The sequence below is a fragment of the Polaribacter marinivivus genome (assembly GCF_042651285.1).
GTDB lineage: Bacteria > Bacteroidota > Bacteroidia > Flavobacteriales > Flavobacteriaceae > Polaribacter > Polaribacter marinivivus.
Window position 1 is genome coordinate 1206231 of the sequence record NZ_JBHSCY010000001.1, and the last position, 115343, is coordinate 1321573.

Sequence of the window (115343 nt, forward strand, 5' to 3'; positions counted from 1 at the left end):
TAAAGAAAAATAGACAACCAAGGGTAAAAGGCAAATAAAAAGAACCGTACTTAAAAAAGGCATAATTTCTAATAAAATAGATTTTTCTGCACTATCTACTAGACTGCCTACTGTAAATGCTACAATAATATCTGTAGGCATAAATGCAATTAAACAAAATCCAATAAAAAATATTTTAGAAAGCGAAGCAGTTTTTATGCCTTGCATCCATTTAGGAGGCTCAGTAATTTTTTTTCTATTTATTATATTTTTAACTATTAGAATAATAAAAAGACATATTAATAGATATTTTAAAACAGGTCTATTACCTACAGTTGTTCTATGTAAATCAATAGAATTTGATAAAAAATTGTATAAAAATATAGTAGCTAAGAGTGTAATTGTTATTGAAAAAGTATAAACTAAAGAACTTTTTACAACATCTTTTCTCGTAATTAACAACATGCTTACTAAGATTTGTGGTCCGAGCATTACAGTTAGTGCTAAAGGTAAAATTGCTATATCACCCATATTTTCTAATAATAAAATAATTTAAAGTAAAATAGTTTTATTTTTTTATTTAATAAATATTGAACTATTTATTAAGCTATTTCACCTCTTTGTGGCTTTAGGGCATCTCTAAATATTTTCATGTCTTTTTCTTCAACTGTAATAAAAGCAGCCACTAACATTGGGTTCTTTTCTTGTATATCAATTTGATGATAGTTTAAGTTTTCTAAAGTTGCGAATTCTTTTAAATGCACAGTATGATGTTTTGCAGTTTCTAAAGCGTCTGGACCTCTAAAATCCCACAATAATTTTATTTTTCTACTCATTTTTAGTTATTTATAAAAACAAACATATTTCCTTTTTTGAAATTTATTTTCACTTTTTTGTCTATGGCTAAATTTCTAGTTCCAATTCTTTTACCAAATTTTAGAGTTTCTTTTTTTAAAGAGTATTTAAGTCCAAAGGTTTCTACTTTTGATGCTTTTGGAAAAGGAATTAATGAAATAATCTTGCCTTTACAATTGCTTAAAACTATTTTTTTTTTGGCTAAAAAATAAGTACCATTATTATCAAAAAAAGTAAGGGATAATTTTTTTTTCCAACGAATTGCTGTGTCTAAATTTCCTAAAAAATGATCCTGTTCTTGTCCACTTGCTCCATAGACATCAATTTTTGTAAATCCTTTATCAAATAATATTTGTAATATTTTATCAAAATCTGTAAAGTCTTGATTTGTAGTCTTAATTACTTCTATTTCTTTAGGAATAGCTTCAAGAGAATCTAAATCACCACTAACAAAATCAGGAACAATTTTATATTTTTCTAAATATTGATAAGCACCATCTGTAGCACAAATTAAATCATAAACAGAGAAATTAGGAACTTCTTTTGGCTTTTCACCATTAAGTAATAAGAAAACTTTTTTGTTTTTCATCACTTACAAAAATACAAACAAAAAAGCATCAGTTCTAAAATTTAGAAAAGATGCTTTTACAAATTAACATGAAATATTTATTACTGTTTTTTCCAAGTAAGAATTATGGAAAATAATTTTCCAATTAAAAAAATAACCATTCCAAAAGTTGGTGATAATAAACCTACTTTTAAACCTCCTGCTAATATTTGAGGAGCAATATCTCCTTGCATTGCTGATAATGATTCTAATGCACTAACAAGGCCAATGACAAAACCCAATACTCCAAAAACAAAAGAGAATAGACTAAGAGAATTAATTAAATAGCTGTTTTTTTCTGTATTGTCCTTTAAACCCTTTGCAAATAAAACTGCAATAACAATAAGTAAGATTAATAAAGGAACCATAAATATTGGTCCACCTTCCATAATAAAATTCATAATATCATTTTTTAAAATTATATAGCAAATGTATTTGGTAAACTTAGTTAAAAATTTAAAATGCGATGAATTACCAATTAAATACTGTTTTTTACAAATTTGACTAATAATCGAGAAACAGACTAAAATTGGTAGAAAAGGACATTAATTGTAGAATTCATCTATTTTTATGCAAACAAAAATGTAAAAACTGTTACTTTGTAAAATGAAGAAAAAAGCAATTAATGCATTAAAAAAATCACCTTTACATTTTTTGTTTTGGTTAATTGTTTGGTTTTTTTTCTTCTCTTTTTTTAGTGTTGGTACTCAAAATATAGATTTTATTTTTTGGTTTTCTACTTTATTAAGTCTCATAACTATTGTTTCAACATACCAGTTTATTTATCAATTAATTCCTAATTATTTAATTCATAAAAAATATAAACTCTTTGCACTATATACATTCTATTCTTTAGTTTTTATAGTTTGTGCAGTTTTAGTAACTGTGGTTTTTGGGTTTGTTTTTTTCTATAATTTAGAATTTAAAAATATGCCAGCATTAACAAAAAATTCTGGTGTTATTTTAATTTGTGTTCTGTTAATTATAGCATTAGCAAGTAGCTTTAAAATTTTAAAATATAATTATCAATCATTAGAGGAGAAAAAAACTTTAGAAAATAAATTTTTACAAACACAATTGCAGTTAAAAGAACAAGAATTGAAGTTTCTTAAAATGCAAATTCATCCACATTTTTTATTTAACACATTAAATACCTTGTATGGTTTTGCTTTAAAAAAAGCAGATGAAACTCCAGAAATGATATTAAAACTATCAGATCTATTAGACTATATTTTATATCAAGTAGATAAACCTAACGTTTTTTTAGTAGATGAAATTAAACACATTAAAAATTATATAGCTCTAGAAAAAAGTAGATTTCAAGAAAGTCTACAAGTAGACTTTTCTGTAAATTTAGAAGATATTGAAATTCAAATTCCGCCAATGTTATTATTGCCATTTGTAGAAAATGCATTTAAACATGGTGCACAAATTGATAATATTTTAAAAATAAAAATTAACTTAGAAGTAAAAGATAGGTATCTTGTTTTTGAGGTAAATAATTACGTAAATAAAAGTAATAAATCTAGATCAGGAATAGGTTTAGATAATATAAAGAAAAGATTAAACATGCTTTATGGTCTAAAAAGCAGTTTAATAATTAAAGAAACTGAAAAATCTTTTACCACTTATTTAAAAGTACCTTTATAAAATGAAGCATAAATTAAAATGTGTTATTGTAGATGATGAGCCAATAGCTCTAGAAATCTTGACTTCATATATTGATAAAACAAGTCAATTAGAACTTATTAAAAGTTGTAAAAATGCATCAGAAGCACTTGTTTTTATGCAAGAAAATACTGCAGATTTATATTTTTTAGATATAAATATGCCAGAAATAACTGGTCTTAGTTTGGCAAAAATCATAGATAAAAAAGCTAAAGTAATTTTTACTACTGCATATAGAGAATATGCTGTAGATGGTTTTAATTTACAAGCTGTAGATTATTTGTTAAAACCTATTTCCTATGATCGATTTTTGCAAGCTATTCAAAAAATAATACCTTCAAAAACTGCTGAAAATAAGGTTGATTTTATGTTTGTTAGATCAGAAAGAAAAATGGTTAAAATAAATTTTGATACTATTTTATATATCGAAAGTTTAAGTGACTATGTTAAAATAATTACACCTCAAAAGACAATAGTTACAAGAGAAAATATAAGTAGTTTAGAAGAAAAACTGGCTCATGATAATTTTATTAGAATTCATAGATCTTATATTGTATCTATTAATAAAATGACTTCTTACACAAACGAATTTATAGAGATTGAAAACAAAGCATTACCTATAAGCAGGAGTTATAAAGAATCCGTTTTGCAAAAATTAGCAGAAGTCTAGGGTAAACTTTATCTTTGTTTCAAAATTTTTTACATCTTGAACACAGATCAATTTTTAGTAAAATCAGCAGTTAATTATATAAACTCATCAAGTTATACTTGGCAAACACCAAGTAATATTGCATTGGTAAAATATTGGGGTAAAAGTAATCCTCAAATCCCAAAAAATGCCTCAATTAGTTTCACCTTAAATAACTGTCATACAATTACTACAATTGATTTTACAAAAAAAGAAAAATCACAAAGTGTAGATTTTGATTTATTTTTTGAAGGCAAGCAAAAAGATGAATTTAAACCAAAAATTGCTGAATTTTTTAATAGAATACAAGAGTATTGTCCTTACATATTTCATTATAAAATGACAATTAATTCAGAAAATTCTTTTCCTCATTCAAGTGGAATTGCTTCGTCTGCAAGCGGTTTAAGTGCAATTGCTATGTGTTTAATGAGTCTTGAGCAAGAATTAGTTGCTGGCTTAACATCAGAATATATAGCAAAAAAAGCCTCATTTTTAGCAAGATTAGGTTCTGGATCTGCAAGTAGAAGTATAGAGGGGCCATTAGTTGTATGGGGTAAACACCCAGAAATAGATGGAAGTTCAGATTTATTTGGAGTAAAATTTTCAGAAAAAGTACATCCTATTTTTTCTAATTATCAAGATGTTATTTTATTAGTAGATAAAGGTGAAAAGCAAGTTTCTAGTACAGTAGGTCACAATTTAATGCATAACCATCCTTTTGCTGAAAATAGGTTTCAACAAGCCAATGAGAATTTGACAAAAATGTCTAAAATTCTTCAAAATGGCGATATCAAAAGTTTTATAAATTTAGTGGAAAGTGAGGCACTTACCTTACATGCAATGATGCTAACTAGTAATCCTTATTTCATTTTAATGAAACCAAATACATTAGAAATTATAAATAAAATATGGCAATTTAGAGAAACAACTAATAGTAATATTTGTTTTACTTTAGATGCAGGTGCTAATGTACATGTATTGTTTCCTGAAAACGAAAAAAATGATGTATTGAATTTTATAGAAAACGAGCTATCTAAATTCTGTCAAAAAAATCATTATATTTGTGATTATACAGGTCTAGGAGCCCAAAAAATCTAAGTTTGAATTTACTTCTTAAACATAAAATAAACTACAAGTTATCTTTATTTCTTGTTTTAATTTTTTTAGTTTTTACTGGTTTTAAAACTCAAGAAACCATTTGGTTAGACAAAGATTTAAATAGAACTTCTCAAAATAAAGCAACTTACTACAGGGTTGGAGAAAATCTAAAAGGTAAGGTTACTTATTTTTACAAAAACAGAACAGTTTACAGAGCAGTTTCCTATAAAGAAGGTAAATTACAAGGTAAATTTTTAGAATACTATAGTACAGGAGAACTTAGAGAAGTTGGTTTTTATAAAAATGGTTTACGAGAAGGTAATTGGAAAACATTCTATAAAACTGGTAAGATAAAAGAAAAAGGTAAATACGATAAAGGTGAAAAAGTTGGGGTTTGGAAAACGTTTTATAAAAATGTTTATTAATTTCTTAACTTTAGAATTCGTATTTTTGTATTGTTAATTAAAAAGAAAAATGAAAGGTCCACTGTTTTACGCTAAAATTCTTCTATTTGGAGAATATGGAATTATAAAAGATTCTAAAGGTTTAGCAATACCATTTAACGCTTATAGAGGTGCTTTAAAGACTTCTGTAAACTTAACAGGACAAGCAAAAAAATCTAATGAAAGCCTATTTAGATTTTATACTTATTTATCTAACCTAAAAACAGACCTAGTTTCTTTTAATTTAGAAGATTTTAAAAAAGATTTAGAAAAAGGGATGTATTTTGATTCTTCTATTCCACAAGGTTATGGAGTTGGAAGTTCAGGAGCATTAGTTGCATCTATTTACGATAATTACGCTTTTGATAAAATCACAATTCTAGAAAATTTAACCAGAGATAAATTACTTAAGCTAAAAGAAATATTCTCTGTAATGGAATCTTTTTTTCATGGTAAAAGTTCAGGTTTAGACCCATTAAATTCTTACTTAAGTTTACCTATACTAATCAATTCTAAAGAAAATATAGAACCAGCAGGTATTCCTTCTCAAAAAGAAGGCAAAGGAGCTGTTTTCTTATTAGATTCAGAACAAGTAGGAGAAACAGAACCTATGGTAAACATCTTTATGAATAAGATGAAAAACGAAGGTTTTAGAAAAATGATAAGCGATGAATTTGCATTACACACTGATGCATGTATAGATGATTTTTTAAGTGGTAATGTTACATCTCTTTTTAGTAATGTAAAAAAGTTATCTAAAGTTGTTTTAAAGAACTTTAAACCAATGATACCTGATGCATTTCATAAAGTTTGGGCAAATGGTTTAAAATCTAATGACTACTATTTAAAACTTTGTGGTTCTGGTGGTGGAGGTTACATTTTAGGTTTTACTGAAGATTTTGAAAAAGCTAAAAAAAGCCTACAAGACTATAAATTAGAATTAGTTTATAGGTTCTAGAAACAATACTTCACAATGAGTTCTTCAAAAAAGAAGACTTTTCTAAAAAAAATTGTAAGCTTACTTTCTGTAGTAAGAGGTTACAATGTTTTAGTATTAGTTATTGCTCAGTATTTAGCGTCTATCTTTATTTTTTCTCCAGAAAAATCATTAAGAGTTGTCTTATTTGATATTCATCTACATTTTTTAATACTTTCAACTATTTGTGTAGTGTCTGCAGGATATATTATCAATAATTTTTACGATATAAAAGTTGATAAAATTAATAGACCTATTAAAACAGGTATAGATAATTATATAAGACAAGAAACTAGACTTACATTGTATTTTGTATTAAATTTTATAGGATGTCTATTTGGTTTATTAGTTTCTTTTAGAGCGGCTGTTTTTTTTGCTGTGTATATTTTTGCTATATGGATATATTCACATAAACTAAAAAAATATCCATTTATTGGTTTACTTTCTGCAACCATAATTACTATTCTTCCTTTTTTTGTAGTTTTTATTCATTTTAAAAATTTTTCAAAAATCATTTTTGTACATGCAATATTTTTGTTTTTAGTATTAATGGTAAGAGAATTAATTAAAGATTTAGAAAATTTAAAAGGAGCAATTGCAAATAACTACAATACATTTTCTGTTGCTTATGGAGAAAAGTATACTAAAAATGTTTGTTTAGTTTTATTAGTGTTTACTATTGTACCTGTAATATTCTTATTTAATTACCCTGGCATAGATGATATGCGATATTACTTTTATTTTGCAGGATTAATGCTTGTTTTTGTTGCATTTTATTTAATGAAGTCTAATTCAGTTAAAGAGTATAGAAGATTGCATAATCTTTTAAAAATACTATTATTGTTGGGTGTTTTTTCGTTGGTGTTTTTAGATACTTCTTTATTATTAGAAAAAGTAATAGGCTCATTAAATTAGTCAACAATTTAAGTACCTTTGCATAAAATTTATAAATAATGAATGCAAATAAAAACTCGTCGCGAAGACGACAAGAAGGTAAAGGCAGTAAACCTCAAAATAGAAAAAACTTCAAAAAAAAACCGAGTGCACCTCAAAATAAAAATACTTCAGAAGGTGTTAGATTAAATAAATATATAGCTAATTCTGGTATTTGCTCAAGAAGAGAGGCAGACACTTATATAGAACATGGTAGTGTAGAAGTAAATGGTAAATTGGTTACAGAAATGGGCTATAAAGTTCAAGCTACAGATGTTGTGAAATTTGATGGAACAACCATTTCACCAGAACAAAAAAGATATATTCTTTTAAATAAACCTAAAAATTACATTACTACTATGGATGATGATAGAGGTAGAAAAACAGTAATGGAATTAATAGCAAATGCATCTAAAGAACGTATCTATCCTGTTGGAAGATTAGATAGAAATACAACAGGATTATTATTGTTTACTAATGATGGCGATTTAGCAAAAAAATTAACTCATCCAAAACATAACGTTCGTAAATTATATCATGCATCTTTAGATAGAAAATTAGATTTAAAAGATTTACAGAAATTAAGAGGAGAAGTAATTATTGAGGGAAGAAAAGTGTTTATTGATGCTGTTTCTTATATAGATAATGAACCAAAGACAGAAATTGGCATCGAAATTCATTCAGGTAGAAATAGAATTGTTCGTAAGATTTTTGAGCATGTAGGTTATAAGGTAATTAAATTAGACAGAGTAATTTTTGCTGAACTAACTAAGAAAAATTTACCTAGAGGTAGATGGAGAACTTTAACAGACTTAGAAATTAATAACTTAAAAGCTATGAAATAAGTTTTTTATCATAAAAAAATAGAGTCTAATATTAGACTCTATTTTTTTTTAACTTTTCATTTAAACTATTTAATAATTTAAATTGATTTTTGGCTCTATCTAAATTATGCTCTAAATATTCTGTTTTATAGTAAACATCATTATTTAGGTAATCTGTTAAAAATCGAAGACCTATTATAAAAATCATAGTTTTTGCAGCAAGAGGCAATTTTTCTAATTCAATAGGGGTTAATGAATCTTTTGTTTTTTCTATAAACCCTTTTTTGTAGGCTTTATAATACGCTAAGTTAAATTCGACTTTAGATAAATCTTTCTCGTCTTCTGCAGCAGTATTACAAATTGTTCTAATGGCATCTCCAAAATCGTAATGTATAATACCTGGCATTACAGTATCTGTATCTATCATACAAATCCCTTTATTTTCTTTATTAAAAAGTGAGTTAGAGATTTTTGTATCATTATGAGTTACTCTAACTGGAATTTTTCCAGATTCTTTTAAATTTTGAAGAATATGCATTTCTTCTTTTAATTGAGAAATCATATTTACATACTTATTGGCTTTTTTTAGTCTATCTGAAGTAGCTGATTTTAAAGATGATTCATATTGTTGATAGCGAAATGACATATCATGAAAGTTCGGAAGTACATTAACTAATAAGTTGCTATCAAAATCTGAAGTTAATTTTAAAAAATCACCAAGTAATTTACCAGCTTCATATGCAATTTCTTCATCTTTAACAATTTCAAAAGTTTTACTATTTTCTATAAAAATCATAGCGTTCCAAAAGTTACCCTTTTCATTAATGTAGTAATTGTTAGATTTTTTTGCTTTTACAAAACTTAATACTTTTTGGTTAAGTTCTTCTCCATAAATTGATGAATATTTATTTTTTAAATGATTGCTTACAAGCACTTTGTTATTGATTAAGCCAGATACATTTTTAAAGATATTATGGTTTATTCTTTGAATTATATAATTTGTAACACCATCTGTTTTTACAAAAAAAGTATCGTTTATATGGCCTGAATGTATTTCTGAATGACTTACATAATTATGAAGATGTTCAAATTGTTCAAATATGTTTTGTATTTTATTTATCATTATTTAATTCCATAAATTTATTGGATAAACTCCAGCTTCTTTTAATTTTTTTATTTCTTTCTCAACGTTTTCTTTATCATCATTATAAGTAACTCCAAACCATTTTGCTTTTGATTTTAAGACTTTAACTGAGGCTTTTTTAGAAGCTAATAAAGAGTTTACAATAAAAGGTAAATAAAATTCGGCTTTTAAATTTTCTTTATTTTTTTCTAAAAAATCTAAAAAAAGCTTTTCTCCATATTCAAAATAATTTGTGGTAAACCCCCAAATATTCATAGAAACAGTAGTTTCTTTATCAATTGAAACCATTTTACCTTTTTCGTCTTCAAACTTTAAATATCCATCAATTGTTTCTATTCTAGTTCTTTCTATAACATTTGTTAAGTAACCTTCTTTATTAACAAAGCACTCACCTCTAGATACATAACCATTTTCTGAAATGGTATTTTTTAAAGCATAACCAATCATACAAAACTCAAAACTATTTTCTTTTGTTTTGATTAATTGTTTAGCAATATCATTAAAAGCATCTCTACCATAAAAATCATCTGCATTTATGATTGCAAAATTTTCGTTTACAACATTTTTTGTCATTAATACAGCATGACCTGTTCCCCATGGTTTTTCTCTTTTCGAGTTTTTGTATTTTTCAGGTACATTATTTACTTCTTGAAAAACATATTCAACTTCTGCTTTATTTTTTAGTTTATTGTCAATTGTTGCTCTAAAGTCTTTTTCAATTGATTTTCTAATTACAAATACAAATTTTTGAAAACCAGCTTGAAGGGCATCATATATAGAGAAATCGATAATAGTATCACCTTGTGAAGTAAAGGTGTCCATTTGCTTTAAACCTCCATATCTACTACCCATTCCTGCAGCTAAAACAACTAAAGTTAATTTTTTCATTAGAATAATTTATATAAACTATGTAAATATATAAATCTAAAAATAGTAGATATTAAAATAAAACTTATTTAATTTAAATTCAGAAAATCTTTAAGGTTTTAAAAGGTTTAGTAAGTTGTAAACAAAAAAAACCCAAACAATTAAGTTTGGGTTTTTATGGTGGTGCCTCCAGGAATCGAACCAGGGACACAAGGATTTTCAGTCCTTTGCTCTACCAACTGAGCTAAGGCACCATCGCATTAGCGGATGCAAATATAAAATGTTTTTTCACATCTACTAAATAAAAATTAAAAAAATGTATTGTATTTTTGATTTTTATCAGAATTAGAAACATGAACCTGATTATAGATATTGGCAATTCTAGAATTAAAATTGCTCTTTTTGAGAAAGATATGCTTTCTGAAATCTTTTTAGAAACAGATAAAACTGTTTTAAAAAAAATTAAAAAACTTTTTAAGTTACATCTAATTTCATCCTCAATTATTTCTACTGTAAAAGATGTTTCAAATGAAATCACGAATTATTTGCAAGAAAACTCAATTTTTATTTTAGTAAACCATAAGTTTAGTTTTCCTTTTAAAAATCTATATAAAACTCCAAAAACTGTTGGTGTAGATAGATTAGTACTTTCATCAGCTGCTGTTATGTTATTTCCAAAAACAAATGTTTTAATAATAGATGCAGGTACTTGTATTACTTATGACTTTGTTTCTAAAGATTCAGAATATTTTGGAGGAGCCATTTCACCAGGACTTAAAATTAGATACAAATCTTTAAACGATTATACATCTAAATTACCTTTATTAGATGTAAAACAGCCAAAATCATTCATTGGTAATACTACAGAAGAAAGTATTCATTCAGGAGTTGTTAATGGTACTTTGCAAGAAATCGATGGTGTAATTAATCAATATAAAAACAAATTTTCTCATTTAACAATAGTTTTAACAGGTGGAGACGCAAAATTCTTGTCAAAACAATTAAAAAGTAGCATATTTGCCAATCAAAATTTTCTCCTAGAAGGATTAAATAAATTATTGATTTTTAACGATAACAAATGATTAGAAATATTCTAGTTGCTCTTTTTTTGTCTATGTCATGTTTTATGGTTGGGCAAAGAACAAGTTCTTCTCCATACTCTTACTTTGGAATTGGTGATGAATTTAGTAGTAGAACAGTAGAGCAAAATGCAATGGGAGGTATAGGAGTTGCGTTTAGCCACTACAAATATTTAAACTTTACAAACCCAGCAGCTTATGCTAACTTAAGATATACAACTTATAGTTTGGGTGCATTAAATAACGATTTAAAGGTTAAATCTAGTACGTCTACACAATCTTCAACTTCTACAAGTTTATCATATGTAGCTTTTGGTTTTCCTATTGGTCAAAAAGCAGGTTTTGCAGTTGGGTTACAACCAATATCTACTGTTGGTTATTCTTTAACGAACTCTCTAGAAGATGCATCTGGTACCTTAACCCAAATTACTTTATTTGAAGGTAATGGAGGTGTAAATAGAATTTATGGTGCTTTTGGTATTCAAGCTTTTAGAGGACTTTCTTTAGGTTTAGAAGCTGATTTTAGTTTTGGTAATGTAGAAAACAGCGTTTTAACTCAAAGAAGAGGTGTAGCATTAGCTACTAGGTATAATGAAAATACTAATGTAAGAGGGGGTTCAGTAAAATTGGGTGCTTTATATGAAAAAGTTTTAAAAAATAATTTAAAAGTTTCTGCTGGGGCTTCATTAAAGTTAGCAAATGACTTAAGAGTTTCAGGAGACGATTATTTTTATTCTTTAGCAATTACTGCATCAGGTTCTGAAAGTCCTAGAGATACGCTATCTTCATCGAGAATTAATGGTAGATTTAATTTACCACTACAATCTACTCTTGGTGTTGGATTAGGTAAAATAGATAAATGGTATGTTGGGTTGGAATACGAAATGCAAGATGCTTTAACAACTTCTGGAATATTAGCAAATACAACTGGTGCTTATAGATATGATAATTCTAATAGAATTTCTTTAGGTGGTTATTATTTACCTAAAATAAATTCAATATCAAGCTATTGGGATAGAATAACTTATAGAGCTGGTGTTAGATTTGAGAAAACAGGTTTATCAATAGATGGTTCTGGTACAAATACAAATTTCACAGCAATAAACGACTTTGGCATATCTTTTGGTTTAGGTTTTCCATTGAAACGATTATCTACTGTAAACCTTGGATTTGAGTTTGGAAAAAGAGGTACAACAGAGAATAATTTGATAGAAGAAAATTATTTTAATCTTAGATTAAGTTTATCTTTGACAGACATTAATTGGTTCAAAAAAAGGAAAATAGATTAATAAAAATTATTAAAATGAAGAAAATTACGTTTTTATTAGCAGTTTTTATGCTTTTAGCAACTGCAAAAACAAATGGGCAAGAAAATCAAGAATGTATTATAAAATATAATCTTTTTAAAGGAGACTATTTATCAAAAAAATACAATGAGTCTTTTGACAACTGGATGTATTTAATGGATAATTGTAAAGACTTATCTGTAAACATTTACAAGTATGGATCTACTCTTGCAGAAGATGTTAAAAAAAGTCCTGCTTTAGCTAAAAGAGTTTATGAGCAAAGATTACAGTATTTTCCTGATAAAGATCCTGCAAAAGTACATAGTGATTATGCTACATATTTAATTAAAAATAAATTAGCTTCTGATGATGAAATATTTGAGCTTTTAGAAAAAGCGTATAAAATATCTCCTCAAGACATGGGTGCTAAAAATATCTATAGATACTTTCAAGGGGTTACAGATAAATATAAAGATGTAAACCCACAAAAGGTTTTTGATACATATGATGATGTATTAGAATCTGTTGGAGAAAAGTTAGATGATTATACTAAGAAAATTAATGACTTAACTAAAGACTCTACAAAGACTTTAAGTAACAAAGAAAAAAGATATTTAAGAATATATACTGTAAACTCTAAAGCTTTAGGACAAATTGAAGGTGGTTTAGACGCAATGATTTCTGAAATCGCAACTTGTGAAAGATTAATTCCTATTTATACTAGAGATTTCGAAACTTTTAAGAATGATGCAGTTTGGTTAAGAAGAGCAGTTTCTAGAATGTTTAATAAAGGTTGTCAAGAAGATCCTTTATTTGAAAAATTAGCTAAGGCATATGCAGAGGCTACACCTTCTCCAGATTCTTATTCTTTCTATGCAGGTATCTTAGAAAAAAATGGAGATTCTAAAGGAGCTGCAGATATGAGAGAAAAAGCTTTTCAATTAGAAACAGACCCATTAAAGAAAGCAAAATACAAATTACAGTTTGCAGAAGCAGCTTTAAAAAGAGGTCAATTAAGTAAAGCTAGAAGTTTAGCAAGAGAATCTTTATCTTTTAACCCTAATTATGGTAAAGCATATTTATTAATTGGTAGAGCTTACCAAACTAGTGTTAATAATTGTGGAGATGATGAGTTTGAGAAAAGAATGGTTTATGCTGCAGCTTTAAGACAAGCACAAAAAGCTTATTCTGTAGACCCAAGTGTATCTACTGTTGCACCTAAGTACATAAGAAACTATAGAGCTAATTTACCAAGTAAAAAAGTAATTTTTACAGCAGGTAAATCAGAAGGTCAAAGTCATACAATAAAATGTTGGATTGGAGAGACTGTAAAAATTCAGTCTAGTGGAAAATAATGAAATTTAATTTCAATATAAAAAGTAAAAGCATTTCTGTAATTTTAATTTCAGGAATGCTTTTTTCTTGTGTTAATAATTCAAAAAAAGTTAGAGATTTTTTAGTCGATAAAAATCTACCAGTAGGTAAAGCAAAAGATGTATATCATGTTTATAAAGATTCTGGTAAAATAACTTCAAAATTAATTACACCTTTAATGTTAGATTTTTCTAACAGAAAAGAACATCCTTACAGTAAGTTTCCTGAAGGGATAAAAATTGTTAACTTCGAAAATCAAATAGATTCTGTAACAATAATTGGTGATTTTGCATTAAATTATCCTAAAACATCTATTTCAGAAATTAGGGGTAATGTTGTTGTGTTAAATCATACAGACAATTCAAGATTAGAAACTGAACAGCTTTTTTGGGATGAAAAAAATAATTATTTTATATCTGAAAAAGCATTTAAATTAATTAAAGTTAATGATACAATTTATGGAGTAGGCTTTGAGTCTAAAGATGATTTAACTAAACATTTGGCAAAAAAAACTACTGGTAAATTAGAAACAACAGAAGATTAAAATGATGAACAAACTTTGGAAATTTTTTCAGTACGGATATTTAATGGTGGCTTTTATTTGTGTTGTAGAAGGTATTGTTAGATGGAACTCAGATAGAGAAAGAGCTTACTTTTTTCTAGGTTTTGCTATCTTTATTACTATTGTGTTTTTCTTTAAAAGACATTTTAGAAAAAAGGTTCAGCAAAGAAATAATCAAAAAAAGTAGTATTTTAGTTCTCAATGGAGGTAGAACTTATTATAATTCTTGTATCTATATTATTATCCGCTTTTTTTTCGGGTATGGAAATTGCTTTTGTTTCTGCAAACAAAATGCATATAGAATTAGAGAAAAAAAGAGAGGGCTTTATACCTATTATTCTTACAAAAATAACTCAAAAATCTTCTAAGTTTATTACCACAATGTTAGTGGGTAATAATATATCTCTTGTAATTTATAGTTATTACATGGGGCAATTTATATTAAGATTTTTGCCAGTTAACAATTTAAATGAATTAACTGTTTTATTAATTCAAACAATAATTTCTACACTAATTATATTAGTAACTGCAGAATTTTTACCAAAAGCCATTTTTAGAATTTATTCTAATGAGGTTTTAAAAATATTTGCTTTACCTGTGTATTTTTTCTACAATCTTTTTCACCTTTTTTCAGAATTTATAACTGCTATTTCAGACTTCTTTTTAAAAGTATTTTTTAAGACAGACGCAGAAGAGCAACAAACAGAATTTAGCAAAGAAGAGTTAGGTTATTATATAAATGAGCAATTAGAGACTGGTAATGATGATGATGAATTAGATTCTGAAATACAAATATTTCAGAATGCACTAATATTTCAAAATGTAAAAGCAAGAGAAATAATGGTGCCTAGAACAGAAATTGTTGCATTAGAAATTCATGAAAGTGTTACAAAACTTAAAAAACTATTTATAGATACTGGATTGTCAAAAATACTAGTTTATAAAAATTCTTTAGATGATGTAGTAGGTTATGTTAATGCTTTCGAATTGTTTAAAAAACCGAAAACAGTAAAATCTATTTTACTTCCTTTAGAAATTGTTCCAGAATCTATGATGATTAACGACATTTTAAATACGTTAATGAAAAAACGTAAAAGTGTTGCTGTTGTTGTAGATGAATATGGAGGTACATCTGGTATGATCACTGTAGAAGATATTGTTGAAGAACTATTTGGAGAAATAGAAGATGAACATGACAGTCAAGTTTTTTTAGAAGAAAGAATTAGTGAAAAAGAATTTAATTTTTCTGCAAGATTAGAAATAGACTATTTAAATGAAGAATATAATTTAAATATTCCAAAATCTGAAGCTTATGAAACTTTAGGAGGTTTTATTATAGAACATACAGAAAATATTCCTGAAGAAAATGAAGTTATAGAAATAGAAACTTATAAGTTTAAAATTAAAAAAATAAGTGGTGCAAAAATTGATGAAATATCATTAATTCTTATTGATCCAGAAGATTAATTTTTATTTGTAAAAACTACTTCAAAAACAAATAAAATCAGACAAATAATTCCTAATTAATACATTGGATTTTTCAATCCAAAAATCGTATATTCGCCCACTGAAATAAAATAAAATGAAGTATGGCAGTTTTATCTAAAATTAGAGAACGTTCAATGTTCTTAATTATAATAATTGGTTTAGCACTTTTTGCATTTGTATTAGACCCATCTACACTTGGAGATTTCTTTAACTCAAGCAAAATAAATGAAGTTGGTGAAGTTAATGGTGAGTCTATTTCTAGACAAGAATTTGTTAACGAATTAGAAAGTTACAAACAACAAACAGGAGGTAGAGTTTCTGAAATGCAAGCTGCAAAAACAGTTTGGGATAACTTAATCCGTAAAAAAATATATGCAAATCAATTAGAAGAGGCAGGTATTACTATTGGAGAAGCTGATGTTTGGAATGAAGTTACAAGTGCACAATTTGTTCAAAATAATCCACAATATCAAAATGAGTTAGGAATGTTTGATGAAAATAAATTCAAACAATTTTTAGCAAATGAAAAAGAAAACCAAACACAACTTTGGTCTCAGTGGTCTAATTATATGGGTCAGATTAAAGATAATGCTGAAAGAAATACGTATAATAATCTAGTAACTGCTGGTTTAGGAGCTTCTCTAAAAGAAGGAGAAACACAATACTTTATAGACAACACAAAAATTAATGCACAATTTGTATATGTACCTTATACAACTATTGCAGATAGTTTAGTTAAAATATCTAAATCAGAAGTAGAAGCTTATATAAGTCAAAGAAAAGATCAGTTTCAAGTTGAAGAAACAAGAGATATATCTTATGTAAAGTTTGATATCAATCCTACTGCTGATGATGAAAAAATTATTAAAGACGATGTTGCTGCTTTAATTCCTGAATTAAAATCAGCTGAAAATCCAGCTGTATTTATTGCTGAAAATGGTTCAGATACCAATGTAAATTCGAATTTTCAATATAAAAATTTCATCAATCAAGAAGTTGCTGATAAAATTTATGATGCAAATAAAGGAGATGTAGTTGGTCCATACAAAGACAAAGAGTTCTTCAAAATTTCAAAAGTTACAGAAGTAGCACAAATGCCAGACTCTGTTAGAGCTAGTCATATTTTAATTCCTCATGTTGGAGCACAAAGAGTTGCACCTGAAGTTACAAGAACTGAAGAAGATGCTAAAAAATTAGCAGATAGTTTACTAACAGTAATAAAAAGAAATAGAAACAAATTTTCTGATTTAGCTAAAGAATTTTCTTCAGATAGAGGTTCTGCTGAAAAAGGTGGAGATTTAGATTGGTTTAACTACAATAGAATGACTCCTGAATTTAGAGACTTTTCTTTTACTAATAAAAAAGGAGCAATGGATGTTGTTAAAACACCTTTTGGGTACCATATTATTAGAGTAGACGATCAAAAGAATACTCAGAAAGTAGTAAAATTAGCTACTTTTAGTAGAAAGATTGTTCCATCAGAAGATACAGAAAATACTGTTTTTAGAAATGCAGAGCAATTTGCTTTAGAAGTTTCTAAAGGAGATGACTTCTTTGCTGTAGCAACAGAAAATAAATTAAGTCCTAGACCAGCTGTAGGCTTAAAAGTTTTAGATGAAAATGTACCAGGTTTAGGAAACGAAAGACAAATTGTAAGTTGGGCTTTTAGTAAAGAATCTTCAATAGGTGACTTTAAAAGATTTGATTTAGAAGGTAGTCATGTTGTAGCATATATTACTGCAAAAACTGAAAAAGGATTAATGCCAGTAGCTAAAGCTATTAATAGAGTAAGACCAATTTTAATGAATGAGAAAAAAGCAGAAATGCTTAAAGATAAGTTAGAAGGTAGTACTATAGAAGATATTGCAAAAACTAACAATACAAGTATTAGAACAGCTTCAAATGTAACTTTAAAGAGCCCTACAATTTCAGGAGTAGGGGTTGAGCCTAAAATAGTAGGAGCAATGTACAATGCTGAGTTAAATAAAGTATATACTGCTTTAGAAGGTAATAAAGGAGTATTTAGTTTTAAAGTAACTAATAGAGTTTTACCTACAGCTTTACCTAATTACGATAGTAATAGAAAAAGAATCTCAGAAGCTAGAAAGCGTTTAACTTATAAAATGTTTGAGGCTTTAAAAGAAGCTACAGATATAGAAGATAATAGATCTATAATGTATAGTTCTAATTAAGGATTTAAAATTAACAATAAAAAAAACCATCAAATACTATTTGATGGTTTTTTTTATATATATTATAATGAATTTTATCCATTCATAGAAATTAAAAACTCGTCATTATTTTTAGAGAATTTAATTCTTTCATTAATAAATTCCATTGCTTCTATTGGGTTCATATCAGCTAGATATTTACGTAACACCCACATTCTTTGCACTGTTTTATCATCTAATAATAAATCATCACGTCTTGTAGAAGATTTAATTAAATCAATTGCAGGATAGATTCTTCTATTAGCTATATTACGTTCTAATTGTAGCTCCATGTTTCCAGTTCCTTTAAATTCTTCAAAGATAACTTCATCCATTTTAGAGCCAGTTTCTGTTAATGCTGTTGCAATAATGGTTAAAGAACCACCACCTTCAATATTTCTAGCAGCTCCAAAGAAACGTTTAGGTTTGTGTAAAGCATTTGCATCTATACCACCAGAAAGTATTTTACCTGATGCTGGAGCAACTGTGTTGTATGCTCTAGCTAAACGTGTAATAGAATCTAATAAGATAACAACATCATGTCCACACTCAACTAATCTTTTAGCTTTTTCTAATACTATATTAGCTACTTTAACGTGTTTGTCTGCAGGTTCATCAAAAGTTGAAGCTACAACTTCTCCACGAACACTTCTTTGCATGTCTGTAACCTCTTCAGGTCTTTCATCTATTAATAAAACAATTTGATATACTTCTGGATGATTTGCAGCAATTGCATTAGCTACATCTTTTAGCAACATAGTTTTACCAGTCTTAGGCTGAGCAACAATCATACCTCTTTGCCCTTTTCCAATAGGTGAAAATAAGTCTATGATTCTTGTTGATAAAGAACTACCTTTTTCTGCTAAATTGAACTTTTGTTGAGGAAAAAGTGGTGTTAAGTGTTCAAAAGAAACACGATCTCTAACCACATTAGGGTTAAGTCCGTTTATTTTAGAAACTCTAATTAAAGGAAAATATTTTTCACCTTCTTTAGGAGGCCTAACATTACCTTTTACAGTATCTCCTGTTTTTAAACCAAATAATTTAATTTGTGATTGAGAAACATAAATATCATCTGGAGATGAAAGATAGTTGTAATCAGAAGATCTTAAAAAACCATAACCATCAGGCATCATTTCTAAAACACCCTCACTTTCTATAATACCATCAAACTCAAAATCTGGATCTCTATATCTGTTGCCAGATTTGTTCCTATTATTTTTAGAGTTGTTGTGGTTATTATCTTTTCCTCTATTATTCTTATTATTCTGTTGATTGTTATTCCTTTGCTGATTTTTATGATGATTAGGTTTCTGATTTTTATCAGTACTCTTATCATCAGTATTTTCAGTATCCTTTTTTTCAGGAGACTTCTTAGAAATAGGTTTTTCTTTAGCTTTTACTTTTGAATCAACATTCGAATCAACTTTTGAATCATTTTTTGGTTCAATTTTAGATTCTGTTTTAGGTTTATATTCATCTTGCTTATTTTCTACTTTTTTAACCACTCTTTTTCTTTTTGGTTTTTCAGTAGGTTTATCATTTTCAGACGAATTGGTTTTTGGGTTTGCTGCCTGCGTATCTAAAATTTGATACACCAAATCTAATTTTTTTAATTGGCTAGTTTTTTTTAAACCAATAGATTTTGCAATAACTTGAAGTTCAGCAAGAGTTTTTGCTTTTAGTTCTGAGATTTCGAACATTTATAATATTGTATTAATTAATATAATCTTTTGTAAAGATATTTTTTGAAACTGTTTTGAAATTTTGGTATATATATAGTACTATATAAACCAGTTGTGAGGTTCTTAAAGCAAATATAATCTTTTTTTTTTACAATAAGGTTTTCTCATTAAAAAAGAAGTGTTTATTTTTGACCATTAAAAAAATAAAATGATTCAAAGAATACAAACAGTTTACCTATTATTAACTTCTGTAATAAGTGGAGTTTTAATTTTTGTTTTTAATCTTTGGGAGACTATAAAACAAGAAATATTTGTTGTAGATTTGTTTTCTAGAGAAGCAATTACTTTAAAAGTAATTCCTTTTATGTTCTTTGCGTCTGCGTTGTTAGCTTTAATAGCTATTTTTTTATTTAAAAATAGAAAGCTGCAATTTGTTTTTGGACGTATTATAATTTTGATAAACCTTTTTTTATTAGGATTATTGATTTATTTGTCTCTAAATTTATCTGGAGAAGCTTCGGTTTCAGAGAAGGGTATTGGGATGTTCTTACCGGTTTTAGCTATTTTGTTTATTGTTTTGGCAAATAAAGCTATTAAAAAGGATGAAGATCTTGTAAAATCTGTAGACAGATTGAGGTAATTTTAACAAATAGTATATTTAGTGCGTAAAACCGAGATTATTCTCGGTTTTTTGCTTTTCTAGAATATTTTTAAAGAAAAAAAATATTTCTACTTTTAAAAAATCTATTAAATACGGTTTTTTAAAAAATAGTTAATATATTGATAAACAATTATTTGTGATTTTCTATCTCCCTGTTTTCAGGGAGTGCAATCCCTGAAAACAGGGATGTAAAAATTTCACTGTAAATAGGGATTGTGAGAACTAATTTCCTAACTTAAATTTGTAGTATACCAATGAGTAAAAAGATTTACGTTCACGTAGCTGATGATCATAAGATAGTAATCGAAGGAATCATAGCTGTAATAAATACCGACGATGATATTGAAGTTGTTGATTATTCTTTAACAGGAACTCAAGTAACTAAATGGTTTGATAATAGAAAAAACAAAGCAGATGTTTTAGTTTTAGATATTAATATTCCTGAATTAGATGGTTTTGAAGTTGTAAAGCATCTAAGAAAAAAGGTTAACAAACCTAAAATTATTATAGTTTCTAGTTATAATGATATTCGAATAGTAGAAGAGATGTTAAAACTCGGATGCTCTGGTTATATCACAAAGAATAACGCTGGTGCTCATATCATTAATGCAATAAAGGCAGTAGTTCAAGGAGAACAATACTTTAGTAGTGATGTACAAAAAGATATGTTACAGAAGTATGTTAACAAAAAAGAAGTGCCTCATGGAGATGCCCCTGAGTCATTTTTAATGGAAACTTTAACAGATAGAGAAATTGAAGTTTTAAGATTAATAACCCAAGAACACAATACACCAGAAATTGCAGATAAATTAAATGTAAGTGTTAGTACAATTGAAACACATAGAAAAAGTTTATTAAAAAAATTAAAAGTAAAAAATGCAGTAGGCTTAGCAATGTATGCTATAAAATATAAAATAATATAATCCCCCAATATTATTTTATTAAAAAAACATTTTGGTCGGAATTTTAACTGTTTTACATGGTTAATCCCTAAAAATTTCGACTATATAATTCCCCCAGTAATATTTGTTTTAGTAATACATTGCAAGCCTACTTTTTTAAATTTATAAATTAAATAACCATGAAAAAAACAAACCTTTTAGCTATTTTAGCTTGTATCTCTTTAGTATTTTCTTCTTGTAATACAGAAGATGATATTGCTTTAGATTCACCAAATGCAAAATCATTAAAGTCTTTTGAAATTAAAAAAGATTTATCTGGTAAATATTATTTAGATTTTGATGTAAATGAAGGAACAAAAGTTGATAAGTTTTACAATAAAGAAACTAAAACAAATGAACTATATTTATCATCATCTGATGTTAATGCAAAAAATAATTTTTCTGAAGAATTTGGTTTAAATAATTCTGAGTTAAAAATAGGATTTGTAGATATGGCCTCTACTAATAGTAAATCAATTTCTATTATAGATGACAATATTGTGTTAGCAAAAGGAAAATCTCAAGGATTAAAAAGCTATAGTGTAAAAAGTGTTGAAGATGGTATTTATAAATTAGATTTTAAAGTTTCTAATGGAATAAGTGTAGATTTCACTTACAATGAAGATATAGATACTTATGAAATTCATTTAAACAATGGAAAGTCTAGTAAAAAGAATTTTACGAAAAACTTTGAAAAAGAGGCTGGTAAAGTTTTAAAAATTGATTTTGTAAATCATTATGCAAATAGTTCTTCTAAATCTGAATCATTAGAAGCACCAAGAAAACCTAAAATTATTATTGATACATTTGGAGATAATTTTTAAGATTGAAAATAAGTAAAAAATATTTAATACTGATTTTTGTAATTGGTTTTCAATTAACTAATGCAAAATCATATTATAACAGAGAAGAAGTTTCTAAATTAGAAACTTCTTCTCTGTTATATCAACAAAAGGATAGTGTTTTAGAAAAAAAATATTCAGAAATTAATGAGCTTTTTAATAAAAAATATTATTCTAAAGCTTTAACTGAGTCATTAGATTTTTTAAATAAATTAGAAAAAGATGATTTTGAGTCTCAATATTTAATCAAAAACTTAATAGGTACAATATACTATAATGTTGGAGATGAAGCACTTTCTTTAAAATATCATAAAGAAGCTTTAAAAGAAATTTCTAAAGCAAGATCTTATGATAAAAAAGTATCAAATGTTTTTGATTATAGAGAAGCAAAATCATTTCATATAATAGGTTCTATATATCAAAGGTTTGAAATTAATGATTCTTTGAATTTAAAACCTCATCTTGCTGATAGTGCTAAATATTACTATAAAAAAGTTATACGTTCAGCGTCACTTAATGATCAAATATTAGATTTAAAAGCAAGAACTTATTCTAATTTATCTGGTATGTATGAAATAGATTCAGCATTTACATTGGCTGAAGATTATGCTAGAAAAGCTATTAAAATTCATAGATCTAGAAATAATAAGTTAGGGGAAGCAAGTGCAATGAATAACTTAGGTAATATTTATTTATCTCAAAAGAAATATGAAAAATCTAGACAAATTTATTTTGATGCGATTGAACTTATTAAAAATCAAAATTCTACAAAAGCTATAAACAGAAAAGCTAGTTTATATTATAATTTAGCATGGGCTTTACGTAATTTAGAAGATTATAAAGCTTATGATAATTTAGAAAAATTTATTGAATTCTCTGACCAACTTAGAGATGATAATATGGTCGAAATTATCAAGCAAATTAATGGAGAATATAATGTAAGTAAAGCTAAAGAAGAAGCTGAGAAAAAAAGAATACTACAAGCTCAGAGATTTTGGATTTTTGCTGGTATTTGTGTTTTTATTATACTTTCTTTAACTTTTTATGTTATTTTATATTATCAAAGAAAGAGAACTTTAGCTTTACGACTTGCTAATATAGATTATGAACAAAAACAGAAAATTGATGCTGTAAAATCAGAATCTCAAACCAGAGTTTTAAACGCTACTATAGATGGTAAAGAAACAGAACGTAAAGAAATCGCAGAAACTTTACATGATAATGTAAGTGCATTACTATCTTCTGCAAATCTTCATTTACAAGCATCAAGAAAACATTTTAAAGGTAATATTCCAATAGAAATTTACAAGAGTGAGCAAATAATAAACGAGGCTTCAGAAAAAATTAGAGATTTATCTCACACACTTGTCTCTTCTATACTTTTAAAATTTGGGTTAACTTTTGCAGTAAAAGATATTGTAGATAAATATTCAAATTCATCTTTACAAATTGATGCAGATGTTGATATGCTTAGAAGGTTTGATCAAAAATTTGAGATTAAAACTTTTAACATTATACAAGAAATTTTAAACAATGTTTTAAAACACAGTAAAGCAAGTAATGCTAAAATTAGCATTAAAGAAGATAATGATAAGCTCTTAATTAGAATTACAGATGATGGTATTGGTTTTGATAAAACTAAAATTAATTTAAAAGATGGTTTAGGAATTAATCAAATAGATGCAAGAATAAGAATGATGAAAGGTGATTTCTTTATAGATTCTAAGAAAGGATTTGGTACTAAAGTAAAAATAGATTTACCAATTCAAGAAAAAGAAACTTCAATTAGCGCTTAGCTAGTTCAATTATTTCTAGATTTTTTATATCGCTCTTATCAACTTCAAAACGAAGCATTGTTCTAATTTTATGAAAACCGTGTTTGCCAGCTGCACCTGGATTTAAATGCAGTAATTCTAGCTTTTTATCATATTGAACCTTTAAGATATGTGAGTGACCAGATATAAAGATTTTTGGAGGATTTTGTTTAATTTCTTCTCTAATACGTAAATTATATTTATTGGGGTAACCACCTATATGAGTCATCCAAACAGTAATATTTTCAATAGTAAATTTTAAGTCTAATGGAAATTCAGCTCTAGCATCTTTATTATCAATATTACCATAAACAGCTCTTAAAGGTTTTATCTTTTTTAAAGTATCTGTAACTTTTAAATCTCCAATATCTCCTGCATGCCAAACTTCATCTGCTTGTTTTACAAACTTTAAGATTTGTTCGTCTATGTAACTATGTGTATCTGATAATAGTAAGATTTTCTTCATAAAAAGTAAGAAAAGTTTAACGTCTTCATCTTTATCAAAAGTAATCATAACAAAATAAATTCCTTAATTTTGGCAGTTATTAAATCACTTATTTTTGAGATATTTTATTGAACTTTCTTATAATGGAAAAAACTATCATGGTTGGCAAATACAGCCAGACGCTATTTCTGTTCAAGAAAAAATAAATAATGCATTAAGTACAGTTTATCAAAAAGATATTCAAATAGTAGGTGCAGGAAGAACAGATACTGGAGTTCATGCTTCTCAAATGTTTGCTCATTTTGATATTGATAAATTAATTGATGATAATTTAGTGTTTAAGTTAAATTCAATTTTACCAAATGATATATTTATTAAGGCTATTTTTTTAGTAGATGATGAAAAACATGCACGTTTTGATGCATTATCTAGAAGCTATGAATATAAAATTTGGTTGGGTAGAAATCCTTTTTTATTAGATTTCTCTTGGCAAATTCACTCTCAAAAGCCAAATATTGCCTTAATGAATGAAGCTGCTAAATTATTATTAGATTATGAAGACTTTGAGTCTTTCTCTAAAGTAAAAACAGATGTACATACTTTTAATTGTAATGTAACTGAAGCTTTTTGGATTCAAAAAGAGAATCAACTAACGTTTCATATATCTGCAAATCGTTTTTTAAGAAATATGGTTAGAGCAATCGTGGGTACTTTATTAGACGTTGGTTTAGAGAAAATTTCAATTTCTGATTTTAAGAATATCATAGAAAGTAAAAATAGAAGTAATGCAGGATTGTCAGTCCCTGCAAAAGGGTTATTTTTAACACAAATTAAATATTAAGTTTTGGCAGAAAAATCTGGAAATGCATTTGACATAGAAATATTTACAAGGCTAATGAGTTTTGCAAAACGCTATAAATTGTATTTTTTTATAGCTTCTTCATCTACGATATTGTTGGCTTTATTTTCTGTTTTATCACCTTATATTTTAATACGCTTAGTAGATAATTATATTCTAACTCAAGATAAAATTGGAGTTGTGAATTACACTGTTTTAATGCTTGGTATTTTATTGATAGAAGTAATGCTGCAATTTACTTTTATCTACTTTGCAAATTGGGTTGGCCAACATATTATTAGAGATATAAGAGCTAAAATATTTAGGCATATTCTTCAATTTAGAATGGCTTATTTTGATAAAAACTCAGTAGGAAGATTAGTAACAAGAGTAGTTTCTGATATTGAGACTATTGCTGCTTTTTTTAGTAATGGAGTATTTACCATTTTAAGTGATATTCTAAAAATGCTTGCTGTTACAATTGTTATGTTTATTCTAAACTGGAGGCTTGCACTAATAACAATTGCAGTTTTACCTATTTTAGTTTATGCTACAAAATTATTTCAGGTAGCTATTAAAGCAACATTTCAAGAAGTAAGAAATCAAGTTGCAAATTTAAATGGCTTTGTGCAAGAACGAGTAACAGGTATGAAAATTGTACAGTTATTTAATCGTGAAAATATAGAATATCAAAATTTTAAAGAAATAAATGATAAACACAAAAAAGCTCATGTAAAGACTATTTGGTATTATTCAGTTTTCTTTCCAATTGCAGAAATTTTATCTTCAATTGGTATTGGTTTAATTGTTTGGTTTGGTGGTGGACAAGCCATTCAAGATTCAGGTATTTCTGTAGGTATGATTATAGGATTTATTCAATATGCTCAAATGTTATTTAGACCTTTACGTCAAATTGCAGATAAATTTAATCAATTACAAATGGGAATTGTTGCTGGTGAACGTGTTTTTAAAGTAATTGATACCAATAGTAGTATTGATAAAAACGGAACTATTGTTGCTGAAAATTTAAAAGGCGATATCAAATTTAAAGACGTAAGATTTAGTTATGTAGCTGATGAAGAAGTTTTAAAAGGAATTAATTTAGAAGTAAAAAGCGGACAAACAATAGCTATAGTTGGAGCAACAGGTGCAGGTAAATCAACCATTATTAATTTAATTAATAGATTTTATGAAATAGATTCAGGATCTATTTATGTAGATGATGTTCCTGTAAATGAGTACACTTTAGAAAGTTTAAGAAATCAAGTTGCTATTGTGTTACAAGACGTGTTTTTATTTTCTGATTCGATTTTAAATAATATTACTTTAAAAGACGAAAGCATTACATTAGAACAAGTAGAAAAAGCAGCCAAACAAATAGGAATTCATGATTTTATTATGACACTTCCTGGAGGTTATCAATACAATGTAAAAGAAAGAGGAGCAATGCTTTCTTCTGGACAAAGACAGTTAATTTCTTTTTTAAGAGCTTATGTAAGTAAACCTAGTATTTTAATTTTAGATGAGGCTACTTCTTCTGTAGATGCACATGCAGAACAAATGATACAACATGCAACTGAAACTATAACAAAAGATAGAACATCTATAGTTATTGCACATAGATTAGCAACTATAAAACAAGCTGATAAAATTATTGTAATGGATAATGGTTTGGTTGTAGAAAAAGGAACTCATACAGAGTTGTTGCAAAAAGAGAATGGCTACTATAAAAATTTATATGATAAGCAGTTTAGTTTAGAAGTAGCTTCTTAATTACATTACATCTTTTTTAATCTTTTCTCCTAACTCATCTTGAGTAGTATATAATACAAACTCGCCATCTTTTATGTAAGAAATTTCGCCTGTTTCTTCAGATACTAATAAACAAACAGCGTCTGTTTTTTCGCTTACTCCAATTGCAGCTCTATGTCTTAAACCAAATCTTGCTGGAATTTTTTTACTATCAGAAATTGGTAAAACAACTCTAGTTGCTACTACATAATTGTCTCTAATAATTGTGGCACCATCGTGTAAAGGGCTGTTTTTATAAAAAATACTTTCTAGTAATACTTCGTTTACTTGTGCGTTCATAGAATCACCAGTATTTATTAAAAAATCTAAGCTGTTAGTTCTTTCTATAACAATTAAGGCACCTGTTTTAGTTTTAGACATATTAGAGCAAGCTCTTAGTATTTTTTCGGTGTCTATTTCAGAATTTATTTCTGTTCTTAAAAACTTAAGTTGATTAAAAAAACTTCTTTTGTTAGAAAAATTAGTTGTACCAATCATTAACAAAAACTTTCTAATTTCTTGCTGAAAAACTATGATTAATGCAATAACACCACCAGAAAGTAAATAGCCTAAAATACCACTAAGCATTTCCATTTTTAAGGCTTGTGTAATTTTCCAGATTAGAAATATAAAAGCAATTCCAATAAAAATATTTATGGCTACAGTTCCTTTTAAAAGTTTATAGATATAATAGAGTAAAATAGCTACCAATAAAATATCTAGTGCATCTAAAACAGAAAATTCAATAAAATCGAACATTAAAAAGAATTCATTTTAGGTAAATGTACAAAATTATAGAACTTGCTCAACAATTTTTACAGCTTCTACAGCTTCTTTTACATCATGAACTCTAAGAATATTAGCTCCGTTTAAAAGTGCAATTGTATTTGCAGAAGTAGTTGCATTTAAGGCTTCTTTAGCAGAAGTATCTAAAGTTTTATATAGCATAGACTTTCTTGAGACTCCAGCTAAAATGGGTGCATCTAAACTTTTAAATAAGCTTAAGTTTTGTAAAAGTTCAAAATTGTGTGCTATGGTTTTTCCAAAACCAAAGCCAACATCTATGATAATATCATTTACTTTTAATTGATGTAATTGAAATATTTTTTCTGCAAAAAAAGAAATCACTTCTTGAGTTACATTTTTGTAAACAGGGTTTTTCTGCATGTTTTTTGGTGTACCTAACATATGCATAACTATATATGGTACATTAAGTTTTGAAATAGTTGAAAACATTTTTTCATCCATATTTCCACCAGAAATATCATTAATTATAGAAGCTCCTCTTTGTACAGTTTCACTAGCAATTTTAGCTCTAAAAGTATCTACAGATATTATAATCTCAGGAAACTCTTTAATCAATAATTCAATTACAGGTAATATCCTATTTAATTCTTCATCTTCAGAAATATGGGCTGCACCTGGTCTAGAAGAATAAGCACCAACATCTATAAATGTAGCTCCTTCAGTAAGCATTTTTTCAGTTTGATGTAATATCTCAGATTCGTTTTTATATTTACCTCCATCATAAAAAGAATCTGGAGTAATATTTAAAATTCCCATTACTTTTGGTGAGGATAAATCTACTAAAGTGCCTTTACAATTTATAGTCATTAGCGAACAACTTTATTAATTATATGAGTAGTTTTTGGAGGTGTATAATTATTCATCTTATCCATTAATTCTGGTATATTATCAGCAACTATAAGCAAAGCTTTATTCTGAGGTTTAAGAAAACCTTCTTCAGCCATTTTATCTAATTGTTGTAGAGTTGCGTCAAAATATCCATTAATGTTTAAAATACCTACAGGTTTTTGTTCTATTTGTAGTTGATTTAAAGTAAGTGCTTCAAATAATTCATCAAGTGTTCCAAAACCTCCTGGTAAAGTAATATAACCGTCTATTAATTTACTCATAATTACTTTTCGATCGCTCATTTTTTTACAAACAATCATTTCTTCAACTCCAGCATGGACTACTTCTTCTTTTTCTAGTAATTTTGGAATTACCCCAATTACTTTTCCTTTTTTAGCTAAAATAGTATCAGCAATTGCTCCCATCATTCCTATTTTTCCACCACCATAAACCAAAACAATACCATGTCTGGCAAAATAATTCCCTAATTCTATGGCTGCTTCTTTATAAATACTATTAAACCCTAAACTAGAACCACAAAAAACTACTATTCTATTCATATCTGGTTGATAAAATCCTTGTAAAAATAAATGAAAAGGGAGTAAGATTTACTACATTTGGAAAAATACTTTACAATTAAAATGCAAGATACCTCAAAACAATATGATGCTGTTATAGAAGAATGTAGGAGTTTATTTATAAAAAAAATGTCTGATTATGGGAGTGCATGGAGAATTTTACGATTACCTTCTTTAACAGATCAAATATTTATAAAGGCACAAAGAATACGTCAGCTTCAAGAAAATGATGTTAGAAAAGTAGACGAAGGTGAAAAATCTGAATTCATTGGTATTATAAATTATTCTATTATGGCCTTAATTCAGTTAGAAAAAGGAGTTGTTGAAAATCCTGATTTATCAACTGAGGATGCTACTTTGTTATACGATAAACATAGTAAAATTACCAAAGATTTAATGCTTAATAAAAATCATGATTATGGTGAAGCTTGGAGAGATATGCGTGTTTCTAGTTTAACAGATTTAATTTTACAAAAATTATTACGTGTAAAACAAATAGAGGATAATAAAGGTAAAACTTTGGTTTCAGAAGGTATTGATGCAAATTATCAAGATATGATTAATTACGCTGTTTTTGCTATGATTCATTTGAACTAATTTATGAATAGAGCTTTACTTGAAATCATTTATTTAGGGCTCTGTTTTATTGCTATAGCAATAGCTTCAATTTTAATCTATAATGGTGTATATGGAACTGTAATTATTTATATTTTAGGGTTCACATTTTTAGCACTGTTGATTTACATAATATTTAAAATACTTAAAAAATGAAAAAAACTAAAAGCAGATTAATAAGTCCTTTAGTTCAAGTAGCTAGAGTAATTGTAGGTGTATTATTTATTTTTTCTGGTGCTGTTAAGTTGGTAGATCCTATAGGATCTCAATACAAATTTGAAGAGTATTTTTCTGAAGGTGTTTTAAATATCGAATTTCTAATTCCATATGCACTAAAATTTGTAATAATTTTAATCATTTTAGAAGTAGCTTTAGGAGTCGCTTTATTGGTAGGTTATAAAAGCAAGTTTACCTTAAATAGTTTAAAAATAATAATTTTATTTTTTCTTTTTCTAACTTGGTATTCAGCATATTATAATAAGGTTACAGACTGTGGTTGTTTTGGTGATGCTATAAAACTTACACCTTGGCAATCTTTTTACAAGGATGTTATTTTAATGGTCCTTATTTTCTTTTTAAGCAGGTACAACAGGTATATAAAACCAATAAAAGAAACACTTTTACCCGGAATTATTATTTTTTGGGCAGTATTAATTTCAGGTGTTATTATGTACATTGCTTTATATCATTTACCTATAATAGATTTTAGAGCTTATAAAGTTGGCACTAATATTCCTGAAGGGATGAAATATCAAGGAGATGGAAAAATACCTCCTATTCACGATTTTATGTTAGAAGATGAACAGAGCGATTTAGCTAATGACATTTTAAAAATGGATAAAGCTATTTTAGTAATTGCTTCAAGTATCGAAAAATCTGAATTTGATGGATTTCCAGAAGTTAAAAAGTTTTCTTTAGAAGCCCAAAGAAAAGGATACAAAGTATATGGTGTAACAGCTTCATTTTCAGAAATAATAGAATTAACACAAAAAAATTATAATTTACCTTTTAAGTTTTTGTTTTGTGATGAAACCACTCTAAAAACTATGATTAGAGCTAATCCTGGAGTTATTATTTTAAATAAGGGTACAATTATAGAAAAGAAAAGCTGGAGAGATCTAGATGATATAGAGCTATAATGAAAAATCTTTTATTTGTATTTATTGGTGGTGGATTTGGAAGTGTTTTGCGTTTTCTTTTAGGCAAATGGCTAAATAATACTGAAAACGGAATTCCTTTTGGAACTTTTATAGCAAATATTTTAGGCAGTCTTTTAATAGGCATTATTTTAGGTTATGCAGCCAAAAGTGATACACTAAATCAAAATCAAACATTATTATTAGCAACAGGTTTTTGTGGAGGTTTTACTACATTTTCTACTTTTGCTTACGAAAACCATATCTTTTTAAAAACAGGAGATTTCACCTCTTTTGCACTCTATACTATTACAAGTTTTGTAGTAGGCTTTTTAGCTGTTTTTGCAGGTATGTATTTAATTAAATTTATGTAAAATGAACAATGTAGTTACTTATCAATCAGAAGAAAATTATGCAATAATTACCATAAATAATGGTAAGGCTAATGCAATATCTCATCAAGTTATTTCAGAATTAAATAAATGTTTAGATAAAGCTGAAGAAGAACAAAAGGTAGTAATTTTAACAGGAACTCCAGGTATATTTTCTGGTGGTTTTGATTTAAAAGTAATGAAAGAGTCTCCTAAATCTGCATTAGAATTAGTTACTAAAGGCTCTAATTTGTCTTTACGAATGTTATCTTTTCCTATGCCAATTATTGCAGCATGTAATGGTCATGCAATTGCTAAAGGAGCCTTTTTGCTTTTATCTACAGACTATAGAATTGGTACAGAAGGTGATTTTAAAATAGGATTAAATGAAGTATTAATTGGTATGACAATGCATTATGCAGGTATAGCCATAGCAAAATCTCGCTTATCTGAAGTTTACCTAAATAGAAGTGTAAATAATGCTGAAATATTTGATCCAAAAAATGCGGTTAAAGCTGGATTTTTAGATACTATTGTGCCACAAGATTTACTCTTACCAACCGCAATTAAGATAGCTAACATGTTTGCTCAAGTAAATAAAAAAGCACATGCTGAAACCAAATTAAAAGTTAGAGAAGTTCATTTAAAATCATTAGAAAAAGCAATAGAATTAGATTTAAAAGGTAGTATTTCTTTAAATCCTTAATTCTTTTTAAACGCTTTAATTCCTGCTTTTATTTCAATATCTAAGTGATTTTTTCTTGGAGTTAATGGGCAAGAATAATCATCATTATAAGCACAATAAGGATTGTAAGTATTGTTAAAATTCAATTCAATTGTGTTATCATCTTTAATATCAGTTATCATAACATCCATATAACGCCCTCCACCATAAGATTCATTTCCAGAGGTGTTATCTGTAAAGGGTAAAAACAGATAGTCTTTGTATTTTTCATCTCTTAAGTCATCTTGACTTTGGTAAATAGTTAATTCTAAATCTTGACCATTTATATTAAATGATAATAAACCATATTCTTTGTAAAGAGGTTTTCTATCTGTTGTAGTTGCCATCTCAAAAACTGGTGCATTTTCTATCCTTGTTAAGTTTGCAGTTACTATAAAATTAGAATCAACAGCAAAAAAATCTAATCCATTAAAATTCTTTAAATCTTTCTTTTTTAAAGGCGAGGTTGTAGCATCTTTATAACTTGCATTTAATTTTTGTTGATATTCAGTTTCTCCTAATAATGGCCTTTTACCATTAGAATTACATGAAATTAATAAGAATATGAATAAAAATGATAAAACGTTTTTCATATAAAAGATTTAAAATCAAAAATACAACTTTCAATTATTTTCTTTAGTTTTATCTCGTCAATTACATAATCATGAAAATAAACACCTTTTATACATCTCAAATTTTGTGTATTAAACACAAATGTTGGTCTGTAAATGTGTTTTGATAATATCTATATAAAATCTAACAATATAAAAAAGTCCAACAATAAAGTTGGACTTTTTATTTTTGTGGTATCAACCAAATTATGAAAAAACTATTTAATAATTACATAAACACTTTTAAAGGTCTCTCTAGAGAAGTTTGGTGGTTATCTTTAATCACTTTAATAAATAGAGCAGGAACTATGGTGATTCCTTTTCTATCACTTTATTTAAATAAAAGTTTAGGTTTTTCAATGCCTGAAGTTGGTATTGTTATGTCTTTCTGGGGTGTTGGATCTTTAATTGGAACTTGGTTAGGAGGTAAATTAACAGATGTTATAGGTTATTATAAAGTAATGTTTGTAAGCCTTTTTTTAACAGGAGTCTTATTTTTCTCTTTACAATATATAACTTCTTTTTACGGTTTCTGTTTTGGTATTTTGCTGGTTATGTTGGCTGCAGATACTTTTAGACCTGCTATGTTTGTGGCATTAAGTGCTTACAGTAAACCAGAAAACAAAACGCGTTCAGTAACTTTAATTCGTTTAGCTATTAACTTAGGTTTTTCAGCTGGTCCTGCAATTGGAGGCTTAATTATTACAGGTATTGGTTATCAATCTCTATTTTGGGTTGATGGTATTACTTGTGTATTAGCAGCAATTCTTTTAGTTCAAGTATTACATCCTAAAAAAGCTAAGACTTTAGATGAGGTAAAAGTAGAGAAGCCTATTTCAGTTTATAAAGACAAATTATTTTGGGTCTTTTTTGTAGCCATGTTTATTTTTGGTTTTACATTTATGCAATACTTTTCTACAATGCCTTTATATTACAAAGACGCTCGTTTTTTGTCTGAATTTGAGATTGGATTATTAATGGGATTTAATGGCTTTTTTATTTTTGTTTTTGAAATGCCATTAATCAATTGGTTAGAAAACAAAAAGAAGTCTAAAATAAAGCTGGTGTTAATTGGGTTGCTGTTATTATCATTTAGTTTTATTGCTATAAATACAACCTCTTGGGTTGGTATACTGGTTGTAGGTATGTTGTTAATGACTATTGGTGAAATGGTTGCATTTCCTTTTTCTAATGCTTTTGCAATTGAACGTGGTAAAAAAGGAAATCAAGGACAATATATGGCTATGTATGCTATATCATTTTCTTTGGCAAATATCTTTTGTCATAATGTTGGTATGTTACTTATTGATGAATATGGATATGCATTTACATGGAGTTTAATGGCCATTTTTGCAATGCTTGGTGTAATAGTACTCTTTATACTTTTATTAATGCTTAAGAAAGAAAAAAGCGCTAGTAATGAAGTTTTACAGCGTTTGGTAAATAAAAAAACCGTAACAAGTTAATAAGATAATACCATCTTTCCAGTTAAGTCTAAGTCCTTTTGGAATAAAAACCAATGGAAGAATTAAAAATGAAATCCCTAACATCCAAAAAATATCATTAGATAATAGTCTTTCATCTACAACTGGTATAGGAGTAATAATTGAAGTTATCCCTAAAACAGCTAATATATTAAAGATATTAGAACCCACTAAATTTCCCAAAGAAATTGCTTTTTCTTTCTTAATAATGGCTATTAACGAGGCTGCTAATTCAGGGATGCTTGTACCTACAGATACTACTGTTACTGCTATAACTCTTTCTGTTACTCCAAAATCTAATGCTAAGTATGTAGCACCCTTTATTAAAAGCTCAGAACCTCCCCATAAACCTAAACCACCAACAACTAAATATGTAAAAATTTTAATACTAGGAAGTAATTCATCGTCTTCAGGCATTTCGTCTATCACTGCTTTTTTCTGAAACTTTAAAAGATATATTAAAAATAAAACCAAAAAAGTAAATAATATAATACCTTCTATTTGGGTGATTACTTTACCACTTTTTAAAAAGAAAAAGAGTAATGATGATGCTATAATCATTATTGGCCAGTCTACTTTGTAAAATCCATGTTGTACTTCAATTTTACCAAAAAGCAGTGTAACTCCAAGAACAAAACCCAAATTTGCAACATTAGACCCTATTACATTTCCTAAAGCTAAATCAGAAGAGTTATTTAATGCAGCATTTATACTTACAATAAGTTCTGGTGCAGAAGTTGCTAAAGAAACCACTGTCATACCAATAATAATTTTTGGAATTTCTAATTTTAAAGATAAAGCAACAGCTGATTTTAATAGCCAATTACCTCCTAAGATTAATAATATTAAACCACCAAAAATTAATAAAAAATTCATAAAAAAAATTTAGTGTAAAGATACAGTTTTAAGATTTTTTAAAAGTCCAAAAAAGATGAAAAGCTAATAAATTGTCTTTTCAAAAATCATTTTTCCTTTGTTTTTAAAAAATAGCGTATTTCTTGCCTTTACTTTATTTCATAATTAAATAATAAGTAGTATATATAGTTATAATTATAAATCTATAATAAGTAGTATTAGTTAAATATTATAATTATTATTATTATTATTTTAGTTATAATAGTTAAATCAATATAATTATTTTGATTTATAAAATTTGGTGGAATAAAAATATTCTTAAATATTGCTGAAACAATTTATTATTAACAAACAAAATATTAACTTTTAAAACTATTAACTATGCTTATTATAGCCTTAAAAATCATGAAATTTATTACAGGAATTCTATACATGATTTTATTTTAAATTTTATTATTTATGGGATAATTGATATAGAAAAAAGAAAAAGAATATTTTCATTAAATTTGATTATAAATCAAAATAAATGAAAAAAGGTTTTTTTAAAGTTTTGGCTAAAGTGAATAAAGTTATTTTGCCATCTTTCACTAAACAAAAACTAGACATTACTAAAGCATCTAAAATGCAATTGGCTATAATTGCATTTAGAGCTTACGTAACAAAACAATCATTAGATTAAAATTATGGAATATTCAAAATTATTTACAGATAATAGTATCATTGTAAAAGGACTTACAAAAATACTAGATGAGGAATCTATTACCTATTTAGTTAAAGATAGGGTTGAATCTTCTAGGTTAGCGGGGTTTGGGTCTCCAGATAATTCAGTTGAAGTACACGTGCATTCATCAGATTTAGACAAAGCCTTAAAAATTATAAAAGCTTATGAGTTAAAAATTAGAGCATAAAATGTTAATCAGATTTCCATTTTAAAAAAAATGAAGTTATATTTGCACCCGCTTTAAGGCCGCGTGGCGCAACTGAATAGCGCATCTGATTACGGCTCAGAAGGTTACAGGTTTGAATCCTGTCGCGGTCACAAAAACTCATCTATATTTTTAGATGAGTTTTTTTTGATTTATATCTTATTTTTTTTCTATTTAATGCCTTATTTTAACTATGTGACACAAATGTTTGTTATAGTTATATTTAATTTTTATTTTTGGTTAAGTTGATTTTCAATCAATTTAGTGTTTTGAATTCCAATTCCCCCAAACTATGGACAGAAAACTTACTAATACTTCAATTTATTCTAACTTTAGAAGATGTCTATTTGTTGTATTAATTTCTAGTTTAGATTTTAATTTAACAATTTGTAACCTAAAATTATACAGCTATGAATAATTTTGGTAGAAACTTATTGGTTAAACTTTCTATTTTAGAAAAAAAACATAAAGTTATTACTTATGCTTCTTTATTACTATTATCAATATCAACATATTTTCTTAGATCTGATAATGAACAATTAAAAATTGGATTTGCAAGTCTTAAAGAAAAAAATATTAGTTTAAAAAAGAACATGCTTATTTTTAATAGTAATTACGAAAATTTTCCACTTCCTGTTTGGCAAAAAGTTAAAAGAGGAAACCAATTTATTATTCAATATGTTAACCCTAAATATGTAAAACTATTTGGACATGATTTTAATTATGATGAATTTGAAATTATGGGGAAAAATAATTTTCAATTATTCCCAAAAAGTATAGCGCAAATTTATTATGAGAATGATGTTGCTGTTTCAGTATTAGGTAGTAAACTAGAAAGTATAGAGAGATTTAAAGACAAATCTGGTAAAAGTCTAGATTTAAAAGTAGTTAAATGGAGAGATATAAAAGATAATAAAGATACTATGGTATATGGTATGGTAAAAGAAATTATACCTATAAATAAATAATTCTAGATATAATGAGAGATATAAAAAAAAGATCTAGAAATTTTTTGTTTATAGTTTCAAACTTAGAAAAAAAACATAAGGTTATTACTTATGTGTCTTTGTTGTTTTTAACTGTTTCTACATATTTTTTAAGAACAGAAAATCAAAAAGTAAAAATTGATTTTGCTACTCTTAAAGAAAGAAATGAAAGCTTAACAAGAAACATGGTTATTTTTAATCGAAATTATGAAAACTTTCCTCAACCTGTTTGGCAAAAAATAAAACAGGGTGATGAATTTATCATGAAATATGTAAATCCAGAATATGTAAATAGAATTGGACATCTTTTTAATTACGATAAGTATGAGCAAATAGGTAAAAATAATTTTGAAAATTTTGGGCCTAGTTATGGGCAAAAGTATCAAGAAAATGATATGTCAGTATCTATATCAGGAAAAGAGTTAGAAACTATAGAAGAAACCACTGATAAAGATGGCAAACTAATATATATTAAGTCTATTAAGTGGCGAGATATAAATGATAATAAAGATACTTTAGTATATGGTATGATTAAAGATTTTATAAAACCTGAGGATATAAATTTTGAAGATAAAAAATCTTTAAATTAAATATTATTGAAAATATTGTTTTAAAATAATTCTGTGTTCTGGCTTACTCTTATCGTAATTATTAACTAGAGTTTCAATAATTTCAGGTTTATTAATACCTATATCTTTTTTAGAAGTATATCTAGTAACATATAAGTTAAATACTTCTTTTTCTTTTTCAAAAATTAAAAAGTGTGTGTCGTTTAAAATGGAATAAGAAATTTCATTTCCACTAAAAATACCAGATTCGTCTTTTTTAAATGCAGAAAACTGGTAGTACTTTAAAATATTTTCCATAAAGATTAAACTAATTCTGCTGACAAACCTAATTGTAAAAGTTTAGAACATCTTGGTTCTAAATCTTTATATTCGCCAGATTTTACAGTACACTTTCCTTTATAATGAACTAAAATAGTACACTGTTCTGCTTGCTCTAATGTGTGGTCGCAAACATTAATTAAAGATTCGATTACAAAATCAAAAGTATTTACATCATCATTATGTAAAACAATTTCATGCTGATGTGTTTCTTGTTCAAGAATATCTAAATCTTCTTGTATTTTCTCTTTTGTACTCATACTACAAAAATAAAGAATATTTTTTATTGTTTTACAAATTTTAAAGACATCCAATTATTTTTAGTAAGCTCACCATTAAGTTTAAGGTTTTGATTTTCAGCTTCTTTATTTATAATCCTAAAATCTTCTTTATAAAAACCACTTAACAAAAGAATTCCTCCACTTGATAAACAATTAGCATAAATTTTTATATCGATAAGTAATATATTTCTGTTGATATTAGCTATGATTACATCATAATTCTTGTTATTTAAAAGAGATGCATCTCCTTCATAAACAGAAATAGAATTGCAATTATTTCTTTCTGCATTTTCTATTGAATTAAGATAACACCAATTGTCAATATCAATAGCATCTATAGGTTTAGCACCTTTCATTTCAGCAAAAATTGCTAAAATACCAGTACCACAACCAATATCTAATACTTTTTTATTTTCTAATTTTAATTGTAAAAGATGCTGAACCATCATATGTGTAGTTTCATGATGACCTGTACCAAAACTCATTTTTGGTTCTATAACAATATCGTATTTTACATTTGGATTGTTATGAAAAGGGGCTCTAATACTTACTAAATCATCAACTATAATGGGATTAAAATTTTTTTCCCATTCTGCATTCCAGTTAGTTTGAGCAATTTCACTATACTCAGCAACAATATTAAATTCTTTAGATTGAAGAATAAAAACTTCGTCTAATATATTAGTATGCCAGTCTTCTTTTTGTATGTATGCTGTTAATCCTTCTTCAGTTTCTACAAAACTTTCGAAGTTTAAGTTACCCAATTCAGCAATTAAGATCTCTGTTGCAGGTTCTTTTGGGTTAATTTTAAATTGATATTCTATATAAATCTTATCCATTAAGATAATCCTTCTTTTTTTCTTTGATTATTAATAAAATCAATTCCACAACTTAATTTTTTTGCTATAGGCATTTTTGTATCAACAACTCTCCAAAAAGGAGTAATTGAGTTTAAGTTGTTAGTTTTTTGATATTTTTCAAAAGCAACTTCAGATACAATGCGTAAAAATATACCTGTTGTTACTGGGCAAGAATTATCTGCTTGATGTTCTATAGCTAAATCTAATCTCATCGTTTTCAAATCAACAGATACACCTTCTGGAATTTCATTTATATAAACATCTATTAGTTTAGGAGATGCAATAAACATTTTTGTGCCTTCTGTTAAATCTGCAAATCTTTTGTCTATTGTTTTTACAATAGGCAGTTTTGATGAGTTAAATTTTTCTTGCCAAGTTTTTGGCATATTAGATTGCTTTTATAATTGCAGAAAAATCTTCTGCTTTTAAAGATGCACCACCAATTAAACCACCATCAACGTCTTTTTTAGAAAAGATTTCTTCAGCATTATTAGGTTTTACACTACCTCCATATAAAATAGAAGTATTTTCAGAAACCTCTTTGCCATATCTTTTTTCTAAAACATTTCTAACAAAAGCATGCATTTCTTGAGCTTGCTCTGGAGATGCTGTTTCACCTGTTCCAATTGCCCAAACTGGTTCATAAGCTAAAATGATATTTTTAAAATCTTCAGCTTTTAATTGAAATAATGAATTTCTTAATTGGCTACCAACTTCTAATAAATGGTTGTCTAATTTTCTTTCTTCTAATTTCTCTCCAAAACAAAAAATGGCTTCCAAACCATTATTTATAGCAGCTTTTAATTTTTCTGCAAGAATTTCATCTGTTTCATTAAATAATGATCTTCTTTCTGAATGACCAATAATAACAGTTTTAATACCTAAACCTTTTAACATATCTGCAGATACTTCACCTGTATAAGCTCCACTTTTTGCTTCATGCATATTTTGTGCAACTACTTCTATAGGTGTGTTTTCTGAAGCTTTTAAAGACGCAGATAAGTTTACAAAAGAAGGTGCAACAATAACTCTTGTATTATCTAGAGATTCACCAGTAATTTGTTCATTTATGCCTTGAATAAGCTGAATAGATTCAGTTTCATTATTATTCATCTTCCAGTTACCAGCTACTATTTTTTTTCTCATGATTAGATTTTTTTAGTTATGTAAAATTAATAAATAGAAAATTAAGTTTAATTACCTAATTAAAAATCTTACTACAACGATTTTTCTACCCTTTTTTTAAGGCTTCAACTATTTTTTTATCTGTTATTTTCGTAGCTTTAAATAAGGTGATTTCTCCTTTTTTGTTGATAACCATATATCTAGGTATCCACCATAAATTTATAAAATCTACAAAAGCTCCATTTTTTTGTCCTTTTGGGAAATTATAATGCTGTCCTTTTAAGTTGTATTTTTCAATAGCTCTTTTCCATGCTGTATTGCCTCTATCAACAGATAAAAAAACGTAATTAACCTCTGGAAAATTTTTCTGCACTTCTTCTAAATCTGGTAAACTAACTATACAATCTTTACACCAAGAAGCCCAGACATCAATTAAAATAGTTTTACCTTTATTTTGATATAAAACCTCTCTAAAAGTCATTTTTTCATTAGTAACAGTAAGTACCATATCTTGTAATGCTTCTTCTGAAAATTCTTTTGGGTTGTTTGTATTACAACTTATAAATAGAATGATTGAAAGGAGGAATATTTTTTTCATAAAAAAACTGTCTATTAAAAATCTAATATCTTACAATGCTTAAAAGTTAAAAGTAGTACTTTTGTGTAACTCGAAGTAAAAGTAATGACAACGCAAGAATTAGTATCACAAATAAATCTAAAAAAAAGTTTTTTATGTATTGGGTTGGATGTTGATCTCCAAAAAATACCTAAGCATCTATTGCAAGAAGAAGACCCTATTTTCGAATTTAATAAAGCCATTATAGATGCTACTCATCATTTATGCGTAGCATATAAACCAAATACAGCTTTTTACGAAGCTTATGGCATAAAAGGATGGAAATCTTTAGAAAAAACAATTAATTATCTAAATGAAAATCATCCAGAGATATTTACAATAGCAGATGCTAAAAGAGGTGATATTGGTAATACATCTACTATGTATGCTAAAGCTTTTTTTGAAGATTTAGCTTTTGATTCTGTAACAGTTGCACCTTATATGGGTAAAGATTCTGTAGAGCCTTTTTTAGCTTTTAAAGATAAACATACTATTATGCTAGCTTTAACTTCAAATGAAGGTGCATTTGATTTTCAAACTAAAAAAGTTGAAAATTTAGAACTTTATAAAACGGTTTTAGAAACTTCTAAAGCATGGCAAAATGCGAATCAGTTAATGTATGTTGTTGGTGCAACAAAAGCTAAGTATTTTGAGGATATTAGAAAAATTATACCAAATTCTTTTTTATTAGTTCCTGGTGTAGGAGCACAAGGTGGAAATTTACAAGAAGTTTGTAAATATGGTTTGTCTAAAAATGTAGGCTTATTAATAAATTCTTCAAGAGGAATTATTTACGCTTCAAAAGATAAAAACTATGCTAAAAAAGCTGCTGAAAAAGCAGAAGAGCTGCAGAAACAAATGGAAGAAATATTAAACAGTAACTTCTCTGTCTAAATATTTTACTTGATTTATTTTTTCAAGTATTTTCATGGCTTTAAATGCAGCCATATCACTTTTACTTTCGTCTTCATATCTGTAATTATTAGATTTTTCTATTAAATCTGCATATCTTTTTCTCAGATGGTTTTTATATATTTTAAATTGAGATCGATAATACATAATTACATTTGGTTATTATTTTTAAAAAAATGGTAAGTAAATATAATTAAAAAAATAATACGAAAATAAAAATATACTGAAATACAGTATTTTAAGTGTTAGCAATACTTAGAACACTTAATGTATCGATTTTATTTTAAAAAACTCTTTTTATCTTGTAAAGCAAAAACCTGTCTTAATAAAATAGAATTTCTATGACATATTTTTGTACGAACTTCTTTTTCTTCAATTTCTATCATAGTATAAATTCCTTCTAATGCTTTGTTAGTTACATAACTAGTTAAATCTGGATTTACCTGTTTAACAAAAGGGATAGCATTATATCTTGTAATTAATTTGCTCCAAATAATATCTGCCTTAACTTTAGAAATTGAATTTTTTACAATAGGTTTAAAACTCTTATGAAGTTGTTTTTGAGTTTTATTCTTTAGGTATTTTGTAGCTTCATTATTTTCTCCTAAAAGAATATTTTTGGGATCATTAAAAGATATTTCTTTAATAGTATTTACAATAATTGGAGTTGCATTTTTTACAGCATCTTCTGCAGCTCTATTTAAAACCTTAACACCTTCATCTGCTAAATTATTTAAACCAATTTCACGTAAACGTTTATCTACATCTTTTAATTCTTTATCTAATGAGATTTTAACTATTTTATTTCTATAAAATCCATCTTCACAAATTAATTTTGGAATTTGTTTTTTTATACCATTAACTAGTGCTTGGTGTATGCCTTTACTTATAAGTTCTTCTGTTAATATATTATCTTTAGGTAAAGTATTAACTACTTTTTGTTGCTGTGCACAATTTGAAAATTGAATAGCAATAAGTAAAACTAAAAACCTTTTTATCATACTATTTTTATTTAAATGAATCTGTTTTTTTATCATAACCATAAGGACAATGTTTACAGCCGCTTTTACAACAATAGCCTCTTTTTAAATGGTACTTTTCTGTAAAAACTTTAAAGCCTTGGTCATTTAAATAAAAATCGTCTTCTTCTAATGGAATTCTTGGTCCAAACATGTTATAAATGAGAATTATCTAAACTCGATGCGCTTATCTCTAACTGAATTTATTCTTAAAACTTTATAATCCAAAATATAGTTTTGGTATAATCTCCAAGGAAACCTGTCTCCTTGTTTTGGTAAAATATCTTTTGCTCTGTGTATATAACCTGAATCTAAATTTATAAGTGGTAATTCACCTAGATTTTCTTCAATAACTTTTGCTTTTATAGATTTCAGTTTGTTCTTCTCCATAAACTTTAATACTCTAGAAATATATTCACTTGTTAAATCACTTTTTAATGTCCAAGAGGCATTTGTATAACCAGCAAAAACAAAAAAGTTAGGTAACTCACTTAGCATTAAGCCTTTGTAAATAAATTGTTTGGTTATATTAAAGGGTTTGTTGTTTAAAGAAATTTTTGCACCACCAAAAGGTAATAATTTTAATCCTGTAGCACTAATAATAATATCTGCCTCTAAAATTTTGCCAGAAGATAGTTTTATACCATTCTCAACAAAAGTATCTATGGTGTCTGTAACTACATTTGCTTTACCTTTTTTTATGGCTTTAAAAAAATCTCCATCTGGTACTAAACAAAAACGTTGATCCCAAGGTCTATAGTTTGGCGAAAAGTGAGGTGCTATAGGAAAATCATTTCCTAATTCTTTTTTAATTCCTTTTAAAATGAATTTCTTCATCATATTTGGGTATTTTCTACAAAGATTATAGAAAATCATATCAGCTAAAATATTTTTTGCTCTAACTATGGTGTGTGCAATTTTACTTGGTAAAATTCGTTTAATAAATTTTGCGATTTTATCTTTATTAGGCAATGCAGCTATATAAGTTGGTGTTCTTTGTAACATGGTTACAGTATCTACATCTTCTGCTATTTTAGGTACTATTGTAACTGCCGTAGCTCCACTTCCAATAACAACAACTTTTTTATTTTTATAATCTAAAGAAGTGTCCCATTTTTGTGGATGTAAAAAAGTTCCTTTAAAATCTTCTAAACCTTTAAATTCTGGAGTATAACCATGGTCGTAATTATAATAACCACTTGCGTTAAAAATAAATTGAGAGGTGTATTCTAATTCTTCTTTTGTTTTAGGATTTATAGTTTTTAGTGTCCATAAATTATTTTCTTCATCAAAATTATAACTAACTACTTTTTGATTGAATTTAATTTTGTCCTTAACATTATATTCTTCTGTAGCTTGATGTAAATACCTTAAAATTGATGGAGCATCTGCAAAAGATTTGTCATCATCCCAAGTTTTAAAAGAATATCCAAAAGTGTACATATCTGAGTCTGAACGAATGCCTGGGTACTTAAATAAACTCCAAGTACCACCAATTTCTTCTCTTGCTTCTAAAATAATATAACTCTTGTTTTTATTTTTACGTTCTAAGTGACATGCTGCTCCAATACCAGATAAACCAGCTCCAATAATTATAATATCTTGGTTCATTCTTTTCATTTATTTCTTATTTCATTTCTTCTCATTGGCATACCATCAATTATTGTAAATAGTTTTTTAGTTGATAATAATGAGGTTTGTTCTAATTTTATACCTCCATCTAAACCAATTAAAACTACTTTAAAGTTTTCTGATTCTGTTTTGTATTTACTCTTTTTTAAAGAAGATAAAAGCCACTTTGAATCAAAATTTATAGAGTATTGATCTTTTACAAATTGATAAATAATGAGTTTTCTTTCTGTTAACCCTTTTTTTTCTTTTAATAAATTACTGATTTGTTTATTAAAAATTTCATCATTTTTTATATGAGTAAATACCAAAAGTACCCTGTTTTCCCATTTGTGTTTTTTAACGTCTTGAGAATAAGACGAAAATACAAAAGAAAAGATGCAAAAAAATATGATTTTTGTCATTTATTTTAAAACTGAAAATTCGATTTTAGAATCTGTAAACACAGTATGAGTCTGTGTTTTAAAGTCTTTTTCATCTGCTTTATAAATATTGTCTACATAAGTTTGAGGATTTAAATCTATCAATGGAAACCAAGTACTTTGAACTTGAATTTGAAGTTTATGCCCTTTTTTAAATGTGTGGAAAACATCTTGTAATTTAATATTTACATCTGTTTTTTTATTAGGTACAAAAGGTTCAGGTTTCTCAAAACTATTTCTAAATCGTCCTCTTAAAACTTCGCTTCTTACCATTAAATGATAGTTACTCATTTTTAAGTGGTCTTGTAAACCTTCATTATTTTCTTCTGCATCAGCAGGATGTACATCTATCACTTTTACAATCCAATCTGCAGCTGTTCCAGTAGTTGCTACTTTTAATTTTGCTAAAATATCACCTGCGAGTGTATAATCTTCAGTCAAAACATCAGTTTCAAAAACCAAAACATCTGGTCTTCTAGCTGCAAAACGTTGATCATCTGTCATGTATTTTCTTGGCGTAAAAACGGTTTTTATATCTTCTGAATAAGGCACAGGACGTTTTACATCACTTATAAAATTAATTTTTGATGATGTTGTTACGTCTTGAGTTAATTTCTGATTTTCAGATAAAAACCAATCTTCTTTAACCACATTTTTAGGAGGCCAAGCATCATACGATTTCCATTCTAGTTTTCCAGAATCAAAAACATAAGCTTCAGGTAAACCTGAATTTTTATCTCCTTCACCTTTTAAGAAATGATTAAAAAATTTGGTTTCTATTTGTGTTTGATAATTCAATGATATAGAATCTCCAAAATAGTAATTACCAACATAATTTTTTACACCAGAACTTGCCCATTTTCCATGATCCCAAGGTCCAAAAACTAAGGTGTTATAATTGTCTTTGCCATGTTTTTCTATGCCTTTATAAGTTTCTAAAGGACCATATAAATCTTCTGCATCAAACCAACCACCAACAATCATAGTAGCTACAGAGCTAGGAACTTTATCCATATGTTGTATAATACCTTTGCTTTTCCAAACTGAGTCGTAATTAGGATGTTCTACGATTTCTTTCCAGAAAAAATCATCAATTTTTTCTTTAGATGTTGTTGCATTGACATCTAATTTATCATATTGAAAAAATTCATTCAGGTTTTTTAAAGGACCTTTGTCTAAGAAAAATTGGTATTGATCTTGTGTTTTCATTTCTGGAAAAGAGTACCATGCAGAATCTGTTGGAGTATCTTTATAAGTTCCAAATAATGAAATTGCTCTAAAATAACTTAATAAAAAAGCTCCATTATGATGAAAATCATCAAAGAAAAAATCACCTATACAAGCTTGTGGAGAAGCTGCTTTTAAAGCTGGGTGAGCATCAATAGTAGAAACTGTAGCATAATGTCCAGGATAAGAAATACCCCAAGTACCTACTTTACCATTATTATTCTCAACATTTTTTACTAGCCAATCAATGGTATCATAAGTATCAGAAACTTCATCACTTTCATTTTCTTTTTTATTTGGTATGTACGCACGCATATTGTCATAAACACCCTCACTCATCCATCTACCTCTAACATCTTGATAAACAATAATATTTCCTTCTTTCATTAAATGCACATTAGGCCCAATTTTAGTTCTCATTTCTTTTCCATAAGGTCTAGAACTATAAGGTGTTCTTTGCATTAGTATTGGGTATTCTTTAGAAGTGTCTTTTGGTGAATAAATGGTAGTGTGTAATTTTATTCCATCTCGCATATCAATGTCTACCTCTTGTTTTGTATAATTATCAATAACATAAGTATCTTTTGTTTCATTTGTTTTTTTACAAGAAGTTAAAGCAAATAAGCTTACAAATAGGATAAAGAAAATTTTTCTCATAATTAAGTTTTGGTAGTTTCCATAAAATTACAAAATATTAAAAAGACTTATCGATTAAGATTGTTAAAATGATTTTGATATTTTTATGTCTTTAATAATAGATTTATGAAAAATGCTTTTCTAATAGTGTTGATTTTAATTTTAGGCTGTCAATCAAAAAAAACAGAAATTAAACATGAAATACTTACCCAAAAAGTTGATAAGTATAAAAACATAGTTTCAGGTAGATTTAATGTTGCTTTTTTAATTATGGATGGAACCTATAATACAGAATTAACTGCACCTTTTGATATTTTTCAGCATACTATTTTTAGAGAAAATATAAAAGCAATGAATGTATTTACTGTTGCAAATACAGATAAGTCCATAACTACTTTTGAAGGGATGAAAATAACTCCTGATTTTAATTATACAAAAGATGTTTTGCCTAAAATTGATATTTTAGTGATACCCTCTGCTGAACATCATTTAGATACAGATTTAGAAGACGAAGTTATGATACGTTTTGTGCAAAAAGTAGATAAAGAAGCGACTTTTATGACTAGTCATTGTGATGGTGCTTTTGTATTAGCGAAAGCTGGATTATTAGAAGGTAAAGTTGCTACTACTTTTCCTTCAGATATTGACAAAATGAGAGTTAGTTTTCCAGATTTAGACATTAGAAAAGATGTTTTATTTGTGCATGATGATAAGTACATTACTTCTGCTGGAGGTGCAAAATCATTTGAAGCAGCTTTGTATTTAACAGAATACTTGTATGGAGTTGATATTGCAAAAAGTTTAGCAAAAGGTTTGGTAATTGATTGGGATTTAGAAGAAATTCCTCATTTAGTTGTTAAATAGTTTTACTTCTCATTTTAAAATGATGTATTTTTGCAAAATATGCAAGAAACAAAAAAACATCAATTAACAGATTGGTTACCAACTACTAAACGTGAAGTAAAAATACGTGGTTGGGAAGAGTTAGATGTTATTTTATTTAGTGGAGATGCTTATGTAGATCATCCTTCTTTTGGACCTGCTGTTATTGGTCGTATTTTAGAAAGTTATGGTTTGCGAGTAGCAATTGTGCCTCAACCCAGTGTAAATGATAATTTGCAGGATTTCGAAAAATTAGGAAAACCAAGATTATTTTTCGCAGCTACAGGTGGTTGTATGGATCCAATGGTTTCTAATTATACAGCAAGCAAAAAAAGAAGAGATAAAGATGCCTATACTCCAAATGGAGATAAAGGGTTTAGACCAGATTATGCAACATCTGTTTACTCAAAAATATTAAAAGAAAAATTTCCAGATGTACCTGTTTTAATTGGTGGTATAGAAGCTTCTTTAAGGCGTGTTACTCATTATGATTATTGGTCAGATAAACTATTGCCAACTATTTTAGAAACCTCTAAAGCAGATATGTTGGTGTATGGAATGGGTGAACAGCCTTTACGTGAAATCGTAGAACTATTACAAAAAGGAGTGCCTTTTTCTTCTTTAAAAAATATTAAACAAACTGCAGTTTTAATCAATGAAAAAGAAGAGAAAATTCCTGTAGTAAAGAATTGGGAAGATGTAGAAATTAACTCTCATGAAGCTTGTTTAGCAGATAAAAAAACGTTTGCCTCTAATTTTAAAGTTATAGAGCAAGAGTCTAATAAATTAAAAGCAAGAAGAATTTTCCAAAAAGTAGGAGACAAGACTTTGGTAATAAATCCTCCTTTTCCAACAATGACAGAAGCAGAAATTGATGGTTCTTTTGATTTACCATATACTAGACTTCCTCATCCAAAATATGACAAAAGAGGTCCTATACCTGCTTTTGAAATGATTAAATTCTCCATTAATATCCATAGAGGATGTTTTGGTGGTTGTAGCTTTTGTACGATTTCTGCACATCAAGGAAAATTTATTGCAAGTAGAAGTCAAGAGTCTATTTTAAAAGAAGTAGATAAAGTTGCAAATATGCCAGATTTTAAAGGCTATTTATCTGATATTGGTGGTCCTTCTGCAAATATGTATCAAATGAAAGGGAAGGTTCAAGAAATTTGTGACAAGTGTGTTGCGCCTTCTTGTATATCACCCGTAATTTGTTCAAACCTAGATACTTCTCATAAACCACTTACAGAGTTATATCAAGCAGTTGATAAGCATCCAAAAGTAAAAAAATCTTTTATTGGAAGTGGGATAAGGCATGATATGTTAGTGCCAGAGTTTAATAAAAATGCTGATGCTAAAGAGTTAGATGCTTATACAGAAGAAGTAATGACCAAACATGTTTCAGGTCGTTTAAAAGTGGCTCCAGAGCATACTTCTGATCCTGTTTTAAAATTAATGCGTAAACCTTCGTTTACTTATTTTCATAAGTTTAAAGAACGTTTTGATAAAATCAACTTAAAAAAGAAACTGAACTTACAGTTGATTCCTTATTTTATATCAAGTCATCCTGCAAGCGAATTAGAAGATATGGCAAATCTAGCTGCAGAAACTAAAGACATGGGCTTTCAGTTAGAACAAGTGCAAGGTTTTACACCTACACCTATGACAGTGGCTACAGTTATTTACTATTCAGGTTATCATCCTTACACTTTAAAAGAAGTAAGAACACCTAAAACACGTCAAGAAAAACTTGATCAACACAAATTTTTCTTTTGGTACAAAAAAGAAAATAGAAAGTGGATTAAAGATAAACTCACAAAAGTTGGACGCTCTGATTTAGTGAATAGATTATTGCCTAATAGTGACACAACTTGGCGAAAGAAAAAAGATTTAAAACCTGTTAAACATACATTTGATGATGCAATACCTTTTAACAGAAGAAAAAATAAAGTAAAAAGAAGTTCTAAAAAAAGAAGATAACATAAAAAAACTCACTAAGTAATTAGTGAGTTTTTTTATGTTATATATTATTCAAAATTATATCATAACTCTCCAACCATAAGGGTCTTCTGTTTTATTTGTTTGAATATCAGTAATTAATTTTTTTAATTGAGATGCATATGGATTTTCTAAAACTGGTAAATCAAAATCATCTTCTTTATAACCAAAACCTGCAATAGGAGAAATAACAGCAGCTGTTCCTGCTCCAAACATTTCTTTTAAGTTTCCGTTTTTTGCAGCTTCTACAACTTCTGTAACAGAAATTTTACGTACTTCTGTTTTAATTCCATTGTCTTCAGCAATTTGTAAAATACTTTTACGAGTAACACCATCTAAGATTCTGTCACTTGTTGGGCTAGTTAGTAAAGTATCATTTATTCTCACAAAAATATTCATAGCACCAGCTTCTTCAATATATTCATGAGTATTATCGTCTGTCCAAATAACTTGGTTATATCCTTTTTCTATTGCTAATTGAGTAGGGTAAAACTGTGCAGCATAATTACCACCAGCTTTAGCAAAACCAACACCACCATTAGCAGCTCTTGCATAATTTTCTTCTATTAAAACTTTTACTTTACCACCAAAATAAGCTCCAGAAGGTGCAGTACAAACAACAAATTTATAGGCATCTGCAGGAGAAGCATGAAAACCATTACCAGTTGCAAACATAAATGGTCTAATGTATAAAGAACTACCTTCGTTAGTAGGTATCCAATCACTATCTAATTCTAATAAAGCTTTTAAGCCATCCATAAAAATATCTTCTGGAATTTCAGGAATAACTAATCTTTTAGCAGATTTGTTTAAGCGTTTCCAGTTCTCTTCAGGTCTAAATAACATAATGTTTTCATCTTTGTCTTTGTAGGCTTTCATTCCTTCAAAAATAGACTGCCCATAATGAAATATTTTAGCAGAAGGCATTAAAGAAATAGGTGCAAAAGGTTCAATTTTTGGTGATTGCCATTTACCATTAACAAAATCACAAGTTAACATGTGATCTGAGTATACACTTCCAAAAGGAAGATTATCGAAATCTACAGATGAGATATTAGATTTTTCTACTCTTTTTATTTCTATACTTGTTGTCATTTTTAGTACTCTTTAAGTGCTACAAATGTACATAATTTATTTATTCAAAACTTAAGAAATAAGCCTATTTAACTGTTAATTTTACTACATTTGTAATGAATTCGTTAAATATTTATGAAATGAAAAAAATAGTTCAAATTGTAGTTTTATCTTTAGTAGTATTATTTGGATGTAAAGATGCTGAAACAAAGAAAGAAACTGAGGTTGTCAAAGAAGAAGTAAATCTTAATTTAAAGGCTTTTGGAGAAAAAATTTCAGAAGAAAATGCATTAACATCTGAAGAAATGTTGGCTAAATTTAATAACATGAATGTTGGTGATACAATTCAAGTTAAATTTGCTTCAAAAATAAACGAAGTTTGTTCTAAAAAAGGATGTTGGATGAAACTTCCTTTAGGAGAAGAAACAGAAACAATGGTTCGTTTTAAGGACTATGGTTTTTTTATGCCATTAGATTCTAAAGATAGAGAAGTAATAGTTGAAGGTATTGCCTTTGTAAAAGAAACACCTGTAGATGAATTAAAGCATTATGCAGAAGATGCTGGTAAAAGTGCAGAAGAAATTGCTAAAATTACTGAACCTAAAAAAGAATACGCTTTTGAAGCACATGGTGTTTTAATGAAAGTTGAATAATTAGATAAAAAAACTCCTAGGCTTTTTTTAAATTTTAGGCTAGGAGTTTTTAATTATGACCAAAAAGCATCTTGAAAAGAGAAATATTAATTACTTCAGATGGTTCTACAACCATACATTTACCAGAATGGAATGAGCAATATCATTCTAAACATGGTGCAATTCAAGAAGCAAATCATGTTTTTATTAAACATGGATTAGCATATTTTATCAATTCTGACTTTTACATTAATAGTCATCAAATTTCAATACTAGAAATTGGTTTTGGCACTGGGTTAAATGCATTTATTACATTTTTAGAAACTATAAAACATAGTTTAACTGTTAATTACGTAGGTGTAGAAGCTTATCCTGTTTTAGCTGAAGAAATTAAAAAATTAAATTATGTTGATGAGTTAAATGCCAATCATTTTCAAGACATTTTTGATAAAATACATGATAGTAGTTTGGAAGAAAAACACCAAATTAAAGAGTACTTTTCACTAACTAAAAGAAAGCAGTTTTTTAAAGATATAAAAGATTTAGAGCAATTTGATATTGTTTATTTTGATGCTTTTGGTGCTAGAGTTCAGCCAGAATTATGGACAGAGGCTATTTTTGAAATTATGTTTAAAGCTTTAAAATCAAAAGGAATTTTAGTAACTTATTCAGCTAAAGGAAGTGTTAGAAGAGCTTTACAATCTGTAGGTTTTACAGTAGAAAGATTACCTGGTCCTCCAGGAAAAAGAGAAATGTTAAGAGCCATAAAAAATATATAAATGAAATTTGAAAGAAAATTTGGTAAACGAAAAAGAACAAAATCTAAAAAAGGTCTGTTCTTAGTTCTGTTATTAGCAATAGCTTTATATTTATGGTTTAATGCAGAAACACTTTTAAAATCTCTTTTTTAAACTAATCTTTGGGTGTAGAAAAAATCATATTAGGTATAGATCCTGGAACAACAATTATGGGTTTTGGACTCATAAAAATTGTAGGTAAAAAAATGGAGTTTATTCAAATGAATGAACTACAACTAAAAAAATATGATGATCATTATCTAAAACTAAAACTCATTTTCGAAAGAACAATTGAGCTTATAGATACTTATAACCCAGACGAAATTGCTATAGAAGCACCATTTTTTGGTAAGAATGTACAATCTATGTTAAAGTTAGGTAGAGCACAAGGTGTTGCTATGGCTGCAGGTTTATCGCGCCAAATTCCTATTACAGAATACTTACCTAAAAAAATAAAAATGGCGATAACTGGTAATGGAAATGCTAGTAAAGAACAAGTGGCTTTAATGTTAAAATCGCTTTTAAATTTAAAAACATTACCTAAAAATTTAGATGCAACAGATGGTTTAGCTGCTGCTGTTTGTCATTTTTACAATTCTGGTAAAGTTGTGGGTGGTAAAAGTTATACTGGTTGGGCTAGTTTTGTTAAACAGAATGAAAAAAGAGTAAAAAAGTGAGTGGTATTTACATTCACATACCATTTTGTAAACAAGCTTGTTTCTATTGCGATTTTCATTTTTCTACTTCTTTAAAAAAGAAAGATGAATTAATTTCTTGTATTATAAAAGAAATCGAACTCCGTAAAAATGAGTTAGATAATGAAACTATAGAAACTATTTATTTTGGAGGTGGTACACCAAGCATTTTATCTTTATCTGAAATAAATGGCATTATAGAAGCTGTTTATAATAATCATAAAGTAGTTGATAATCCAGAAATAACTTTAGAGGCAAATCCTGATGATTTGTCAGAAGAAAAAATTATAACGCTCTCGAAATCTGCTATTAATAGATTAAGTATTGGTATCCAATCTTTTTTTGAGTACGATTTAAAATTGATGAATAGAGCTCATAATGCAACAGAAGCAAAAAAATGTTTAGAAATAGCGACACAATATTTTAAAAACATTTCTTTAGATTTAATTTACGGAATTCCAGATTGTAGCAATGAACAATGGAGAGCAAATATTAAAACAGCTTTAGATTTTGGTGTGCCTCATATTTCTAGTTATGCACTTACAGTTGAACCTAAAACTGCTTTAGCAAATTTTATTCAAAAAGGCATCATTAAAAATGTAGATGATGATAAAGCGCAAGAGCAATTTCATATTTTAATAGAAGAATTAGAGAATGCTAATTTTATACATTATGAAACTTCTAATTTTGGAAAAGAAGGTTTTTTTAGTAAAAACAATTCTTCTTATTGGAAAGGAAAATCGTATTTAGGTATTGGCCCTTCTGCCCATTCTTTTGATGGTAAACAACGAAGTTGGAATGTAAGAAATAATGCAAAATATATAAAAGCAATACAAGAAAATAAATTGCCAATAGAAAGAGAAACACTTACAAAAAGAGATCAATATAATGAATATGTTATGACAGGTTTACGCACAATTTGGGGTGTTTCTTTAAATAAAATAAAGAATGATTATGGTATTAAATATTTAGAATATCTAGAAAATCAGGCAAAAAAATATATTCAAGAAGAATTATTGTATCTTGAAAACGAAACATTAAAAACAACTAAAAAAGGTAAATTTTTATCTGATGGTATTGCATCAGATTTATTTATGTTGAACTTATATTAAAATTATTTAATTGAAAGCAATAATAGAATACAATTCAAGAAAAATTGTGATTGATATATCTAAACCAATCGATATTTCAATTGCTATAGATCCAAAAAAGCAAAGTGTAAATGCTTGGTATATAGATAATCCAAAAATAAAACCAGAAAAATTTGATGATTATGAAGTAAGTGTTGCAAATGGAGCTGTAGTTAATTTTAATGGTATAAGTTTTAACCCACATTCACATATTACCCATACAGAATGTGTGGGGCATATTACTAAAGAAGTCCATTCTATAAATCAAAATTTAAAACACTATTTTCATCTTACAGAAGTAGTTACAATTGCCCCTTTGTTTCATAATGGAGATTTTTTAATAGGAGTAAAACAGCTAAAAACAGCGTTAAGAAATAAAAAAAGAGATGCTATTGTAATTCGAACTTTACCCAATTTAGAGGATAAAAAAAGTATGGATTATTCAAATACAAACCCAACCTATTTATCTGAAAAAGCAGCTATTTATTTAAAAGAAAAAGGGATTAAACATCTACTCATAGATTTACCTTCTGTAGATAAAGAAAAAGATGAAGGTAGACTTTTGTCTCATAATGCTTTTTGGAACACAGATGGTAAACTTAGAATGGATGCTACAATAACAGAATTCATATATGTGCCTAATGATGTAGAAGATGGTGAGTACTTATTAAATTTAATGATAGCTCCTTTTGAAAATGATGCTACACCAAGTAAGCCAATTTTGTATGAAATTATAAAATAAGTGAAGAAATTTAGTATTAAGCAGTTACTTTTATATTTAACATATTTGTTATTTATTCTTTATGGTCCTATTTATAGGGATATATCTGTAGATGAATTAAAAGTAGATTATAGTAATAAATACTCAAAATTTATAAATGTAGATAATCTTCAAGTTCATTATAGAATTGAAGGTGAAGGGACACCTATAGTTTTAATTCATGGTACTGCGTCTTCTTTACACACTTGGGATGCTTGGACAGCTGAGTTAAAGAAAACCAACAAAGTAATTAGAATGGATTTACCAGCCTTTGGATTAACAGGGCCTAATGCAACAGCAGACTATTCTATAAAATCTTACACAAACTTTTTAAATAAATTTTTAACTAAAATAGAAATTGATACTTTCTATTTAGCAGGGAATTCTTTAGGAGGAAATATTGCTTGGAACTTTACAGCAGAACATCCTAATAAAGTAAAAAAACTCATTTTAGTAGATGCAAGTGGCTTGCGAACAAACAAACCACAACCTGCTGTTTTTAAATTGGCAAAAACACCATTATTAAGTGATTTGTTTTTATATATAACTCCTAAGTTTTTTATTAAGAAAAACATGAGAGAAGTCTATGCAGACGATACTAAAATTACAGATGAATTAATAACGCGTTATCATAAAATGGCTTTAAGAGATGGTAATAGACAAGCCTTTATAGACAGAGCTAGAATGGATTTTAAATTAGGCTCTAAAGCAAATCTTGAAAAATTAAAAAGCATAAAAACGCTAACATTATTACTTTGGGGAGCTAAAGACAATTGGATTCCTTTAGATAATGGAAAAAGAATGGATAGTGTAATGCAAAACTCTAAGTTGGTAGTTATAGAAAATTCGGGTCATGTACCTATGGAAGAAAATCCTAAGGAGAGTTTGGTTATTCTAAAAAGTTTTTTGAGTAATGAGTAAAAAAGTCAAAAATATTAGGCTTTTATTCATTTCTATATCTTCATTATACATTTTCTTGTATATGGAATTTTCAGAAAGAATTTATAATGTAATAACTTTATTAACAGAAAGTAATTCTGGAAGTGGGTTTGGAATTTATATATTTATAATTATAATAAAGTACTTAATGTTATGTTTTGCTTTGCTATCTATGGTTTTATATATAAAAACAATTTTTAAAAGAGATGAGTCAAGTTAATTCTAAAACCACTTCTTTCTTTTAAAATACCAAACAGCACCTAAGGTAACAACCACCATAACTCCTAATAAAATAAAGTAACCATATTTATATTTTAATTCGGGTATATTTTCGAAATTCATACCATAAATTCCTGCTAAAAAAGTAAGTGGAATAAATATCACAGACAATATAGTCAACGTTTTCATCACCTCATTTAAACGATGACCTTGTATACTAAATATTAAATTTATTTTGCTTTCTAATTCTTGTAATTCAAAATCTATATTAGAAATTAGGTTATTGGTTTGCTCTTTTAATTCACTAAAATATTTAACATCAAATCCTTCAATCTTAATTTTTTCTAATTTTAAAATAGTGTCTTTTAAACTTATGGTTGCCTTTTTAAAGTTGAATAGTTCTTGTTTTCTTTTTTCAACTTTAGCTGTAAATTCTGGTGTGGGTTTTATGTTTTCTGCTTCTAAAATTGTGGCACTTAATTCCGCATTTTTTTGATAAGTATCTTCATAATTATCTACAATAGATTCTAGAATTAAAAACAATAAATAATCGGCTTTTTTACGTCTTACTATACCTTTATTATTTTCTAATCTTTCACGAATCCAATTAAAGTAATCGCCCTCTTTTTCTTGAATACTCCATAAAAATCCAGAAGAAATAATAAAAAACATTTGTTCAGAATCTAATGTTCTGCTTTCGGTTTTTAGAATTCTTGTACTAATAAAAACTAAATCATTTAATAAAATCACTTTGTTAGAATGTTCTTCATCCATAAATAATTTTATCAAAAAGTCGTCTAAATTATTATTAGCAATAATTTCTCTAAAAATTTCTCTAAAATTTAATCCATAGGTATTAAGCCATTCTGTAGATGGTGTGGAATTTGTAAGAATTACATCAAGAATCGAAGTATAACAAGATTTTTCGAAACTTTTTTTAGAATAACTTATTAAGGATGTGTTTTTTAGAAACTCACTTTTCATATTAAAAAATATTGTAAATTTATAGTATAAAGATACTTTTTAAATATTAATATCAATGCAAATAGATGAACTTAGAAATTTTTGTATTGCAAAAAAAGCAGTAACAGAACATTTTCCTTTTGATGATGTTACTTTGGTTTTTAAAGTATTTAATAAAATGTTTGCTTTGGTTGGTTTAGATGCCTGGGAAGCAGGAGAACAAAAAATAAATTTAAAATGTCTGCCAGAAAAAGCTTTTGAATTAAGAGAAGAATATGAAGGTATTAATCCAGGTTGGCATATGAATAAAAAACATTGGAATACATTAACTATAAATAATAGTGATGTTTCTGATGATTTGGTGAGAGAATTAATTAATCATTCTTACGATCAAGTAATAAAAAGCTTTCCTAAAAAGGTTCAAAGAGAGTTAGAAGATTTATAAGTTTCTAAATGTTAAAGGAGTCATTTTTTTTAATTCTTTAAACCTTCTATTAAAATTAGAAATATTATAAAATCCAGCTTTAAAAGCAACATCTACTATAGCCATATCTTTATTAGATTTTAAAATTTTGCATGCATTTTCTATGCGTAATTCAGTTAAATAATTAATGTACGTTTTATTAGTTCTCTTTTTAAAAAATTTACAAAAAGCATTTTTAGTCATATTTGCAACACTAGCAATTTCATCTAAAGAAATTTTTTGATCTGCATTTTTTAATGTGTAATCGAATACTTTCCGCATTCTTTTTCCTTCGGAATCAGATAGTTTTTTTGCATAGGTGTAATTAGAAAGTAAATTAATATCACTTTCTGATAATAATTTTAAAAGCGCTATTAAAATAATAAACCGTTCTAATTTTGTAGCTTTTTTTAGTTTATTGAATATTTCTTTTATTTCTGTTAGTTGAGATGTTACTTGAAAGCCATGTAAAGAATTGACAAAAAAACTTTCAATTTCTTCAAATTCCTCAAGTTTAAAAAACGAAGTTCCAAAAGATTCTTTTGTAAAAAAAAGCGTCAACATTTTAGAGGTTTCATTCTTAGAAGTATCACTTTTAAAAGCATGAGGTACATTACTGCCAATTACAAATACATTTCCTGTATAATAATTTGTAAAACTATTACCAACTAATAAAGTTCCATTTCCTTTTTCTATATAACTAATTTGTATTTCATCATGTTGATGGAGTTTATCATAAAAAACAACCTCTATATCTTCTTGGTAAATAAGAGCGTTATTGTTCGGTTTAGGAATTTTAAACGGATAGACCTTCATTTAAGATTAATGATTAAAAAATTAAAAATAAGTAAATATTATTCTTTTATAGTTATAAAATTCATTAAATGGATAATATAGTATTAAAATTGATTAATTTACTCCTATTTTAAAAGAATTATGAGTTATAAATTTATATCAAACAAATTATAACCAAATGAAAAGTAATTGGGATGGTGTAATGCCTGCAGTTTTTACATGGCTAAAAGAATCAAAATCAGGCACTCTAGAAATTGACTTTGATGAAACACAGAAACAAGCTGCAGAAATTTTAAAAACTCAAGGAAAGGGTGGAAGTAGAATGAGTGGGCTTGTTGGTTCTGGTACTTTGGGTGAAAATAGTTATTTGAGTAATAAACAACGCATTTCTTTACTTAAGTCACTTTCAGAAGTTGCTAAAGAATACAATGTTCCTTTAATTAGTGGAGCTGCTGCAGAGACTAAAGAAGAACTCGCCAAAATAGTTGAAGGACTTGCAACAGTTGGTGTGGATACAGTTATGGTTATGCCCCCAAAAACGAAGACAGTTCCTTCTGATACAGAAATGTACGAGTATTATGTACTTGCTGAAAAAACGGCAAGAGATGTTGGAGTAACAATTATGCCATATAACAATCCAGATGCAGCTGGTTATCATGCAATTTCAACTGAACTTCTATTAAGACTCTCTCAGTTATCAAATGTAACTGCACTAAAAATATCAACTATAGATGTATCAATCATTGAAACACTGATGCTAAAAAATAAAGATTTAAAAATTTTGGCAGGAGTAGATACAGTCACTGTTCATGCAGGTCTTGCTGGTGCTTGTGGTGGAATTACAGGCGTAGGAAATATTTTTCCAAAAGCAAGTGTAACCATGCAAGAATATGTTTTAAAAGGTCAATGGGACAAAGCAAATAAAATTTCACAGGCTTTAAATTCCTTATCGTATTTGGATGCTCAGCCTTTGCTTTTAGAATACCTAAAGCTTGCAATGGGAATTCATCATAATGATGTTGCTGGAGGTCTGCTTACTTTTGGTAAAAAACTAAATCAACATCAAATTGATGATGTCAAAGCAAGATATATTTTGGCAAAAGAAAGATTAGAAGTTTTAGATTTAGTAAGTTGATACTTAAATTAGAAAAATAAAAATTAAATAAAAATGATTACAGGAAAAAATCAAATTGGAAATACACTTTCAGCTACTGGAACAATAACATTCACCACTTATAATCCTGAATTAGATAGAGAAAATGATGTAGTTTTCACAGAAGCTACTCAAGAAGAAATAGAACAAGCTTTATCCTTAGCAACTGATGCTTTCAAAGAGTTTAGAAATGTTTCTGGTAAAAAGAAAGCTGAGTTTTTAAATGCTATTGCTGATGAAATTTTAGCATTAGATGATACTTTAGTAAAAACCTATTGTTCTGAAACAGGCTTGCCAGAAGGAAGAGCAAAAGGAGAAAGAGGAAGAACAGTTGGTCAATTAAGAAGTTTTGCAAATTTAGTTGAAGAAGGTTCTTGGGTAGAAGCAACCATAGATAAAGCACAACCTAACAGAGAACCAATGCCAAAAGCAGATATAAGAAAAATGAATATTCCATTAGGGCCAGTTGTGGTATTTGGTGCAAGTAATTTTCCTTTAGCATATTCTACTGCAGGAGGAGACACTGCTGCAGCTTTAGCTGCAGGTTGTCCTGTAATAGTAAAATCGCATCCTATGCATGCTGGTACTGGAGAATTAGTAGCTTCTGCAATAATAAAAGCGGCCAAAGAAACTGGTATGCCAAATGGTGTTTTTTCTAACCTAAATTCAAGCGGAATAGAAGTAGGCCAGCAATTGGTAGCTAATTCGAAAGTTAAAGCTGTTGGATTTACAGGAAGTATAAAAGGAGGAAGAGCATTATTAGATTTAGCTGCTAAACGTGAAGAACCTATACCTGTTTTTGCAGAAATGGGAAGTATAAATCCTGTTGTTTTGTTGCCAAAAGCGTTAGAAAATAGAGCTGCTGATATTGCAAAAACCTATGCAGGTTCTATCACTTTAGGAACAGGTCAATTTTGTACAAACCCAGGTTTGTTATTAGGGATAAAAAGCAAGGGTTTAACAGATTTTGTTGAACAATTATCTACAGAAATAATAAAAATAGAACCTTCTTGTATGTTACATCCAAACATCAAAAAAGGATATGAAGCAAATAAATCAAAAATTGTTAATGAAGATAAAGTTGAGATAAAAGCTAACTTTACAAGTGATGTACATAATAATTATGCACAACAAGCTGTGGTTACAGTAGAAGGTAAAACTTTTTTAGAAAATCCAACATTACATTTAGAAGTTTTTGGTCCTTTTTCTATGGTAGTTGAGTGTGATAATGAAACTGAATTAGAAACAGTAATTTCTAATTTAGAAGGCCAATTAACAGGAACAATTATTTCTGATGATAATGAATTATCTAGCTATAATATTTTAGTGGATGCACTACAAAATAGAGTAGGTAGAATTATTTTTAATGGAGTGCCAACTGGTGTTGAGGTTTGTGAATCTATGGTTCATGGAGGTCCTTATCCAGCCTCAACTGATAGCAGATTTACGGCTGTTGGAATCAATTCTATAAATCGTTGGGTAAGACCTTTTAGTTACCAAAGTTGGCCAAATCATTTGTTGCCAAAAGAATTACAAAACGAAAATCCATTAGATATTTTTAGATCTATAGATGGAGAAAGAACTAAAGATAAAATTTAAACTATGAAAATTTATAAAATCCTTTTTATAGCTTTTTTCATATTTGCTTCTTGTAATCATAAAGATGAAAAATGTGGTAAATCATCAACTGAATTAGCCTCTTTAATTAAATCTTATGAAGATAGAAAATCTTATGATAGAGATAAATATCCATTAGGATTGTATACTAGAGCGCATTACAAAGCAGAAGCAGATTATGCAGAAAATCAATTACAAAATTTTGCTTGTATTAAAATGGATGACCTTTCTGAAACAGAACAAATTTCTGCAGAATTATTAAAATTTGTGCTTCAAGATAAAATAGATTTTTACAAGTTTGAACGTTTCCTAAATCCTTTATTATCAGATTCTGGATTTCATAGTAGTTTAAATTACCAAATTAGACCTTTAAATAACTATTGGGCTGTAAAGGAATATTTAAAAAAGTTAAATGCTCTTCCAGAGTTTGTGAATCAGCATTTTTTAAATTTAAGAGAAGGTTTAGATAAAGGAGTTTCGCAACCTAAAGTTATTTTTAAAGGATATGAAACTACCTATAATGATCATATTGTAAGTGACTTTAAAAAGAGTCCTTTTTATAAACCTTTTAATAATTTACCTTCAAGCCTAAGTCAAACTCAAAAAGACTCTGTACTAACTGCTGCTAAAAATGTTATAGAGCAAAAAGTAGTTCCAGAATTTAAAAGAATTAAAACTTTTTTTGAAACGGAATATTTTCCAAAAACGAGAACTACTTTAGGAGTTTCAGAAACGCCTAATGGTGCAGCTTACTATCAAAATAGAATTAATTTTTATACGACAAGCACACAATATTCAGCAGAAGATATTCATCAAATAGGATTAAAAGAAGTTGCAAGAATTAAAGCAGAAATGCAAAAAATTATAAAGGAATTAAACTTTAAAGGTTCTTTTGCAGACTTTTTTAAATTCTTAAGAACAGATGAACAATTTTATGCAAAAACACCTAGAGAAATCTTAATGATTGCTAGAGATATGGCTAAAAGAGCAGATGCTCAATTGCCTAAATTTTTTAAAACCTTACCTAGAAAACCTTATGGTGTAGCTCCTGTTCCAGATGCAATTGCTCCAAAATACACAGGAGGACGTTATATAGGGACTTCAAAAAACAGTACAGAACCTGGTTATTACTGGGTAAACACGTACGATTTACCAAGTAGAACACTGTATACTTTACCAGCTTTAACAGTACATGAAGCAGTTCCTGGTCATCATTTACAGGGAAGCTTAAATAATGAACTTGGAGATTCTATTCCTCAATTTCGTAGAAATTTATATTTATCTGCTTATGGTGAAGGTTGGGGTTTGTATTCAGAATTTTTAGCAGACGAAATGGGTATGTACACAACACCATATGAACAATTTGGGAAATATACATACGAAATGTGGAGGGCATGTAGATTGGTGGTTGATACAGGAATACATGCAAAAGGTTGGACACGTGATCAAGTTGTAAAATATATGTCAGAAAATACAGCACTATCATTACACGAAATAAATACAGAAACAGACAGGTATATTTCTTGGCCTGGACAAGCTTTGTCTTATAAAATAGGAGAAATAAAAATAAGAGAACTTCGTAAAAAGGCAGAAACAGAATTAAATGAAAAGTTTGATATCAGAGATTTTCATGAGGTAATCTTAGAGCAAGGCACTGTTACTTTGTCAATCTTAGAAAAAAGAGTTAATAATTACATCAATAATACTTTAAATGAGTAAACATACTTTTGTCTGTGTTGATGCTCACACTTGTGGAAATCCAGTGAGAGTGATAAAAAGTGGTGGCCCTGAATTAATAGGAGCTACTATGAATGAGAAAAGATTACACTTTCTAAAAGAATTCGATTGGATTCGAAAAGGTTTAATGTTTGAACCTAGAGGTCATGATATGATGTCTGGTAGTATTTTATACCCACCTCATCATCCAGAAAACGATTTTGCTATTTTATTTATAGAAACTTCTGGATGTTTGCCTATGTGTGGTCATGGAACAATTGGTACCATTACTATTGCCATAGAAGAAGGTTTAGTAAAACCAAAAACTCCTGGTAAAATAAAAATGGAAGCTCCTGCTGGTTTAGTAGAAATTGAGTATTCGCAAAAGAATAACAAAGTTGAATGGGTAAAACTCACCAACGTAAAAAGTTATTTAGCAGCAGAAAACTTAACAATAGATTGTCCTGAATTAGGAGAACTTACTTTTGATGTTGCTTATGGGGGTAATTTTTATGCGATAATAGATCCACAAAAAAACTTTAGCGGAATTCAAGATTTTACTGCTGCTAAAATTATTCAATATTCTCAAGTATTAAGAGATAAAATAAATGACAAGTATCCTAATAAATTTATACATCCAGAGAAAGAAAGTATAAAAAATGTATCACATTTACTATGGACAGGTAATACAATTCATCCAAATTCAAATGGTAGAAATGCTGTTTTCTATGGAGATAAAGCTATAGATAGAAGTCCTTGTGGAACAGGAACATCTGCACGTTTAGCACAATTGTATGCCAAAGGAAAATTAAAAGTAGGCGAAGAGTTTATTCACGAAAGTTATATAGGAAGTACTTTTGTTGGGAAGATAGAAGAAGAATCAACACTTGGAGATTTTAAAGCAATTATACCAAGCATTAAAGGTTGGGCTAAAATTTATGGTCAAAATACTATTACTATAGATAAAGAAGATGATCCTTATGCTTATGGATTTAGTGTAATTTAAATAAAAAATATTATGAAAATTAGAGCAATATTGTTAGTGTTATTCAGTGTAATAATGTTTAGCTGTTACAAAGAAAAAAAGATTGATATACAAGCCAAATATGACAATGCTGTAGATTTTCTATATAATAATTACAATAATAAAAAAGTATTTAATTTAAATACAAACGTAAATTGGTTTCAAGATAATTCAGGGATTTGGTTTATAGATTACAGTAAAGAAAAAAAAGAATATAAAACAGTAAATTTTAATGATTACAAAGTAAAGGCACTTTTTGATTATGATAAACTAAAAAATGCAATAAGTAAACTTAATGATAGTTTTACTGAAAGGAATGGATTAAGTTTTAGCAATTTTCAACCTTTAAAAGAAGGTTTATCCTTTATTTATTCTAATGAAAAATACATTGTAGATTTAAAGACTTATAACCTAAAAAAAGTAGAAAAAACAAAACAACAAGAAGAGAATACGAATCAATCTTTATCACCAGATAAAAAATGGTTGGCTTACACTAAAAATTACAACTTATTTATAAAATCTACTTTAACAAATAGAGAATATCAACTAAGTTCATCAGGTAAAAAAGACTTTCAATATGCCTCTTATTATGGCTGGTTTGATAAAATGAAAGGAGAAAATGGAAACAGACCAGATCGTTTTTTTGTGAATTGGTCTAAAGATTCTAAATATATTTCAACAACTATTGTAGATACAAGAAACGCAGAAAAAATGTTTCTTTTGGATTGGAGTAAAGACGAACTTTTTAAACCTGAATTACTCTCTTATTACAGAGGTTCTCCTGGTGATTCTACTATGGTAAAAATCACTCCAGTAATTTATAATATTGACACAAAAAAAGAGGTAAAAACTAAACTGCCAACAACTACTCATATTAATGCTAGTCAGTTACAATGGACTAATACTTCTGGAACGCTTTTGGCAAGAATTACAAAAAGAGGATATAAAGAGGAAGAGCTTATCTTGTTAAATCTTAAAGATAATTCAACTAAAAAATTAATAGAAGAAACTTCTAATACCAATGTAGAAAATTTTGATTATCAATTAATAAATGATCATAAAATTATTTTTTATTCAGAGAGAAGTGGTTGGAGACAATTGTATTTATTAGATATTTCTTCAGGAAAAACAACAAGATTAACAAGCGATGGTTATGTTGTAAATGATATCAGTTTTATAGATAAAGACAAAGAAACTATTTACTATTTAGCTTCAGGCAAAGAAGAAAATAACAATCCTTACCATCAACAATTGTATTGTGTAGACTTTAATGGGAATGAAAAATTATTAACTGCAGAAAATTTACATCATCAAATCAATTTTTCTAAAGATGGAAAGTATTTTGTAGATAATATGTCTACAATTCAAGAAAAAACAAAAACAGTTCTTAGAGTTTCTGAAACAGGAAAAATTGTAGCGGAATTAACAACTGCAAATGTAGATTGGGCAACTCAAAAAGGATGGGAAGCACCAATACCTTTTTCTTTAATTGGCAAAGACAATAAAACCACAATTTATGGGGCTTATTGGAAACCAACTCATTTTAGTGCATCAAAAAAATACCCTATCATAGATGCAACTTACACAGGCCCTCATACTCAAAGATTTCCAAAATCTTTTGATAGGGCTTTTGCAAATCAAGCAATGGCAGAATTAGGTTTTATTGTAGTACAAATAGATGGTTTAGGAACCACAGGTAGATCTAAGGCTTTTAGAGATTTTTCATACAAAAAAATGGGTAATAATTTAGAAGATCATGTAAAAGCTATAAAACATTTAGCAAATGAAAACTCGTTTATAGATGTCGATAAAGTTGGTATTTTTGGGCATTCTGCTGGTGGTTATGATACAGGTAGAGCTTTATTAGCTTTCCCAGATTTTTACAAAGTAGGTGTTGCTAGTTCTGCAGATCACGATTTTAGAATGGAAAAAGCTTGGTGGCCAGAAATGTACCAAGGTTGGCCTGTAGATAGTACTTATCATCAAATATCTAACGTTACCAATGCTAAAAATTTAAAAGGAAAGTTATTGATTACTCATGGTGGTTTAGATGACAATGTAAATCCTTCTGCCACCTTTAAATTAGCTGAGGCATTTATTAAAGCAGATAAAGAATTCGATTTACTAATATTACCTAGCCAAAGACATGGTTATACAGGTATTCATAGAGATTATTTTATTAAAAAAAGATGGAATTATTTTGTAGAACATCTTTTAAACGAAGAACCAATTTGGGATATTACACTAAAAAATGAATAAAGAAGTTGTTATTATTGGAGGTGGCATTATAGGTTTATCTGCAGCTTATTATTTGCAGAAAGAGGGTCATAATGTTACTATTATTGATAAATCTAATTTTTCATCAGGAGCTTCATATGTAAATGCAGGTTATATTACACCTAGTCATATTATTCCATTATCAGCACCAGGAATGATTACAAAAGGTATTAAATGGATGTTTAATTCAGAAAGTCCTTTTTATGTAAAACCAAGATTAGATGCAGATTTTTTAAAATGGTCATGGTTATTTAAAAAATCGGCCACACATCAAAAAGTAACTAAAGCTATACCTGTAATAAAAAATATTAATCTTTTTAGTAGAGAGTTGTATGAAGAATTAAAATCAGCTAAAGAGTTTAATTTTTCTTATGACCACAAAGGTTTGTTGATGTATTATCAAACTGAAAAAGCAGGAGAAGAAGAATGGGACACAGGTAAAAAAGCCATTGCATTAGGTTTGAAAGTAGAAAATTTAACTAAAGATGAAGTTAAAAAGCTTGAACCTAATGTAGATTTAAATATAAAAGGAGCTGTATATTATCATTCAGATGCACACATGACACCAAATAATTTTATGCAAGAGTTAAAAAATTATTTGCAGCAAAATGGTGTAGTAATAAAAACTAATGAAGAGGTTTTAGATGTACATTTTGAAAATAGAATTATAAAATCTTTAACAACAAATAAGCAAGAAATTAAAGCAGATGAATTTGTTTTATCTTCAGGTGCTTGGTCTCAAAATTTTGCAAAAAAGTTAGGAATTACAATACCTGTGCAAGCAGGTAAAGGTTATAGTATTAATACAGAAAAAGAAACCCCTATTACAATACCAGCCATTTTAATGGAGGCTAAAGTTGCAGTAACACCTATGCAAGGTTTTACAAGATTTGCAGGAACTATGGAAATTGGAGGAATTAATCATGAAATTAATCAAAAAAGAGTAAATGCCATTGCAAAAGCTGCTGAATCTTACTATAAAAACATTAGTATTTCTAATACTGAAAAACAAAATGCTAAATGTGGTTTAAGACCTTGTTCTCCTGATGGATTACCTTATATAGGAAAATCTAAAAAATGTAAAAACTTAACTATTGCAACAGGTCATGCAATGATGGGTTGGAGTTTAGGACCTGCAACTGGTAAGTTGGTTACTGAGTTCATTTCAGAACAAAAAACTTCTTTAAATCTAAGTCCGTTTTCTGTAGATCGATTTTCGTAATTTTATTAATAATGGAGAAATCAGATTTAAGAAAAATCTACAAAGAAAAACGACAACAATTATCTAGTAAAGATATAGAGGAGTTACAAGAGAATATCTATCAACAAATTTATGATTTAGAAATTTCTAATATTAAGAATGTTCATGTTTTTCTATCATTAGAAAAGTTTAAAGAGATTAATACAAACCCTATTATCGATTATTTTAGAAGTCAAAACAAAAAAATTGTAGTTTCTAAAAGTGATTTTACAAATAACTCATTAACCCATTTTTATTTAGAAAAAGACACAGCAATAGCATTAAATAAATACGGAATTCCAGAACCTGTAAATGCAGTACAAGTTTCTGAAAGTAAACTAGATTTAGTATTTGTACCACTTTTAATTTCTGATGAGCTACATTACAGAGTAGGATATGGAAAAGGTTTTTACGATCGGTTTTTAGCCTACTGCAGAAAAGATTGCAAAAAAATAGGTTTAAATTTCTTTAAACCTATTCAAAAAATTTCTGATAGTAATGAATTTGATATTGCTTTGGATGAGGTGATTTATCCAAAATAAAATTTACTCATGACAACTACATCTTGGTGTTAAGAAACTATTCGTGTTCATATTTACTGGCACTCCTTGGTTGTAACCATCCATTTCAAAATAAAATTTTGTTCTTTTTTTATCGTAATTACCAATTTCGTTCATGGTATTTATATCATATAAACGTCCATTAACCATCGTATAAATTACTGAATTAGAGTTTTTAATATCTTCTAAAGGATTTTTATCCATGATAATTAAATCCGCTAATTTGCCTTTTTCTAAAGAACCAATTTCATCAGCAGCACCAATATAATCTGCACCATTAATAGTAGCCGCTTTTAAAGCTTCATGATTGCTTAAACCTCCTTGTTGTAACATCCATAACTCCCAATGAGCGCCTAAACCTTGTAATTGTCCATGTGCTCCTAAATTTACTTTAACACCCTCTTTGGCTAAAGCTGTAACTGTTTCAGATGTTAAAACATGTCCGTTTTTATACTCCTCTTCAGGTACCATAGTTCTATGTCTAGAACGAGTATCAACCACATATCTTGGTGTATATTTTAGTAAGGTTTCATTCTCCCAAACATTATATTTTTGATACCACTCAAACTCACCATTCATACCTCCATAATTTACGATCAAAGTAGGAGTATATCCTGTTTTGCTATTTTTCCAAAGCGATAATACATCTTTATATACAGGATTAACTGGGATGTTGTGTTCAACTCCTGTATGTCCATCAAAAATCATAGACATGTTTGAAAAGAAATTAGAACCACCTTCAGGAACTACATTTACTTTTTGTTCTCTTGCTGCCTGCATAATTTGCTGACGTTGTTCTCTTCTAGGCTGGTTATAACTTTTTATTGATTTTGCCCCAAAAGCTTTGGTTCTTGCAATTGCAAAACGTGCATCATCTAGATTGTTAACTACTGCTTTAAAATCGCCTTCTGCACCATATAAAATAAATCCTGTAGAAAACATTCTTGGACCTACTAAATGACCACTTTTCTGTAACTCTTCTAAAGTAAATGCAGCAGCTGTATGAACAGAAGGATCATGAGAAGTGGTAACACCAAATGCTAAATTAGCATAGAATTGCCAGTGTTTTTGAGTACTTAAACCATTTCTAAAAGCTCCTACATGTGCATGTACATCAACAATTCCTGGCATAATGGTTTTGCCATTCATTTTATAAACTTTGGCATCAGAAGGTATAGTAATGCTTCTAGTATTGCCTATTTGTTCAATCTTATTTTGGTTAATAACAATGGTACCATCTTCAATAACTTCATCTCCATTCATAGTAATAATTCTAGCATTTTTAAATGCAATTCTACCTTCAGGAACATCAGATTTTGTTACCAGATTAATGCTGATTGTAGTTTCTGGATTTTCTGCTAAATTGGTTTTAGCAAACGGATTTGTTGTATTATTTACAACAGATTTTTGAATATAATCTCCACCTAAAGTCCAAAATATTTTATCATTACTTGCAGACCAATGTAAATTGATTCCTGCATTTTTAGACAAGCTCTCTACATGAAATGATTTTGTATTATTATCTAAATTTATTTCGCTACCATTCATTATAAAAGGAGCCATATATAATTTATGAAGATGAATAAATGCAACCCATTTATTATCTGGACTTGGCACTAATCTATTAGCTAGTTTAGATGAAAAGTGGCTGCGTTCTTCTTTACCATTTAAATCAATACTTTTTAAATTTTTGGTTAAACCTCCAAAAAAAGCACCTCCAGTTTGAAAGAAAACACGAGAATCATCTGCAGAAAACATTGGAAATTCTCCACTTTTAGAAATTCTTTTAGCATCAGTACCATCTGTATTTGCTATATAGATTCCTGTCTTTTTTGTGTAATCAAAACCTTGGTCTCCATTACCAGATTCTTTTCTGTATACAATTTTTGAGTTATTACTATTAAAAGCTGGTGTTCTATAAATCCCTTTTTCATTAGTAATTTTCTCCAAATTAGAACCATCTAAATTTACTTTGTAAATAGCCCCTAATTCTTCATCATTCCATGTTACAAATAAAACTGAATTTCCATCAGAAGAGAAACTAGGTTCAGCTTCAAAATCTGTTAAGCTTGTTATTCTTGTAGGAGTTCCATCAGGTAAAACTTTTTTATAAATATGACCTAAAGCTGTGAATACTATAGTATTTCCATCAGGTGAAGTTTTTACATCTTTCACCATTTTTGATGCAAATTGGGGTTCAAAAACTTTACGTTTTACACGATGTGTTTTTGCTAATTTAATTTCTTGATCAACTTGAAAAGGAATATTCGTAATCTGTTTCGTATCAATATTAATTCTGTTGATTTTACCTTGTGCCCATAAAACAATGTCTTTGTTATTTGGCATCCAAGCAAAATGCGGATACACACCAAAAACCGCCCAAGCTTCACTTTGGTCTTTGCTTAAATTCTCATAAATTGGGTACTCTTTTCCTGTTTCTAATTCATGAATGTATAAAACTGACTTTGTTCTCACTCTTTTCACAAAAGCTAACAACTTACCATCTCTAGAAACTACAGGTCTTGCAGCACCTCCAGGCCCACCTGTAATTTGATCTATTTCACCAGTTTCAAAATTGTATCTTTTAATTACATAAATCTGTTTATTTGGATCTTTATTGTATTGAAAATAACCTCCTGGATACATGTCTTCTGCATAATATAAATACTTTCCATCAGGTGAAATAGATGGGTCATTTACATCTTGCTGATCATTTTTTCTTTTTGTCAAACGCAGACCAGCAGTTCCAGAAAGTGGGTATTGCCACATTTCTCCTGCACCAACAGAGCGAGTTGAGGTGTAATGTTTTCTAGCGACTACACTTTTTCCATCTGGTGTCCAAACTGCATTATTTAAAAGCCTATATTTTTCTTTGGTAATCGATTTTGCATCTTTACCATCTGCAGTCATCACCCAAATATTATTACCACCTTCAGCATCACTGGTAAACGAAATGTATTTTCCATTTGGGCTAAATCTTGGCTGAACTTCATAGGCTAATCCTGAACGTAAAACAGTAGTTGTTCCCCCAGAAATAGGCATTTTATAAATATTACCTAATAAGTCAAAAACAATCGTTTTTCCATCAGGAGAAACATCTAGATTCATCCAAGTACCTTCATCAGTATTTAACTGAAAAGTATTGTATAACCAGTTTTCATGAGGGTTATTTACATCCCAATTTTTTGGTTTATCTTCTTTTTGTTGCGCAAAAGCTTGACAAGCTATGAATAGCGTAGCTAATAATATTTTCTTGTACATAAGTGATGTTTATTAATAAGTTCTATAAATGTAGTATTTATATTTTAGATAGAGAATCTAGTTTAAACAGCAAATTTGGGTTAGGGCAAATCATTTTCCAAAATTCAAGTTCACTTTCTAACGCAACTCCAGGAAAATCATTTTGATAATCTAATACATCTAACATCACTTGAAAATGCAAGTGAGGTACCCATTCACCATTTTCTTGATAATCTCCTAAAACTCCAATTTGTTCATTTTTTTTGATGATTTCACCAAGCGAAAAATTCGAAATACTTTCTTTAGAAAGATGCCCATATAAGGTGTAAAATTCAACTTCTTTTCCTATATGTTTTAAGATAACAAAACCTCCATAACCTTTATACGAAGTTTGATGAACTGCACAAATTACTTCTCCATCTAAAAGAGCATGAATAGGCGTGTTTTCTGGTAACCAAAAATCTACTCCTAAATGGATATTTCTTTTTTGATTTGAGTTCTCTGCATTATAAATATCTGATGTATATAGAGCACGTTTTTCTAAATAACCTCCAGCAATAATTTTATCTGAATTTTGCTCTTGAATTTCTGCTAATTTCTCGCCAAAATATTTTGGGTTGTTAAATTCTTCTTCGGTTTTTACAGTGTTGTTTTGTATACTTAAATCTATATGAACAGCTTTGTTTTTATGAACTGTTGGAAACAAATTTTCTAGTGAAAAAGTGTTTTTTTTGGTCCAGCTTATAAATTTTTCAAAATGTAGTTTTTCATCCATAATCAAAAATAAATATTCTATTTCTAATTTTAGATATACACTTTTTATTATTTGTAGATTTGTGTAAAAGCACCAAAAAATGATTGTACAAGGAAACATTGTTGATTTACAAAACAAGCGAATTTTTAAAGGAGAAATAGAGATTGAAAATGATAGAATAAAAGAGATTCGTGAAGTAAATCATACTGTAGAACACTATATTTTACCTGGTTTTGTAGATGCGCACATTCATATAGAAAGTTCTATGTTGGTACCCAGTGAGTTTGCAAAAATTGCAGTAACTCATGGAACAGTAGCCACAGTTTCTGATCCTCATGAAATTGCTAATGTTTTAGGTATTAAAGGAGTTGAGTTTATGATTGAAAACGGAAAAAAAGTTCCTTTAAAGTTCAATTTTGGAGCTCCAAGTTGTGTGCCAGCAACTTCTTTTGAAAGTGCAGGAGCTATCATTGATGCTGATGATATAAAAATAATGATGGAAAATCCAGACATTAAATATTTGGCAGAAATGATGAATTATCCAGGAGTATTATTTGATGATGCAGATGTTTTAGCAAAAATTCAGCATGCTAAAAATGCCAATAAACCCATTGATGGTCATGCACCTGGCTTAAGAGGTAATGATGTTTCTAAATATATTGCTGCAGGTATTTCTACAGATCATGAATGTTTTTCTTATGATGAAGCCTTAGAAAAGTTACAAAAGGGAATGAAAATTATCATTAGAGAAGGTTCAGCTGCAAAAAACTTCGAAGCTTTAATAGATTTATTACCAACGCATTTTAAAAATATGATGTTTTGTTCTGATGATAAACATCCAGATGATTTATTATTAGGTCATATTAATCAATTATGTGCAAGAGCTATTGCTAAAGGAATGGATGTTTTTAAAGTATTGCAAGTTGCTTGTGTAAATCCTGTTCAACATTATAATTTAGATGTAGGTTTACTACAAAAAGGAGATTTTGCTGATTTTGTAGTAGTCGATAATTTAAAAGATTTTAATGTTTTAGAAACGTTTATTAATGGAGAATTGGTGGCTAAAAATGGAGAAAGTTTTGTGAAACATGTTGATTTTGAAATCCTGAATAATTTTAATACCGATTTCAAAAAGATTGCTGATTTTGAATATCATTCAGCATCAGATAAAATAAATGTAATTGAGGCTTTAGATGGAGAACTTATCACCAATAAAATAGAAGCTGATTCTTTACTAATTGATGGTTATTTAGTATCAAATATTGAAACTGATATTTTAAAAATGACAGTTGTTAATCGTTATCAAAATACAGAGCCAGCAATTGCTTTCATTAAAAATTTTGGTTTAAAGGAAGGTGCTATAGCAAGTTCTGTTGGGCATGATTCTCATAATATAATAGCTGTTGGTGTTTCTGATGAACAAATTTGTAAAGCTGTAAATCTTATCATTAAAAATAGAGGTGGAGTTTGTGCTGTAAATGAAAATGTAGAAAAAATTGTGCCTTTACCAGTTGCAGGTATCATGTCAGATAAACCAGCAAAAGAAATAGGTAAAGCTTATGCTGAATTAGATAAAATGGCTAAAAAAATGGGAAGTACACTTAGAGCTCCATACATGAGTTTGTCTTTTATGGCTTTATTGGTAATACCATCTTTAAAATTATCTGATAAGGGGTTATTTGATGGGCATAAATTTAAATTTACTTCATTAGAGGTAAAGTAGAAGTAGTATTTTTGCTAGCATCAATCAAAAAACAAAATGAGTTTATTACAAGATTTAGAAAATAGAAGTGGCAATGCTTGTGAATTATGTGCATCAACAAATAATTTAACTATTTACGAAGTAAAACCAGTATCAACAGCTGGTTTTGATGGTAGTATTTTAGCTTGTGAAACATGTGTAAATCAAATAGAAAATACTGAAGAAATAGATGCAAATCATTGGAGATGTTTAAATGATAGTATGTGGAGCCAATTTAAACCTGTAAAAGTTTTAGCTTGGAGAATGTTACATCGTCTAAAAAAGGAAGGTTGGCCTCAAGATTTATTAGATATGATGTATTTAGAAGATGATGAATTGGCCTTTGCTAAAGAAACTGGAGATCATTTAGAAGATAGTGAAAAGGTAATTCACAGAGATTGTAATGGAGCTATTTTACAGTCTGGAGATTCAGTAGTGTTGATTAAAGATTTAAAAGTAAAAGGGTCTAGTATGGTTGCAAAACAAGGTACAGCAGTTCGTAAAATTTCTTTAGATCATGAAAATTCAAAATATATAGAGGGTAAAGTTGGAGCAACACAAATTGTAATCATTACAGATTATGTAAAGAAAATGGCTGAAAAAGAATAGTTTAAAAGAACTCAGCTTTATACTCCCAAAACTTCATAATAAATAAAACAACATAGACTGTTGCTATAGAAAATTTAATAGTAGTTGATGCTAAGAAGCCAACAAAAGCACCAAATGCAGCTTTAGTTGCTCTATTTGTGTCTTTACTATCATAGATCAATTCACCTAGAAAAGCTCCCAAAAAAGCGCCAATTAAAATTCCAAATGGGATAGGAGATAATAAACCAATAATTAACCCAATTGTGGTTCCATACATTCCGTATTTACTGCCTCCAAAACGTTTAGTACCCAAAGCTGGAATGATATAATCTAAAATCCAAATGAAAATTGCTATAGCTAATGTGATGCCTAAAAATGTATAATTCATGGGTACAATTTTAGTGATATGCAATAACAATAAACCAAACCAACCTGTAATTGGTCCAGGTAAAATGGGTAAAAAAGAACCTATAATTCCAACTAGTGTAAGTAAGAATCCTAGAATTAATAAAAAAATATCCATGTTTATATTTAATTATGTGACGATAGTCTCCATTATTTGTTACATTTTTTTAAATTGTAGCAAAAAATATAAATGAAAAAGATTACCCTATTATTACTACTTTTTTTAGCATTTAATAGTAAAGCACAAACTTCAAACTTTTCTTTATCTGATAGTTTATTTGCAAAAGGAAGGTACAAATTGGCTTTAAAAGTATTAGACGAACAACCAAAAAGTTTTGTGAGTCATTTAAAAAAAGCTACCATTTACGAAAGTATAGATGCTTATAAAAAGGCAATACTAAATTATGAAAAAGCGCTAGAAATCAAAAATGATTATACAACCAAACTAAAGTTAGCTAAGAATTATAGAGCTGTAAAACAGTATAAAAAAGCAATCAAAATATATGAAGATATTATAGACAAAGACTCTTTAAACTTGGTCTTAAAATACCAATTGGGTAAGTTGTACATTATTACTAAAAATCCTAAAAAAGCTGAAAGAACTTTTAAAAGTCTTGAAAAAGAAGATAAAACGAATGCTAATTATTCTTATCATTTAGGCTTGTCTTATGCATTGCAAGGTAAAAGAGATCCAATGATAAATAGTTTTATAGATACTTTTGAGAAAGACACACTTCATGTAAAAGCCATAACTAGATTAGCTAATAGCTTTCAAAAGTTAAGAGATAAAGATTCTACTCAGCTTTTTGTAGAAAAAGGATTGGCGATTTCGCCTAATGATTTTGATTTAAATACGCTTAAAATTAATCAACTTTATAAAGATGAAGAATATGAAAAAGCGATTCCGTATTTATTAAATTTAGATACACTTTACAAAAAGGAAACCTACCCAATGTATTTATTAGGAAGAGCTTATTATCATTTAGATAGTTTAGAGAAAGCAAAAAAGTATTTAACAAAATTATCATTTATAGATAAAGAAGATTTTAAAGCAAATACCTATTTGGGTCATATTGCTTTAAAAGAAAAAGATTATAAACGAGCTCAAGTAAATTATTTAATGGCGACTTATAAAGGAAAAAAGAAACGTGATGAAGAATTTTATGGTTTAGGTACAGTTTATTATAAACAAAAGAATCCTAAAATGGCTATAAAAATGTTTGAAAAAGCACATTTTGAAAATAGAAGAAACTACAGGGCATTATATCAATATGCAAAACTATCTGATGATTACTATAAGGAAAAGAAAATAGCTTACAAACTCTACATTCGTTATTTAGAAAGTGTATATGATAAAGATGAAGACATTACCAATTATGTTAAAAAAAGAATTGCTGAAATAAAAAAAGAGTATTTTATGAAGGGTGAAAGTTTAAAGTAAAATTCTTTTATTTTTAGTAAATTCACGCAATATTTATATTCTATTTTATGCGTAATTTTTTTGTAATCTTTTTGATTGTTTTTTGCAGTGCTTGCAATAAATTTTCATTTACAAAAAAAGAGAACTTTCAACAATTAGATACTATTGTCGATTTTACTTCTGTAGATACTTTTCCTTCTTTTACTGTCTGTGATTCTTTAATAGATAAAAACAAAAAATATAATTGCTTTAGAAATACCATTCATCAAAAAATAGGAAAGGAGTTATTAACCTATTCTTTATCTACAAAAGACACAATTAACGAAACTATATTTGTTGATTTAATAATAGATACTAAAGGAAAAGTACATTTAGAGCAATTAAATTCTTCTGAAAAAATTAAAACAGAATTTCCAGAATTAGATAGTTTATTAAAATTATCTGTAGCTAAACTACCTAAAATATATCCTGCAATAAAAAGAGGAATACCTGTTACCTCAAAATATCAATTGCCAATAAAGATTAAATTGGAGAATTAATTTAGCATCTTCCAAAGTTTGTCTTTTAACTCTTGTAAACCTATTTGAGCCACAGAAGAAATAAATAAAGTTTCAATACCTTTTGGTAAATCTTCTTTAATTTCTGCTTTTAACTCATCATCTAACATATCTGTTTTAGAAATAGCTAACAATCTGTCTTTATCTAATAACTCAGGATTGTGTTTTTTGAGTTCGTTTAAAAGAATTTCGTATTCTTTTTTAATGTCATCAGAATCTGCAGGAATTAAAAATAGTAGGGCAGAGTTACGTTCTATATGTCTTAAAAATCGATGACCTAATCCTTTGCCTTCAGCAGCACCTTCTATTATACCAGGAATATCTGCCATTACAAAAGTGGTGTGATTTCTATTTTCTACAATACCTAAATTTGGTTTTAAAGTGGTAAATGCATAATCTGCAATTTTTGGTTTAGCAGCTGTTAAAACAGATAATAAAGTCGATTTTCCAGCATTTGGGAAACCTACTAGACCAACATCAGCTAATATTTTAAGTTCTATTCTAAACCATCCTTCTTTACCTTCTATACCTGGTTGTGCATACCTTGGTGTTTGATTGGTAGAAGATTTAAAATGCCAGTTACCTAAACCACCTTTACCTCCTTCTAAAAGAATTACTTCTTTATCATGTTCAGTAATTTCACAGATTATTTCATCTGTATCCGCATCTCTAATAATTGTACCTAAAGGTACAGGTATGTAGATATCTTCTCCATCTGCACCAGTACTTCTACTTTTACTTCCAGCTCCACCACCTTCAGCTCTAAAATGACGTTTAAATTTTAGATGAAATAATGTCCACATATTTTTATCACCCTTTAAGATGATATGTCCTCCACGTCCTCCATCACCACCATCAGGTCCTCCTTTGGTAATGTATTTTTCTCTGTGTAGATGAGCAGATCCCTGACCACCTTTTCCAGAGGAAGCGTATATTTTTATGTAATCGACAAAATTTCCTTCAGTCATTTTAATGTTTTTAAATATCATTGAGTAAAGTCAAAAGATCTTAGTTTAGAAGATTTTTCGACAGTGTTCTAGATGATATTATTTTTTATAGCTGGTCAAATACTTTTGCTATTCTTTTTGTAATGTCTTCTATAGAACCCACTCCATCTATACCAAAATATTTATTTTGTGCATCAAAATAATCTTTTAAAATAGCTGTTTTAGTGTTGTATTCGTTAAAACGATTTCTAATTTTTACTTCATCTGTATCATCAGTTCTACCACTAGTTTTTCCTCTCTCTAATAAACGAGTTACTAAAATATCTTCTGGTACTTCTAAAGCAATCATAGCATTTATCTGTTCTCCTTTATCGCTTAAAAAAGCATCTAAAGCTTCTGCTTGTGATTGAGTTCTTGGAAAACCATCAAAAATAAAGCCTTGTGCATCAGCATTTTTTTCTACTTCTGCTTTAAGCATATTTATAGTTACTTCATCTGGCACTAAATCGCCTTCATCCATATATTTTTTAGCTAAAAGACCAAGTTCGGTTTGATTTTTAATATTAAATCGAAACACATCTCCTGTAGATATGTGTACCAAATTGTACATATCTTTTAAAAATGCTGCTTGAGTTCCTTTTCCTGCACCTGGAGGGCCAAATAATACAATGTTTTTCATTTTTGGTGTTGTTGTTAATTGGTATATTTCTGGATAATTTCTGCCTAAACCATTATAGTCTAAACCATATCCTACAATAAATTTATCGTCAATACTTTTACCTATATAATCTATTGGTAATTCTTTTCTAAATACATCAGGCTTAAAAAATAAAGTGGCTACTTTAAGTTGTTTTACATTCTGATGCCTAAATATATTATAAATTTCTTGTAGTGTTGTACCTGTATCTATGATATCTTCTAAAATGATTACAGTTCTATCTGTTAAATCTTCATTTATACCTACAAGTTGTTTTACATTTTCTGAAGTTTTAGTTCCCTGATAAGAAGCTAATTTAACAAATGAAACTTCACAATCTCCATTATATTCTCTAATAAAATCTGCTGCAAATAAGAAACAACCATTTAAAATACCGACAAATATTGGCACTTCTCCTTTTGGTAAATCTGCTTTAACTTGCTCTGCTAAATGTTTTACAATTGCTTTAATTTCAACCTTATTAATGTAAGGTTTAAAATATAAATCTTGAAGTCTTATGATGCTCATTTGTTACAAATATAAAAGCTATTAGAGTAATGAAAAAACCGTTTTGAAACTCATTCAAAACGGTTTTTTATTATTTATAAAAAGAATTATTTATTCTTTTCTTCTTTTTTAGAAGTGTCATACATAATTGGTGTTGCTACAAATAAAGAAGAATATGTACCAACTGCTACACCTACAATTAATGCAAACATAAATCCTCTAATTGAGTCTCCACCAAAAGAAAATATTGCTAACATAACTAGTAAAGTTGTAAGAGAAGTATTTATAGTTCTTCCTAATGTAGAACTTAATGCTTTATCTACTACCTCACTATACTGCCATTTTGTATGTATACCAGCAAATTCTCTAATTCTATCGAATATAACCACAGTATCGTTTAATGAGTAACCTACTACTGTAAGAATTGCTGCTATAAACGATTGACCAATCTCCATATCAAAAGGCATTACCTTATAGAAGATAGAGAAAACACCTAATACAATTAATACATCATGGAATACAGCTACTACTGCACCAATAGAGAATGATACTTTTCTAAAACGTAATAAGATGTATAAGAAAACTACTAATAGAGATCCAAATACTGCATATAATGCTGATGTTTTTATGTCATCTGCAATTGTTGGTTCTACTTTAACGTAACTCATTACTCCTGCACCTTCTTTTTCAAATCCTGGCTTAAAGTTTTCGTAAGACAAATCACCTAAGTAAGATTTTAAACCTGTATATAAAGTGTTTTGTACTTCTTCATCAACTTCTACACCTTCTTCATCAATTCTAAATACAGTTGTTATTTTTAATTGATTATCTGTACCATACGTTTTTACTTCTGGAGCTGTACCAAATGCATCTTTTAAAGTACCAGCAACTTCTGTTGCACTCATATCTTGATCAAAACGAACAACATAAGAACGACCACCTTTAAAGTCTACACCTTGTTTTAATCCTATGGTAAAAATAGATATTAACCCTCCAATAATAATAGCACCAGAGATAAAGTATGCAATTTTACGTTTCTTTAAGAATTCTACATTTATATTTTGGAACCATCCTTTAGAAAAAGAGGTGTTAAATGTTAAGTTAGTTCCTTTATTAACTGCACCATCAATTAAAATACGAGTAATAAAAACTGCTGTAAATAATGAAGTTGCAATACCAATCATTAATGTTAATGCAAAACCTTTAATTGGCCCTGTACCAAAAACATAAAGTATAATACCTGTTAATAAAGTAGTAATATTGGCATCAATAATTGCAGATAAAGCTCCTTTTACAGAGAACCCTTCTTCTACAGATTGCTTTAATCCTTTTTTCTTAAATAATCCTTCTTTAATTCTTTCGAAAATAATAACGTTGGCATCCACAGACATACCAATAGTTAAAATTATACCAGCAATACCAGGTAACGTTAATACAGCATTAAATGATGCTAAAATTCCGAAAATAAATAAGATGTTTACAACTAAGGCAACATCTGCATATAAACCTGCTTTACCATAGTATAAAATCATCCAAAGTAAAACTAAAATAATAGCTAAACCAAATGATAAGAAACTCGCGTTAATTGCTTCTTGACCTAAAGATGGTCCTACAACTTCTGCTTGAATAATTCTTGCAGCTGCAGGTAATTTACCCGCTTTTAAAACAGTTGCAATATCTTCTGCTTCTGCAACAGTCATGCTTCCACCAGAAATGGATGTTCTACCTCCAGTAATTGCTTGATTTACAGAAGGAGCAGTGTATACATAATCATCTAAAACAACAGCAACAAATTTACCTACATTATCTGCAGTCATTTTTGCCCATTGTTTAGTACCAGAACTATTCATAGTCATTGAAACTTCTGGCTTGTTTAATTGATCAAATACTTGAGCTGCATCTAAAATTACATCACCTTCAATAGTTGGTTTCCCTTTTCTATTCGATTTTATAGCATATAAACCAATAAATTGCTCTGTATTTTCATCAACATTTTTGTTATCAAAAGGTTTATAATCCCATAAAAACTTAGCATATCTAACTTCTGATGGTAATAAAGCTCTTACTTCTTTTTTAGCTAATAAATCATTAACAGTTGCAGTATCTAAAACTCTTGCTTGAGCAACTAAAGAGCTAACTTGTTGCTGTGATTGAGCAACATTAGGTAATAAATAAGTAAATAAGTTTTTCTGAACTTTAGTAGAATCTGCAGTTTCTCCTAATAAATCATCAATATCATCTTTTTTAACTGAGTCTTTTTCTTTTTCAATTTCAGAATCATCTTTTAATAATTCTGCAACTTTAGCATTTGCAGCAAAGAAAAAGTTTTGCATTTCTGCATTACTATATACTTCCCAAAACTGTAATTCAGCTTTACTTGTAATTAATTTTGTAACACGATCTATATCTTTTGCTCCTGGTAATTCAATCTGAATTCTACCTGAATTTCCAATTCTCTGGATGTTTGGTTGTGTTACACCAAACTTATCAATTCTACTTCTTAATACTTCAAAAGCAGTACCTATAGAACTATTAATTTCTTCTTGTAAAGTTTCTTTTACTGTTGCGTTTTCTTCGTTAAAAGCAATTTTTTCACTTAAAGCTTTTGTTCCAAAAATAGAAGGATCACTTAATTTAGTGTCTCCAGCAATTTTTTCAAATTCTTCAAAAAACAGATTTAAATAAGTATCATTACTGTTTTTTAATCTTTCGTCTGCAGCAGTTAAAGCATTATTAAAAACTTCGTTTTTAGACTCATTAGATAAACTTTTTAAAACCTCTTTTACAGAAACTTGTAAAATAGCATTAATTCCACCTTTTAAGTCAAGACCAAGGTTCATTTCTTTGTCTTTAACATCATTATAAGAATATTGAGCTATTCCTAGGTTTATAATGTCTTTATTTGCTACACTATCAAGATATTTTCTCTCTAGGTTTGCTTTTTTTCTAGCATCGTTATCAGAAACTTTAGATTCTGCATAAACGTTAGCTTCGTCTTCTACTTTATTGGCTAAAAAAGTGAAGGATAATTGATATAAACTTACCAATCCAAAAAGGATTGCAAATACTTTTATAAGTCCTTTATTTTGCATTTTTAAATGATTTGTTTGTCTGTAATTTTTAAAACGAGCAAATATATAGCTTCTTTAAAAACTTGACAATTGTTTTTTATGTTTGTTTTATTTGATGATGAGATGAGTCTCAGTAATTTATAGTGCTTATATGCACCTTTTTTAGTTTTAAGAAAATAAATAAAAAGGCCCAGCTCTTACTTCTGGTTTTGTGCAAGAAGATATTTCTTTAACTAAGAAAATATTTTTATTTACTCTATATTTTGTTTTTACTTGTTGATGAGTTTGATGATCATCAAACGATTTTAGAAGTACTTGATAGTCTGAAGTTATGAATCTATCAGAAATAAATTGATGTTCTAAAACATAACTGTCATTTAAATTAGAACTGTTAATCTCTTTATTTAATTCATAAACGTCTAGGCTATAATCAAAAACAAATTTTTCTTTTTGATTGTTTTTTGAGTCTTGATGAACGATTAAAATATTTTCTTGAAGTACTTTTTTTATAGTAATAACATCAACATTACTAAAATAAGAAATCTTTAAACTACCATTTTTAGCTTTATTAATATTTATGTTGCTTACGCCAGCATTTAAAAGCTTTTCTTTAATGTTAGCAATAGTTATATCTATTGCATTTTTATTAGATTCTACATCAACAAATTCTAAAATAATTTCTTGGTTAGGTGTAGAAACTTCTTCATGAAAAGCTCCAAAAAGTGTAAATAGAAAAAAAAGTGTACTAATGTACCATTTTGCGTTCATGGCCCAAATATATTAAAAAAAGATTGCTTTTACTTTAGAAGTTACATTCTTATTTAACTATGAAAATTAAAATAAGAAACTTAAAAAATGACTATATTTAATTATTCAAATTAATAGTATGAAATATCAATCAGACATAGAAATAGCACAGTCAAAAGAACTGAAACACATTAAAGAAATTGCTCAGAAAATAAATGTAAAAGAAGATGATTTAGAAATGTATGGTAAATACAAAGCTAAGTTACCTTTATCATTAATTGATGATGAACAAATAGCACAAAACAACTTAGTTTTAGTTACTGCTTTAACACCAACTCCTGCAGGAGAGGGAAAAACAACTACATCTATAGGTTTAACAGAAGGATTAAATAAAATAGGAAAACAAGCTACAGTTGTTTTAAGAGAACCATCTTTAGGGCCCGTTTTTGGAATTAAAGGTGGAGCAGCTGGTGGAGGATTTTCACAAGTGGTACCAATGGAAGATATCAACTTACATTTTACTGGCGATTTTAATGCAGTTGAAAAAGCTAATAATTTACTCTCTGCATTAATTGATAATAATATTCAAAGTAAAACCAATAACCTAAATATAGACCCTAGAACAATTCTTTGGAAAAGAGTTATAGATATGAATGATCGTTCTTTACGAGACATCACTATTGGTTTAGGAGGTACAGCTAATGGAGTTCCAAGACAAGATGGTTTTAATATAACACCAGCATCTGAGGTTATGGCTATTTTATGTATGGCATCAGATTTAGAAAATTTAAAAGAACGATTAGGAAATATATTTATAGGATTTACTTACGACAACAAACCCATTTTTGCTAAAGATTTAAAGGCAGAAAATGCTATGGCTATTTTATTAAAAGATGCTATAAAGCCAAACCTAGTGCAAACTTTAGAAGAAAATCCTGCAATTATTCATGGAGGTCCTTTTGCTAATATTGCTCAAGGTACAAATACAATTATAGCTACAAAAATGGGATTATCATTATCTAATTATGTAGTAACTGAAGCTGGTTTTGGTGCAGATTTGGGTGCAGAAAAGTTTTTAAACATTAAATCTCAATTTGCAAAACTAAACCCAAAATGTGTGGTTTTAGTGGCAACAATTAGAGCTTTGCGTCATCATGGAGGAGCAAAATCAGAAGATTACAATACACCAAGTTTAGAAAAGGTTAAAGACGGATTTAAAAATCTTGAAAAACATATAGAAAATATTAGAAAGTTTAATATTGAACCAGTAGTAGCAGTAAATGCTTTTACATCTGATTCTGAAGAAGAAATAGATTTTGTCGTAAAAAAATGTGCTAATTTGGGTGTAACTGCTGTTTTATCTAAAGGTTGGGAAAAAGGTGGAGAAGGTACTACTGAATTAGCAAAAGCTGTTGTAGAAGTTGTTGAACATAAGGCTTCTAATTATAAACCTTTATATGATTGGAAATCTCCAATAAAAGATAAAATAGAGGTAATTGCTAAAGAAATTTATGGAGCCATTAATGTAGAGTATAGTAAACAAGCCCAATTAAATTTAAGAAGAATAGATAGGTTAGGATTTAATGATTTTGCTGTTTGTATGGCAAAAACTCAAAAGTCTTTTTCAGATAATGATGCACTAATTGGAAGACCAGAAAATTTTACAGTTACAGTTCGTGAAATAGAAATTGCATCTGGTGCTCAATTTGTCATTCCTATTTTAGGTAAGATGATGCGTATGCCTGGACTACCAGCAAAACCTGCATCAGAAAATATGAGTATTGATAAAAATGGAGTTATCTCTGGATTAAGTTAATGAATGAAGAAGGATGTAGGAAGTGGGAAGCATAAAAAAATAAAAAATCCAATATTTTTAAAAATATTGGATTTTTATTTTTGTCTAATGTATAAAGTCTAAAGCTCTAATAATCCGTTAGTTTTTGAAACTCCTTCAGCAGATTCTTCTAAATGTGCTTTTTCAGCATCAGATAAATTAATTTCTACAATACTTTCAATACCATCTTTCCCTAAAACAACAGGAACTCCAATACATAAGTCATTTAAACCATATTCACCTTCTAATAAAGTTGAACAAGGGTAAATTTTCTTTTGGTCACAAGCAATGGCTTGCACTAATCCACTTACAGCTGCTCCAGGAGCATACCAAGCAGAAGTACCTAATAATTTAGTTAATGTAGCTCCACCAACTTTAGTATCTTCTTTTACTTGATTTAATCTTTCTTCAGAAATAAATTCAGAAACTGGCACAGAGTTACGAGTAGCTAATCTTGTTAAAGGAACCATGCCTTTATCTGAATGACCACCTATAACCATTCCATCTACATCAGAAATAGGAGCACCTAATGCTTCTGCTAATCTATATTTAAAACGAGCTGAGTCTAAAGCACCACCCATTCCAATAATTCTATTTTTTGGTAATCCTGTTGTTTTATGAACTAAATAAGTCATAGTATCCATAGGATTTGAAACTACAATAATGATAGTGTTTGGAGAATGCTCAATTAAGCTAGAAGAAACTGTTTTTACAATACCTGCATTAATGCCAATTAATTCTTCACGAGTCATTCCTGGTTTTCTTGGAATACCAGAAGTAATTACACAAATATCTGAGTTTGCAGTTTTGCTATAATCACTTGTGCTACCTGTAATTTTTGTGTCAAAACCATTTAAAGAAGCAGTTTGCATTAAGTCCATAGCTTTACCTTCAGCATAGCCTTCTTTAATGTCTAATAAAACCACTTCTGAAGCAAAATCTTTAATTGCAATATATTCTGCACAACTTGCACCTACTGCTCCAGCACCAACAACTGTAATTTTCATCTTATTATATTTTTTTGTTATAAAATTTATTTATTGCAAAAATACGATTTAAAAAATATTTTTTTGTGATATATATCATAAAAAAAGACATCATTTTTAGATGTCTTTTTAGTTTGTATAATATTGTAAATTATCTGATACTAAAAGCAATACCTGCACTATAAGTATTAAATTCTTGTAAAGTGTAACTACCAAATATTTTAAAGAAACCAAGACTTAATCTTGCACCTACAGTTGTAGTAAATCCACTAACATCATAATCTAAGTTTAATGGATCGTTTAATATTCTTGTATAATTTACAAGACCATCTTGGTATTGTAGTTCATATCTACCACTTAAATTTAAAGATGATGAGCCTCCTATATAGCCAAAACCTCCATAAATATTTATTATTGGAAAGTTTAAAGAAGCAATAGCCTGAATTGTATGAGATTTTAAATCTAATTCACCTAAACCATTTGTAATATTTACATCATTTCCTGATGGGTCATCAATTACGCTTGAAACAGTCATATTAGTAAAGGCTGCCATAATTGATATGTGTAAAGGTGTTTTATCTAAAGGTCCAAACCAACTAGTGATTTCTTTTTTAACACCTAAACCAAATAATTTTCCTTTTACATCATCACCAATTTCAGGAGCATAACGTAAACTAGCTTCTAATTTCCAAGGTAAACCAACGTTTACTTGTACTGCAGGTGTTGGGACACCACTCATTGGTAAATCATCTCCAAAACCATCTGGCATTGTAAAGTTTCTTCTTAATTCTGGATGTACTCCTCCATTAATATTTGGATCTGAGTTTGCAGGGATAGTTACTTCAAAAGCATTAGTAACTGCAACTCCACTACCTAAAACTGTTGGTGAGGTTGATGGATTTTGAGTTATCTTACTAGATAGGTTTAAACTATTTACATTAAAGGTCTCCATTGATGATGGTGCTGTAGAAATATTAGCTCCGATGGTAATATCAAATCCTAGTATTTTATGAACTTTGGCAGTATGATACCAACCATTACTCATACCATAAATAAAACCCTCTGATGCTGGTCTTAAATATTCTAATGTTAATTTATTCGCGTCTGAAATATCAGCAAAAAGAATATTTTCTATTCCATCTTGTGCTTTTGAATTGATGCTGAAAGCGAATACAGTTGCAATAATTAAAAGATACTTTTTCATTTTTCTTTAGTTTGATTAATATTATAGTAAAGATAAAAAAAAATACACACTATTTTAAAGTGTGTATTTTTTGTGTGATGATTTATAAGTTTATATGCTTAATATTATGCGTCTATATTTGCATATTTAGCATTACGTTCTATAAAGTCTCTTCTTGGAGGCACTTCATCTCCCATAAGCATAGAAAATACTCTATCTGCTTCAGTTAAACTATCAATAGTTACTTGACGTAAAGTTCTAAACTCTGGGTTCATAGTAGTATCCCAAAGTTGTTCTGCATTCATTTCTCCTAAACCTTTATACCTTTGGATGTTTACTCCACCACCCATTTTTTGAGCTATTAAATCACGTTGGTTATCATCCCAAGCATATTCTCTTTTTTGTCCTTTTTTAACTAAATATAAAGGAGGAGTAGCAATGTAGATGTAACCTTGTTCAATCATTTCTCTCATATATCTAAAGAAGAAAGTTAAGATTAAAGTCGCAATGTGAGAACCATCAACATCGGCATCACACATAATTACTACTTTATGATAACGTACTTTAGAAAGATTTAATGCTCTTGGGTCTTCTTCAGTACCTATAGAAACGCCTAAAGCTGTAAACATGTTTTTGATTTCTTCGTTTTCAAAAACTTTATGTTGCATTGCTTTTTCAACATTTAAGATTTTACCTCTTAATGGAAGAATTGCTTGAAAGTTTCTATCACGTCCTTGTTTTGCAGTACCCCCTGCAGAATCTCCCTCAACTAAAAAAATTTCACATTGAGCAGGATCTGTTTCTGAACAATCTGATAATTTACCAGGTAAACCACCAATACTCATCACAGTTTTACGCTGTACCATTTCTCTGGCTTTACGTGCTGCATGACGTGCTTGAGCTGCTAAAATTACCTTCTGTACAATTGTTTTAGCATCATTTGGGTTTTCTTCCAAATAATTGGTCAACATTTCAGAAACTGCTTGTGAAACAGCAGAACTTACTTCTCTGTTTCCTAATTTCGTTTTTGTTTGACCTTCAAATTGTGGTTCTTGAACTTTTACAGATACAATTGCTGTTAATCCTTCTCTAAAATCATCTCCAGCAATTTCGAATTTTACATTTTTTAATAATCCAGATTCATCTGCATACTTCTTTAAAGTGCTTGTTAGTCCACGTCTAAAACCAGATAAATGTGTACCTCCTTCATGAGTGTTGATGTTGTTTACATAAGAATGTAAATTCTCTGAATAAGAAGTGTTATATACCATTGCAACTTCTACAGGAATGTCATTTTTTTCACCTTCCATAGAAATTACTCCAGCTGTTAGTTGCTCACGAGTAGAATCTAAATATTTTACAAACTCAGATAAACCTTCTGTTGAATGGAAAGTTTCAGAAATGAAGTTGCCTTCATCATCTGTTCTTCTTTTATCAGTTAAAGTAATGGTAATTCCTTTATTTAAATATGATAACTCTCGCATTCTAGTAGCAAGTGTATCATAATTATATTCAGTGGTTTGTTGAAAGATAGATTTGTCTGGTAAAAAAGTAACAATTGTTCCTGTAAAATCAGTTTCACCAACAGTTTTAACAGGATATAAAGTTTTACCACGTTTGTATTCTTGTTGCCAAATTTTACCTTCTTTATGAACAGTAGCTGTTAGATGATCTGATAATGCATTAACACAAGAAACACCAACACCATGTAAACCACCAGAAACTTTATAAGAATCTTTATCGAATTTACCACCAGCACCAATTTTAGTCATTACAACTTGTAATGCAGAAACTCCTTCTTTTTTGTGTATACCAACAGGAATTCCACGCCCATTATCTTTTGTTGTAATTGAATTATCTTCGTTAATGGTAACATCAATTCTATCACAATGACCAGCAAGAGCCTCATCTATAGAGTTATCTACAACTTCATAAACTAAATGGTGTAAACCTCTAATACCAACATCTCCAATATACATTGATGGACGCATTCTTACATGCTCCATTCCTTCTAATGCCTGAATACTGGAAGCATCATATTCTTTTTTTATTTCTTCGCTCATTTTAAAAGTGAATTATTAAGTTTTTGGTTCATAAAAAAAACGTCTTTACATGACGAATTCTATTAACTCAAATTTACAATTTTATAAGATGATTTCAAGAGTTTTTAGCGATTTTGTTTTAAAATTATCAACATTTGTTAAAAACAAAAAAGTGTCTTAAATCGCCTAAAAATAGTTTTATTTTAGATGTTTGTTATTTTTAATAAGTCATTTATTTTAGAAAACTAAAAAATCTCGCAAAAGCGAGATTTTTTAATTATTAAATATGAATTTGAATCAAAAATAAAACTTATCTCATAATTTTTACATTCATTTCTTCTACTTTTTTATCAGATAGAGGAGAAGGAGCATTAAATAATAAGTCTTCTGATGTCCCAGTTTTTGGAAAAGCCATAACTTCTCTAATAGAAGCTTTCTTTTCTAAAATCATCATAAGTCTGTCAACACCCCAAGCAATTCCACCATGAGGAGGTGCTCCATATTGAAAGGCTTTATACATAGTTCCTACACTTTTTATCATTTCTTCTTTATTGTATCCCATATTTCTATACGTTGCTTCTAAAATTTCTGATTTGTGTGCTCTAACAGAACCACCTCCAATTTCGTATCCATTTAATATTAAGTCATATTGTTGGGCAATGATTGTTCCTATTTCGTCATCTTTACCATTCATATGTTTTTCCAAATCATATACTGCTGGCATAGAAAAAGGATTGTGTGTAAACGTCCATCTTCCTTCATCCGTTTTTTCAAACATTGGGAAATCAACAACCCAAGCAGGTCTTAATTCTTTTGGATTAATCAATTTTAAAATACGTCCCATTTCTTGACGAACAGCATCTAAAGCTTTATTTGCAGTTGCATAGTCAGCAGCAGAAAAGAATACAATATCTCCAACTTGTGCACTGGTTGCTTTGATAATATTAGCTGCAATATCTTCACCTAAAAACTTAATAATTGGCGATTGTAAATCATTTTCATTAACGATAATGTAGGCTAAACCTCCTAAACCATGTTGTTGTGCAATTGCTGTTAAATTTTCAATTTGACCTTTAGACATACGTTTGTTGCCTTGCTCTGCAGCAGAAACTTTAATACACTTTACAATTCCACCTTCATCAATAGGTTTGCTAAAAACCTGAAAAGAAGTTTCTTTAACAATTTCTGTAATGTCTTGCATTTCTAAACCAAAGCGTAAATCTGGTCTATCACAACCATATTTATCCATAGCTTCTTTGTAAGTGAGTGTTACAAATGGATGTAAAATCCATTTTTTGCTATAGATTTTTGTAATCACTTCATTAAACATTTTGGTGTTTAATTCAATGATATCTTGCATACTTGCATAGGCTAATTCTATATCTAACTGAGTAAATTCTGGTTGACGATCACCTCTGGAATCTTCATCTCTAAAACAACGCGCAATTTGAAAATACTTTTCAAAACCACCTACCATTAACATTTGCTTAAATTGTTGAGGTGCTTGTGGTAAGGTGTAAAAAGAACCAGCTTGTTTTCTTGTTGGGACAATAAATTCTCTTGCACCTTCATCTGTACCTGCTGTTAAAATAGGTGTTTCAATTTCTAAGAATTCTTCTTTGTCTAAAATATCACGTAATAATTTTATGACTTTATGACGATTAATAATTGCTCTACGAACATCATCATTTCTATGATCTAAAAACTTGTACTGAAAACGTGTGGTTTCATTAGTTTTAGTAGCTCTTTTAATTTCGAAAGGTAACGTTTTAGAAAGGTTTAAGATTTCTAATTCTGAGGTTTCTAATTCAATTTTACCAGTTCTTAAACTTGAGTTATAATCATCTTCTTTTCTTTGAACAATAATGCCTTTAACTGTAATTACAGTTTCTGGTTTTAGCTTTACTAATTCATCTAAATTCGGAAAAGTTTCTCTACTCAATCTAACTTGAAAAACCTCGTTATTAGAACCACGCAAATCAATAAATATTAATTCTCCATGATCACGAACGCTGGCTACCCAACCAGCTAAAGTCACTTCTTCATTAATATTCGATTCTGAAAGTTGAATTATTTTATGGCTTCTATATTGTTCTTTAATTACAATTGGAATTTTAGGTAATTCCTCTTGGTTGATGTTTTTTGGTTGATGTTTGTTGGTTGATGACTTGTTACTTCCAACTTCATTCTTCACACTTCCGTCTTTATCCACAGTAATTTGTGACAAAATCTCTTCACGAATCACTTTCCCAGAAGCACCTTTGCCAATAATTTTTATGACTTTACCAACTAGGATTCCTGCTTTTCCTTGGTTACCCTTTTTAATATCATTTGCAATAGCTTCATTTTCAGAAACTACTTTAGCAACAGCGTCTTTAATTTGACTTTCTGAAATAGTGTTTTCATCAAAATACTTCTTATAGTCAAAAGTTCTATCTTTTAAATAGCTAGTAATTCCATTTTGAACTAAAACAGATGTGATTTTTTCTTCTTTAAATAATTGAAAAATCTCAATTAAGTGAGTAATGCTATGAATATTTGCATACTTATCTGCAGCAATATTATTTACTAAAGTTTTTGCCACAAAAGAAGGATCTTTAATGACATTATTAATAGCAATAAAAGTTTCTGAACGAACAGCATCTGCTGTAAAAAACTTTGCATCTTGAGGTAAAACACCTCCTTTAATTAAGATAGATTCTACTGCAAAAGGTAAAGAGCTTACATCAACATCTATACTTTCAACTACATTTTTAATATTTACAAAAGGCAAATCTGGTTCAGATATAAATCGATAATCTGCTTCAAACTCCTTTTTACGCATTGTTTTGGTCTGCTTTAAATCAGCGTCAAATAATACTGTAGTTTGATCTGGCCTAAACTCTTTGTTTTCTAAATAATAGTTCAGTTGTTTTTCAACTTCTTCTTTTAAAGCTTCAATCATAAACTTAAATGAGTTCAAGTTTTTGATTTCAGTTCTAGGATTTAATTGATACGAATGTTTTTTTCTAAGTGATACAGAAACATCACTTTTAAATTCTCCTTTTTCTAAATTGGCTTCAGAAATTTTTAAGTTTTGTACAATTCTCTGAATGTATTGAGCGTAAATAGATGCATCTTCTATATGACGAATACAAGGTTCTGTAACAATTTCAATTAAAGGAACTCCTGCTTTGTTAAAATCGACTAAAGACACCTTCTTTTCATGCATCAATTTAGCTGCATCTTCTTCTATGTGAACTTGAGTTAAATTTACGGTAAACTGACTTCCATCATTTCTAAAACAAGAAACTTGACCATCAGGAATTATAGGATTGTGAAATTGAGTAATTTGAATATTTTTTGGGTTGTCTGGATATTCATAATGTTTTCTATCCCAAGAAATCACTTCATTTTCGAAAGTAGATTTTACTGCTTTACCAAAATAAATTGCTTTTTTTACTGCAGCTGAATTTACAGCAGGTAAAACACCCATTTGCCCAGTGCAAACAGAACATATATTTGTGTTGGGTTGTTCAGATTCTTGATTTGCACATGAACAAAATAGTTTTGATTTTGTGTTTAAGCGAACGTGGGTTTCTAAACCAATCACTAACTCTAACTCATGCTTTTTTAAAAGCTCATTTAATTTTTCTAACTCCATTATAAAATATCATTTAAAAAGTTAGCGAATTGTAATACTTTTTCATCATTATCTTTAGCTGCTGTAATTTGAATTCCTGTTGATGTGCCTTGTGGTGCTGTTAACGTAGGTAACTGTCCTAAACTAAAACCAACTGTGTAGGCATCAGATAAGTACATAGCTAATGGTTCTTTTAAACTATCTCCAATTATAGGAGGTGTATTTGGTGTAACAGGTGATAAAATGATATCAACCTCTTTAAAGTCGTTTTCAAAATTGGTAGCAATTTGATCTCTTAAATTTAGTCCTTTTAAATAAATTTCATCAGAGAAACCTTGAGATAATACCTGATTTCCACCAACGATTCTGCGTTTGGTTTCTTCAGAAAAATTCTTTGAACGTGTTATGGAATAAGTGTCTTTTAAATTTTCACCTTCAATTCGATTTCCATAATTTGTGCCATCTAATCTAGACAGGTTAGAAGCAGTTTCTGCCATGGCTAAAGTATAATAGGTAGAAACTAAAGTATCAGAATCAAAGAAATCTAGTGCTTTTACCTGAATTCCTTTTTCTTTTATTGTTTCTAAAGTGTTTAAAAAATCTTCTTTAATTTCTGGATTTATGGCATCACTTTCTATGAAGTTTTTAAAATAACCAACAGTTTTAACTTGGTTTTTGGCAATACTACCATCAGTAATTATTTTAGATTCATAAGTAGTTTGATCTTTAATATCTCTTCCACTCATTACATTTACAACAATTCTAATGTCTTCTATTGATTTTGCAATTGGACCTACACAATCTGTTGAAGAGGCATAAGCCATTAATCCAAATCTTGAAATTCTACCATAAGTAGGCTTTAATCCATAGACGTTATTATATCCTGCTGGTTGTCTGATTGAACCACCTGTGTCACCTCCAATAGAAAAAACTGTGTAGTCTTTGGCAACATTTACTGCTGAGCCACCACTAGAACCACCTCCAACTAAATTAGGGTTAATTGCATTCTTAACGGCTCCAAAAATGGTGTTTTCTGATGATGAACCATGACCAAAACTATCGCAGTTTTCTTTTACTAAAGGAATTGCACCTGCATCTAATAATTTTTGAATTGCAGTTGCTGTATATGCAGATTTATAATTTTTTAAAAGTTGAGAACTAGCTGTAGTATACGTTCCTTGAACCATATATACATCTTTAATTCCAAAAGGGATACCTTCTAATAAACCAATTGCTGCCCCAGATTCAATTTTTGCATCTACTCTTTCTGCTAATTCTAAAGCCATTTTATCTAACAAAGAATTTACAGTATTGTGTGTGTTTTCTTTTAAGGCATTTAATTTTTCTTGAATTAAAGACATACATGTAATTTCTTTACTCACCAATTGTTGATGAATTTTGTGTATTTGTGATTCCATATTTATTCCTCTATCACTCTATTTACAACTAAGTATCCTTTCTTTTCTTTTGGAAAGTTCTCTTTGATAATGCTTTTTTCTAATACTGAGCTGTGTATAACAACATCATCCCTCAAATCTTCTAAAGACACAGCACTTTTATTTAAATTGTTGAAGCTATTGTTACTTGTGTTTGCATTCTTAATAGCTTCAAATAATTTACTTACAGCTTTAGATTCTTTTGCTCCTTTAATGCTAGACAAAATGTCAACAGTCATTATTTTACTCATGTTGTACTTTTTTTAAAATGAAAAAACCTTCCAATATTTTGGAAGGTTTTTAATATATTTTAAACAATACAATTCCTTCCCTAAAAATCAGGATTATTGAAATTATTATTGTTATTGTTACGAATCATATATAATATTAATTACTGACAAATATAGATAGATTTGAGTCGTTTGCAAGTTTTTTACACATTTTATTCGATTTTTTTAAAATGAAAACACCAATAATTTAAGAAATAAATTATTGGCGCTGAAATTAATTCAATAAATTCAAATTCAACCACTCATTCTGAATGTAAAATAACAAGTTTTTATACAAATATTTTACATAATGATTAATATTTGTAATAATTTGTAATAAATAAGAAGCAATATTTATAAAAATGAAAGTTCGAAAACGTTTTCTTAAGCTTATAATTTTTCATTTTTAATCTTAACAAAAAACATGAAAGAATTCTTGTACAAATAAAAAAGCCTTTCTAAATTTGCTTCACAATGCAAAAACAACAAAATATATGGTGGTGGAACTCTCTTATTTAAATAAGTGAGAAAAAAACCTATATATATAAATATAATAAAAGGCTTATCTCACGATAAGCCTTTTTCAATTATAAAAAATGAAAAAAATTAATTTTAAAACATTTTCGAAAACTAAGATTGCTGATACAATTACTCCTGTAGGATTGTATTTGAGATTTAGAGATAAATACGCAAATACATTACTGTTAGAAAGTTCAGATTATCATAGTAAAGAAGAAAGTTTTTCTTTTATTGCCATAGAACCTGTAATTACAATTAAAGCAGAAAATCATCATTTAAGTTTTTCGCATAAAGGAATTGAGTTAGAGAATAAAGAAATAGGAAGAAATTTTAATTCAATTTTTGAAACCTATACAAATCAAATTGAATTAGATTGCTCTAATGAATTAAAATCATTTAATGGTTTGTATGGCTATACAACTTATGATTCTGTTCAGTATTTTGAAAACATTACGCTAAATGTTGAAGAAGCCCCGTCTGCAATTCCATTAATGCAATACAGTTTTTACAGATTTATTATTGCTATCAACCATTTTAATGATGAAATGACTTTGATAGAGAATGTTGAAGAAGGTACAGAGTCTCGAATTAAAGAAATTCAAACTATTATTGATGCACAAGCCTTTAATACTCAAAAGTTCGAAATTGTTGGAGATGAAACTTCGAATGTAAAAGGAGAAGAGTTTATTGAATATGTAAAAAAAGCAAAATCACATTGTAAACGAGGAGATGTTTTTCAATTGGTGTTATCACGTCAATTTCAACAAAAATTTAAAGGAGATGAATTTAATGTTTACAGAGCATTACGTTCAATAAATCCATCACCTTATTTGTTCTTTTTTGATTATGGTTCTTTTAAATTAATGGGCTCATCACCAGAAGCGCAGATAAAAATTCAAAAAGGCAAAGCAACTATAAATCCAATTGCAGGAACCTTCAGAAGAACTGGAGATATGGCTAAAGACATTCAGTTAGGTAAAAAATTATCAGCTGATAAAAAAGAAACAGCAGAACATGTAATGTTAGTGGATTTAGCTAGAAACGATCTAAGCAAACATGCAGATGAAGTAACTGTTGAGGTTTTTAAAGAAGTGCAATATTTTAGTCATGTCATTCATTTGGTTTCAACTGTTTCTGGTCAGTTAAAGGGTAATCCAATAGAGATTGTAGGTGATACTTTTCCTGCAGGAACTTTAAGTGGAGCTCCAAAATACAAAGCAATGCAATTAATAGATACATACGAAAATCAATCAAGAGGATTTTATGGAGGTGCTGTTGGTATTATTGGTTTAGATGGTTCTGTAAATTTGGCAATAGCTATTAGAAGTTTTGTGAGTAAAAATAAGACTTTGTATTACCAAGCAGGAGCAGGAATTGTAATACATTCAGACGAAGAAAAAGAATTACAAGAAGTTAATAATAAACTAGCAGCGTTAAAAAAAGCGTTGATTTTAGCAGAAAATATATAATTGGCTGTTTGCTTTTTGCTTTTAGTATTTTGCTAAAAGCCAAGAGCCAAGAGCTAAAAGCTTAATTTATGAAAATATTAATTTTAGACAATTACGACTCGTTTACCTACAATTTGGTTCATATGGTAGAGAAAATTACAGGAAAATTTCCTGCAGTTTTTAGAAATGACGAAATCAGTATTCAAGATGTTGGAAATTTCGACATTATTATGTTGTCTCCAGGACCTGGTATTCCAGATGAAGCAGGAATTTTAAAAGAGGTAATAAAAACCTATGCAGGTAAAAAACCAATTTTCGGAGTGTGTTTGGGTTTACAAGCAATTACAGAAGTTTTTGGAGGTAAAATCATCAATTTAGACGATGTTTTTCATGGAGTAGCTACAGAGATGAAAATTACAGATTCATCAGCAGTTATCTTTAAAAATATTCCAGAAACTTTTATGGCTGCACGTTATCATTCCTGGTCTGCAACTGATGAAGAATTTCCAAAAGAACTAAAAGTTACAGCTAGAGATGAAGATGGTGGAATACAAGCAATAGAACATACAATATACCCAATTTCTGCTGTTCAGTTTCATCCAGAATCTATATTAACAGACGTTGGAGAACAATTGGTTACTAATTTTATAGACGCTTGTAAAGTGTCTAATGCTGAACTTGATTCAGCATCATAACAAAAGATACTGAAATAAATTCAGCATAAATGAAAGCAATTTTAAACAAATTATTTAATCATGAAAGATTGTCAAAATCTGAGGCAAAACAAGTCTTAATTGAAATAGCTTCTGAGCAATATAATGATGCTCATTTAGCTTCATTTATGACGGTTTTTATGATGAGACCAATTACTGTAGATGAACTTTCTGGTTTTAGAAATGCATTAAAAGAATTGGCTATTAAAGTTGATTTTTCTGATTACAATACTATTGATATTGTTGGTACAGGAGGTGATGGAAAAAATACATTTAACATATCTACATTAACATCTTTTATAGTTGCAGGAACAGGTCAAAAAGTAGCAAAACATGGTAATTATTCTGTGTCTTCTCAGTCTGGTTCTTCAGATATGTTAGAGAGTTTTGGTTATAATTTTACAAATGATGAAAGCACTCTAAAAAAGCATTTAGATAAAGCGAATATTTGTTTTTTACACGCACCAAAATTTCATCCTGCCATGAAAGCAGTTGGACCAACAAGAAAAGCTTTAAAATTAAAAACGTTTTTTAATATGTTGGGGCCTTTGGTAAATCCGAGCTCGCCTAAAAATCATATGTTAGGCACTTTTAATTTAGAAGTGGCACGTTTGTATAATTATATCTTACAAGAGGAAAATATTAATTATGGAATCATTCACGCTTTAGATGGTTATGATGAAATCTCATTAACAAGTGGTTTTAAAATATTCACAAAACAAGGAGAACAATTAATTAATCCTGAAGATTTAAGACAAAAAAGAATTCAGCAATCAGAAATTTTTGGAGGTAATAATGTAGCAGAGGCAGCAAAAATTTTTAAAACAATTTTAGATGGTGAAGGAACTGATGCTCAAAATAATGTAGTACTAACTAATGCTGCATTTGCACTTAAAATAGTGGATGAAAACAAAAGTTTTGAATTAGCATTTGAAGAGGCAAAAGATTCTCTTTTTGGTTTAAAAGCTAAAGAAACTTTACAGAAATTAATAAGTATATAAATGGCAAAAAAAAAGAACAATTTAATTTTAATTATACCAGCATTTCTATTGATGGGTGCAGCAATTGGTATTCAAACTAAAACAGTTATTAAACAAACAATTGTGGGTTTAATAGTTGGAATTATTGTTTACTTTTTTTTGATTTACAGAAATAATAGAATAAATAAAAAGTCATAATATGACAATTTTAGATAAAATAATCGCATTTAAAAAGAAGGAAGTTGCAAAAATAAAAGCAGATGTACCTTTAAAAAAATTAGTAGAAAGCCCAAAATTTAAAAGAACACCAATTTCATTAAAAAAGTCTTTATTAGAAGTGGGTTCAACAGGAATTATAGCTGAATTTAAAAGACAGTCTCCTTCTAAAGGTATTATTAATGACAAAGCAACTGTAACTGATGTAACCAATGGTTATTTAGATGCAAATGTAGCAGCGCAATCTATTTTAACAGATACTTCTTTTTTTGGAGGTACTATAGCAGATTTAATGGAAGCAAGAATTGCGAATCAAATTAAACCTATATTAAGAAAAGATTTTGTGGTTGATGGATTTCAAATTGTTGAAGCAAAAGCTATTGGCGCAGATGTAATTTTATTAATTGCTTCTTGTTTAACTTCAACTGAGTTAAAAAACTATGGAAACTTAGCTAAAGATTTAGGTTTAGAAGTATTATATGAAGTTCATACTCAAGAAGATTTAGATAAGATTAATGATTTAGATAATAAAATTATAGGCATTAATAATCGAAATTTAAAAACGTTTGAAGTTGATTTAGAACATTCTATAAAACTAGCAAATCAAATACCTGATACATGTGTTAAAGTATCAGAAAGTGGAATTTCTGATCCAAAAATCATTACAGGTTTAAAAGAGTTTGGTTTTCAAGGATTTTTAATTGGCGAAAGTTTTATGAAAGAAGAAAACCCAGGTGAAGCATGTCAAGACTTTATCAATCAAATAAGATAATATGAAATTAAAAGTTTGTGGAATGAAATTCGTAGAAAATATTCAGCAAGTTGCTGAATTAAACCCTGATTATTTGGGATTTATTTTCTATGATTCATCTAAAAGAAATTTTGAGGGTATTATTCCAGAACTTTCAACTAATATTAAGAAAACAGGAGTTTTTGTAAATGAACTACCAGAAATTTTAGTGTCTATTGTAGAAGAATATCAATTAGATGCTATTCAATTACATGGTGATGAGTCTGTAGACTATATAAAGACTGTAAGAGAACAGTTGGCATTTAGCAGATCTTCTAGAATAGAAGAAAATAAAGGTAGAAAAAAAGTTAAAAAACCTAAATCTTATGACAATTTAGAGATTATAAAAGTCTTCGGAATTAAAGATGAATTTAATTTTGAGGTTTTACAACCTTATTTAGAAGTCGTAGACTATTTTTTATTTGATACTAAAGGCGAGCAGAGAGGAGGAAATGGAATTCATTTTAATTGGTCTGTTTTAACAAAATATCCATATGATAAACCCTTCTTTTTAAGTGGAGGAATTGGACCAAATGATGAAAATAGAATAAAAGAAATACTAAATTTAGATTTACCTATTTATGCACTTGATGTAAATAGTAAGTTTGAAATAGAACCAGGATTAAAAAATACACAAAAGCTACAAAGCTTCAAGAAAAATATAGAGATATGAAATCAAAGTTTCATCCAGATAAAAACGGATATTTTGGACAATTTGGAGGAGCATTTATACCAGAATTGTTATATCCAAATGTAAAAGAATTAGAAGATAATTATATTCAAATTATCGAATCTGATGAATTCCAGAAAGAGTATAAATCGTTATTAAAAGATTATGTTGGACGACCAAGTCCTCTATATTTTGCTAAGAGATTATCAGAAAAATATGGAGCTCATATATATTTAAAAAGAGAAGATTTAAATCATACAGGAGCACACAAAGTAAACAATACAATTGGTCAGATTTTAATTGCTCAAAAACTTGGTAAAACAAATATTATTGCAGAAACTGGTGCAGGGCAACATGGAGTTGCAACAGCTACTGTTTGCGCTTTAATGGGTTTAGATTGTACTGTTTTTATGGGTGAAAAAGATATACAACGTCAAGCACCTAATGTAGCAAGAATGAAAATGTTAGGAGCAAAAGTTGTTGCAGCGACTTCTGGTTCTAAAACTTTAAAAGACGCAACAAACGAGGCTATAAGATATTGGATTCAAAATCCTGAAACATTTTATTTAATTGGTTCTGTGGTGGGTCCACATCCACATCCAGATATGGTTGCTCGTTTACAAGCGGTTATTTCAGAAGAAATGAAATGGCAACTAAAAGAAAAAACAGGTAAAGAAAACCCAGATACTATTATTGCTTGTGTTGGAGGAGGTAGTAATGCTGCTGGTGCATTCTATCATTATTTTGATGATGAAGAAGTAGAATTAATTGCTGTTGAAGCTGCAGGTTTAGGTGTCAATTCTGGTGAAAGTGCTGCAACTTCTCAGTTAGGAGAAGTGGGTATTATTCATGGTTCTAAAACCATTTTAATGCAAGATGATTATGGTCAAATTGTAGAGCCTTATTCTATTTCTGCAGGATTAGATTATCCTGGAGTTGGTCCTTTACATGCGTATTTGTATGAAAGTGGAAGAGCGAAGTTTATGAATGCTACAGACAAAGAAGCATTAACTGCAGCCTATGAATTAACAAAAATAGAAGGTATTATTCCAGCTTTAGAAACAGCCCATGCATTAGCGGTTTTACCTAAAATGAAATTAAATAAAGATCAAGTTGTGGTTATTAATTTATCTGGTAGAGGAGATAAAGATTTAGAAACTTATATTAAACATTTAGAAGAGTAAGTTATGAATTCAGTTCAAAAATTATTTCAACAAAAAGATAAAAATCTTCTTTCAATTTATTTTACTTGTGGTTATCCAGAGCTTACTGATACTACAAAAGTAATAACTGAATTAGAAAAGAGTGGAGTAGATTTTATAGAAGTGGGTTTGCCTTATTCAGACCCTTTAGCAGATGGACCAACTATACAAGATAGTAGTCAAGTTGCTCTGAAAAACGGTGTGAATTTAGATATTGTTTTCGATCAATTAATGACTATTAAAGAGACCAATAAAACACCTTTAGTGTTAATGGGGTATTTAAATCAAATGCTAAAATATGGAGAAGATAAATTTTGCCAAAAAGTTGTTGATTGTGGTATAGATACTGTTATTATTCCTGATTTACCAATGGTTGAATTTGAAAATCATTACCAACAATTATTTGACAAATACGGAATTACAAATGTGTTTTTAATAACACCTCATACATCCCAAGAAAGAATTAAAAAGATAGATAATTACACTAAGGCTTTTATATATGTAGTTGCTTCTGCATCTATAACTGGTGCAAAAGGTGAAATTTCAAATCAGCAAATTGCATATTTTGAAAGAATAAAAACTATGAATTTAAAAAGCAAATTAATTGTAGGTTTTGGTATCTCTGATAAACAAACCTTCAATACTGCTTGTGCTTATGCAAATGGAGCAATTATTGGTTCTGCTTTTATAAAGTTCTTAGGTAGTTCAAATGTAAAATCTATCAATTCATTTATTTCAAAAATAAAGAACTGATAGATTTTATATCTATTTTAGAAAGAGTAAAATATTACTCAATAGATGTTTTAACTTCTATAACTCCAGCAGCACCTCTCATTCCATATACAGCAGTTTCTGGACCTTTTAATACTTTTACTGAAATAATAGTAGTTGGTACAATGTTAGCAAACGTTTCTTCACCTACTTGTACCCCATTTAAAATGTATAATGGTGTATTATTACCATTAATAGAATTGTTACCTCTAATCGTAATAATATTACCTACACTAACATTTACACCAGCAACTTTACCTCTTAGATAATCATAAATATCTCTAAACTGTATAGCACCACCAACTTTAGTGTTTGTAGTACTTGAGACGAAATCTTTATTACCATTAACAAGATTTATAATGATATTATTTTTACCAGAATAAGCTACTTTTTTTACTCCAAAAAGAGGAGAGTATGCAGTGATTTCTTTTGGTGTTTTATCTAGTTTTACTTTAAAATATCCTGCTGAATTTGCAACTCTTTTTTGTTTTACATTGTCAATTAAAATTACAGCTCCAGGTACAGGATTATTATTTACATCTTTTACAGCTATTGTAAGTTTAATGTTTTCTTTTTCTTGAGCAGAAAACGATACTGTAAAAAATAATATTAAGATGGTTAAAAATGTATTTATTTTTTTCATAAATGTTTGATTTTGTTATTGTTATTCTTCATCAAGAATAATGCCAATTGTTTTAAATAAACACATTAAAATTAAACAATTTGTAATGTTTTTTGAATAATATTTTGTTAAAATTAAAATACTTTTTCTCCATTTAAATAGGTAGCAACTGCTTTGGTTTTAGGTATTTTATCACCTTTAACTTCCATAATATTTTGATTTAAAATCACAAAATCAGCAAATTTACCTACCTCAATACTCCCTTTTTCATTTTCTTCGAAATTAGAATAGGCAGCCCAAATAGTCATTCCTTTTAAAGTTTCTTCTCTTGATAATGCATTTTCCATTTGAAAACCATCTTTTGGAAAATTATTTAAATCTTTACGAATAGCAGAAGCATAAAATGTTAAAAACGGATTAACTTGCTCTACAGGAAAATCTGTACCTAATGCTACTTTGCCATATTCTTTTAATAAATCTTTAAATGCATATGCACCTTTCATTCTTTCTGCACCAATTCTATCTTCTGCCCAATACATATCAGATGTTGCATGTGTAGGTTGTATAGAAGGTAAAATGTTATCAAAGTTTTTAAAATCTTCTGCAGATATAATTTGCGCATGTTCAATTCTCCATCTTCTATTTTTAGCATCTTTTAAAACTTCTTTATAGGTTTTAGTTAACCAAGTATTTGCAGAATCTCCAATAGCATGTGTATTCATTTGAAATTCTGAGGCAGCTATTTGTCTAGCAATTTCTTGATATCTTTCTGGGCTATAAATTAAAGCTCCAAAATGATTATCTCTATCTGAATAAGATTCACGCATTGCAGCTCCTCTAGAGCCTAAAGCTCCATCTCCATAAACTTTAAATGAGCGTACATTTAAGTAATCTGTTTTGTAAATTCCTTTGTTAATGTAATAGTCTATTTGTTTTTGTTTATCTCCAGAAACCATTGCATACACTCTCATTTTAAGCTGATTAGCTTTTTGTAGGCTATCTATTAACTCTATGTGTTTTTGATCTAAACCAGCATCATCTACAGTGGTTAAACCGTAAGAAAAACAAATATCTTGTGCATCTAGCAAACCTTGAATCGTTTCTTGTTTTGTAGTTTCTGGAAATTTGATGAAGTCCATAGCAGCATCAATTAAAACGCCAGTCATTTCTCCATTTTTTGTAATTATTTCTCCTCCAGAAACTTTGGTGTTTTTAGTAATACTTGCTAAATCAATTGCAGCTTGATTTACTAATAAAGCATGACCATCAACTCTAGTTAATGCAACAGGAGTATTTGGAAATAATTTATCTAATTTTTCTTTGGTAGGGAATTCTTTTATTTCCCAATCATTTTGATCCCAACCTCTCCCTTTTATAAATGCAGCATTTTTTTCTTTTTGAAAAGCAACTAGTCTCTCCAAAATTTCATCATAACTTTTAGTTCCATTTAAATCAGCAGTTTGTAAACCCGTTCCAAAACGTAAAAAATGACAATGAGCATCTATTAAACCAGGAACAATAGTTTGATTTTTAGCATCAATAATATTGTCTGAATCATATTTATCTTGTATTTCTTTTGTTGAACCAACAGCTACAAATTTGCCTTCTTTTATAGCAAAAGCTTCAGCTTTGTCAAAAGTATTATTTACAGTATATGCATTAGCATTGATTACAATGCTATCTACTTTTTCTTTTTGACAAGAAATTAGAATTAGTAATAAGATTAAAATTGAAAATATTTTTTTCATATTTAAGAGTTTAAATAAATTAAATACGCTCCATACATCAATACAAATTGAAATGGAATTCGAATAAATGCTAATTTTTTTGAACCAATAGCTGGTTTTGGTTTTGTGTAATCCCAAATGTGAATGAACAATAAACCAAATAGTAATATGATGATGCCTATTGCTCCTAATTTGCAATAATTATCTAAAAAAAGCGAAAAACCTAGACCAAATTCTAAGATTCCAACAATATAATTAACCGCTAATTTAGGAAATCCTTTAGGTATAAAACCGTTAAAAAATTTAGGTTTTATAAAATGCATAATGCCTGCAAAACAGAAAAAAGCACCATAAATTATTTTTAAAATGAAAACAGTGGTTTCCATAACTTAAGGTTTTACAGGAGTATCATTATACAAATACTTATCCATTAAATAAATAATACTAGCCATAGAAGCAGAACCTAATTCTAATTCACGTTTATTTACTTTATCAAATGTATCTCTACTAGTATGATGATAATCGAAATAGCGTTGAGAATCTGGTCTATAGCCTACTAAAGTTACATTTTCTGCTCTTAAAGGGCTAATATCTGCACCTGAACCTCCTTTTTCTATATCATGTAATCCATAAGGAGATAGTAGTTTTTTCCAGCTTTGTAAAAGAGTAGTATTTGCAGTATTTGCATCAATAGAAAAACCTCTAGGTGTATGACCACCAGCATCAGATTCTAAACCTCCAATATGATTCTCTTTATTCAGTTTTGCTAATTCTGCATATTTTTTTGCACCTCTAGTTCCATTTTCTTCATTCATAAAAAACACTACTCTAATTGTGTTCTTTGGCTTGATATTATTTTGTTTAAATAAATAAGCAACTTCTAAAGATTGTACAACACCTGTTCCATCATCATGAGCTCCTTCACCTAAATCCCAAGAATCTAAATGACCACCAACAACAAAAATGTTTTCTGGATTTTCAGTTCCTCTAATTTCACCAACCACATTAAAAGATGGTGCATCTGGTAAAGTTTCACAACTTTGTTTAAAATAGAATTTTAAATTAGGGTTTACTTTTAAATCTTTACTTAAATTCTCTGCAGCTAAGCTACTAATTGCAGCTGCAGGAATGTGTTTTTCCTTTGGTAAATCTCCATAACTCATGGTTCCTGTATGAGGAAAATCATCAATAGAATTCGTCATAGAACGAACAATAACACCTTTAGCACCAAACTCACCACAAACAGCAGCTCCTCTTACTCTTTGGTCTACACAACCTCCATAAGCTTTAAAAGTATGAATTAAAGTATTATCAAAAGGACGATTAAAAAATACAATTTTACCTTTCATTTTGGTACCTAAAGCTTTGGCTTCTTCTAAGCTTTTTACTTCAATAACTTCTGCTAAGACACCTTCTTTTGGTGTAGCTACAGAAAAACCTAAAGCACAAATAGCCACATTTTTTTGTTGTCCATTTGTAGTATAAGTTGCTACTTCTTTTTCTCCTCTAACCCAATGAGGAACCATAACAGGTTGAAGCCAAACAGAATCTAAACCAACTTCTTTCATTACTTTTTCTCCCCATTCAACAGCTTTTTGAGCTTCTGGAGAACCAGATAATCTACCTCCAACATTTTGAGTTAAATCTCTTAACCATTCATAAGATTTACCTTCTGTTAAGGCAGAATTAAATATTGTTTTAATTTGAGAAGAATCTATTTTTTCTTCTGTAGATAACGTATTAGATACAGTTTGTTTTTCTGCAGTTTGCTGACAAGAGAAAAGTAAAAAAGTAAAGCTAAAAAGAGTTAAAATTTTTTTCATTGAGTAGTTCGTTTTTTAAAAACATAAAACTACAAAAATGAAACGAGAAACTTATTTTATTTGGAAATGAATATGATCATCATGTCTTACTGCTTTACAACCTTGAAATCTTATTTTTGAATTAAATAAATTTAGTCTTTTTTTTAAATGAGGTTCTATAAAAAGCTTACTAACATCTTTATTTTTTAAAATTATTTCAATAAGTTTTTTTGTTCCTTTTTCTGAAAACAGTAAATTTTTATTGATTTTTCCAAAAGTTAAGTACTTTGTGAAATCATATTGCCAAAAACCTTTTTTTAAACAACTTTTAGTTTGACTTTTTTCTGTTGTTTTTGGGTTTTCAAAAACACCATAACCACTTCTTGAAGTTTTTAAATTTGTAAAACTTCCATTTTTATTTTCATAAATAAAAGATAAATCTATCTTTTTTCCATCATTATGACTTAAATGAGGTAATAAAGGGAATCCATCAAAAAAAGGAAAGTTAGCATCTAAATAAATTATCTTAATAGAAGGGAATTCTTTTTTAAACTTTTTTGAAACATCTATTAGTGTATTATTTAATTCAGGAACTACATAGTTTCTGTTACAAAGTATAGTTAAAAAGTTGTGAGATTCAATTACATTATTATCATTAATTTTTATTCTTCCAAAATAAGTTGCTACAATTGGAACTATTAAAAAAGTTGAAATTGAATAAATTATTATGAAAGTAAATAGTCTTTTAACTCTATAATGTTTCTTGTTATTTTTTATTAATAATATTGAGAATAAATATACTACACCTCCAATTTGAGTTATAATTGTTAATATAATTATTAATGTTAGATGTAGAATTAATTTTATCAAAAATCAAACTTATAAGTTAATCCTCCTAGAATTTGAAATCCTTGAACATTAAAGTTTGCAAAGCGATCATAACTATTATTTAAAATATTATTTACCCTTAGAAATGCTGAGAATTTATCGTTAAAATGATATCCTCCATTTATATTGATATCTACAAATGCGTCTAGAGTTTGTGTACCATTACTTATGGTTGGGTAAATACTTGTATAAACTACATCTTTTCTTTGGCCAACATAAAATATATTGGTTGATGCAAACCATTTTGTGTTTTTATATTCAGCAGTAAAAGATCCTTGTGTGTTAGGTGAATTCCAAGCCTCTAATTGATTTGTAGTTGTATAATTTAGGTATTCAAAATCAGCTTTAAAAGAGATTCTTTTTGAAAACTCATATTCTAATTCTGCTAAAATTGAAGTGGTTTTAACATCATCATAAACTACATCAAAAGAGTTACCATATTCGTACCCTAATAATGCATTTCCGTTTAAAGAAGTGTTTATACCATCAGATTTTGAATTATTTTTAATAAAAAGAGGCTTGTCTTCTTCATCTTTACTACTTGCTGAAATATTAAAAGTTAAATCGTTATTTATAATTCCATTAAATCCTAAAAAAGCATTATACTTTTCTGAAGTTTGTGTGATTAAAAGTGTTGGGGAAACAAAAGGATTATCTTCTGTAAAGCTTCTAAATGTATTAGTTTGTAGGCCTCCTTTAGCACCTGTGTAAATATTAAATTTACCTTTTGCTAACTCTTTTTGAAGAAATACATCTGGATAAATTAAAAAATTGTTGATTTTATTTTCAGTATCAAAAGAAGCAAAAAACTTAGTACCTAATTTTAAAGAAAAACCACTAAATGTTGTTTTGTATTCTGGGTTTACACTTGCTGTAAATAGACTGTAATTTACTCTGTTTTGGTTTGCATAATCTCTTTCAAAACTTCCACTTACATATTCTAAATTAGTGTTTAGGGTTAGATTTTTTAAACTTCTACTTATAAAATCAATAGGTAAATCAAATATGGTGTTTAAATTAAAAAAGAATTCTCTACTTTTAAAATTATCTGAAAAATGAGAAGCATTTAATGTGCTTTTATCTATATACGAATCTAAAAAATCTATTTCTCCAGTGGCTTTTAAATATGTGTAATTCTGTTTTTCTTCTATACTGTTTAGCGTTGAAGTTATAAAGTTAGTATTAGATAAACCATACCAATTATAAGTGTCTAAAGCAGTTTCTACATTTATCTTCCAATCAAAATAACGTTCTTCTTTTTTATAAAAAGCGTTTGCAAAAAAGTTAGAAAAATTACTATCTAATAATGTGTTTTCAATATTGTCTAAAGAAGAATTGTATTTTGCATGAAGTCCAAATTGATCTTCAAAACGTGTGTTGCTATGTAAATAAAGTTCAGCATATGGTGAATTGTAATTACCATAACCTAAAGCAAGATAATTATTATAAATACGTTCTCTTACACCTACATCTATACCTTTTACTACACCACTTTTAGGTACAAATGTAGATGCAACTGGTGCAGAAAATATAGTATATTTTAAAGGTTTCTTTTTATTTTTTTCAGATAATTGAATAACAGGATTTTTATTAATTTTATTAGCGTCTGCAATTTTAGGGTTGTACTTACTAACAACCTCTACAACTTCAGTTTTAACTGTATCTACTTTTTTTGTAGGTACATTTTGTGAAAATTGTTTACAAACAAAAAATAACATAAATAATACAACTAAGCCTTTTTTCATAATTGTTTAGTTTTTTGGTGTTACAGAATTATTAGTTTTGGCTTCGTTGGTTTTTATTAAATCTAGTTCAGCTTGAGCTTCTTTTACAATATCTTCAAACTGAGGAAAGTTTTTAATTATATTTTCTAAAATAAAGGTAGCTTGATAAGCATCTTTTAAATTGTAATAGTTTTTACCCATTATTACGTAACTTTTTACTCCCCAGTATTTGTAATTAGAGTAATCTGCAATTAATTTCTGAATTACTTTATTAGAACCTTCATAATCTTTTTCTATACTTTTAAAATATGCATTGTAGAATAATGTTTCAGCTTTTAGTTCTCCAGTAGCAATACTTTCTAAATTTTCGTAATATTCTTTTGAAGTAGAAAAATCTTCTGTAATAAAACTTATTCTAGCAATTATTTTTTTGGCATCAAACTCTAAATCTTCACTTAGTTTTTTAGTAGATAAAACTTTTTTTGCATAATCTAAGGCTAATTTGTTTTCTTCTGTTTTAGCATAAGATTTCATTAAATTACTTTTTGCAAAAAGTAGATTTTCTGTAGCATAAGCTTCTTTTTCTAATTCTATTAAAACAGGAATTGCACTATTATAATCTTCTTTTTCTAAGTAAATCTGAGAAGTTTTTGCAAGAGCATCTTCTCTAAATTCACTTATTCCAGCCTCTAAAACTTCATTATATTTTTTTAGAGCATCATCATATAGTTTTTCTTTAAAAAGAACATCAGCTAAATAATAAGTAGCTTTTAAACTGTTTTTTCCTTTTGGAAAACTTCGTAAATATTTTTTTAAACTTAAGATTGTTGCATTTGTTTTTCCTTCAAAATATCTTTTTTCAGCAATAGAGAAAGAAGTGTTTTCTAACTCATTATCAGATACTTCAACAAAACTTAAAGTTTTAGTCCAAGCTACATAATCGTCTAAACGATCTTCATCTACATATATATTTTTTGCGTTTCTAACTGCTTGAAGTGCATCTGAAGAATTAGGGAATTTTGTTGCTGCTAATTTAAATTTATTTAAAGCTTGTTTGTTTTGGTTATCATTGTAATACAACAGTCCTTGACGAACTAAAGCTTTTGATAAAAAATTACTATCTGGGTATTTATTAAACAATCTATCATAAGCTTGATGAGCTTTTGTATTATCTTTTATTTTTGTGTAAGTACTTGCTAATTGATAAAGAGCATCATCTTTTAATGAGGAAATTTGATAGTTATTAATCACTTTTTTTAATGCATCAATTTTTGCATTATCATCATTCATAAAACCATAACTCATCCCAATTTGATATTGTGCATAATCTGCTTGAGAAGCTTCGTTACTAATTACATTTTGATAAGCGTTTATAGCACTTTTATATTCTCTGTTGGCATAATAGCTATCACCTAATCTTACAAAAGCATCATATTTAACTTCTTCTTGTATACCTGTATTTTTAGTTGCTTTATTAAATGATGCAGAAGCTTTATCATATTCTTCTAACTTAAAATAAGCATAGCCAACATTATAATCAATTAAAGGGAATGAATTATCTTTTACTAACCTCTTTAATTGGTTAAATTTAAATAAAGCATCTTGATATTTTTCTAATCTATACAAAGTCTCAGCTTCCCAATATTTTGCTTTGTCACTTATATTTTTAATGCCAGATGCAGTACTTTTATTGAAGTAAGGTAATGCTTCTGCTATTTTTTTTTCATTAAATAATTGAATACCCCTGTATAAAGAAACTTCTAAAGAAAGTGCATAGTTATCTTTTGTATTCTTCTTTTTTAAATAATTTAAAGCTCCTTCATAATTTTTATCATGAATATAAGATGAAACTACTAATTCATTAATCTCTTTGTAAGCTTTAGAGTTAGGGTAGTTCTTTAAATAATCTTGTAAAACATCTGCAACATCTTTGTAAGGATTACCAGATTCATAGCTCAATTTAGCATAATTTAGAGCAGCATCTTCTTTAATTTGAAGATTAAAATTCATTTCACTAGCAGCTTTAAATGCATTTAGAGCTTCATTTTTTTTATCTGTATTTAGATAACATTCAGCTAAATGATAGTAGGCGTTTTGTGATACTGCATTTTTTTTATCGATAATTCTGTTAAAAAATCTTATAGCATTTTCAAAATCATTTTGTTTGTAATAGGCATAACCAACTTGATAATAATCTGTGTTATTCCATTTACCCATTTTACCTTTATATTCAAGTAAATAAGGTATAGCTTCATCATATTTTTTTAAATTAAAAAAGCTTTCACCAATAATTTTGGAAATTTCTGAAGCTTCTTTTCTTTTAGCATCTTTTAGTAATTCTTTTCCAACTTCTATACATCTGTCAAACTTACCAGCTTTAAAACTGATATCTAATAAGTAGTAAGAAATTTCAGCTTTATAAGATTCGTTATCAGCAATTTCTTTTAACGTTGACTCTGCAATGCCATAATCTTCTAATTTATAAGCAATAAAACCATAATAATAACGAGAATCATTACCATATTTAGCATCATTAATTAAAGGTAAAAATTTATCTTTTGCTAATGCTAATTTATTGGCAACTAACAAACCATAACCCATTTTAAAATTAAGTTCTTTTTGATTTTCTTTAGATATCAAATCCATATTTACTTTTTGATACCACTTTAAAGCATGTGCAGCTTTTTTATTTGAAAAATAATAGTTGCCTACATTAAAATAAGCTTTATTTTTTTTACTACTAGCTGGGTTTTCTTCAACAAAACGTAATACTTTTTTATCAGCATCAGTTTGATTTAGTTTTATAGCACACATAGCATCAAAATAAGATGCATCTGAATGTAATGATGTGTTTTTATCAGCATCCTGAAGCACTTTTTCGAAGGTTTTTTGTGCAGCAGCATAAGATTTATTATTGTATAATTTTAATGCACTATTAAATTCAGAATTAGTATTTACATCAATATTAGATTGTTGAGCTTTTACATAAAAAGCTGACATAAAAATGATTAAAACTAATAACTTTCTTTTTATAGAAATGGGTTTCATACAATTGATTTTGTGCTCATAGCTAGTAACGAAATTTTTTAGCGATTGTTGGATGTAAATCAAAAAAAACTAAAAATTAGTATATCAAAATTAATAATAATCTCGTTTTATTGTTGAAAAATGAAACGAAAATTTTAAGTTTGTGAAAACTACTTTTTTTATGGAAAATTCAGTTTTACATCTAGAGAATGCAGATATTTATCAAAGAGATAATTTAGTTTTATCTAAAGTAAATTTAAAGATAGATACTGGAGATTTTTACTACTTGATTGGAAAAACAGGAAGTGGAAAAAGTAGTCTTATGAAAACACTTTATGGTGATTTACGTTTGCAAAGAGGTACAGGAACTATTGTTGGTTTTGATTTAAAAAAATTAAAAGAAAAAGACATCCCTTTTTTAAGAAGAAAAATCGGGATTGTATTTCAAGATTTTAAATTGTTAAATGATAGAAACGTTTTTGATAACTTAGAATTTGTTTTAAAAGCTACTGGTTGGAAAAACAAAGAAGAACGTAAAGCAAAAATTAACGAAGTTTTAGAAAAAGTAGGTATGCAAAAGCAGTACTACAAAAAAACTTTTGAACTTTCTGGAGGTGAACAACAAAGAGTCGCAATTGCAAGGGCTTTGTTAAACGATCCTGAGTTAATTTTAGCTGATGAGCCTACAGGAAATTTAGATCCGAAAACTTCTTTAGAAGTTATGCATTTACTGAATGAAATTCATAAAAGTGGGAAAACTATTTTAATGGCAACTCATGATTATCAACTTATCGTAAAATTTAAGCACAAAACCATTAAAGTTGAAGCTGGTGAGTTGTTTGAAGTTGCACAACAAGCAAAGGTATAATGCTTTCTGTACTTATTCCTATCTACAACTATAATGCTCTACCATTAGTAGAGTTACTTCAAAAACAACTTATAAAAGAACAAATTACTTTTGAAATAATTTGTCTAGATGATGCTTCAAATTCTAGTCTTAATCCAATTAATGATAAAATAAATCTGCTTGAAAATTGTAGTTTCTCAGTTTTAAAAGATAATTTAGGAAGAAGTGCTATTCGAAATTTACTTGCAAAAAAAGCAAAATATAGTTGGTTACTCTTTTTAGACGGAGATGTATTACCTGTAAATACAAACTTTATAAAAACCTATATAGACGAAACTAAAAAAAGTAGATTTACTGTTTTTTGTGGTGGAATTAAATATGAAAGAAACCCAAAAACTAAAGGATTGTTACATGTAAAACATGGCTTAAAAAATGAAGAAATATCAGCAAGGTTAAGAAATAAAAAACCTTATAAATACTTTTTTACTTCTAATTTTTTGATTGATAAAGGTATTTTTAAAACCATTAAATTTGAAGAAAAATTGACTAAATATGGTAGAGAAGATTTTTTGTTTGCACTTGCATTAAAAAATGAAAACTTTAAAATTCATCATATTTCTAATGAAATTTATCATCTTGGTTTAGAAAGTGATGAAAGCTTTGTTGCCAAAACAAAACAAGCTATGAAAAACTTATATTTTCTAAATCAAGAAAACTTAATTTCATCTAATGAAACCATTTTATTAAAAATTTTAAAGCTTTTACAAACTTTAAGAATTTCAAACTTTATTGGAAAATTGAATCCTTATTTTGAAGATAAAGCAATTAGGAAGAAATCTTTATTTTATCTAAATTGTTTAAAAGTCTCATATTTGTGTCATCTAAAAGCGAATAATGAAATTTAGAAAAGACATAGCAAATTTAATTTTTGATAAAATTAATATCAATAAAGAGGATTTAAAAAATCAATTTGAAGCCTCAAAAAAAGAGATTGGATTTTTCTTTTTAGATGATTTATTACCTAAAGAATTTGCACTTGAGATTTATAAAAAATTCCCTAGAATAGAAGAGACTGTAAAGAGAAAAAGTTTTAGAGAGTTAAAGCATACAGCTTATCAAATGGATAAATATGATGCTTTATTAGAAGAAGTTATTTATGCTTTTCAAGACATTAGAATTGTAAAATTAGTAGGAGAGATATGTGAAATCGAAGAAATTTCTGCTGATGAAAAATTATATGCAGGAGGTTTGTCTTTAATGGGTAAAGAAAATTTTTTAAATCCTCATTTAGATAATTCTCATGATAAAGATAGAGATAGATGGCGAGTTTTAAATTTGTTGTATTATGTTACTCCAAATTGGGAGTTAGAAAATGGTGGAAATTTAGAGATTTGGCCAAAAGGTATTAAAGATAAACAGACAACAATTGAAAGTAAATTTAATAGATTAGTTGTTATGGCTACTCATCAAAAATCATGGCATTCAGTTAGTAAAGTAGAAGTTGATGCTATAAGATGTTGTGTGTCTAATTATTACTTTTCTTCAACACCATTGTTAAATTCAGATACTTTTCATGTAACTACCTTTAGAGGAAGGCCTTCAGAAAAAATTAAAGATTTTGTACTTCAAATTGATAACAGAATCAGGCAATCTTTAAGAGTTTTATTTAAAAAAGGTGTTAGAGAAAATCCACATCAATACAAAAAATAGTTAAGAAAGATTATTGAATATTGATAATAACTCTTGTTCTTGATTTTCCCAAATTAATTCTTTTCTCGCTTTTTCTAAAGCTATACTATAATCCTTTTCTGACATAGACTCAATTTGTTTAGCAATACTTTTAGGATTTCTATTTATTAAAATCTCACCAACTTTATAATCTTTTATAATTTGTTTCATTTCTGGTAAATTAGAAACTAAAATGGGTACTTCTGCTTGTATATAATCAAATATTTTATTGGGTAGTGCATATCTGTAATTTAATCCTAAGTCTTCTTCAAAGCTAATACCTAAACTTGCAAGTGGAGTTAATTTGTGAAGTTCTCTAGGTTCAATTCTTCCTAAAAATTTCACTTTAGCTTGTAAACTTTTCAATTCAACTAAATTTTGTAATTCTTTAGTTAAATTTCCAGAACCAATAATTATTAATAAGTGGTTATTAAGAAACTTCATAGATTCTATCATTAATTCTAATCCTCTCCCTAAATTTATAGCTCCTTGATAAATAATAATTTTTTTACCTTGAGTATTAAAAGGAAATTTACCTAAATCAATTGTTTTTGAATTTGGTAAATTTTTAATAGTATTAAAATTCGTGTTGTACTTTTCTTTATAATATCTAGCTATACTATCGCAAACTGTATAGTTGTTTTTTAATTTTGGTAAAATATTACTTTCTAAAAATGTCCAAACTTTTTTCACTAAAGGTCTTTTTACTAATTCAGGAACTTCAGGAAACAACTCATGACTATCGTAAACTAATTTTTTGTTTTGAAGCTTACTTACTAAGTAATTTGGTAGTAAAGTGTCTAAGTCATTAGATAGTAGTATATCTTTTTTAGAAAAAAGCAGTAAACTAAAAAGACGAATGTTATATTCAGCATAAAATAAAAAACCGTTGTTAAAAAATAGTTTAAAGCGTTTGGTTTTATAAGCTCTATTTAAAGGCTTACTATTTTTTAAAAGTCTACCAACAAGTAAAATGTTGAATCCATTTTTAACTAAGGTGCTACATACCTTTTCAACTCTTTGATCTGTTGATAAATCATTCGTTACAGAAACTATAATTCTTTGCAATTTCTATCTTCTTTAAATGCAATATAAAAATAAAAAACCCACTCCTAAGTAAGAAGTGGGAAAATTGCTATGAAAAAGAAAGATAAGAATGTTCTTATCTATTTATTAGAACGTATTTTATATTTAAAACTTACATGCTTGACTATATTTAACATATATTTTTGATATTTTTAGAATAGTAGATAAATGCTTTAATAGGTTGATAATTAAATAATTGTTAAAATTTATAATACACATCTAAAAATGTTTAATAAAAACATATATTTGTTAGACAAAATTTAACCAAATGAAATCACTTATCAAAAAAACGCTACTTTCTATTTTTATAATATTTATATCAATAAATTTTTACGGTCAGAGTTTCCAAGGAAAAGCTGTATACAAGTCTAAAACTAAAATGGAGCTTGGAAATTGGGGAGCAAGAATGAGCGAAGGTCAAAAAAAACAAATAGCTGCTAGATTAAAAAATAGATTAGAAAAAACATACATTTTAACTTTTAACATGCAAGAAGCAATGTTTTTAGAAGATGAGAAAATCGATGCTATTTCTGGTGCAACAGATTCTTGGGGTAGTTATTTCTCTAGAGGAGATCAATATAAAAATGTAAAAGAAAATAAATTAATTCAAGCTCAAGAATTTTATGGTAAACGTTTTATAGTAAAAGACGATTTATATAAAATAAATTGGGAAATGGGCTCAGAAACCAAAAAGATTGGTCAATATACTTGTTACAAAGCAAAAGCTTTTGTTCCAAAAAATGAATTAGAATGGTATAATTTTTCTTGGAGTGATTTAAGAAATACTGATAAAAAGCCAGAAGAAAATTTAGAAATTGTTGAAGCTTGGTATACACCACAAATTCCAGTTTCTCAAGGGCCAGCAGAATTCTGGGGTTTACCTGGTTTAATCTTAGAAGTAAGTTCTGGTGGAACCACATTATTATGTACTGAAATTGAAATTAATAACAAGCAGCAAGTTGCTATA

114 protein-coding genes and 2 tRNA genes (2 of these 116 cut by a window edge) are annotated in these 115343 nt (G+C 28.3%); 66 read left to right on the forward strand and 50 right to left on the reverse strand.

The window, feature by feature from the left end:
• The 4 genes from ACFOWD_RS05610 to ACFOWD_RS05625 all read right to left on the reverse strand — a co-directional run.
• Positions 1 to 510, reverse strand: partial view of a GAP family protein gene (locus ACFOWD_RS05610; protein ID WP_298991677.1) — the 5' portion only. Its footprint begins 108 nt before the window's first position; 510 of the gene's 618 nt are visible here — the first part of the coding sequence; the start codon lies at positions 508 to 510; the stop codon falls past the left edge of the window.
• Between the two features lie 71 nt (positions 511 to 581).
• Entirely contained in the window at positions 582 to 815 is a 234-nt protein-coding gene (locus tag ACFOWD_RS05615) for a hypothetical protein (RefSeq protein ID WP_298991679.1), read from the reverse strand.
• Positions 816 to 817: 2 nt separating this feature from the next.
• On the reverse strand, positions 818 to 1423 hold the full coding sequence (locus ACFOWD_RS05620; protein ID WP_377408816.1) for a thiamine diphosphokinase: 606 nt from the start codon (positions 1421 to 1423) through the stop codon (positions 818 to 820).
• Positions 1424 to 1503: 80 nt separating this feature from the next.
• The gene (locus ACFOWD_RS05625) at positions 1504 to 1842 is read right to left on the reverse strand and encodes a MotA/TolQ/ExbB proton channel family protein (protein WP_377408818.1); all 339 of its coding nucleotides are present in this window, start codon (positions 1840 to 1842) and stop codon (positions 1504 to 1506) included.
• Between the two features lie 205 nt (positions 1843 to 2047).
• Between ACFOWD_RS05625 and ACFOWD_RS05630 the strand changes: the two genes are divergently transcribed.
• From ACFOWD_RS05630 to ACFOWD_RS05660, 7 genes are read left to right on the forward strand one after another with little or no spacing between them, the layout of a single operon-like run.
• The gene (locus tag ACFOWD_RS05630; protein WP_377408820.1) at positions 2048 to 3091 is read left to right on the forward strand and encodes a sensor histidine kinase; all 1044 of its coding nucleotides are present in this window, start codon (positions 2048 to 2050) and stop codon (positions 3089 to 3091) included.
• A gap of 1 nt (position 3092) precedes the next feature.
• Complete coding sequence (locus ACFOWD_RS05635) at positions 3093 to 3779, forward strand: LytR/AlgR family response regulator transcription factor (protein ID WP_377408822.1); 687 nt, start codon at positions 3093 to 3095, stop codon at positions 3777 to 3779.
• 36 nt (positions 3780 to 3815) lie between these two features.
• Complete coding sequence (locus ACFOWD_RS05640) at positions 3816 to 4895, forward strand: diphosphomevalonate/mevalonate 3,5-bisphosphate decarboxylase family protein (protein ID WP_377408824.1); 1080 nt, start codon at positions 3816 to 3818, stop codon at positions 4893 to 4895.
• 2 nt (positions 4896 to 4897) lie between these two features.
• Complete coding sequence (locus tag ACFOWD_RS05645) at positions 4898 to 5320, forward strand: toxin-antitoxin system YwqK family antitoxin (protein ID WP_298991691.1); 423 nt, start codon at positions 4898 to 4900, stop codon at positions 5318 to 5320.
• Between the two features lie 49 nt (positions 5321 to 5369).
• Positions 5370 to 6296, forward strand: a complete 927-nt coding sequence (locus ACFOWD_RS05650; RefSeq protein WP_377408826.1) for a mevalonate kinase family protein — start codon at positions 5370 to 5372, stop codon at positions 6294 to 6296.
• A gap of 15 nt (positions 6297 to 6311) precedes the next feature.
• Entirely contained in the window at positions 6312 to 7229 is a 918-nt protein-coding gene (locus tag ACFOWD_RS05655) for a geranylgeranylglycerol-phosphate geranylgeranyltransferase (protein WP_377408828.1), read from the forward strand.
• Between the two features lie 38 nt (positions 7230 to 7267).
• Positions 7268 to 8092 carry a pseudouridine synthase gene (locus tag ACFOWD_RS05660; protein WP_298991698.1) on the forward strand — a complete coding sequence of 275 codons (825 nt, stop codon included), beginning with the start codon at positions 7268 to 7270 and terminating at the stop codon, positions 8090 to 8092.
• A gap of 31 nt (positions 8093 to 8123) precedes the next feature.
• Here the strand turns inward: ACFOWD_RS05660 and ACFOWD_RS05665 are convergent, their stop codons facing one another.
• From ACFOWD_RS05665 to ACFOWD_RS05675, 3 genes are all read right to left on the reverse strand, one after another.
• Positions 8124 to 9194, reverse strand: coding sequence for a phosphotransferase (locus ACFOWD_RS05665; RefSeq protein ID WP_377408830.1), 1071 nt, complete (start codon positions 9192 to 9194; stop codon positions 8124 to 8126).
• A gap of 3 nt (positions 9195 to 9197) precedes the next feature.
• A complete protein-coding gene (locus ACFOWD_RS05670) occupies positions 9198 to 10103 on the reverse strand; it encodes a nucleotidyltransferase family protein (RefSeq protein WP_377408832.1) in 906 nt (301 codons plus the stop codon).
• Between the two features lie 157 nt (positions 10104 to 10260).
• A tRNA-Phe gene (locus ACFOWD_RS05675) sits at positions 10261 to 10336 on the reverse strand.
• Between the two features lie 99 nt (positions 10337 to 10435).
• Between ACFOWD_RS05675 and ACFOWD_RS05680 the strand changes: the two genes are divergently transcribed.
• The 7 genes from ACFOWD_RS05680 to ACFOWD_RS05710 all read left to right on the forward strand — a co-directional run bounded on the left by ACFOWD_RS05680 (position 10436) and on the right by ACFOWD_RS05710 (position 18063).
• A complete protein-coding gene (locus ACFOWD_RS05680) occupies positions 10436 to 11164 on the forward strand; it encodes a type III pantothenate kinase (protein WP_377408834.1) in 729 nt (242 codons plus the stop codon).
• Positions 11161 to 12450 carry a hypothetical protein gene (locus ACFOWD_RS05685; protein ID WP_377408836.1) on the forward strand — a complete coding sequence of 430 codons (1290 nt, stop codon included), beginning with the start codon at positions 11161 to 11163 and terminating at the stop codon, positions 12448 to 12450. Before ACFOWD_RS05680 ends, ACFOWD_RS05685 begins: the two co-directional genes overlap by 4 nt.
• Before the next feature lie 14 nt (positions 12451 to 12464).
• On the forward strand, positions 12465 to 13802 hold the full coding sequence (locus tag ACFOWD_RS05690; protein WP_377408838.1) for a tetratricopeptide repeat protein: 1338 nt from the start codon (positions 12465 to 12467) through the stop codon (positions 13800 to 13802).
• Complete coding sequence (gene lptC, locus ACFOWD_RS05695; protein WP_377408840.1) at positions 13802 to 14365, forward strand: LPS export ABC transporter periplasmic protein LptC; 564 nt, start codon at positions 13802 to 13804, stop codon at positions 14363 to 14365. The genes ACFOWD_RS05690 and lptC overlap by 1 nt, the downstream gene beginning before the upstream one ends.
• Before the next feature lies 1 nt (position 14366).
• Positions 14367 to 14570 carry a hypothetical protein gene (locus ACFOWD_RS05700; RefSeq protein WP_298991733.1) on the forward strand — a complete coding sequence of 68 codons (204 nt, stop codon included), beginning with the start codon at positions 14367 to 14369 and terminating at the stop codon, positions 14568 to 14570.
• Between the two features lie 14 nt (positions 14571 to 14584).
• A complete protein-coding gene (locus tag ACFOWD_RS05705; protein ID WP_377408842.1) occupies positions 14585 to 15850 on the forward strand; it encodes a hemolysin family protein in 1266 nt (421 codons plus the stop codon).
• A 122-nt stretch (positions 15851 to 15972) separates the two neighbouring features.
• Positions 15973 to 18063, forward strand: coding sequence for a peptidylprolyl isomerase (locus ACFOWD_RS05710; protein ID WP_377408844.1), 2091 nt, complete (start codon positions 15973 to 15975; stop codon positions 18061 to 18063).
• A gap of 74 nt (positions 18064 to 18137) precedes the next feature.
• On the opposite strand, the gene rho is transcribed toward ACFOWD_RS05710, so the two are convergent.
• On the reverse strand, positions 18138 to 19784 hold the full coding sequence (gene rho / locus ACFOWD_RS05715; RefSeq protein WP_377408846.1) for a transcription termination factor Rho: 1647 nt from the start codon (positions 19782 to 19784) through the stop codon (positions 18138 to 18140).
• 190 nt (positions 19785 to 19974) lie between these two features.
• Here rho and ACFOWD_RS05720 point away from each other — a divergent pair, with 190 nt between their 5' ends.
• From ACFOWD_RS05720 to ACFOWD_RS05735, 4 genes are all read left to right on the forward strand, one after another.
• On the forward strand, positions 19975 to 20406 hold the full coding sequence (locus ACFOWD_RS05720) for a DUF4293 domain-containing protein (RefSeq protein WP_298991742.1): 432 nt from the start codon (positions 19975 to 19977) through the stop codon (positions 20404 to 20406).
• Between the two features lie 275 nt (positions 20407 to 20681).
• The gene (locus ACFOWD_RS05725; protein WP_298991744.1) at positions 20682 to 21350 is read left to right on the forward strand and encodes a response regulator transcription factor; all 669 of its coding nucleotides are present in this window, start codon (positions 20682 to 20684) and stop codon (positions 21348 to 21350) included.
• 158 nt (positions 21351 to 21508) lie between these two features.
• A complete protein-coding gene (locus ACFOWD_RS05730) occupies positions 21509 to 22192 on the forward strand; it encodes a hypothetical protein (protein WP_377408848.1) in 684 nt (227 codons plus the stop codon).
• Between the two features lie 2 nt (positions 22193 to 22194).
• Entirely contained in the window at positions 22195 to 24006 is a 1812-nt protein-coding gene (locus tag ACFOWD_RS05735) for a tetratricopeptide repeat-containing sensor histidine kinase (RefSeq protein ID WP_377408850.1), read from the forward strand.
• On the opposite strand, the gene ACFOWD_RS05740 is transcribed toward ACFOWD_RS05735, so the two are convergent.
• A complete protein-coding gene (locus ACFOWD_RS05740; protein ID WP_377408852.1) occupies positions 23996 to 24490 on the reverse strand; it encodes a metallophosphoesterase family protein in 495 nt (164 codons plus the stop codon). The two genes, ACFOWD_RS05735 and ACFOWD_RS05740, sit on opposite strands and share 11 nt — an antisense overlap.
• A gap of 94 nt (positions 24491 to 24584) precedes the next feature.
• On the opposite strand from ACFOWD_RS05740, the gene truA reads away from it, so the two are divergent.
• Positions 24585 to 25310 carry a tRNA pseudouridine(38-40) synthase TruA gene (gene truA / locus ACFOWD_RS05745; protein WP_377408854.1) on the forward strand — a complete coding sequence of 242 codons (726 nt, stop codon included), beginning with the start codon at positions 24585 to 24587 and terminating at the stop codon, positions 25308 to 25310.
• Between the two features lie 3 nt (positions 25311 to 25313).
• Positions 25314 to 27080, forward strand: a complete 1767-nt coding sequence (locus ACFOWD_RS05750; protein WP_377408856.1) for an ABC transporter ATP-binding protein — start codon at positions 25314 to 25316, stop codon at positions 27078 to 27080.
• Here the strand turns inward: ACFOWD_RS05750 and cdaA are convergent, their stop codons facing one another.
• Genes cdaA through ACFOWD_RS05765 form a run of 3 tightly spaced genes read right to left on the reverse strand, consistent with a single transcriptional unit; the run spans position 27081 to position 29293 of the window.
• Positions 27081 to 27857 (reverse strand): diadenylate cyclase CdaA, encoded by a 777-nt coding sequence (cdaA, locus tag ACFOWD_RS05755; protein ID WP_298991758.1) that lies wholly within the window; start codon positions 27855 to 27857, stop codon positions 27081 to 27083.
• A 33-nt stretch (positions 27858 to 27890) separates the two neighbouring features.
• Positions 27891 to 28712: a dihydropteroate synthase gene (gene folP, locus ACFOWD_RS05760; protein WP_377408858.1), complete on the reverse strand. Its 822-nt coding sequence runs from the start codon at positions 28710 to 28712 to the stop codon at positions 27891 to 27893.
• Positions 28712 to 29293, reverse strand: coding sequence for an LOG family protein (locus tag ACFOWD_RS05765; protein WP_298991762.1), 582 nt, complete (start codon positions 29291 to 29293; stop codon positions 28712 to 28714). The genes folP and ACFOWD_RS05765 overlap by 1 nt, the downstream gene beginning before the upstream one ends.
• 81 nt (positions 29294 to 29374) lie before the next feature.
• Here ACFOWD_RS05765 and ACFOWD_RS05770 point away from each other — a divergent pair, with 81 nt between their 5' ends.
• The 4 genes from ACFOWD_RS05770 (at position 29375) to ACFOWD_RS05785 (ending at position 32139) form a co-directional block, all read left to right on the forward strand.
• Complete coding sequence (locus tag ACFOWD_RS05770) at positions 29375 to 29908, forward strand: DUF1599 domain-containing protein (protein ID WP_377408860.1); 534 nt, start codon at positions 29375 to 29377, stop codon at positions 29906 to 29908.
• Between the two features lie 170 nt (positions 29909 to 30078).
• Positions 30079 to 31065 carry a DoxX family protein gene (locus tag ACFOWD_RS05775; RefSeq protein ID WP_377408862.1) on the forward strand — a complete coding sequence of 329 codons (987 nt, stop codon included), beginning with the start codon at positions 30079 to 30081 and terminating at the stop codon, positions 31063 to 31065.
• Positions 31065 to 31436, forward strand: a complete 372-nt coding sequence (gene crcB, locus ACFOWD_RS05780; protein ID WP_377408864.1) for a fluoride efflux transporter CrcB — start codon at positions 31065 to 31067, stop codon at positions 31434 to 31436. The genes ACFOWD_RS05775 and crcB overlap by 1 nt, the downstream gene beginning before the upstream one ends.
• Position 31437: 1 nt before the next feature.
• On the forward strand, positions 31438 to 32139 hold the full coding sequence (locus ACFOWD_RS05785; RefSeq protein WP_377408866.1) for a crotonase/enoyl-CoA hydratase family protein: 702 nt from the start codon (positions 31438 to 31440) through the stop codon (positions 32137 to 32139).
• Here the strand turns inward: ACFOWD_RS05785 and ACFOWD_RS05790 are convergent.
• Positions 32136 to 32750: a DUF1684 domain-containing protein gene (locus ACFOWD_RS05790; protein WP_377408868.1), complete on the reverse strand. Its 615-nt coding sequence runs from the start codon at positions 32748 to 32750 to the stop codon at positions 32136 to 32138. The genes ACFOWD_RS05785 and ACFOWD_RS05790 overlap by 4 nt on opposite strands.
• A 227-nt stretch (positions 32751 to 32977) precedes the next feature.
• Here ACFOWD_RS05790 and ACFOWD_RS05795 point away from each other — a divergent pair, with 227 nt between their 5' ends.
• Entirely contained in the window at positions 32978 to 34234 is a 1257-nt protein-coding gene (locus ACFOWD_RS05795) for an MFS transporter (protein ID WP_377408870.1), read from the forward strand.
• Here ACFOWD_RS05795 and ACFOWD_RS05800 read toward each other — a convergent pair.
• Positions 34196 to 35128: a calcium/sodium antiporter gene (locus ACFOWD_RS05800; RefSeq protein WP_377408872.1), complete on the reverse strand. Its 933-nt coding sequence runs from the start codon at positions 35126 to 35128 to the stop codon at positions 34196 to 34198. The genes ACFOWD_RS05795 and ACFOWD_RS05800 overlap by 39 nt on opposite strands.
• 505 nt (positions 35129 to 35633) lie before the next feature.
• Between ACFOWD_RS05800 and ACFOWD_RS05805 the strand changes: the two genes are divergently transcribed.
• The 5 genes from ACFOWD_RS05805 to ACFOWD_RS05825 all read left to right on the forward strand — a co-directional run bounded on the left by ACFOWD_RS05805 (position 35634) and on the right by ACFOWD_RS05825 (position 37609).
• The gene (locus ACFOWD_RS05805; RefSeq protein ID WP_298991779.1) at positions 35634 to 35786 is read left to right on the forward strand and encodes an SsrA-binding protein; all 153 of its coding nucleotides are present in this window, start codon (positions 35634 to 35636) and stop codon (positions 35784 to 35786) included.
• Between the two features lie 4 nt (positions 35787 to 35790).
• A complete protein-coding gene (locus ACFOWD_RS05810) occupies positions 35791 to 36015 on the forward strand; it encodes a putative signal transducing protein (RefSeq protein ID WP_298991783.1) in 225 nt (74 codons plus the stop codon).
• Positions 36016 to 36072: 57 nt separating this feature from the next.
• A tRNA-Arg gene (locus tag ACFOWD_RS05815) sits at positions 36073 to 36146 on the forward strand.
• A gap of 297 nt (positions 36147 to 36443) precedes the next feature.
• A complete protein-coding gene (locus ACFOWD_RS05820; RefSeq protein ID WP_377408874.1) occupies positions 36444 to 37001 on the forward strand; it encodes a hypothetical protein in 558 nt (185 codons plus the stop codon).
• Between the two features lie 11 nt (positions 37002 to 37012).
• Entirely contained in the window at positions 37013 to 37609 is a 597-nt protein-coding gene (locus ACFOWD_RS05825) for a hypothetical protein (protein WP_377408876.1), read from the forward strand.
• A 3-nt stretch (positions 37610 to 37612) separates the two neighbouring features.
• On the opposite strand, the gene ACFOWD_RS05830 is transcribed toward ACFOWD_RS05825, so the two are convergent.
• From ACFOWD_RS05830 to ACFOWD_RS05855, 6 genes are all read right to left on the reverse strand, one after another.
• Positions 37613 to 37885 carry a hypothetical protein gene (locus ACFOWD_RS05830; RefSeq protein WP_377408878.1) on the reverse strand — a complete coding sequence of 91 codons (273 nt, stop codon included), beginning with the start codon at positions 37883 to 37885 and terminating at the stop codon, positions 37613 to 37615.
• Positions 37886 to 37890: 5 nt separating this feature from the next.
• The gene (locus tag ACFOWD_RS05835) at positions 37891 to 38166 is read right to left on the reverse strand and encodes an ATP-dependent Clp protease adaptor ClpS (RefSeq protein WP_298991792.1); all 276 of its coding nucleotides are present in this window, start codon (positions 38164 to 38166) and stop codon (positions 37891 to 37893) included.
• Between the two features lie 23 nt (positions 38167 to 38189).
• Entirely contained in the window at positions 38190 to 39026 is an 837-nt protein-coding gene (gene prmA / locus ACFOWD_RS05840) for a 50S ribosomal protein L11 methyltransferase (protein ID WP_377408880.1), read from the reverse strand.
• Positions 39026 to 39433, reverse strand: a complete 408-nt coding sequence (locus ACFOWD_RS05845; protein ID WP_377408882.1) for a hypothetical protein — start codon at positions 39431 to 39433, stop codon at positions 39026 to 39028. The genes prmA and ACFOWD_RS05845 overlap by 1 nt, the downstream gene beginning before the upstream one ends.
• 1 nt (position 39434) lies before the next feature.
• Entirely contained in the window at positions 39435 to 40193 is a 759-nt protein-coding gene (tpiA, locus tag ACFOWD_RS05850) for a triose-phosphate isomerase (RefSeq protein ID WP_377408884.1), read from the reverse strand.
• An 85-nt stretch (positions 40194 to 40278) separates the two neighbouring features.
• Complete coding sequence (locus ACFOWD_RS05855; RefSeq protein WP_377408885.1) at positions 40279 to 40770, reverse strand: TlpA family protein disulfide reductase; 492 nt, start codon at positions 40768 to 40770, stop codon at positions 40279 to 40281.
• An 84-nt stretch (positions 40771 to 40854) separates the two neighbouring features.
• On the opposite strand from ACFOWD_RS05855, the gene pyrF reads away from it, so the two are divergent.
• Complete coding sequence (gene pyrF, locus ACFOWD_RS05860; protein WP_377408887.1) at positions 40855 to 41682, forward strand: orotidine-5'-phosphate decarboxylase; 828 nt, start codon at positions 40855 to 40857, stop codon at positions 41680 to 41682.
• On the opposite strand, the gene ACFOWD_RS05865 is transcribed toward pyrF, so the two are convergent.
• The 6 genes from ACFOWD_RS05865 to ACFOWD_RS05890 form a co-directional block, all read right to left on the reverse strand.
• A complete protein-coding gene (locus ACFOWD_RS05865) occupies positions 41659 to 41847 on the reverse strand; it encodes a Lacal_2735 family protein (RefSeq protein WP_298991804.1) in 189 nt (62 codons plus the stop codon). The genes pyrF and ACFOWD_RS05865 overlap by 24 nt on opposite strands.
• A gap of 131 nt (positions 41848 to 41978) precedes the next feature.
• Entirely contained in the window at positions 41979 to 42701 is a 723-nt protein-coding gene (locus ACFOWD_RS05870; protein WP_377408890.1) for a DUF4197 domain-containing protein, read from the reverse strand.
• 7 nt (positions 42702 to 42708) lie between these two features.
• Positions 42709 to 42873, reverse strand: a complete 165-nt coding sequence (locus ACFOWD_RS05875) for a DUF5522 domain-containing protein (RefSeq protein WP_298991810.1) — start codon at positions 42871 to 42873, stop codon at positions 42709 to 42711.
• A 14-nt stretch (positions 42874 to 42887) separates the two neighbouring features.
• Positions 42888 to 44339, reverse strand: coding sequence for a flavin-containing monooxygenase (locus ACFOWD_RS05880; RefSeq protein ID WP_377408892.1), 1452 nt, complete (start codon positions 44337 to 44339; stop codon positions 42888 to 42890).
• Entirely contained in the window at positions 44336 to 44752 is a 417-nt protein-coding gene (locus ACFOWD_RS05885) for a DUF4174 domain-containing protein (protein WP_377408894.1), read from the reverse strand. Before ACFOWD_RS05885 ends, ACFOWD_RS05880 begins: the two co-directional genes overlap by 4 nt.
• Positions 44753 to 46654: a CocE/NonD family hydrolase gene (locus tag ACFOWD_RS05890; protein ID WP_377408896.1), complete on the reverse strand. Its 1902-nt coding sequence runs from the start codon at positions 46652 to 46654 to the stop codon at positions 44753 to 44755.
• A 105-nt stretch (positions 46655 to 46759) separates the two neighbouring features.
• Here ACFOWD_RS05890 and ACFOWD_RS05895 point away from each other — a divergent pair, with 105 nt between their 5' ends.
• Together ACFOWD_RS05895 and ACFOWD_RS05900 are read left to right on the forward strand one after the other, a co-directional pair.
• A complete protein-coding gene (locus ACFOWD_RS05895; protein WP_377408899.1) occupies positions 46760 to 47497 on the forward strand; it encodes a DJ-1/PfpI family protein in 738 nt (245 codons plus the stop codon).
• Positions 47498 to 47536: 39 nt separating this feature from the next.
• Positions 47537 to 49498 (forward strand): YgiQ family radical SAM protein, encoded by a 1962-nt coding sequence (locus ACFOWD_RS05900; protein WP_377408901.1) that lies wholly within the window; start codon positions 47537 to 47539, stop codon positions 49496 to 49498.
• Between the two features lie 57 nt (positions 49499 to 49555).
• On the opposite strand, the gene ACFOWD_RS05905 is transcribed toward ACFOWD_RS05900, so the two are convergent.
• Complete coding sequence (locus tag ACFOWD_RS05905; RefSeq protein WP_377408903.1) at positions 49556 to 50611, reverse strand: branched-chain amino acid aminotransferase; 1056 nt, start codon at positions 50609 to 50611, stop codon at positions 49556 to 49558.
• A gap of 119 nt (positions 50612 to 50730) precedes the next feature.
• On the opposite strand from ACFOWD_RS05905, the gene ACFOWD_RS05910 reads away from it, so the two are divergent.
• From ACFOWD_RS05910 to ACFOWD_RS05945, 8 genes are all read left to right on the forward strand, one after another.
• Positions 50731 to 51243 (forward strand): DUF4920 domain-containing protein, encoded by a 513-nt coding sequence (locus ACFOWD_RS05910; protein WP_377408905.1) that lies wholly within the window; start codon positions 50731 to 50733, stop codon positions 51241 to 51243.
• 71 nt (positions 51244 to 51314) lie between these two features.
• Positions 51315 to 52001: a tRNA (5-methylaminomethyl-2-thiouridine)(34)-methyltransferase MnmD gene (gene mnmD, locus ACFOWD_RS05915; protein ID WP_377408906.1), complete on the forward strand. Its 687-nt coding sequence runs from the start codon at positions 51315 to 51317 to the stop codon at positions 51999 to 52001.
• Positions 52002 to 52133, forward strand: a complete 132-nt coding sequence (locus ACFOWD_RS05920; protein WP_298991836.1) for a hypothetical protein — start codon at positions 52002 to 52004, stop codon at positions 52131 to 52133. It abuts the gene before it with no gap.
• Positions 52134 to 52141: 8 nt separating this feature from the next.
• Positions 52142 to 52696 carry a crossover junction endodeoxyribonuclease RuvC gene (gene ruvC, locus ACFOWD_RS05925; protein WP_298991838.1) on the forward strand — a complete coding sequence of 185 codons (555 nt, stop codon included), beginning with the start codon at positions 52142 to 52144 and terminating at the stop codon, positions 52694 to 52696.
• Entirely contained in the window at positions 52693 to 53826 is a 1134-nt protein-coding gene (hemW, locus tag ACFOWD_RS05930; protein ID WP_377408909.1) for a radical SAM family heme chaperone HemW, read from the forward strand. The genes ruvC and hemW overlap by 4 nt, the downstream gene beginning before the upstream one ends.
• Positions 53827 to 53836: 10 nt before the next feature.
• Positions 53837 to 54586 carry a cyclase family protein gene (locus ACFOWD_RS05935; RefSeq protein ID WP_377408911.1) on the forward strand — a complete coding sequence of 250 codons (750 nt, stop codon included), beginning with the start codon at positions 53837 to 53839 and terminating at the stop codon, positions 54584 to 54586.
• Positions 54587 to 55525, forward strand: coding sequence for an alpha/beta fold hydrolase (locus tag ACFOWD_RS05940; RefSeq protein WP_377408913.1), 939 nt, complete (start codon positions 54587 to 54589; stop codon positions 55523 to 55525).
• Complete coding sequence (locus tag ACFOWD_RS05945; protein WP_377408915.1) at positions 55518 to 55763, forward strand: hypothetical protein; 246 nt, start codon at positions 55518 to 55520, stop codon at positions 55761 to 55763. Before ACFOWD_RS05940 ends, ACFOWD_RS05945 begins: the two co-directional genes overlap by 8 nt.
• Before the next feature lie 2 nt (positions 55764 to 55765).
• On the opposite strand, the gene ACFOWD_RS05950 is transcribed toward ACFOWD_RS05945, so the two are convergent.
• On the reverse strand, positions 55766 to 56746 hold the full coding sequence (locus ACFOWD_RS05950; RefSeq protein ID WP_298991850.1) for a magnesium and cobalt transport protein CorA: 981 nt from the start codon (positions 56744 to 56746) through the stop codon (positions 55766 to 55768).
• A 55-nt stretch (positions 56747 to 56801) separates the two neighbouring features.
• On the opposite strand from ACFOWD_RS05950, the gene ACFOWD_RS05955 reads away from it, so the two are divergent.
• Positions 56802 to 57170 (forward strand): MmcQ/YjbR family DNA-binding protein, encoded by a 369-nt coding sequence (locus ACFOWD_RS05955; RefSeq protein WP_377408917.1) that lies wholly within the window; start codon positions 56802 to 56804, stop codon positions 57168 to 57170.
• Here the strand turns inward: ACFOWD_RS05955 and ACFOWD_RS05960 are convergent.
• Positions 57165 to 58004: an AraC family transcriptional regulator gene (locus ACFOWD_RS05960; protein ID WP_377408919.1), complete on the reverse strand. Its 840-nt coding sequence runs from the start codon at positions 58002 to 58004 to the stop codon at positions 57165 to 57167. The genes ACFOWD_RS05955 and ACFOWD_RS05960 overlap by 6 nt on opposite strands.
• A gap of 157 nt (positions 58005 to 58161) precedes the next feature.
• Here ACFOWD_RS05960 and ACFOWD_RS05965 point away from each other — a divergent pair, with 157 nt between their 5' ends.
• From ACFOWD_RS05965 to ACFOWD_RS05995, 7 genes are read left to right on the forward strand one after another with little or no spacing between them, the layout of a single operon-like run.
• Positions 58162 to 59118: a dihydrodipicolinate synthase family protein gene (locus ACFOWD_RS05965; protein ID WP_377408920.1), complete on the forward strand. Its 957-nt coding sequence runs from the start codon at positions 58162 to 58164 to the stop codon at positions 59116 to 59118.
• A 33-nt stretch (positions 59119 to 59151) separates the two neighbouring features.
• Entirely contained in the window at positions 59152 to 60735 is a 1584-nt protein-coding gene (locus ACFOWD_RS05970) for an aldehyde dehydrogenase (NADP(+)) (protein WP_377408922.1), read from the forward strand.
• Positions 60736 to 60738: 3 nt separating this feature from the next.
• Complete coding sequence (locus ACFOWD_RS05975; RefSeq protein ID WP_377408924.1) at positions 60739 to 62472, forward strand: DUF885 domain-containing protein; 1734 nt, start codon at positions 60739 to 60741, stop codon at positions 62470 to 62472.
• Positions 62465 to 63475 (forward strand): 4-hydroxyproline epimerase, encoded by a 1011-nt coding sequence (locus ACFOWD_RS05980; RefSeq protein ID WP_377408926.1) that lies wholly within the window; start codon positions 62465 to 62467, stop codon positions 63473 to 63475. Before ACFOWD_RS05975 ends, ACFOWD_RS05980 begins: the two co-directional genes overlap by 8 nt.
• Before the next feature lie 12 nt (positions 63476 to 63487).
• Positions 63488 to 65752, forward strand: a complete 2265-nt coding sequence (locus ACFOWD_RS05985) for a S9 family peptidase (protein ID WP_377408928.1) — start codon at positions 63488 to 63490, stop codon at positions 65750 to 65752.
• Positions 65745 to 66992 (forward strand): NAD(P)/FAD-dependent oxidoreductase, encoded by a 1248-nt coding sequence (locus tag ACFOWD_RS05990; protein WP_377408930.1) that lies wholly within the window; start codon positions 65745 to 65747, stop codon positions 66990 to 66992. Before ACFOWD_RS05985 ends, ACFOWD_RS05990 begins: the two co-directional genes overlap by 8 nt.
• Positions 66993 to 67003: 11 nt before the next feature.
• Entirely contained in the window at positions 67004 to 67552 is a 549-nt protein-coding gene (locus tag ACFOWD_RS05995; RefSeq protein ID WP_377408932.1) for a 5-formyltetrahydrofolate cyclo-ligase, read from the forward strand.
• Positions 67553 to 67555: 3 nt separating this feature from the next.
• On the opposite strand, the gene ACFOWD_RS06000 is transcribed toward ACFOWD_RS05995, so the two are convergent.
• Both ACFOWD_RS06000 and ACFOWD_RS06005 read right to left on the reverse strand, forming a co-directional pair.
• The gene (locus tag ACFOWD_RS06000; protein WP_377408933.1) at positions 67556 to 70831 is read right to left on the reverse strand and encodes an amidohydrolase family protein; all 3276 of its coding nucleotides are present in this window, start codon (positions 70829 to 70831) and stop codon (positions 67556 to 67558) included.
• Positions 70832 to 70868: 37 nt separating this feature from the next.
• A complete protein-coding gene (locus tag ACFOWD_RS06005; protein ID WP_377408935.1) occupies positions 70869 to 71585 on the reverse strand; it encodes a peptidoglycan DD-metalloendopeptidase family protein in 717 nt (238 codons plus the stop codon).
• A gap of 79 nt (positions 71586 to 71664) precedes the next feature.
• Between ACFOWD_RS06005 and ade the strand changes: the two genes are divergently transcribed.
• Both ade and ACFOWD_RS06015 read left to right on the forward strand, forming a co-directional pair.
• Positions 71665 to 73287, forward strand: coding sequence for an adenine deaminase (gene ade / locus ACFOWD_RS06010; RefSeq protein ID WP_377408937.1), 1623 nt, complete (start codon positions 71665 to 71667; stop codon positions 73285 to 73287).
• Positions 73288 to 73323: 36 nt separating this feature from the next.
• Positions 73324 to 73914, forward strand: coding sequence for a PhnA domain-containing protein (locus ACFOWD_RS06015; RefSeq protein WP_377408938.1), 591 nt, complete (start codon positions 73324 to 73326; stop codon positions 73912 to 73914).
• Position 73915: 1 nt separating this feature from the next.
• Here the strand turns inward: ACFOWD_RS06015 and ACFOWD_RS06020 are convergent, their stop codons facing one another.
• The gene (locus ACFOWD_RS06020; protein WP_377408939.1) at positions 73916 to 74416 is read right to left on the reverse strand and encodes a DUF456 domain-containing protein; all 501 of its coding nucleotides are present in this window, start codon (positions 74414 to 74416) and stop codon (positions 73916 to 73918) included.
• A gap of 72 nt (positions 74417 to 74488) precedes the next feature.
• On the opposite strand from ACFOWD_RS06020, the gene ACFOWD_RS06025 reads away from it, so the two are divergent.
• Both ACFOWD_RS06025 and ACFOWD_RS06030 read left to right on the forward strand, forming a co-directional pair.
• Positions 74489 to 75739 (forward strand): tetratricopeptide repeat protein, encoded by a 1251-nt coding sequence (locus ACFOWD_RS06025; RefSeq protein ID WP_377408941.1) that lies wholly within the window; start codon positions 74489 to 74491, stop codon positions 75737 to 75739.
• A gap of 47 nt (positions 75740 to 75786) precedes the next feature.
• Positions 75787 to 76257 (forward strand): hypothetical protein, encoded by a 471-nt coding sequence (locus ACFOWD_RS06030; RefSeq protein WP_377408943.1) that lies wholly within the window; start codon positions 75787 to 75789, stop codon positions 76255 to 76257.
• On the opposite strand, the gene obgE is transcribed toward ACFOWD_RS06030, so the two are convergent.
• The 4 genes from obgE to ACFOWD_RS06050 all read right to left on the reverse strand — a co-directional run bounded on the left by obgE (position 76254) and on the right by ACFOWD_RS06050 (position 82265).
• Positions 76254 to 77243, reverse strand: coding sequence for a GTPase ObgE (gene obgE, locus ACFOWD_RS06035; RefSeq protein WP_377408945.1), 990 nt, complete (start codon positions 77241 to 77243; stop codon positions 76254 to 76256). The genes ACFOWD_RS06030 and obgE overlap by 4 nt on opposite strands.
• 85 nt (positions 77244 to 77328) lie before the next feature.
• Positions 77329 to 78447, reverse strand: coding sequence for an adenylate kinase (locus tag ACFOWD_RS06040; RefSeq protein ID WP_377408947.1), 1119 nt, complete (start codon positions 78445 to 78447; stop codon positions 77329 to 77331).
• 86 nt (positions 78448 to 78533) lie between these two features.
• Positions 78534 to 81518 carry a protein translocase subunit SecDF gene (gene secDF, locus ACFOWD_RS06045; protein ID WP_377408949.1) on the reverse strand — a complete coding sequence of 995 codons (2985 nt, stop codon included), beginning with the start codon at positions 81516 to 81518 and terminating at the stop codon, positions 78534 to 78536.
• Positions 81519 to 81665: 147 nt separating this feature from the next.
• Entirely contained in the window at positions 81666 to 82265 is a 600-nt protein-coding gene (locus ACFOWD_RS06050) for a hypothetical protein (RefSeq protein WP_377408951.1), read from the reverse strand.
• A gap of 118 nt (positions 82266 to 82383) precedes the next feature.
• Here ACFOWD_RS06050 and ACFOWD_RS06055 point away from each other — a divergent pair, with 118 nt between their 5' ends.
• A complete protein-coding gene (locus ACFOWD_RS06055; protein ID WP_377408953.1) occupies positions 82384 to 84060 on the forward strand; it encodes a formate--tetrahydrofolate ligase in 1677 nt (558 codons plus the stop codon).
• Positions 84061 to 84158: 98 nt separating this feature from the next.
• Here ACFOWD_RS06055 and mdh read toward each other — a convergent pair whose 3' ends face one another.
• From mdh to ACFOWD_RS06085, 6 genes are all read right to left on the reverse strand, one after another.
• Positions 84159 to 85085: a malate dehydrogenase gene (gene mdh / locus ACFOWD_RS06060; protein WP_377408955.1), complete on the reverse strand. Its 927-nt coding sequence runs from the start codon at positions 85083 to 85085 to the stop codon at positions 84159 to 84161.
• Positions 85086 to 85215: 130 nt separating this feature from the next.
• Positions 85216 to 86268 (reverse strand): DUF6588 family protein, encoded by a 1053-nt coding sequence (locus ACFOWD_RS06065; protein WP_298991916.1) that lies wholly within the window; start codon positions 86266 to 86268, stop codon positions 85216 to 85218.
• 104 nt (positions 86269 to 86372) lie between these two features.
• The gene (gyrB, locus tag ACFOWD_RS06070; RefSeq protein WP_298991919.1) at positions 86373 to 88310 is read right to left on the reverse strand and encodes a DNA topoisomerase (ATP-hydrolyzing) subunit B; all 1938 of its coding nucleotides are present in this window, start codon (positions 88308 to 88310) and stop codon (positions 86373 to 86375) included.
• Positions 88311 to 88599: 289 nt separating this feature from the next.
• Positions 88600 to 91932, reverse strand: coding sequence for a bifunctional amidotransferase subunit GatB/aspartate--tRNA ligase AspS (gene gatB/aspS, locus ACFOWD_RS06075; RefSeq protein ID WP_377408957.1), 3333 nt, complete (start codon positions 91930 to 91932; stop codon positions 88600 to 88602).
• Positions 91932 to 93329: an amidase family protein gene (locus ACFOWD_RS06080; RefSeq protein WP_377408959.1), complete on the reverse strand. Its 1398-nt coding sequence runs from the start codon at positions 93327 to 93329 to the stop codon at positions 91932 to 91934. The genes gatB/aspS and ACFOWD_RS06080 overlap by 1 nt, the downstream gene beginning before the upstream one ends.
• 2 nt (positions 93330 to 93331) lie before the next feature.
• Complete coding sequence (locus ACFOWD_RS06085) at positions 93332 to 93598, reverse strand: hypothetical protein (RefSeq protein ID WP_377408961.1); 267 nt, start codon at positions 93596 to 93598, stop codon at positions 93332 to 93334.
• Between the two features lie 614 nt (positions 93599 to 94212).
• Here ACFOWD_RS06085 and ACFOWD_RS06090 point away from each other — a divergent pair.
• The 8 genes from ACFOWD_RS06090 to trpA all read left to right on the forward strand — a co-directional run bounded on the left by ACFOWD_RS06090 (position 94213) and on the right by trpA (position 100907).
• Positions 94213 to 95604 (forward strand): anthranilate synthase component I family protein, encoded by a 1392-nt coding sequence (locus ACFOWD_RS06090; RefSeq protein WP_377408962.1) that lies wholly within the window; start codon positions 94213 to 94215, stop codon positions 95602 to 95604.
• 68 nt (positions 95605 to 95672) lie between these two features.
• On the forward strand, positions 95673 to 96278 hold the full coding sequence (locus tag ACFOWD_RS06095; protein ID WP_377408964.1) for an anthranilate synthase component II: 606 nt from the start codon (positions 95673 to 95675) through the stop codon (positions 96276 to 96278).
• 29 nt (positions 96279 to 96307) lie between these two features.
• Entirely contained in the window at positions 96308 to 97297 is a 990-nt protein-coding gene (gene trpD / locus ACFOWD_RS06100) for an anthranilate phosphoribosyltransferase (protein WP_377408965.1), read from the forward strand.
• The gene (locus ACFOWD_RS06105; protein ID WP_298991942.1) at positions 97298 to 97474 is read left to right on the forward strand and encodes a hypothetical protein; all 177 of its coding nucleotides are present in this window, start codon (positions 97298 to 97300) and stop codon (positions 97472 to 97474) included.
• A gap of 1 nt (position 97475) precedes the next feature.
• Complete coding sequence (gene trpC, locus ACFOWD_RS06110; protein ID WP_377408967.1) at positions 97476 to 98264, forward strand: indole-3-glycerol phosphate synthase TrpC; 789 nt, start codon at positions 97476 to 97478, stop codon at positions 98262 to 98264.
• A gap of 1 nt (position 98265) precedes the next feature.
• Positions 98266 to 98955, forward strand: a complete 690-nt coding sequence (locus ACFOWD_RS06115) for a phosphoribosylanthranilate isomerase (protein WP_377408970.1) — start codon at positions 98266 to 98268, stop codon at positions 98953 to 98955.
• Positions 98952 to 100136, forward strand: coding sequence for a tryptophan synthase subunit beta (gene trpB, locus ACFOWD_RS06120; RefSeq protein WP_377408972.1), 1185 nt, complete (start codon positions 98952 to 98954; stop codon positions 100134 to 100136). The genes ACFOWD_RS06115 and trpB overlap by 4 nt, the downstream gene beginning before the upstream one ends.
• Positions 100137 to 100139: 3 nt before the next feature.
• The gene (gene trpA, locus ACFOWD_RS06125; RefSeq protein WP_377408974.1) at positions 100140 to 100907 is read left to right on the forward strand and encodes a tryptophan synthase subunit alpha; all 768 of its coding nucleotides are present in this window, start codon (positions 100140 to 100142) and stop codon (positions 100905 to 100907) included.
• A 34-nt stretch (positions 100908 to 100941) separates the two neighbouring features.
• Here the strand turns inward: trpA and ACFOWD_RS06130 are convergent, their stop codons facing one another.
• From ACFOWD_RS06130 to ACFOWD_RS06160, 7 genes are all read right to left on the reverse strand, one after another.
• Positions 100942 to 101568, reverse strand: coding sequence for a TonB-dependent receptor plug domain-containing protein (locus ACFOWD_RS06130; protein ID WP_298991957.1), 627 nt, complete (start codon positions 101566 to 101568; stop codon positions 100942 to 100944).
• A 113-nt stretch (positions 101569 to 101681) separates the two neighbouring features.
• Entirely contained in the window at positions 101682 to 103295 is a 1614-nt protein-coding gene (locus tag ACFOWD_RS06135) for an amidohydrolase (RefSeq protein WP_377408976.1), read from the reverse strand.
• A 2-nt stretch (positions 103296 to 103297) separates the two neighbouring features.
• Positions 103298 to 103660 (reverse strand): DoxX family protein, encoded by a 363-nt coding sequence (locus ACFOWD_RS06140; RefSeq protein WP_377408978.1) that lies wholly within the window; start codon positions 103658 to 103660, stop codon positions 103298 to 103300.
• A 3-nt stretch (positions 103661 to 103663) separates the two neighbouring features.
• Entirely contained in the window at positions 103664 to 105097 is a 1434-nt protein-coding gene (locus ACFOWD_RS06145; protein WP_377408980.1) for a M20/M25/M40 family metallo-hydrolase, read from the reverse strand.
• A 51-nt stretch (positions 105098 to 105148) separates the two neighbouring features.
• Positions 105149 to 105946: a hypothetical protein gene (locus ACFOWD_RS06150; RefSeq protein WP_377408982.1), complete on the reverse strand. Its 798-nt coding sequence runs from the start codon at positions 105944 to 105946 to the stop codon at positions 105149 to 105151.
• Complete coding sequence (locus ACFOWD_RS06155) at positions 105943 to 107709, reverse strand: hypothetical protein (protein ID WP_377408983.1); 1767 nt, start codon at positions 107707 to 107709, stop codon at positions 105943 to 105945. The genes ACFOWD_RS06150 and ACFOWD_RS06155 overlap by 4 nt, the downstream gene beginning before the upstream one ends.
• A gap of 6 nt (positions 107710 to 107715) precedes the next feature.
• Positions 107716 to 110736, reverse strand: a complete 3021-nt coding sequence (locus ACFOWD_RS06160) for a tetratricopeptide repeat protein (protein ID WP_377408985.1) — start codon at positions 110734 to 110736, stop codon at positions 107716 to 107718.
• Between the two features lie 160 nt (positions 110737 to 110896).
• Here ACFOWD_RS06160 and ACFOWD_RS06165 point away from each other — a divergent pair, with 160 nt between their 5' ends.
• From ACFOWD_RS06165 to ACFOWD_RS06175, 3 genes are read left to right on the forward strand one after another with little or no spacing between them, the layout of a single operon-like run.
• The gene (locus ACFOWD_RS06165; protein ID WP_377408987.1) at positions 110897 to 111583 is read left to right on the forward strand and encodes a cell division ATP-binding protein FtsE; all 687 of its coding nucleotides are present in this window, start codon (positions 110897 to 110899) and stop codon (positions 111581 to 111583) included.
• A complete protein-coding gene (locus ACFOWD_RS06170; RefSeq protein WP_377408989.1) occupies positions 111583 to 112467 on the forward strand; it encodes a glycosyltransferase family 2 protein in 885 nt (294 codons plus the stop codon). Before ACFOWD_RS06165 ends, ACFOWD_RS06170 begins: the two co-directional genes overlap by 1 nt.
• Positions 112457 to 113272, forward strand: a complete 816-nt coding sequence (locus ACFOWD_RS06175) for a 2OG-Fe(II) oxygenase (RefSeq protein ID WP_377408991.1) — start codon at positions 112457 to 112459, stop codon at positions 113270 to 113272. The genes ACFOWD_RS06170 and ACFOWD_RS06175 overlap by 11 nt, the downstream gene beginning before the upstream one ends.
• On the opposite strand, the gene ACFOWD_RS06180 is transcribed toward ACFOWD_RS06175, so the two are convergent.
• Positions 113273 to 114358, reverse strand: a complete 1086-nt coding sequence (locus ACFOWD_RS06180; RefSeq protein ID WP_377408993.1) for a glycosyltransferase — start codon at positions 114356 to 114358, stop codon at positions 113273 to 113275.
• A gap of 286 nt (positions 114359 to 114644) precedes the next feature.
• Here ACFOWD_RS06180 and ACFOWD_RS06185 point away from each other — a divergent pair, with 286 nt between their 5' ends.
• Positions 114645 to 115343, forward strand: partial view of a GLPGLI family protein gene (locus tag ACFOWD_RS06185; RefSeq protein ID WP_377408995.1) — the 5' portion only. Its footprint extends 114 nt past the window's final position; the window shows 699 of its 813 coding nt (coding positions 1–699); the start codon lies at positions 114645 to 114647; the stop codon falls past the right edge of the window.

What these genes read in the sequence shown, in the direction of transcription:
- rho (WP_377408846.1), bottom strand. Translation starts at nt 19,784, where the DNA reads ATGTTCGAAATCTCAGAACTAAAAGCAAAAACTCTTGCTGAACTTCAA.
- trpA (WP_377408974.1), top strand. Translation starts at nt 100,140, where the DNA reads ATGAATTCAGTTCAAAAATTATTTCAACAAAAAGATAAAAATCTTCTT.
- ACFOWD_RS06015 (WP_377408938.1), top strand. Translation starts at nt 73,324, where the DNA reads ATGAGTTTATTACAAGATTTAGAAAATAGAAGTGGCAATGCTTGTGAA.
- prmA (WP_377408880.1), bottom strand. Translation starts at nt 39,026, where the DNA reads ATGGATAAGATTTATATAGAATATCAATTTAAAATTAACCCAAAAGAA.
- ACFOWD_RS05790 (WP_377408868.1), bottom strand. Translation starts at nt 32,750, where the DNA reads ATGAAAAACGTTTTATCATTTTTATTCATATTCTTATTAATTTCATGT.
- ACFOWD_RS06080 (WP_377408959.1), bottom strand. Translation starts at nt 93,329, where the DNA reads ATGGAATCACAAATACACAAAATTCATCAACAATTGGTGAGTAAAGAA.
- gyrB (WP_298991919.1), bottom strand. Translation starts at nt 88,310, where the DNA reads ATGAGCGAAGAAATAAAAAAAGAATATGATGCTTCCAGTATTCAGGCA.
- ACFOWD_RS05950 (WP_298991850.1), bottom strand. Translation starts at nt 56,746, where the DNA reads ATGAAAAGTGAGTTTCTAAAAAACACATCCTTAATAAGTTATTCTAAA.
- ACFOWD_RS05975 (WP_377408924.1), top strand. Translation starts at nt 60,739, where the DNA reads ATGAAAATTTATAAAATCCTTTTTATAGCTTTTTTCATATTTGCTTCT.
- ACFOWD_RS06005 (WP_377408935.1), bottom strand. Translation starts at nt 71,585, where the DNA reads ATGGATGAAAAACTACATTTTGAAAAATTTATAAGCTGGACCAAAAAA.
- secDF (WP_377408949.1), bottom strand. Translation starts at nt 81,518, where the DNA reads ATGCAAAATAAAGGACTTATAAAAGTATTTGCAATCCTTTTTGGATTG.
- ACFOWD_RS05855 (WP_377408885.1), bottom strand. Translation starts at nt 40,770, where the DNA reads ATGAAAAAAATATTCCTCCTTTCAATCATTCTATTTATAAGTTGTAAT.
- ACFOWD_RS05985 (WP_377408928.1), top strand. Translation starts at nt 63,488, where the DNA reads ATGAAAATTAGAGCAATATTGTTAGTGTTATTCAGTGTAATAATGTTT.
- ACFOWD_RS06065 (WP_298991916.1), bottom strand. Translation starts at nt 86,268, where the DNA reads ATGAAAAAGTATCTTTTAATTATTGCAACTGTATTCGCTTTCAGCATC.
- ACFOWD_RS05990 (WP_377408930.1), top strand. Translation starts at nt 65,745, where the DNA reads ATGAATAAAGAAGTTGTTATTATTGGAGGTGGCATTATAGGTTTATCT.
- ACFOWD_RS05730 (WP_377408848.1), top strand. Translation starts at nt 21,509, where the DNA reads ATGAAAAAAACAAACCTTTTAGCTATTTTAGCTTGTATCTCTTTAGTA.
- ACFOWD_RS06175 (WP_377408991.1), top strand. Translation starts at nt 112,457, where the DNA reads ATGAAATTTAGAAAAGACATAGCAAATTTAATTTTTGATAAAATTAAT.
- ACFOWD_RS05980 (WP_377408926.1), top strand. Translation starts at nt 62,465, where the DNA reads ATGAGTAAACATACTTTTGTCTGTGTTGATGCTCACACTTGTGGAAAT.
- ACFOWD_RS05825 (WP_377408876.1), top strand. Translation starts at nt 37,013, where the DNA reads ATGAGAGATATAAAAAAAAGATCTAGAAATTTTTTGTTTATAGTTTCA.
- ACFOWD_RS06145 (WP_377408980.1), bottom strand. Translation starts at nt 105,097, where the DNA reads ATGAAAAAAATTTTAACTCTTTTTAGCTTTACTTTTTTACTTTTCTCT.
- ACFOWD_RS05635 (WP_377408822.1), top strand. Translation starts at nt 3,093, where the DNA reads ATGAAGCATAAATTAAAATGTGTTATTGTAGATGATGAGCCAATAGCT.
- cdaA (WP_298991758.1), bottom strand. Translation starts at nt 27,857, where the DNA reads ATGTTCGATTTTATTGAATTTTCTGTTTTAGATGCACTAGATATTTTA.
- ACFOWD_RS05970 (WP_377408922.1), top strand. Translation starts at nt 59,152, where the DNA reads ATGATTACAGGAAAAAATCAAATTGGAAATACACTTTCAGCTACTGGA.
- ACFOWD_RS05895 (WP_377408899.1), top strand. Translation starts at nt 46,760, where the DNA reads ATGAAAAATGCTTTTCTAATAGTGTTGATTTTAATTTTAGGCTGTCAA.
- ACFOWD_RS05665 (WP_377408830.1), bottom strand. Translation starts at nt 9,194, where the DNA reads ATGATAAATAAAATACAAAACATATTTGAACAATTTGAACATCTTCAT.
- crcB (WP_377408864.1), top strand. Translation starts at nt 31,065, where the DNA reads ATGAAAAATCTTTTATTTGTATTTATTGGTGGTGGATTTGGAAGTGTT.
- ACFOWD_RS05690 (WP_377408838.1), top strand. Translation starts at nt 12,465, where the DNA reads ATGAAGAAAATTACGTTTTTATTAGCAGTTTTTATGCTTTTAGCAACT.
- ACFOWD_RS05660 (WP_298991698.1), top strand. Translation starts at nt 7,268, where the DNA reads ATGAATGCAAATAAAAACTCGTCGCGAAGACGACAAGAAGGTAAAGGC.
- ACFOWD_RS06160 (WP_377408985.1), bottom strand. Translation starts at nt 110,736, where the DNA reads ATGAAACCCATTTCTATAAAAAGAAAGTTATTAGTTTTAATCATTTTT.
- ACFOWD_RS06030 (WP_377408943.1), top strand. Translation starts at nt 75,787, where the DNA reads ATGCGTAATTTTTTTGTAATCTTTTTGATTGTTTTTTGCAGTGCTTGC.
- ACFOWD_RS05945 (WP_377408915.1), top strand. Translation starts at nt 55,518, where the DNA reads ATGAGTAAAAAAGTCAAAAATATTAGGCTTTTATTCATTTCTATATCT.
- ACFOWD_RS05710 (WP_377408844.1), top strand. Translation starts at nt 15,973, where the DNA reads ATGGCAGTTTTATCTAAAATTAGAGAACGTTCAATGTTCTTAATTATA.
- obgE (WP_377408945.1), bottom strand. Translation starts at nt 77,243, where the DNA reads ATGACTGAAGGAAATTTTGTCGATTACATAAAAATATACGCTTCCTCT.
- ACFOWD_RS05670 (WP_377408832.1), bottom strand. Translation starts at nt 10,103, where the DNA reads ATGAAAAAATTAACTTTAGTTGTTTTAGCTGCAGGAATGGGTAGTAGA.
- trpD (WP_377408965.1), top strand. Translation starts at nt 96,308, where the DNA reads ATGAAAGCAATTTTAAACAAATTATTTAATCATGAAAGATTGTCAAAA.
- ACFOWD_RS05680 (WP_377408834.1), top strand. Translation starts at nt 10,436, where the DNA reads ATGAACCTGATTATAGATATTGGCAATTCTAGAATTAAAATTGCTCTT.
- tpiA (WP_377408884.1), bottom strand. Translation starts at nt 40,193, where the DNA reads ATGAGAAAAAAAATAGTAGCTGGTAACTGGAAGATGAATAATAATGAA.
- ACFOWD_RS05920 (WP_298991836.1), top strand. Translation starts at nt 52,002, where the DNA reads ATGAAATTTGAAAGAAAATTTGGTAAACGAAAAAGAACAAAATCTAAA.
- ACFOWD_RS05785 (WP_377408866.1), top strand. Translation starts at nt 31,438, where the DNA reads ATGAACAATGTAGTTACTTATCAATCAGAAGAAAATTATGCAATAATT.
- ACFOWD_RS05905 (WP_377408903.1), bottom strand. Translation starts at nt 50,611, where the DNA reads ATGACAACAAGTATAGAAATAAAAAGAGTAGAAAAATCTAATATCTCA.
- trpC (WP_377408967.1), top strand. Translation starts at nt 97,476, where the DNA reads ATGACAATTTTAGATAAAATAATCGCATTTAAAAAGAAGGAAGTTGCA.
- ACFOWD_RS05655 (WP_377408828.1), top strand. Translation starts at nt 6,312, where the DNA reads ATGAGTTCTTCAAAAAAGAAGACTTTTCTAAAAAAAATTGTAAGCTTA.
- ACFOWD_RS05810 (WP_298991783.1), top strand. Translation starts at nt 35,791, where the DNA reads ATGGAATATTCAAAATTATTTACAGATAATAGTATCATTGTAAAAGGA.
- ACFOWD_RS05625 (WP_377408818.1), bottom strand. Translation starts at nt 1,842, where the DNA reads ATGAATTTTATTATGGAAGGTGGACCAATATTTATGGTTCCTTTATTA.
- ACFOWD_RS05880 (WP_377408892.1), bottom strand. Translation starts at nt 44,339, where the DNA reads ATGAAAAGAATGAACCAAGATATTATAATTATTGGAGCTGGTTTATCT.
- ACFOWD_RS05885 (WP_377408894.1), bottom strand. Translation starts at nt 44,752, where the DNA reads ATGACAAAAATCATATTTTTTTGCATCTTTTCTTTTGTATTTTCGTCT.
- ACFOWD_RS06025 (WP_377408941.1), top strand. Translation starts at nt 74,489, where the DNA reads ATGAAAAAGATTACCCTATTATTACTACTTTTTTTAGCATTTAATAGT.
- ACFOWD_RS06105 (WP_298991942.1), top strand. Translation starts at nt 97,298, where the DNA reads ATGGCAAAAAAAAAGAACAATTTAATTTTAATTATACCAGCATTTCTA.
- ACFOWD_RS05630 (WP_377408820.1), top strand. Translation starts at nt 2,048, where the DNA reads ATGAAGAAAAAAGCAATTAATGCATTAAAAAAATCACCTTTACATTTT.
- ACFOWD_RS05870 (WP_377408890.1), bottom strand. Translation starts at nt 42,701, where the DNA reads ATGATAAAAAGGTTTTTAGTTTTACTTATTGCTATTCAATTTTCAAAT.
- ACFOWD_RS05875 (WP_298991810.1), bottom strand. Translation starts at nt 42,873, where the DNA reads ATGTTTGGACCAAGAATTCCATTAGAAGAAGACGATTTTTATTTAAAT.
- ACFOWD_RS05650 (WP_377408826.1), top strand. Translation starts at nt 5,370, where the DNA reads ATGAAAGGTCCACTGTTTTACGCTAAAATTCTTCTATTTGGAGAATAT.
- ACFOWD_RS06155 (WP_377408983.1), bottom strand. Translation starts at nt 107,709, where the DNA reads ATGAAAAAAGGCTTAGTTGTATTATTTATGTTATTTTTTGTTTGTAAA.
- ACFOWD_RS06115 (WP_377408970.1), top strand. Translation starts at nt 98,266, where the DNA reads ATGAAATTAAAAGTTTGTGGAATGAAATTCGTAGAAAATATTCAGCAA.
- ACFOWD_RS06130 (WP_298991957.1), bottom strand. Translation starts at nt 101,568, where the DNA reads ATGAAAAAAATAAATACATTTTTAACCATCTTAATATTATTTTTTACA.
- ACFOWD_RS05615 (WP_298991679.1), bottom strand. Translation starts at nt 815, where the DNA reads ATGAGTAGAAAAATAAAATTATTGTGGGATTTTAGAGGTCCAGACGCT.
- ACFOWD_RS05705 (WP_377408842.1), top strand. Translation starts at nt 14,585, where the DNA reads ATGGAGGTAGAACTTATTATAATTCTTGTATCTATATTATTATCCGCT.
- ACFOWD_RS06000 (WP_377408933.1), bottom strand. Translation starts at nt 70,831, where the DNA reads ATGTACAAGAAAATATTATTAGCTACGCTATTCATAGCTTGTCAAGCT.
- ACFOWD_RS05700 (WP_298991733.1), top strand. Translation starts at nt 14,367, where the DNA reads ATGATGAACAAACTTTGGAAATTTTTTCAGTACGGATATTTAATGGTG.
- ACFOWD_RS05820 (WP_377408874.1), top strand. Translation starts at nt 36,444, where the DNA reads ATGAATAATTTTGGTAGAAACTTATTGGTTAAACTTTCTATTTTAGAA.
- ACFOWD_RS05965 (WP_377408920.1), top strand. Translation starts at nt 58,162, where the DNA reads ATGAAAAGTAATTGGGATGGTGTAATGCCTGCAGTTTTTACATGGCTA.
- ACFOWD_RS05725 (WP_298991744.1), top strand. Translation starts at nt 20,682, where the DNA reads ATGAGTAAAAAGATTTACGTTCACGTAGCTGATGATCATAAGATAGTA.
- ACFOWD_RS05775 (WP_377408862.1), top strand. Translation starts at nt 30,079, where the DNA reads ATGAAAAAAACTAAAAGCAGATTAATAAGTCCTTTAGTTCAAGTAGCT.
- ACFOWD_RS06055 (WP_377408953.1), top strand. Translation starts at nt 82,384, where the DNA reads ATGAAATATCAATCAGACATAGAAATAGCACAGTCAAAAGAACTGAAA.
- ACFOWD_RS05800 (WP_377408872.1), bottom strand. Translation starts at nt 35,128, where the DNA reads ATGAATTTTTTATTAATTTTTGGTGGTTTAATATTATTAATCTTAGGA.
- ACFOWD_RS06140 (WP_377408978.1), bottom strand. Translation starts at nt 103,660, where the DNA reads ATGGAAACCACTGTTTTCATTTTAAAAATAATTTATGGTGCTTTTTTC.
- ACFOWD_RS05795 (WP_377408870.1), top strand. Translation starts at nt 32,978, where the DNA reads ATGAAAAAACTATTTAATAATTACATAAACACTTTTAAAGGTCTCTCT.
- ACFOWD_RS05720 (WP_298991742.1), top strand. Translation starts at nt 19,975, where the DNA reads ATGATTCAAAGAATACAAACAGTTTACCTATTATTAACTTCTGTAATA.
- folP (WP_377408858.1), bottom strand. Translation starts at nt 28,712, where the DNA reads ATGACTATAAATTGTAAAGGCACTTTAGTAGATTTATCCTCACCAAAA.
- ACFOWD_RS06085 (WP_377408961.1), bottom strand. Translation starts at nt 93,598, where the DNA reads ATGAGTAAAATAATGACTGTTGACATTTTGTCTAGCATTAAAGGAGCA.
- ACFOWD_RS05910 (WP_377408905.1), top strand. Translation starts at nt 50,731, where the DNA reads ATGAAAAAAATAGTTCAAATTGTAGTTTTATCTTTAGTAGTATTATTT.
- ACFOWD_RS05805 (WP_298991779.1), top strand. Translation starts at nt 35,634, where the DNA reads ATGAAAAAAGGTTTTTTTAAAGTTTTGGCTAAAGTGAATAAAGTTATT.
- ACFOWD_RS05620 (WP_377408816.1), bottom strand. Translation starts at nt 1,423, where the DNA reads ATGAAAAACAAAAAAGTTTTCTTATTACTTAATGGTGAAAAGCCAAAA.
- ACFOWD_RS06165 (WP_377408987.1), top strand. Translation starts at nt 110,897, where the DNA reads ATGGAAAATTCAGTTTTACATCTAGAGAATGCAGATATTTATCAAAGA.
- ACFOWD_RS06095 (WP_377408964.1), top strand. Translation starts at nt 95,673, where the DNA reads ATGAAAATATTAATTTTAGACAATTACGACTCGTTTACCTACAATTTG.
- pyrF (WP_377408887.1), top strand. Translation starts at nt 40,855, where the DNA reads ATGACAACGCAAGAATTAGTATCACAAATAAATCTAAAAAAAAGTTTT.
- ACFOWD_RS05890 (WP_377408896.1), bottom strand. Translation starts at nt 46,654, where the DNA reads ATGAGAAAAATTTTCTTTATCCTATTTGTAAGCTTATTTGCTTTAACT.
- ACFOWD_RS05835 (WP_298991792.1), bottom strand. Translation starts at nt 38,166, where the DNA reads ATGAGTACAAAAGAGAAAATACAAGAAGATTTAGATATTCTTGAACAA.
- ACFOWD_RS05960 (WP_377408919.1), bottom strand. Translation starts at nt 58,004, where the DNA reads ATGAAGGTCTATCCGTTTAAAATTCCTAAACCGAACAATAACGCTCTT.
- trpB (WP_377408972.1), top strand. Translation starts at nt 98,952, where the DNA reads ATGAAATCAAAGTTTCATCCAGATAAAAACGGATATTTTGGACAATTT.
- ACFOWD_RS06020 (WP_377408939.1), bottom strand. Translation starts at nt 74,416, where the DNA reads ATGGATATTTTTTTATTAATTCTAGGATTCTTACTTACACTAGTTGGA.
- ACFOWD_RS05830 (WP_377408878.1), bottom strand. Translation starts at nt 37,885, where the DNA reads ATGGAAAATATTTTAAAGTACTACCAGTTTTCTGCATTTAAAAAAGAC.
- ACFOWD_RS06170 (WP_377408989.1), top strand. Translation starts at nt 111,583, where the DNA reads ATGCTTTCTGTACTTATTCCTATCTACAACTATAATGCTCTACCATTA.
- mdh (WP_377408955.1), bottom strand. Translation starts at nt 85,085, where the DNA reads ATGAAAATTACAGTTGTTGGTGCTGGAGCAGTAGGTGCAAGTTGTGCA.
- ACFOWD_RS06050 (WP_377408951.1), bottom strand. Translation starts at nt 82,265, where the DNA reads ATGAACGCAAAATGGTACATTAGTACACTTTTTTTTCTATTTACACTT.
- ACFOWD_RS06090 (WP_377408962.1), top strand. Translation starts at nt 94,213, where the DNA reads ATGAAAAAAATTAATTTTAAAACATTTTCGAAAACTAAGATTGCTGAT.
- ACFOWD_RS05955 (WP_377408917.1), top strand. Translation starts at nt 56,802, where the DNA reads ATGCAAATAGATGAACTTAGAAATTTTTGTATTGCAAAAAAAGCAGTA.
- ACFOWD_RS05995 (WP_377408932.1), top strand. Translation starts at nt 67,004, where the DNA reads ATGGAGAAATCAGATTTAAGAAAAATCTACAAAGAAAAACGACAACAA.
- ACFOWD_RS05685 (WP_377408836.1), top strand. Translation starts at nt 11,161, where the DNA reads ATGATTAGAAATATTCTAGTTGCTCTTTTTTTGTCTATGTCATGTTTT.
- ACFOWD_RS06040 (WP_377408947.1), bottom strand. Translation starts at nt 78,447, where the DNA reads ATGAGCATCATAAGACTTCAAGATTTATATTTTAAACCTTACATTAAT.
- gatB/aspS (WP_377408957.1), bottom strand. Translation starts at nt 91,932, where the DNA reads ATGGAGTTAGAAAAATTAAATGAGCTTTTAAAAAAGCATGAGTTAGAG.
- ACFOWD_RS05765 (WP_298991762.1), bottom strand. Translation starts at nt 29,293, where the DNA reads ATGAATAGAATAGTAGTTTTTTGTGGTTCTAGTTTAGGGTTTAATAGT.
- lptC (WP_377408840.1), top strand. Translation starts at nt 13,802, where the DNA reads ATGAAATTTAATTTCAATATAAAAAGTAAAAGCATTTCTGTAATTTTA.
- ACFOWD_RS05865 (WP_298991804.1), bottom strand. Translation starts at nt 41,847, where the DNA reads ATGTATTATCGATCTCAATTTAAAATATATAAAAACCATCTGAGAAAA.
- ACFOWD_RS06135 (WP_377408976.1), bottom strand. Translation starts at nt 103,295, where the DNA reads ATGAAAAAAATATTTTCAATTTTAATCTTATTACTAATTCTAATTTCT.
- ACFOWD_RS05770 (WP_377408860.1), top strand. Translation starts at nt 29,375, where the DNA reads ATGCAAGATACCTCAAAACAATATGATGCTGTTATAGAAGAATGTAGG.
- ACFOWD_RS05740 (WP_377408852.1), bottom strand. Translation starts at nt 24,490, where the DNA reads ATGAAGAAAATCTTACTATTATCAGATACACATAGTTACATAGACGAA.
- ade (WP_377408937.1), top strand. Translation starts at nt 71,665, where the DNA reads ATGATTGTACAAGGAAACATTGTTGATTTACAAAACAAGCGAATTTTT.
- ACFOWD_RS05845 (WP_377408882.1), bottom strand. Translation starts at nt 39,433, where the DNA reads ATGCCAAAAACTTGGCAAGAAAAATTTAACTCATCAAAACTGCCTATT.
- ACFOWD_RS05900 (WP_377408901.1), top strand. Translation starts at nt 47,537, where the DNA reads ATGCAAGAAACAAAAAAACATCAATTAACAGATTGGTTACCAACTACT.